Here is a 115343-nt window from a genome sequence, read left to right as displayed (position 1 = left end):
GGAAGGTCGGCGCGAAATCGAGCTGGCCCACCATCTCGCGCACGGCGGCGACGATCTTCGGCTGAGCGTGGCCGCAAGGTACGCACCACAGGCCGGCGGTGCCGTCCAGGATGCTGTTGCCGTCGACGTCCTTGTAGTACATGCCTTCCGCCGATACCAGCAGGCGCGGATGGGCTTTGAAATCGCGGTTGTTCGTGAAAGGCATCCAGAAGGACGCCATCGATTCAGGTCTGGACTCGTTCATGCTCATCTCCTGGGAACTAACTTGCGGATATTTTTGACGAACCGTAAAAAAATTTACCAGTTGGCAAAATGATGATGCAATAATAGACAGCGCAACAACTATGGCACAGATACACAAATATCAAAACTGTCCAACCGTACTGGCAACAAAAACACTACAGTTTTGATTTCGGCAGTCATTGGAGTCAAGGATGGAAGCAGCGAATTCTGTGATCGATCAAGCGGACTGCGCGCCCGATGCCGGCGGCTGGCCGGTGCTCGCCATAGAGCGCAGCAGGAAGGGCAGCCTGGTCGACCAGATCGTCTCGGCCATCAGTGGTATGGTCGGCCGCCGGGAGTTGCGCGTGGGAACGAAAATGCCCTCGGTGCGGCAATTCGCGAAGTGTAATGGCATCAGCACCTTTACAGTTGTCGAATCCTATGACCGTCTGGTGACGCTGGGGCTGTTGTCCTCGCGCCGCGGTTCCGGCTATTTCGTGGCCCGCCAGGACGTTCCCGCAACACTGCTGCCGTCGATGCTGCAGGTGACGCCGACCGCCATCGACGCCCTCACCCCCGACCTGTATTCCGGCACCTCGGACGCACTGGCCGTCGGCGCCGGCTGGCTGCCGCCCGAGTGGTACGGCGAAGACACCATCCTCGACGCCGTACGCCACGCGATGCGCATCCCGGCCAACCGCCTGCGCGGCTACGGCCACCCGCTCGGCTTCCCCTCGCTGCGCCAGCAGTTGTCGGCCACGCTGAGCGACGAGCTGTTCCCGGTCGAGCCGGAGCAGGTGCTGCTGACCCACGGCGCCACCCACGCCTTCGACCTGATCCTGCGCACGCTGACCAAGCCGGGCGACACCGTCTTCGTCGAAGACCCCGGCTACAGCAACCTGCTGTCGCTGATACGCCACCACGGCTGCGTGGCGGTCGGCATACCGCGCGGCGAGAACGGCCTCGATTTCGACGCGCTGGCGCGGCAGGCCGCGCAGACCCAGCCCAAGCTCATGTTCGTCAACACGGTGCTGCAAAACCCGCTGGGCACTTCGCTCAGCGTGGCGCAGGCGCACCGCCTGCTGGGCGTGGCCGAGCAGTTCGACTTCTGGCTGGTGGAGGACGACATCTACCGCGAACTGGCGCCGCGCGGCGAGGCATCGCTGGCGGCGATGGATGGCCTGCGGCGCGTGATCCGCGTCGGCAGTTTTTCCAAGACCCTGTCGCCGGTGCTGCGGGTCGGCTCGATCTGCGCCTCGGCCTCGCTGACCCCCGAGCTGCTGCGCGTGAAGATGCTGGCCGGGCTGACCACTTCCGAGATCAACGAGCGCGCCGTCTACCACGCCATCACGGCGCGGCCCTACAAGCGCATGGTGGAAAAGCTGATCGCGCAACTGGAGGCCGGCCGCGAACGCGCCATCGACAGCCTGCGCAGCGCCGGCATGGAGCCGCTGGCCAAGCCGCGCGGCGGCATGTTCGTCAGCGCCGGCTGGAGCACCGCGCCCACCGCCGAATGGAACGGCAAGATCATCGCCGACCTGGCGCTCAAATCCGGCATCCTGCTGTCGCCGTGCGATTTCTTCATGCTGCGCGCGCCGGAATCGATCTGGTTCCGCTTCAACGTGGCCTACACCGACCATCCTCAACTCCTGACCTTCCTGAGACTCACATGCCGACAGCAAAACTGAATGCAGAGCCAGCGCCGAAGATCAAACGGCGTGTTCTCAACCGCGACAAACTGGAAGCGGACATCGCCGCCGAAGCGGTGCGCGTGTTCGCCGAATGCGGCTACGAAGGCACGTCCATCGCCACCGTGGCGGAGAACGCCGGACTGTCGAAGCAGAACCTGATGTACTACTTCCCGACCAAGCAGGCGCTGTATCAGCGCGTGCTGGACGAGGTGCTGGACGAATGGCTGGAACGGATGGAGAACCTGGCCGCCGAGGACCAGGATCCGCGCGACGTGCTGCGCACCTACATTCAGGCCAAGCTGCGGTTCTCGCGCGAGCAGCCGTGGGCGTCGCGCGTGTATGCGATGGAAGTGATCAGCGGCGCGCAGTTGTACGGCGCGCAGATCCAGAGCCGCGTGGTGCCGCTGCTGCGCAAGGATATCGAGGTGTTCGAGAAGTGGATCAGCGCCGGCAAGGTGGCGCCGATCAATGCGACGCATCTGCTGTTTGCGATCTGGGCGATGACGCAGTCCTATGCGGACTTCTCGGCCCAGATGGCGCTGGTGTTGAACCGCAAACAGCTGACGAAGAAGGACTTCGACGATGCCGAGCAGGTCATCGTCGATATGGTGCTGTCGGCGATCAGCGTGCCGCAGCCTGCTTGCGGCGACGCGCCGTGAGGCCGATCAGGCCCAGGCCGGCCAGCATCATCGCATAGGTTTCCGGTTCCGGCACCGGCGCGATGTAGCCGGCGACGTTGATCGGCTTGAAGTAATGGTTGGCGTTGATCTGCACCGACGACAGCCAGGAATCGACAATCACGTTGCCGTTGATGACGCCGCTGCCGCCATTGACCGTGGCCAGTGGCGCCAGGATGTTGGCGGTCAGGCCGGTGTGCACGCCCAGGTCGGTCGCCTGGTAGAAGTTGAACAGCACGTTGTAATTCTCAAAGCCCTGGTAGCCGCCACTGAAACTGCCCTTGTCGCCGCTGACGTTCATGATCAGGGTCGAACCGGCGGTCAGATTGCTGAAATTGAAGTAGCTCACTTTGGACAGCGTCTTGGCGTCGACGTTGAACACTTCCACGCCGCTCTTGCTCTTGGTGCCGGCGATGTTCAAGCCGCCCCACTGCTCGGTCGCGGTGCCGGTGCTGGACAGTTTCGACAGCGAGGTCGAAGTGGTTTTCAACTGGCTGGCCAGCGCGCCCATGTTGACAGGCGACTTGCCGGTCTGGATCTTCGAATATACGTCGACCTGCTGGGTCACGCTGGTTTTGCCGCCGACAAAGGTATCGCCGTTCTTGATCGAGCCGCTGGTGAATTTCAGGTCGCGGCCGACGATCAGCGAATAGTGGCCGAAGGCGTCGACGTTGTTGGCGTTGACGGAGTAGCTGCTCAACTGCACGTCGCGGCCGGCCATGATGGCGCCTTCGACGTCGGCGCTAGGCGCCTTGAAGTCGGTGAAGGAAAACACATTGGCGCCGTGCAGACCCAGATCCAGCACGGCAGCCTGCGCGCTCCCCAGGGAAGCAATTGCAAGAACGACAGCGGAAACAGCGGTTTTAGTGACAGCGACCATGAATAATTCCTTGATAGCAATTTAAATTACTTCAAGGATATCACGATTTGTTGCCCTCAGAAACTATTTTAAGTTTTTTTTGCGGCAGCGCAGCATCGTTCCCGACTGCCAAACATACTAAAACGCCACGCCCTCGTGAAAGTCCGCTAAGCTGGCAAATCGTCCCCACACACCAGAACCAGCATGCCCAGCTTCGAACCGTTCCAGCTGCACACCGCCCGCATGACCCTGCGCTTTGTCGACAGCAACGACGCCGACGCGTTGTTCCGCCTGTTTTCCGATCCCGTGGCCCTGCGCTACTGGAGCAGCGGCCCGTGGCTGCACGCCGCCCAGGCCGCCGACAACATCGAGCAAACCCTCAAGGGCTACCAGGACGGCAGCGCGCTGCGGCTGGCGATGGTGCTGCCGGACGGCGAGCTGATAGGCACCGTCACGCTGTACGCCTTCGACCGCCGCAATCACCGCTGCGAGATCGGCTACATGCTGGCGCGGCCGCACTGGGGCAAACGCTATATGCAGGAAGCGCTGGCGGCGCTGATCGCCCACGGCTTCGGCGCGCTGGAACTGCACCGCATCGAAGCCGATATCCATCCCGACAACATTGCCTCCGGTCGCATCCTGGAGGGCCTGCATTTCCAGCGCGAAGGCTTGCTGCGCGAGCGCTGGTTTGTCAGCGGAGAAATCTCGGACAGCGTGATCTACGGCCTGCTGCGCAGCGACTGGAACGCTGCAACAGGCGTTACGCCCGAGCACTGATTTAGATGCCGCTTATCCGGCGGAACAACCGGCCATCCCGCCCAAACCGCAGTTGATCGGAATCCAGTACGGCACAGGGGAAGGCTTTGATACAGTGATTCCATCGCAACGATTTTGATGGAGAAGCAAATGAGCAAACTGAACAGCCAGGCCGTGATGGATCTGATGGAAGAAATCTTCCGCGCCTTCGCCCAGACGGTGCGCTACGGCGTGCGGCTGGTGCAGCGCATGTCGCCGCCCGCCCTGCTGGGCGCCGCGCTGATCCTGGCCTTCATCCTCACCATCCTGCCGCTGGCGATGGTGCTGTTCGCCTTCTTCCTGGTGCTGAAGATTGCCGTCGGCGCCTGCGTGGTCGGTGGCCGCCGCCAGCGTCGCCGCCAGGAGCACCAGCAATGAAAAAACGCGGGCTGGCCAAGGCCGGCTATGACAACGCCAAAAGCCTGCTCGACATCATCCGCGAGATAGGCGAAACCGCCACCAGCATGTGGTGGCGGTTCTTCGACTGGTTGGCCCAGGTCGAATGGCGCAAGCTGATGATGGTGTGGCTGCTGTTGCTGCTGTTCGGCCTGACGCCGTTCGGCCTGCCCAAGCAGACCGTCGCCTTCATCGCGCTGTCGCTGGGCCTGAAGGTGCTGGCCGGCGGCAAGCGCAAGGCCGAGCTGGAGGCGCACCACGCCACCAGCCACGCCGACGAGGAAGGCATGGAGCGGCGCCTGATCGAGGCGCGCATGGCGGCATTGCAGGCGCAGGTCGAACCGCACTTCCTGTTCAACACACTGGCGCTGATCGGCCAGCTGATCGAGACCGATCCGCCGCAAGCCGCGCGCATCCACCAGAACCTGATCGACTATCTGCGCGCCACGCTGCCGCAGATGCGCGCCAAGGGAAGCGGCACGCTGGGCCGGCAGATCGACATGTCGCGGGCCTACCTGGCCATCATGCAGGCCCGCATGGGCTCGCGGCTGGCGGTTTCGATCGACGTGCAGCCGGAAATGCTGAGCGCCACCTTCCCCGTGATGATGCTGCAGATCCTGATCGAGAACGCCATCAAGCACGGCCTGGAGCCGAAGATAGAAGGCGGCCGCATCGACATCCGCGCCAGCGTCGACGGCGCCATGCTGCAGGTGGACGTGATGGACGACGGCATCGGTTTCAATCTGCACGCCGGCGACGGCATCGGCCTGGCCAATGTGCGGGAGCGCCTGCGCATCCTGTACGGCAACCGCGCGCAGCTGGTGATCGAAGCGCCGCTGACCGGCGGCACCCGCGCCAGCATCCGCATCCCGTATGCGCCCGATATTTTTGCCGGGAGTTCGAAATGAATATCGTCACGCCCAACGGCCAACGCCGCGCCACCGCGCTGATCGCCGACGACGAAGAACCAATGCGCCGCCAACTGCGCGCACGGCTGCTGGAAACCTGGCCTGGGCTGGAGATCGTCGCCGAAGCGGCCAATGGCATCGAAGCCGTGGCGCTGGCCGGCCAGTATCAGCCGGACATCGTGTTCCTCGACATCCGCATGCCCGGCCTGTCCGGCATCGAAGCGGCGCGCATGCTGTTCAACCGCTGCCACCTGGTGTTCGTGACGGCCTACGACCAGTATGCGATCGAAGCCTTCGAACAGGGCGCGCTGGATTACCTGCTGAAGCCTGCCGGCGGCGAGCGCCTGAAGACCACCTGCACGCGGCTGCAATCGCTGATCGGCCAGCAGCCGTCCAACATCGAACGCCAGCTGAGCCAGCTGCTGTCGAGCCAGAGCAAGCCGTCCGCCAAGCCCGATTATCTACGCTGGATACAGGCGGTGGTCGGCAGCAATCTGCGCATGATCAGCACGCGCGAAGTGCTGTTCTTCCGCGCCGATGAAAAGTACACACGCGTACAGACCGCGCAATCGGAAGTATTGATACGCAAAACACTGAAGGAGCTGGCCGACGAACTGGACCCGGACGAATTCTGGCGCATCCACCGTTCGACGCTGGTGCGGGTTGATGCCATCGAAGAAGTCACGCGCGATTTGCGCGGACGGCAGATGGTCAAGATCCGCAACTTCGACGAGCAACTGGAAGTCAGCCGAGGCAATACCCACTTGTTCCAGCAAATGTAATCCCCGTCTGATCGTTATCAATATATACTCCCTTTTCCCATCCGTCCGCATCAGTCCGGCGAACGGATGGGGTCTGAAATCGATCGAATCTGTTCCATACCAAGACAGGGGAGAAAACGATGTCCAGCATACCCAAGCAAACCCGTTGCAACGTCATACCATGCATGCGCTATCGCGACGCGCCGGCCGCCATCGACTGGCTGTGCACCACGTTCGGCTTTGAAGCAGCGCTGGTGGTGCCCAATGAAGACGGCAGCATCGCCCACGCGCAGCTCAGCTTCGGCAACAGCATGATCATGCTCGGATCGGTGTTCGACACCGAATTCGGACGCCTGATGAAACAGCCTTCCGAGATCGGCCAGTTCAACACGCAGAGTTCCTACCTGGTGGTCAACGACGCCGACAAGGTGTACGCCCGCGTGAAAGAGGCTCGCGCCGAGATCCTGCTCGACATTAAAGACGAGGATTACGGTGGACGCGGCTTCACCTGCCGCGACCCCGAGGGTCACATCTGGAGCATCGGCACTTACGATCCGGCGGATTGAGGGGACGATCATGGGACGTCCGGTACATTTTGAAATCCAGGCAAGCCAGCCGCAGGTGCTGATCGATTTTTACAGCGCGCTGTTCGGCTGGAGTTTCAACAAGTGGGAAGGCGGCGAATACTGGCTGATCGACACGGGCGACGCAGCGCAGCGCGGCATCAACGGCGGCCTGCTGCCGCGCCAGGGCCCGGTGCCCGCAGCGATGCAGAGCGTGAACGCCTTCGTCTGCACGGTCGATGTCGAAAATCTGGACGACACGCTGAAGCAGGTTGCAGCCTTGAAGGCGGAAGTGGTGGTGCCGAAAATGCCCATCCCCGGCATCGGCTGGCTGGCCTACGCCAAAGACCTGGACGGCAACCTGTTCGGCATGATGCAGGCTGACGACAAGGCGGCGTAGCAGCTCAGGCCAGCGCGGCGATCAGGTCCTGGTCCGCTACCTGCGTGGGGCGGATGCGGATGATGTTGCGGTATAACGGCGGCATGGCGGCGCACATCGCTGCCAGTTCGTCTTCCGGCATGCCCGGCAACACGTACTGGAATTGCGTCGGATTCTTCAATGGCAGCGGGCCTTCCATCGTCGAGCCGTAAGCGCCCAGGTTCATGAAGCTGATCGCTCCGCTGTCCGGCCCCTTGGCAAAGACGAAGGTGCCGTCTTTCGGATGGCCGAGATACTGGCGCACCTCTTCCTGCTGCGCCGGCGTCGCGCCGGCCATCAGCTTGTAGCGCAGTTGCGCGTAGGCGCGCGTGGTTTCCATGAAGGCGCTGCGGATGCCCGACTGCGACATCCGGCCCGGCATGCACAGCAGCAGATTGCCGAACGAATCCAGCAAGGCCACCGCATCCCCTGCTCCGCCATGTTCGCGGTCACGCGCCATCGCCTGCTGCAGGAACGGCGCAAGACCGGCGTCCGGCTGCTGCGGCGTGCAGCGGTAGGCCAGCGCATCCGGATACAGCTGCTTGAGCGCGTGGACGATGGCGTGGTCGGACGCCAGCGTCATCGGGCATTTCAGTTGATGCTGCGGCAAATCGGTGTTGAACAGCTCCATCACCTCGCCGGACGTGGCCTCAAACACCAACGAGCATAAGGCCTGCGTCGGTTCGGAGATGGTTTTGCCGATGAAGAAGGACTTCGGCGCCGCGCCCGAACTGGCGCGCGTGTACAGCGAAGAACCAAGGATGGCCGGATAGCTGAACGCCGCTTCGGCTTGCGTCCGCAGCGCCGGCGGCAGCGCGCTGAAGGTGGCGCTGGCGTCATAGTTGATGCCAGCGCTTTTGTCCGGCGCCGCCACCACCACGTTAAAGCCGCCGGCCAGGATCGCACCGCTGCACATGCAGCAGGGATCGAGCGAGGTGACGATGGTGACGTCCTCCGGCGCAGGCAGTTCGCGGCCCTTGGCGCGTTCGGCGTAATACCAGTCGATCAACTGGCGCTCGCCGTGCGCGGTCGGGTCGAAGATCAGCCCCTGCTTGATGACGTTGTTGTGCAGCGACTGCAGCACGTTGCCGTGCTGGTCGAGCATCAGGCCGCCGACACCGAAGGTGCCCTGCGTTTTGGCGGCAATCGCCTCCGACGCCGCAATCGCGACGGCGGCCTGCACATCGATGGTCTTCTTGAAAGCCAAGTTTACTTCTTCTTCAAATCAGCGCCGCCGAACGCGTTCGGCAGTTGTTCGGCTGCGGTGGTTTCGTAGATGTCGCCTTTGAGGTTAGTCAGCAGCACCGGCAGCTCATTACCGCCCAACTCCAGGATCACCTGGCGGCATGCGCCGCATGGTGCGATGGGGCCGTCGGTTTCGCCGATGACGACCAGCTGGTCGAAATCGCCCTGCTTGTAGCCGTGGGCGAAAGCGCTGAAGAAAGCGGTACGCTCGGCGCAGTTGCACAAACCGTAGGAGGCGTTTTCCACGTTACAGCCGTGGAAGACCTTGCCGTCGTTGGTCAGCAGTGCAGCGCCGACCTTGAAGTTGGAGTACGGCGTGTAAGCCTTCAGGCGCGCGGCGGCGGCTTCGGCGATCAGTTCTTGTTTGTTCATGTCAGTTCCCTTTGCCCCGTCATTCCCGCGCAAGCGGGAATCCATGCTGAGCGTGCTGTCACGCGGCCTATGGATTCCCGCCTGCGCGGGAATGACGTTGTTATACGTTATGGACGAATCGTGCGGTAGATGACCGGGTTCGCGGCCGGTGCTGCGCCAGCGATCTGGTAGGCCGCCTGGATTTCGCGGATCGCCTGATCCGCTGCTTCCTGCGTGCGCGCGTGGACCATCGCCAGCGGCTGGCCTGCTTCGATCTTGTCGCCCAGGCCAACCAGCCCGGTCAAGCCGACAGCGAAGTCGATCGGATCGGCAGCGCGACGGCGGCCACCGCCCAGCGACACCACGGCCAGGCCGATCTCGCGGCAGTTGGCGGCGGCAGCGTAGCCGGAAACCAGCGCAGGCGCCGGCACGATGATAGGCGAACGCTCCAGGTACTTGTCCGGATTGTCCATCAGATCCGCCGGGCCGCCCAGCGCCACCACCATGCGCGAGAAGCGCTCGGCGGCTTCGCCGCTGTCCAGCGACGCTTGCAGCTTGGCGCGCGCCTCTTCTTCGGTCGCGGCCAGTTTGCCCAGCACCAGCATCTCGGCGCACAGCGCCATTGTCACTTCGTGCAGACGCGCAGGACGCGATTTGCCGCTCAGGTAATCCATCGCGCCGCGCACTTCCAGCGCGTTGCCGGCGTATGGCGCCAGCGATTCGTTCATGTCGGTCAGGATGGCCGAGGTCATCATGCCGGCGCCGTTGCCGACCTTGACGATGCTGTCCGCCAGCTCCACCGATTTTTCGTAGGTCGGCATGAAGGCGCCGCTGCCAGTTTTAACGTCCATCACCAGCGCATCCAGGCCGGCCGACAGCTTCTTCGACAGGATGGAGCCGGTAATCATGGCGACCGATTCCACGGTCGCGGTCACGTCGCGCACGCCGTAGAAGATCTTGTCCGACGGCGCCAGCGAAGAGGTCTGGCCGATGATGGCGACACCGACTTCCTTGACCACTTTGCGGAACAACTCATTGGTCGGCACGGTGGTGTAGCCGGGAATGGAGTCGAACTTGTCCAGCGTGCCGCCGGTGTGGCCCAGACCACGGCCGGAGATCATCGGCACGAAGCCGCCGCAGGCTGCAACCATGGGGCCGAGCAGCAGCGAGACCACGTCGCCGACGCCACCGGTGGAGTGCTTGTCGACCACCGGACCTGGCAGGTCCAGCGAGCGCCAGTCCAGCACTTCGCCGGAATCGCGCATCGCCAGCGTGAAGGCCACGCGTTCGTCCATGGTCATGTCGTTGAAGTAGACCGCCATCGCCAGCGCGGCGATCTGGCCTTCGGTGACGCGGTTCGAGGTGATACCGCCGACGAAGAACTGGATCTCTTCAGCGGTCAGTACGCCGCCGTCGCGCTTCTTGCGAATGATCTCTTGAGGTAAAAACATGGAATTCTCCACTTGATAAATACGGTATTTAAAACGTCATTCCCGCGAAGGCGGGAATCCATAGAACGCGTCAAAGCACGTTCAGCATGGATTCCCGCTTTCGCGGGAATGACGATGCCAGGGTTCCGTGACGTTTAAACGCCGTATGGAATCCAGACGTTTTTAACTTGCGATGCGTGTGCCAGTACTGCGCGGCCACCCGATTGCGCGGTGCTGTACCAGTCGCGGCCTTTGGCGCCGCCGACCCAGGTACGCTTGAGCGAAGTCGCCGACAGACGCTCCACTTCCGCACAGCCCTCAGCCGAACCATCGTGACGCCATACCGCGTCGATGTCCGAGTGCGTCGCCAGCGTGCGCGCCAGTTCGTCCGCCGAACCGGTGATGATGTTGACCACGCCGTCCGGCAGGTCCGACGTATCGAACACCTGATACAGATCGGTGGCCGACAGCGGATGCGCTTCCGACGGCACCACCACCACGCGGTTGCCCAGCGCGATAGCCGGCGCCACCAGCGAGATGAAGCCCAGCAGCGGCGCTTCGTTCGGGCAGACGATGCCGATCACGCCGACCGGTTCATTCAGCGCCACGGTGATGCCATGCATAGGCGGCTGGTGCGCCAGGCCGTCGTACTTGTCGGCCCATGCTGCGTAGTAGAACAGGCGCTCGATCGACGCCTGCACTTCTTTTTCCGCGTTCTTCGAACCGGTCATGGCAGCGATGCGGGCTGCGAATTCCTCGCCGCGGGCGGCCAGGTTTTCTGCGATGTAGTACAAAACCTGCGCGCGGTTGTGCGACGTGGCTTTCGCCCAGCCGCCAGCCTTGTGCGCTGCTTCCACTGCATTGCGAATGTCCTTGCGATTGCCTTCGCCGACTTCGGCGATGAAGGCACCGTCGGCGCCGTGGATGGCGCGGCTGTAGGCGCCGTCAGGGCGTGCCTGCTTGCCGCCGATGTACAGCTTGGCGGTACGGTCGATGGCGAACGCGCCGCCCGCTGCCGGTGCGGCTGCCTTGGCTTTGGCCTTGGCTTCCACCACAGGCGATGCAGGACGCGCATCTTCCGATTTCGCGGTCAGGTATTCGTACATGCCTTCGCGGCCGCCTTCACGGCCAAAGCCGGATTCGCGGTAGCCGCCGAAGCCGCAAGCGGCGTCGAACTGGTTGGCGGTGTTAATCCACACCACGCCGGCCTTGATCTGCGGCGCGACGTCCAGCGCCAGCGAGATGTTCTCGGTCCACACGCAAGCGGCCAGGCCGTAGACGGTGTTGTTCGCCAGTTGCACGGCTTCCGGCGGAGTGCGGAAGCTCATCGCCACCAGCACAGGGCCAAAGATTTCGGCCTGCGCCACGGCGGCGGAAGTCGATGCGCCGGTGATCAGCGTTGGAGGGAACCACGAACCGTTGGCCGGGATCTCGCACTTAGGCTGATACACCTCGCAACCTTCGGCGCGAGCCGAGTCCACCAGGCCGGCGATGCGCTGCTGCTGCACCGGATCGACCAGGGCGCCGATGTCCATCGACTTGTCCAGCGGCGAGCCGAGGGTCAGCTTGTCCATGCGGGCGCGCAGCTTGGCCAGGAATTTATCCTGTACCGATTCCTGCACCAGCAGGCGCGAACCTGCGCAGCATACTTGTCCCTGATTGAACCAGATCGAATCGACCAGGCCTTCAACGGCGGCATCCAGGTCTGCATCGTCGAAGACGATGAACGGCGACTTGCCGCCCAACTCCAGCGACAGCTTCTTGCCGCTGCCTGCGGTGGCAACGCGGATCAAGCGGCCTACTTCGGTCGAGCCGGTGAAGGCCAGCTTGTCGATGCCTGGATGGTTGACGATGGCTTCGCCCACGCGGCCATCGCCGGTGACGATGTTGACCACACCGGCAGGCACGCCGGCCTGCACGCAAATCTCGGCGAACAGCATCGCGGTCAGCGAGGTGAATTCGGCCGGTTTGAAGACGATAGTGTTACCAGCGGCCATGGCCGGTGCGATTTTCCACGACAGCATCAGCAGCGGGAAATTCCACGGCACGATCTGGCCAACGACACCGACGGCGCGGTAGTCCGCGAATTCCTCGGCTTGCAGTTGCGCCCAACCGGCGTGGTAGTAGAAGTGACGCGCCACCAGCGGCAGGTCGACATCGCGGGTTTCGCGGATGGTCTTGCCGTTGTCCAGCGTCTCCAGCACGGCGAACAGGCGCGCGTGCTTCTGCATCAGGCGGGCCAGCGAGTACATGACTTTTGCGCGGCCATGGCCGCCCAGTGCCTGCCAGCCCGGCTGCGCGGCGCGCGCGGCTGCCACGGCGCGATCGACGTCGCTGCCGGTGGCCTGGGTCAGGTCGGCCAGCTTGGCCGCATCGGCTGGGTTGGTCGAGGCGAACAACTCGCCCGGCTCGCTCCACTGGTTGTCGATGAACAGGCCGAAGGTGCGGCCGTGCTGCTCCAGCCACGCTTGCGCTTCTTTCGTGCTTTCCGGTGCTGGGCCGTATTCCATGGTGTTCAGGATCTCTTTGATGGTTGGCATAACGTGTCCGTATTCTTAAGGTTGCGCGTGGCGATGTGCGGCGGAGTAGTTGCCGGTCACATAGTGCTCAAGCTGGCGTTCGATGTCGGTCAGCAGGCTGGATGCGCCGATGCGGAACAGGTGTGGCTCCAGCCACTCGTTGCCCAGTTCTTCCTTCATCAGCGACAGGTACTGCAGCGCGGCCTTGGCCGTGCCGACGCCACCCGCCGGCTTGTAGCCGATCTTGAAGCCGGTCTGCTCGTGGTAGTCGCGAATCGCGCGCACCATCGTCAGCGATACCGGGATCGTCGCGTTGACCGGCTCTTTGCCGGTGGAGGTCTTGATGAAGTCCGCGCCGGCCATCATGCAAACCCACGAAGCCTTGGCCACGTTTTCCAGCGTGACCAGTTCACCGGTCGCCAGAATCGCCTTGACGTGCGCTTCGCCGCAAGCCTTGCGGTAAGCCAGCATCTCGTCGTACAGCGCTTGCCAGTTGCCCGTCAAAACGTGCTGGCGGGTGATGACGATGTCAATCTCGGTCGCGCCCGCGGCCACCGACAATTCAATCTCGCGCACCTTGGTTTCCATACTGGTCAAGCCAGCCGGGAAGCCGGTCGACACGGCGGCGATAGGCAGGCGGCCTTGCAGCACCTGGGTCGCCGGCTTGATCATCTCGTGGTACACGCAGACGGCGCCGGTGGTCAGCTTGTAGTCTTGCAGGCCCAGTGCCTCGACCAGGTCCGAACGCAGCGGACGCATGGCCTTCATGCACAGGCGCTCGACGCGGCCCGGCGTATCGTCGCCGGACAGCGTGGTCAGGTCGATCAGACCGATGGCCTTGACCAGCCAGGCGGCCTGGAATTCCTTCTTCACCGTGCGGCGGTTCGCCAGACTGGCGGCGCGGCGGTCGGCCGCGCTCTTGTTGATGTGGATGTGATTGATCCAGCCCAGGTCCAGCGGGACGGCTTCATTGCGCTTGAAATCGGTGATGATGCTCATAACAGATTGCTTCCGTGGGAAAGTGGTTTGACGCCGAGGTGATGGGCCAGGGTCTGGCCGATGTCGGAGAAGGTTTCGGAGATCGGCAGCTGCTGCGCCTTCACGCCCGGGCCGAAGAAGATCATCGGGATGTGTTCACGGGTGTGGTCGGAGCCAGGCCAGGTCGGATCGCAGCCATGATCGGCGGTGATCACCACCAGGTCGCCCTCTTTCAGCTTGGCGATGAACTCCGGCAGGCGCGCGTCCATCTCGTGCAGCGCGTTCGAGTAGCCGGTAACGTCACGGCGATGGCCGAAGGCCTGGTCGAAGTCGACGAAGTTCACGAAGGTCAGCGACTTGTCGCCGGCTTCTTCTTCCACCTTCATCAGCGCGTCGAACAGCGCCATATTGTCCTTGCCCTTGACCAGGCGCGATACGCCTTGGGTCGCGAAGATGTCGCTGATTTTGCCGAGGGCGATGACTTCGCCGCCGTCGTTCTTCACGTGGTCCAGCAGCGTAGGCGCCGGCGGTGCGACCGCGTAGTCGTGACGGTTGGTGGTGCGGGTGTAGTTGCCGTTGGCGCCGACGAACGGACGCGCGATCACGCGGCCGATGTTGTATGGCTCGACCAGCTTGAAGGCGATCTCGCAGATTTCATACAGGCGCTCCAGGCCGAACGATTCTTCGTGCGCAGCGATCTGCAGCACCGAGTCGGCGGAGGTGTAGATGATAGGCTTGCCGCTGGCGACATGCTCGTCGCCGTGCTTGTTGATGATCTCCGTGCCCGATGCGTGGCAGTCGCCGAGGAAGCCCGGCACGCCGGCCAGTTCCTGCAGCTTGGCGGTCAGCTCGGCCGGGAACGACGGCACGGTTTTCGGGAAGTAGCCCCAGTCGAATTCCACCGGCACGCCGGCGATTTCCCAGTGGCCGGACTGCGTGTCCTTGCCGGTCGAGCGCTCGCGCGCCGCGCCGTAGGCGGCGGTGAAGCCGTCGCGCTGTTCAAAGCCGGCAGCCCACTGGCCGCTGGCGGTATGGGCGGCAGCGGCCAAGCCCAGTTTTTCCATGGTCGGCAGCGACATCGGCGTGCCGTTTTTGGCGGCCCACTCGGCGATGTGGCCGAAGGTGTTGGCGCCGACGTCGTTGTACTTCGCGGCATCGGGCGTGGCGCCCAAACCAAACGAATCGAGCAAGAGGATAAATGCGCGTTTCATGATGATTACTCCGGTTCCGTCGTCCTCGCGGAAGCGGGGACCCATGCTGAGTATCCAAGCCAGCTCAGTATGGATTCCCGCCTGCGCGGGAATGACGCGTTAACAATGCAAAAGGGGCGGTCCAGCCGCCCCTCGGGAATCTTACGCTTGCGGCGTTTTGGCTACGTTGGCCAGGAAGCCCAGGATCACTTCGATCAGCGAGGTCGCTGCGACAGCCGCGTATTTCAGGGTCTGCTCGTGCGACAGCGGGAACGGCGACAGGCCTTCCGCCAGGTTGGTGATGGCCGACACGCCAACCACTTTCAGGCCGCAGTGACGCGCCGACACCACTTCCGGCACCACCGACATGCCGACCATGTCCGCACCCAGCGTCTTGAAGGCGCGGATTTCGGCAGGGGTCTCGAAGTTAGGACCGGCGTAGGCGATGTAGACGCCGTCGTGCAGGGTGACGTTCTTCTCTTTGGCCGAGGTGTGCAGCAGCGCGCGCAGGTCGGCGTCGTAGGCGTTGGCCATGCTGAAGAAGCGCGGGCCGAAGCGTTCGTCGTTCGGGCCCATCATCGGGGTGCCCGGCAGGTAGTTGATATGGTCGGTCAGCGCCACCAGCGAGCCCGCGTCGACTTCGGTGCGCAGCGAACCTGCGGCGTTGGTCACGAACAGCATTTCGCAGCCCAGCAGCTTCATGGTGCGCACGGCGCTGGTCATCACGCCCAGGCCGTAGCCTTCGTAGACGTGGCCGCGGCCCTTCATGCACACCACCGATACGCCCGACAGGGTTCCGATCACCAGTTCACCGGCGTGGCCGTGCACGGTGCTGATCGGGAAGCCTGGCAGTTCGTTGAAGCTGATCGTGACCGCGTCGGTCATTTGTTCCGCCAGCACGCCCAGGCCGGAACCCAGAATCATTGCGATACGCGGCTTGAAGCCAGCAGGGATACGGGCGCGAATGATGTCAGCTGCCTGGAATGGGGAATTATTAGACATGGTTATCCTCTGTTTTTCTGTTGTGGCTGGGGAAGCTGACACTATGCATCATCCTCTATATGTATGGCAAATACCATTTTTCTTAAGCATTTATACAAAACTCGTATAAATCGGCGGTATTATAAATCAAGGCAAACTTAGCCGCCGTGCGTGATTGACTTGATTTGAACAAATGTTTACCATGATGGACAAATGTTTTAGCGAGTACCCCGTGACCGACTCCTCCAAGAAGGACCAGCTCTACCAGCTGATCCGCGCCAACCCCTTTATCTCCCAGCAGGATCTGGCGGTGGAACTGCGTCTGTCGCGCTCCGCCGTGGCCGGCCACATCGCCGGCCTGATACGCGAACGGCGGCTGCTGGGCCGCGCCTACGTGTTGCCGGACAAGCGCCCGGTGATGTGCATAGGCGCCGCCAACCTGGACCGCAAGCTGCGCACCATCGCCCCCATGCAGCTGGGCACCTCCAATCCCGCCACCGCCGAGGAAGTCTACGGCGGTGTGGCGCGCAACATCGCCGAGAACCTGTCGCGCCTGAACCTGCCGACCGCGCTGCTGACCGCGCTGGGCGACGATGTCGCAGGCCGCAGCCTGCAGGACCACGCGGAACGCGCCGGCATCGACACGCGCGGCAGCCTGAAACTGCCCGACACGCCCACCGGCACCTATACCGCCATCCTCGACGACGCCGGCGAAATGGTGGTGGCGCTTGCCGACATGGCGCTGTACGACCGCCTCACGCCGGAGTTCCTGGCCAGCCGCCAGCCGCAGCGCTCCGCCGCCGCGATGACGGTGGTCGACCTGAATCTGCCGGCCGACAGCATCGCCCTGCTGCTCGATAACGCCCGCACCGACAATGTGCCGCTGGTGATCGTGGCCGTGTCGCAGCCGAAGATGGCGCGCCTGCCGGCCGACCTGAAAGGCCTGCGCCTGCTGATCCTCAATCGCGGCGAACTGGAAACCCGCGCCGGCCGCACCCTGCCGACCGAGGCCGACGTGCGCGCCGCCTGCCGCGAAGTGCAGGCCCAGGGCGCGCAGGATGTCATCGTCACCTGCGGCAGCCAGGGCGTGTTCCACACCCGCGACGGCGAGCTTGTATGGCTGGCCGCGCACCAGGTGGACGTGGTCGACGTCACCGGCGCCGGCGACGCCTTCTCGGCCGCCGTCTGCTGGTCGCTGTATCAAGGCAGCCAGGACCTGACGCTGGCCTGCCGCCGTGGCCTGAAGGTGGCAGCGATGACGCTCGAATCCCAGGAAACCGTCTCGCCGATGCTGGCCGCCGATGTCCTCGACGAGATCCACGACTTCGACCTGTCGGCGGAATACAACCCGCCGCTCTTCCCCAACAAGGCATAAGGAATCACACCATGCACCAATACCTCCTCTTCTCGCCCGAAGTAGCGGCCGCCCGCGCCGCCGGCAAAGCCATCGTCGCGCTGGAATCGACCATCATCTCGCACGGCATGCCGTATCCGCAGAACGTGCAGATGGCGCGTGAAGTCGAACAGATCATCCGCGACGGCGGCGCCGTGCCGGCCACCATCGCCATCATCGGCGGCAAGATCTGCATCGGCCTGTCGGAAGAACAGCTGGAACTGCTGGGCACCTCGCCCGACGCCATGAAGGTCAGCCGCCGCGACCTGCCCTACGTGCTGTCGCAATCGAAGCTGGGCGCGACCACCGTGGCGGCCACCATGATCTGCGCCGAACTGGCCGGCATCTCCGTGTTCGTCACCGGCGGCATCGGCGGCGTGCACCGTGGCGCCGAGACCAGCTTCGATATCTCGGCCGATTTGCAGGAACTGGCGCAGACTTCGGTGGCGGTGGTGTGCGCCGGCGTCAAGTCCATCCTCGACATCGGCCTGACGCTGGAATACCTGGAGACCCACGGCGTGCCGGTGGTCAGCGTGGGCCAGCGCGGTTTCCCCGCCTTCTTCACGCGCGAGAGCGGCTTCAACGCCGACTTCCAGCTCGACACGGCGGCCGAGCAGGCGGCCTTCATCCACACCAAGTGGCAGCTGGGCCTCAGGGGCGGCGTGGTGGTCAGCAATCCGGTGCCGGCCGACGAGGCGATGCCGAAGGCGGAGATCGACGCCATCACCGCGCAGGCCTTGCAGGAAGCCGATGCGCAAGGCGTCACCGGCAAGAACGTCACGCCCTTCCTGCTGTCCCGCATCAAGCAGCTGACCGAAGGCCGCAGCCTGGCGACCAACATCGCACTGGTGAAGAACAACGCCCGCTGCGGCGCCGCCCTTGCGGTGGCCATGCTGGCACACTGACTTCGAACCACATCGCCCAAAGAACGCCATGTCCATCGATCTGAAACAACTAAAGTACTTCCTCGCCGTCGCAGAAGAAAAGAGTTTCAGCCGCGCCGCCGAGCGCCTGCACATTTCGCAGCCGCCTTTGAGCCAGCAGATCATGAAGCTGGAGAGTGAACTGGGCGTCAAGCTGTTCGCCCGCACCACCCGCACCTTCGAGCTGACGGTGGCGGGCAAGGCCTTGATGAGCGAAGCGTCCGACCTGCTGGGCAAGATGCGCATGACCATCGACACCATCCGCCAGATCGACCGCGGCGAAGTGGGACGGCTGCGGGTGGGCATCGTCGGCTCGGCGATGTGGGGGCCGATCCCGAGTTTGCTGGAAGAGTTCCAGACCAAGTTCCCGCGCGTGAGCTGGACCCTGCACGAACTGGGTCCGACGCTGCAGTACGACGCGCTGCGCGCCAAGCAGATCGACGTCGGCTTCTGGCGCGAGCCCAAGCTGGACGAGGACGATCTGAAAAACGACAACCTGCGCCAGGAACTGTGCTTCCGCGAGGACGTGTGCGTGGCCATCAACGAGCATCACCCGCTGGCCAAGGAAGAAGCGATCGAGCTGACCGACATCGCCGACGAGCCGATGCTGACGCTGGCGCTGGACAAGTCGTCCTTCCCGCGCTATCTGATTCAATGCTGTGTGAAGGCCGGCTTCCAGCCGACGATATTCCAGGAAGCGTCCGAGCCGCAGACGTTGCTGGCGATGGTGGGTGCGGGCCTGGGAGTGGCGCTGCTGCCGGAGACCACCAGCCGCATCGGCTGGCCGGGCGTGGTGTTCCTGCCGATCCGTACCAATCCGCCGTCGGCGAATCTGTACATCACCTACACCACGCTGGACGACGCGCCGGTGGTGCGGGCTTTCCTGAACATCCTCAACCCGGTAAAGCCCGGGGTGTAAGGGCTTAGTGGGTAACGCCGCCCGCTTCGCGCATGTCCACATCGTGGGCCAGCGTGGTGCGGATGGCGATGCGCAGGCCTTCGACCATGTCCTCCAGCTTCATGCTGGCCGAACCCGGATGCGCGGCCGCCTGCTGCGGCAGGTAAGGTATGTGTATGAAGCCGGCGCGCATGGTCGTACCCCATTCATGCGCCTGATGCATCAGGCTATAGAACACGTGGTTGCACACATAAGTCCCCGCCGTCTGCGACACCGACGACGGCAAGCCCGCTTCGCGCAGCGCGTGCACGATGGCCTTGATCGGCAGCGTGGCAAAGTAAGCCGCCGGGCCGTTGGTGACGATGGGCTGGTCGACGATCTGCCGCTTCTGGTTGTCGGCGATGGGCGCGTCGTCGATGTTGATGGCGATACGCTCCACCGACAGATCGACGCGGCCGCCCGCCTGCCCTACCGCGATCACGATGCTGGGCTGCAGTTCTTCCACCGCCTGGTGCATCACCTTGCTGGCCTGGCCGAACACGCACGGCAGCTGGCGCGCGTGGACCACGAAGTCGCCTTCGTGCCAGCCTTGAAGGGTGCGTACCGCTTCCCATGAGGGGTTGATGGTCTCCTTGTTAAACGGTTCGAACCCCGTCAACAATATTATCTTTTTCATCTACTGGACTCCGATTGCTGCGCTATTTGTGCGCTACTCTACTCCAAGTCCCATGCGTCTCATATGTTCATTAGAAAATAAAGAAGTGCTATATTAGCAAGCAATAGCGGCAATGCGGTGCCCACCTGTATCTTCACGACGGCGTTCTTGTCGGGCAGTTCCAGCAGCGCGGCGGGCACGATGTTGAAGTTCGCGGCCATGGGCGTCATCAAGGTGCCGCAGTAGGCGCTGAACATGCCGATCGCCGCCATCACCGCCGGATTGGCGTGGTACACGCCGACCAGCACCGGGATGCCGACCCCGCCCGCGATCACCGGGAAGGCCGCGAAGCCGTTGCCCATGATGATGGTGAACAGCGCCATGCCGATACAGTACACCGCCACCGCCGCCAGCCGCACGTCGAGGTTGATATACGACGTGACCAGATGCGCCACCGCCTTGCCCATGCCGACCTCCGTGAACAGCAGTCCAAGCACCGCCAGCATGTGCGGCAGCACCACCGCCCAGCCCAGGTAGTCGGTCAGGCGGCGCGCCTCGCGCATCGCCTGTACCGGCGTGGAGCGCGTCATCCAGCAGGCGGCGGCCACCGCGAACATCGCGCCGCAACCGAGGCTGACCAGCGTGGTGTTCTTCGGATCGAGCAGCAGCAGGCCGCCCAGATGCACGTCCTTCAGCAAGGTCGATCCAATCATCGTCGTGAGCGGGATGATGAGCGCGGGGATCAGCAGCCGGTGGCCGAGCCGCTGCGCGCTGCTCTTGCGCTCCTCCGCCGTGCGCTCGCCATAGCGGCCCAGCGTGACGCCGCCAAAGCCGGCGATCAGCGCCATCACCACCACCAGCATGCCCGAGACCACCGGCGGCAACTGGTCGCCGGCCAGGTAGGCCAGCGCGTACAAGGCCCAGAACAAGGCGCTCGAATAGCGCTTGGGATTGTGCTTGTCGGTCAGCGCCATCAAGGCGACCAGCAGCAGCATCGCGCCCAGCACATAGAAGAAGAAATCGAGCTTGATGATCATGCCGTCTCCTTCTGCGTTTGCTTCAGCATGGCGCGGGCGATCTGCGCGTCCAGCCGGTGCACGCGCCACGAATGGATGATGAAGGCCGTCACCGCGGTCGGTATGCCCCACATGGCGATGTGCAGCGGCTCGACTTCCAGCCCTTCTCCACGCAGGATGGTCTGCATCAGCACGATGGCGCCGAAGGCCACGAACACGTCCTCGCCGAAGAACAGGCCGACGTTGTCGGTGGCGGCGGACATGGCGCGGATGCGGTGGCGCAGTTCGTCGGTCAGCGCCGGGTAGCGGGTTTCGGCCGCGCCTTCCGCCATCGGCGCGACCAGCGGACGCACCATGCAAATGTGGCCGCCCAGGCTGGTCAGGCCGAAGGCGGCGGTAAGCTCGCGCAGCGCCAGGTAGACGATCAGCAGGCGGCCGGTGGTGGCGGACTTGATGCGCGCGATCGAGGCTTGCGCATGCTCCTTCAGCCCGAAGCGCTCCAGCAGGCCGATGGCGGCCAGCGGCAGCAACAGGATCAAGGGCAGGTTGCGGGTCTTGATGAAGGCCGTGCCCATGGTGGCCAGCAGCTTCTCGACCGGCATGGCGGAGGCGATGCCGGTGACGGCGCAGGCGGCGATCACCACCAGCACCGGATGCGCGCGCAGGGCAAAGCCAAGTATGATGACGGCCACACCAAGCAGGGGCCACAGGTTAACGACGTTATGATCCACGAATCAGGCTCCATCCATTAAAAAAACCCCGCACCGCCAGTGTTTTGACCTTCATGAAGGGTAGCGGGAGATTACAGCAAAAACTCACCGGAATACACAATGAAAAAAATTGCAATCATGTTTGTGCTGGCAACCGCACTGGGCACAGTACAGGCTCAAAACGAACCCGTGGTCGGACTGTGGGAAAAGATCGCGGTGTCGGACTCCAACAGCAAGCTGGTGGCGCGCACCAACTATATTTTCGCGAACAGAAAGCTGACCGAAGAGACGGTCTTCACAGCCTTTCAGAATAGCGATCCATTGGTGACCATCTGCTGCGTCAAGGTGAAAAACCTGAAGCCGCTGGAGTTGAAAGATGTGCTGGAAAAATATCGCATGGATGAGGAATTCGTCAGCCACATGAAAAGCGTCACGGGTGCGCCTTTCCTGTACGAGGCCGTGCCGGTGGACAAAAAAGAATGGAACCCATTGATGGCCACCATCATGAGCAGCGACAAGAATGCGGACGACCTGGTCCCGTACAACGCTCCCGCGATCGCGGCCAGGCTGGGTAAGGAAGATGAAAAACTGGGCAAGCTCGAACTGGGTCCAACCAAGGCCAAGCTCAAAATGACGTATCCCAAAAAGAACAACAAGGCGATCTATCAATTCACCATCAACGGCAAGAACATCGTCCTCTCCGAAGAGACCTTCCCGCACGATTGAAGCGGGAATGACGGACCGGATTTCGCCCGCTGGGCGGGCAAAATCCGGCAGGTCATGCTGCGATTAGAACGTGGCCTTGAACATCATGCCGTAGGTACGGGGTTCGTTCACGATGCCGGTCAGGTTGTTGATGTCGATCGCGGCTTGCGCCTCGACCTGGTTGGTGATGTTGCGGCCATACAGCGCCACTTCATAACGATCCCACTTGTAGCCGACCCGCAGGCCGCCTTGCGTCAGCGGCTTGACGGCGTATTCCTTGGCCGCGTAAAGGAAGTCGTTGTAGGTGGTGCGGTAGGTCCAGTCGGTGAAGGCATACAGTTCGCCGTCGCCCACCGGTTTGCTGTACTTCAGCGTGAAGTTATGCTGCCACTTCGGCGCGCGCGGCAACGGGTTGCCGTTGATCCAGGCGGTACCCGCGAAAGGACCGGCGGCATTGGTCACCGTGCACGGCGAGCCGCAAACCTTGACGTACAGGTTCGGATCCTGGATCTCGGTGAAGTTGTAGCTGGAACCCAGCGACGCGCTCAGGCCGTCCGCCAGATTGGCCTGGAACTCCAGCTCGACGCCGTGGCCCACCGCCTTGTCCGCATTGATCTGGCGGTTCATATTGATGGAGCCGCTGCCGGCGGTCAGCTGCTTGTTCTTGACGCGGTAGTCGTACACCGAGGCGCTCAGGCGCGCGCGGCGGTCGAACAAGTCCTGCTTGATGCCGGCCTCGATCGACACCGCTTTTTCCGAATCGGCCATCGACGGCACGTCGGTCGGACCGTACAGGCGCCCCTGGATACTCGGTGCGCGGTAGCCGGTGGCGATACGCGAGAACAGATTGGTGTCCTTGTCCAGCGTGTAGGTGCCGCTCAGATCCCAGCTGACGTTGTTCGTGCTGTTGTGGATGGTCTGCGGGCCGATGCTGCCCGGTTCCACGCGGGTGGCCACGAAGTCTTTCTTGTCGTTGGTGTAGCGCACGCCGCCGCGCAGTTTCAGCTTGTCGGACACCGCATAGTTCAAGGTGCCGAACGCGGCCCACGAGTTGGCATCCTGCGACTGGGTGGTGTAGCCCGGATATTGCGCGTGGTTGGCAAAGGTATCGAAGCCGATGCTGTCGATCTGCACGTGCTCCTTGAAGTAGAACACGCCGGCGATCCATTGCAGCGCATCCTTGGTATTGGATTCGGCGCGGAATTCCTGGGTCAGCTGCTTATGGTGCGGAATGAAGTCGGCCGTCTCCAGCGAGAACGGGATAGGCTTCACCGGTCCCGACGGCAGATGGGTGCCGCCGCCATAGCCGCCATCAACGTCGGCGCCGCTGTACAGTTCCAGCGCCTCGAAGCCGGTGATCGAATGCAGGGTGACGCCCGGCAGATCCCAGCGCAGACGGGCGCTGCCGCCCTTGGTTTTCAGGTGCTGCGTGTTGAGGCCGTCCGACGGGTAGGAATTGTAGTCAAAGTTGTCGACCAGCTCGTTGGTGCCCGGCTTGATGATGTTGGCGCGGAACAGGGTGCCGGTGCCGTCCAGGTCGCGCACGTGGAAGTTCAGCAAGGCGCTCATGTCGCGGTTGGGCTTGACCAGCAATTGCAGGCGGGCGGCGCTGTCTTTATAGCCTTCGAAATCCTGGGTGCCGGTCGGCAGCGGGTTGTGCACAAAGTTGTCGCGGCGCTGGGTCTGGCCCGAGAAGCGCAGCGCCACCGTGTCGCTGACCGGCAGGTTGTACGCGCCTTCGGCGCTCTTCATGCCATCCTTGCCGTAGCCCAGGTTGACATAGCCTTCGGTCTTGAACACCGGCTTGGCGGAGTCGAGCTTGATGACGCCGGCCGGCGAATTGCGGCCGAACAGCGTGCCCTGCGGGCCGCGCAGCACTTCAATCTGGTCGACGTCGAAGACCGGGAAGCCTTTCAACATCGAGTTTTCCATGACGACATCGTCCATCACCAGGCCCACCGGCTGCGAGGCGTTCAGATCGAAGTCGATATTGCCCAGGCCGCGGATGTAGAAGCGCGGGAAGGTGCGGCCATAGTCCGATTCGACGTTGACGGACGGCGAGCGGCCGGCCAGGAAGCGGATGTCGGCGCCGGCCGAGGTCAGCACGTCGAGCTTGTCGCCCTTGAGCGTGGCGATCGACATCGGCACGTCCTTGATGTTTTCCGCGCGGCGCTGCGCGGTGACGATCACGGTTTCCAGTTGGCCTTTGGTGGCGGTATCCGGGGCATCGGCTGCCGGCTGGCCGGTTGCTGCGGCCTCCGCTTCGGCGGCCATCGCCGCGTGCAGGGGGAATGCGCTTGCAACTGCCAGCGCGATCAGCGATCGCACTGCGTAACCACTACTTTTTTTGCTCATGAGTCCTGCTCCCTATTGTGTAGGCAAGGTTGAAATATCAATCCAAAAATCTCGCCCTCGCTGCCGGCTATGGTGGCCGGCGGCGGACGATGTCGTTGTTTTTTATTGGTAAAAATGTATCGAAACTACGCTGTTTCGCATAAGAATATGCAAATTACCAACCATGCTAGCATGGAAAAAAATGACACAAACTCACTTTTTGAGTGATTCGATTCATATCAATTTTATATAAATAACTAAACAAAATCGAATTTGTCGTACATATCGGCGCTGATGCATAGTAGTGGACGGCCTCGGAAACAGGCCGTCCAGCGGAGGGAAACGCTGCGCTTGCAGGTAAATCGCCGATTCAGGAGTCAGCACCGAATGCCCTGGCGGCCCCTGAACATGCGGAAAGTGATTTATCCAACAAGCAGGAAATTTTTCCAAACGGACAAAAAAGCAACAGCACAAACATTTTATATTCGGCCTTAACTGTTGCGGCAGTGCGACATGACGCCAGGCCCCGGCCGCCGCGTCACATTCTTGGAACGGTAGATGTAGATGAATAACATGCTCGAACACAGCCGCCTGCGCGCGGTCGGCGACCTGGGACAACAAATCTGGCTCGACAACCTGAGCCGCAACCTGCTGGCCTCCGGCCAGCTGGCCGCGCTGATCGCCAACGACGGCGTCCAGGGCCTGACCTCCAACCCGGCGATTTTCTACCAGGCCATCCAGCACGACCCCGCCTACCAGGCCGCCCTGCCCCAGCTGCGCACCGGGCTGGCGACGCCGGAAGCGCGCTTCGAGGCACTGGTGCTGCCGGACGTGCAGCGCGCCTGCGACCTGTTCGCGCCGCTGTACCGCGAATCCGACGGCCGCGCCGGCTTCGTCAGCTTTGAAGTGTCGCCGCGCCTGAGCCAGGACGTCGGCGGCACCATCGCCGCCGCCAAGCGCCTGTGGGCCGCCATCGCCCGTCCCAACGCCATGATCAAGATACCGGCCACGCCGGCCGGCATCGCCGCGCTGGAGGAAGTGATCTACGCCGGCATCAACGTCAACATGACGCTGATCTTCACCGCCAGCCAGATCCAGGCGGTGCGCGCCGCCCACCGCCGCGGCCTGGCCCGGCGCCTGCAGGACACCTCCTCGGTGCAGCGCATCGCCAGCGTCGCCAGCGTGTTCATCAGCCGCATCGACGTCGCCGTCGACGCCCTGCTGGAAAACTCGGCCGACGGCAGCGCCGTCGCCCTGCGCGGCCGCGCCGCCATGGCGGCCGCCCGCATCGCCTACCACGAGTGGAAGAACGATGGCGGTTTCGCCGTGTTCGCCGCCTTCGGCGCCACGCCGCAGTGGCTGCTGTGGGCCAGCACCGCCACCAAGCACCCGGACCAGCGCGACGTGCGCTACGTCGAAGGCCTGATCGGGCCGGACACCATCAACACCGTGCCGGACGCCACGCTGGACGCCTTCCGCGACCACGGCGAGGCGGCCCGCACGCTGGACGCCGACATCGAGGCGGAACGGACCACGCTGGCGCAACTGGCCCGCCACGGCATCGATCTGGAAACGGTGGGCCAGCAATTGCTGGCCGCCGGCTTGCTGCAATTTGAACAAGCTTTCGACAAACTCCTGGCGCTGGTAGAGTAAATCCCCGAGGCAAACCTCTAAAAATCAGGGGTTTGCCGCGATAAAGCGGCGCCAAAGTACATGTTTCGTCCAATAAAAATATACAATATCGATCTTCCAGGAGCCTATTCATGAAACTTTCACAACTTAGTTTGACGGTTGCAGCACTGTTTATCGCTGCCAGCGCGTCCGCGGCTGACCCAAAACTGGGTATCGTGTATGACGCAGGCGGCAAGTTCGACAAGTCGTTCAACCAGTCCGCTTTTGAAGGCGCATCGCGCTTCAAGAAGGAAACCAACATCAATTTCATCGAGGTGCAAGCCTCCAGCGATACCCAGGCTGAACAGGTGCTGCGCGGCCTCGCCCGCAAGAACCTGGACCTGATCGCCTCCATCGGCTTCGCCCAGCAGGCAGCCGTGCAGAAGGTCGCCAAGGAATTCCCGAAAGTCCGCTTCGTGCTGATCGACGGCGTGGCGCAAGGCGCCAACGTCAACTCCATCACCTTCAAGGAAGAAGAAGGCTCCTACCTGGTGGGCGTGGCTGCGGCCATGGCTTCCAAGTCCAAGAAGCTGGGCTTCATCGGCGGCGTCGACATCCCGCTGATCCGCACCTTCGCCTGCGGCTACGCCCAGGGCGCCAAGTCGGTCAGCGCCAAGGTTGAAGTGAGCTCGAACATGGTCGGCACCACCTCCGATTCGTGGAACAACCCGGCCAAGGGCGGCGAACTGGCGCGTTCGCAGTTCGACCGCGGCGTCGACGTGGTGTTTGCCGTCGCCGGCGGTTCCGGCCTGGGCACGCTGCAGACCGCCAAGGAAAAAGGCAAGCTGGCCATCGGCGTCGACTCCAACCAGAACAGCCTGTACCCGGGCAGCATCCTGACCTCGATGGTCAAGCGCGTCGACAATGCCGTCTACGACTCCTTCATGCAGATGAAGAACGGCACCTGGAAGGCCGGCGTCACCGCCAAGGGCCTGAAGGAAGACGGCGTCGACTGGGCGCTGGACGAGAACAACCGCAAGCTGATTACCCCGGAAATCGAGAAGCGCGTCATTGGTGCCCGCAAGGACATCATCGACGGCAAAGTGAAAGTTATCGACATCCGTTCGGGCGCTGCCTGCCCGGCCTGATACCTGTTTGAACATTGAGCGCGCCGCCGGGGGTATTCCCCGTGCGGCGCGTTTAACATTTTACTTAACCGTACCGAAAACGATCCTATGCAGCCAGCAGTAGAATTTCGCGGCATCTCCAAGCATTTCGGAGCTGTGAAAGCGAACACGGACGTCAACTTCACCATCGCCAAGGGTTCCATCCATGGCCTGGTGGGCGAGAACGGCGCCGGCAAATCGACCCTGATGAGCATCCTGTACGGATACTACCGCGCCGACGGCGGGGAAATCCTGCTCGATGGCCAGGCGCGCAACATCCGCAACAGCCAGGAAGCGATCACGCTGGGCATCGGCATGGTGCACCAGCACTTCATGCTGGTCGAGAACATGACGGTGCTCGACAACGTGATGCTGGGCAGCGAAGGCGGCTTCCAGCTCAAGTCCAAGCGCGCCGCCGTCGAGGCGCAGCTGCGCGAGATCTGCACCCGCTACCGGCTCGACGTCGATCCGCTGGCCACCATCCACGACCTGTCGGTGGGCGCGCAGCAGCGCGTGGAGATCCTCAAGCAGATCTACCGCAGCGCCAACATCCTGATCCTGGACGAGCCGACCGCCGTGCTGACCGCGCAGGAGACCGAGTCGCTGTTCGAGATCCTGCGCCTGTTCAAGGAACAGGGCAAGACCATCATCCTGATCACGCACAAGCTGCAGGAGATCCTCGACATCACCGACACCGTCACCGTGATGCGCGGCGGCCGCGTGATCGGCGCCGTGGCGACCGCCGGCACCACCAAGGAAGACCTGGCCAATATGATGGTCGGCCGTCCTATCGAGAACAACCTGCCGCGCAAGCCCTACAACCCGGGCGCCCCGGTGCTGCAGATCGAGAACCTGCAACTGGTGGACGACCAGCAGGTCAAGCTGCTGGCCGACATCGGCTTCACGCTGCGCGCCGGCGAGATCGTCGCGATTGCCGGCGTATCCGGCAACGGCCAGAGCGAATTGATGGAGATCCTGTCGGGCATGCGCCTGCCGACTTCCGGCAAGCTGGATTTCCTGGGCAAGGCGCTGCCATATCAGGGCCGCGCCGACGCCGACGGCCTGCCGCGCACCTTCCGCGAACTGGGCATCGCCCACGTCCCGGAAGACCGCCTGCGCGATGGCGTGGTGAAGGCCTTCTCGGTCATGCACAACACCATCCTCGGCTACCAGGACAAGCTGAAAAACCGCTGGGGCCTGCTGAATTTCAAAGCCATCGCGGCCCGCTGCGAACAGCTGATGAAGAACTTCGACGTCCGCCCCAACAACCATGACCTGCGTATCGGCCTGCTCTCCGGCGGCAACCAGCAAAAGGTGGTGATCGCCCGCGAAGTGCTGGCGCAGCCCAAGCTGATGCTGGTCGGCCAGCCGACGCGCGGCGTCGACATCGGCACCATCGAAAGCATCCACGCGCAGCTGCTCAAGCTGCGCGATGAAGGCGTGGCGATCCTGCTGGTCTCCGTGGAGCTGGAAGAAGTGCGCGCGCTGGCGGACCGTATCCTGGTCATGTGCGGCGGCCGCATCACCGGCGAACTGAAAATTGAAGAATTCGACACTACCCGTATCGGCTTGCTGATGGGCGGGATGCACAAATCATGAATAAAGACCTGCCACGCTGGGCAACCGCGTTTGTACTGCCCCTGTTAAACCTGCTGTCAGCCCTGCTGGTGACCGCGCTGGTGATCCACCTGCTGGGCGAGAGCCCGACCGAATCGCTGGCGATCCTGGTCAACAGCGCCGTCGTCAATCCGGAGGGCTTGAGCTACACGCTGTTCTACGCCTCGACCTTCATCTTCACCGGCCTGGCGGTTTCGATCGCCATGGAAGCGGGCCTGTTCAACATCGGCGCCGAGGGCCAGATGTACTTCGCCGGCCTGGGCCTGACGCTGGCCATGCTGACCTTCGACAGTTCGCTGCCCGCCATTGCGCTGATCCCGGTCGGCATGCTGGGCGCGGCGCTGTTCGGCGCGCTGTGGGCATTCGTTCCCGGCTACCTGCAAGCGAAACGCGGCAGCCACGTGGTGGTCACCACCATCATGTTCAACTACATCGCCGGCGCGCTGATGAACACCGTGATCGTCAAGCTGGTGCCGCCGGGCGAGCAGAATCCCGCCAGCCGCGCCTTTGCCGCCGCCGCTGAAATGCCGCGCCTGAACAAGTGGTTCCCGATCCTGGGCGAGACGCCGCTGAACATCAGCTTCTTCCTGGCGATCATCGCGCTGGTGATTTACGGCGTGGTGGTGTCGCGCTCCTCGTGGGGCTTCAAGCTGCGCGCCACGGGCCTGAACAAGCACGCCGCGCATTATGCCGGCATCCGCATCAGCAAGATGATCATCATCGTTATGCTGATCTCGGGCGCGCTGGCCGGTCTCGGCTCGGTCAACTCCATCATGGGCTCGACCCACTACCTGTCGCTGAACTTTGTCGGCGGCGCGGGTTTCATCGGCATCGCCATCGCGCTGATGGGCCGCCAGCACCCGGTCGGCATTTTCCTGTCGGCGGTGTTGTTCGGGGCGCTGACCCAGGGCGGCTTCGACCTGTCGCTGGAAAAGCAGAACATCCCGCCCGAGATGGTGATCCTGGTCCAGGGCCTGATCATCCTGTTCTGCGGCGCGATGGAAAACCTGTACGCGCCGGCCATCGCCAAAATGCTCAAACTGAAGAAGTGAGAACCATATGACTTTTGACGACCTTCACATCGGCAGTATCCTGGTATCGACCGTGCGCAACGCGCCGGTGCTGATTTTCGCCGGCATGGCCGGCCTGTTCGCCGAGCGCTCGGGCGTGATCGACATCGGCCTGGAAGGCAAGATCCTGGCGTCGGCGTTTGTCTCGGCCGCCGTGGCGTTCACCACCCAGAACCCCTGGTACGGCGTCATGGCCGGCATCGTAGTATCGATGCTGCTGGCCAGCCTGCAGGCCTACATCGCCATCACCCAGAAGGGCAACCAGCTGGTGGCCGGCATCGCCATCAACATCGCCATGAGCGGCCTGACCTTCGTGGTGGCGCAGTACTTCTTCCAGCAGGGCGGGCGCACGCCCGACCTGGGCTCGGCGCGCCTGTTCGACGTGGTGCTGCCGGGTTCCGCCGCGGTGGAACACATCCCCTTCCTCGGCTGGTTCTACGCGCACCTGATCGGCGGCCATTCGGTCCTGGTGTACCTGGCGTTTGCGCTGGTGCCGCTGGTGCACTGGATCGTGTACCACAGCCGTTTCGGCCTGCGCCTGCGCGCCTGCGGCGAGAACCCGCACGCGGCCGATGCGGCCGGGGTCAGCGTCGAGCGCCAGCGCTACATGGCGATGCTGATCGCCGGTTTCCTGTGTTCGTTCTCGGGCGCCTACCTGTCCATCGTGCAGAGCGGTTTCTTCCTGCGCGATATGTCGGCCGGCGCCGGCTACCTGGCGCTGACCGCGATGGTGTTCGGTAACTGGCGTCCGTTGTACACCTTCCTGGGCTGCCTGATGTTCGGCTTCTTTGGCGCCGTACAAATCCAGATCGAAGGCGTGGAACTGCCGGTGGTCGGCCGCCTGCCGGGCGCGCTGATCCAGATGGTGCCTTACGTGCTGACCGTGATCGTGCTGGCCGGCCTGATGGCCAAGTCTGTGGCGCCGAAAGCGCTCGGTACGCCGTTCGTCAAATCGCGCTGATTACTTCAGCGTCCGCATAAAGGACAGCAGGTCGGCGACCTGCTGTTCATCCTTGATCCCCCAGAAACGCATGCTCGTCCCCGGCACCACGTCGTGCGGCGCGCGCAGATATGCGGCCAGCGTTTTCTCATCCCACACCAGTCCCGACTTCTTCATCGCTTCCGAGTACTTGTAGTCCCTGGTTGACGCCGCATGGCGGCCGATGATGCCATTCAGCTGCGGCCCGAAACCGCCCTGCGCGTAAGGCCCAACCTGATGGCAGGAGGCGCAGCGCTTGAACAGCACCGCCCCCACCTTCGCATCACCCGCCGCTGCGGCTTGGCCGGCCGCCAGCAGCGCCAATAAAATGTATCGTTTCATGCCGCTACTTTACAGCAGGTGCAGCGCGGCGTATTGCAGCAGCATGATGGTCTTGCCGTCGGCGATGCGGCCGTCGGCCATCATCTGCATGGCCTCGTCCATCGCCAGCTCCAGTACTTCGATATCCTCGCCCTCCTCCTCGATGCCGCCGCCGTCGCCGATGCGCGAACCCGGGTCGTATTCAGCCACGAAGAAATACAGGCGCTCCGTCACCGAGCCGGGACTCATGAAGGCCTCGAACACCTTGCGCACCTCGCCAACGCGATAGCCGGTTTCCTCTTCCACCTCGGCCTTGATGCGATCCTCCGGGCTGGCCTTGTCCAGCAAACCGGCGGCGGCTTCGATCAGGAAGCCGTCATGCCCGCCGCCGTAGGTCGGAAAACGGAATTGCCGCACCAGCACCACCGTGCGCCGTTCGCGGTTATACAGCAGGATGGTGGCGCCGTGGCCCCGGTCGTAGGTCTCGCGCGTCTGGCGCTGCCAGCTGCCGTCGTTGCGGCGGTAGTCGAAGGTGGTCTTTTGCAGCAGGAACCAGTCATCGGACAGGGTTTCCACTTTGTGGATGCGGATGCGGTCTTCGGGCATGTCGATCTCCTTGATCAAGGTTGCGTTTTTTTACGATATCATGCAATATCGTGCAACATCAAGAAAATTCATGCATATGCTGACACGCCAACGCAAAGAACTGCTGATCGCCCGCCTGAAACAGGACGGCCAGATCGTCGCCAAATCGCTCAGCGAGGAGCTGGGCCTGTCCGAGGACACCATCCGCCGCGACCTGCGCGAGCTGGCCGCCGAAGGGCTGCTGCAACGCGTGCACGGCGGCGCCCTGCCGCTGGACTTGCCCGCCTCTCCGGCGATGGGCAACTTCGCCCAGCGCCAGCAGCTGTCCAGCGACGCCAAGCCCGCCATCGCGCGCGCCGCGGCAGCCATGATCGAAGCGGGACAAGTGGTGTTCATCGACGGCGGCACCACCGCCGTCCAGCTGGCGCGCGCGCTGCCGCCGGAACTGCGCTGCACCGTCGTCACGCACAGCCCGAGCGTGGCGGTGGAGCTGGCCGAGCATCCCTTGATCGAAGTGATTTTGATCGGCGGCCGGTTGTTCAAGCACTCCATCGTGGCGATGGGACCGTCCGCGCTGGAGGCGATTGCGCAAATTCGCGCCGATATCTTTTTCATGGGCGTGTGCAGCCTGCATCCGCTGCACGGCATCAGCACCGGCGACCACGACGAGGCGGGAATCAAGCGCGCCATCGCGGCGGCTTCGGTGAAAACGGTGGTGCTGGCGTCGCCGGAAAAACTCGACACGGCATCGCCGTTCCAGATCGCGCCGCTGGAGCGCATCGGCGCGATCGTGGTCAGTGCGGGTGTGCCGAAGCAGCTATTGGCGCCCTACCGCAAGCTGGGCATCGAAGTAATACAGGCACAGTAAGGCCTACTTGTAGTCGACGCCTTTTCCCCAACGGTCTTCCCAGTGATCCAGGAAGGACTTCGCCAGTTGCGGGTTGTCCCACACCACCAGCACGTTTTCGCTGTTCGACGTGGCGGCGTCCTTGCTGTAATTGAAACTGCCATTCTGCACGGTGCGGTCGTCAACGACGATGTATTTGTCGTGATGCATGGCGTACACCGCAACCGTTCGTGTCGGGATGCCTGCGCTGACCAAAGGGCGCAGCGCCGCAATGCTGGCGGACCGTTGATTGCGCCGCGCATCCACCATCACCTTGACGTCCACGCCGCGCCGCTTCGCGTTGAGCAGCGCCTGCATCACGTGCTGCGAATTGAAGGAGTATCCGGCCAGCCGGATCTTCGAAGTCGCCGCGTCGATCACCTTCAACACCAACGCCTCCCCTCCCGCATCGGGAGCGAAGGCGTTCTCGATCGCCGGCGCCTGCGCGGACGCTTCGATGGCCGGGGCCATCGCCGTGACCAGCGCTAAAACGGCAAGGCTTTTTCTCATACGGTCCTTTTAAAACTCTTCCCACTCGCTATCGGCCTTGGTGGACGCCTTGGGCTTGGCGACGACGGCGCGCTTGGGCGCGGGCGCTGGAGCTGCCACTCGCGCAACCGGCGCCGAAGCGCGTGGCGCAGCAGCAGGCGCCTTGCGCACCGGTGCAGCTGAGGCCAATGGTGCTGCCGCGCCGCGATCCAGCTTGAACACGCTGACCGCCTGCGCCAGATGGGATGCCTGCTCCTGCAAGCTCTCCGCCGCAGCCGCAGCCTCCTCCACCAATGCCGCATTCTGCTGCGTCACGCCGTCCATCTGCACGATGGCCTGGTTGACCTGCGAGATGCCTTCGCTCTGCTCCGCCGTGGCGACGGTGATCTCGCTCATGATCGCGGTCACGCGGCGCACGCTGGACACCACCTCGTCCATCGTGCTGCCCGCCTCGTCCACCAGCCGGCTGCCGTCGGCCACCTTGCTGACGGAATCATCGATCAACGCCTTGATTTCCTTGGCCGCCGCCGCGCTGCGCTGCGCCAGGTTGCGCACCTCGGAAGCCACCACCGCAAAGCCGCGTCCCTGCTCACCTGCGCGCGCCGCCTCCACCGCAGCGTTCAGCGCCAGGATATTGGTCTGGAAAGCGATGCCGTCGATGACGCTGATGATGTCCACGATTTTGCTCGACGAGTCGTTAATCGACGCCATCGTCGCCACCACCTGCGACACCACAGCGCCGCTGCGCTGCGCCACTTCCGACGCCGATCCCGCCAGCTGGTTGGCCTGGCGCGCGTTCTCCGCATTCTCCTTGACGGTGCTGGTCAACTCCTCGACCGACGCCGCCGTTTCCTCCAGCGCGCTGGCCTGCTGCTCGGTGCGCGCCGACAGGTCGCTATTCCCGTGCGAGATCTCGGCGCTGCCGCGCGCCACGTTCTCCGCGCTGGAACTCACCTGCACCAGCACATCATGGATATTGCCGACGAATTGATTGAAGCCGTTGCCGATCACCGCCAGCTCGTCGTTGCCGTTCACTTCCAGCTTGACGCTCAGGTCCGCATCGCCGCTGGACAGCGCCGTCATGCGTTCACCCAGCGTGCGCAAAGGTGCGGTCAAACGGAACACCACGGCAATCAGCACAAAGGCCGTCGCCACCGCGCACACCAGCGACACGATCAGCGTGTACAACAGCAGCTCGCGCGCAGGCGCCAGCGCCACGCTTTTCGGGAAGGTCAGCTGCACCGACCAGGGCCCGGTCTCGGCGTGGATGAACAGCGGCTGCAGCAGATGCACCAGTCCCTGGGCATCTTCGTATTCATAGGCCTGGCCCTGGCGCACGCGATCGAGGCCGGCGGCCGGCACATCGTCGGCTTTCTTGCCCAGCTTTTCAGCGACGGGCGTGCTGGCATACAGGCCGCCGTTGGAGATCAGGCTAAGCTTGGCGCCGTCGATCACCTTCAACTCGTTGAGGATCTTGGTCAGGCGCGTCACCATGAAGTCGGCGCTGGCCGTGCCCTGGAATTTACCTTCGATCATAATCGGCGCCACCAAAGACGCCATCAGCGTCGGCTTGCCATCCACTGGATAGATGTATGGCTCGGTGAAGAACACCTTGCCGCTGCGCTTGGGGATGTCGTACCAGTCGTTGGCGCCAGGAGCGCTGTCGAACACGATCGGCTCGACGTGCGTGCCGCCGCCGCTGCTGCGGGTCCAGTACGGCATGTAGCGGCCCGTTGCATCGTACAGCGGCAGCTTGCTGGCGAAGTCCGCATCCTTGTTGTCCAGCGCATTCGGCTCCCAGGTCACGGCGGCGCCGATCAGGTCTTCCGATCCGAGCAGCGTGGCCTTGACCATCTCGTTGATCTGGTCGCGGCCCAATGCCTGATTGGCGCCACGCGTGCCGCGCATCGCGCCGGCCAGGTTGACCACCGCCGACAGATTGCTGACGATACGAGCCTGCAGCGTGCCCGCCACCTCGCGCGCGGAGGTGCGGGCCAGGTTCATCGCCGCCGCCTCGGCGCTGGCGCTGCTGCGAATGCCGATCACGGTGGCCGTCACCGCGAGGCTCAGCACCACCAGCGCGGTGGCTGCCGCGCAGATCTTGCCGTTCAGGGAAAGTGAGACGCCGAATCGCGACGGCGACGGGGACTTGGTTGAGAAAGCTATGCTCATGTGAGGCCTGTGAAGAAAAGTCAGAAGGTTCGGGTCAGCGCCAATACCAGCGTGCCGTCAGCCGGATTCGATGTCTCGATCACCCCGGCGGAATTGGGTATGCCCAGCGTGTAGTTGTCGTAGGCGTTGGTCTTGCCGTGCGCCTTGGTGTAGGCAGCCGATACGGCCCATCCAGGCGCCAGCACCTTGGTCACGCCGGCCTTGTAATCGCGCCAGCTCCACATGCTGTTGTTGGCCACGCGGCCATGGCCGAAGTGCAGGTTAAGCGTGTAACCGTCGCCCAGTTCGACGTTGGCGCCCAGGTCCAGATAACCCGTGCCGCGCGCATTCTCGATGCCGAAGAATTCCTTGGTAAACGTGTAGTTGTATTTGGCGTAGGCGAATTTGTAGGTCAGCCCTAACGCCAGTTCGCCGTAGTCGTACGTCGTGTGGGTGGCGTGGATTTCGGCGCCCGGATATTTGTAGTAGTAGAAGCCAGCGCTGTAGCCTACATCGCCGGCCGCGCCGGTATAGGCGCCATACAAGTCCCATTCCAACGAGCCGTTTTCGACGAAACGGTTGCTGACGTTGGACAGCCAGGTACCGGCGGAAAAGCCGTTCGGTCCTGCATAATCGAAGCCGCCCTGTAAAGCGGGCTTGCCCCAGGTCTGGCGGAATCCGCGCGAGATATACTGCGATGCCAACGTGACGTTGGCGGTGAACGGCGACGCTGCGGGCGCCGGTTCGGCGGAGGTCTGTGCCACTGCTGGTGCGGCGGCCGCAAGGGCCAACACGCTTGCTACGCTTATGCAAAATGCATGCTTCATATTTCGACACCTCCGACTGCGTTATGGAACAGGTAAACAACCTGACGGGGCGGCGGGGGCTGGGCCGGCATTGCAGATTTTGAAACTGCGCCTCTAGCATAGTCATGTTGATGCGCCAAAGTCAATCGGACAGGGACGAGGCGGAACGATCCGTTGTTATGCCACCGCGCCGAAAAAATTTGGTGCCGCACCATAGGGCATGGCACACTAGCCGTTTCAGAGGCTACAGGCAGCATGATGCGGAACAGGGGTTATGGATTGCGGGGGGCGTGGCAGGCATTGCTACTGGCATCCTGCCTGGTTGCGGCGCCCGGACGGGCGGCCAACCAGCTCACCTACCCGCTCACCAGCGATGGCATCGATAGTCGTTACGACTACGATTGGGCCGTGCTGCGCACGGCGCTTGAAAAGACCACGCCGCAGTACGGCGTATTCGAACAGCACCAGTCCACGGTGGCGATGTCGCCGCCGCGCGTGGTGCAGGAGATGTCGTCGCCGTCGGGACGCATCAATATCTTCGTGCGAGCCACTACACCGGAGCTGGAGCGCCAGTTCCTGCCGGTGCGCCTGCCGGTGGACCGTGGTTTGCTGGGCTACCGGCTGCTGCTGATACGCGGCGCCGACCAGCAGCGCTTCGCCCGCATTAAGAACGTCGCCGACCTGCGCCACCTGCGCGCGGGCCTGGGCCAGGGCTGGGCCGACATCCCCATCTTCCAGCGCGCGGGCGTGCCGGTGGTGGAAGGCAGCAGCTACGACGGCCTGTTCGCCATGCTGGAGGCGGAGCGCTTCGATTTCTATTCACGCTCGGCCGACGAGGCGATGCGCGAATTCCAGGAGCGTCACGACGCCCATCCGCAGATGGCGGTGGAACAAACGCTGCTGCTGCACTATCCGCTGCCGCGCTACTTCTTCGTACGGCGCGATGCCGAGGGCAAGCTGCTGGCAAAGCGCATCGAGACCGGCATGGAGATGATGATAAAGGACGGCTCGCTGAACACGCTGTTCCAGCGCTACAAGGGAGACTTGATCAAGAACACGGCCATGCACAAGCGCCGCGTCATCAACCTCGCCAATCCCAAGCTGACGCCACAGACGCCGCTGGCGCGCGGCGAGCTGTGGTTCAATCCCCTCACCGGCAAATAAGCCGGCATACGCCGGTCAAGGCCAGATAGCCTGCAGCACGGCGGCCAGGTTGTAGCCGCCCTGGATCAGCTGCGTTTTGGCGGCGGCCGAGCTGGGGACTGGATAATCGTCCGGCACCGTCAACGCCCAAACGTTATAGACTTCGCCGGTCTTGCTGGTCTGCTGGCCAATCGCGCCCGCCGTCACGCCGGCATGCGCCAGCTTGGCCACGGCCAGCGACTGATCGGCCCAGGCATACGGCCAGCTGATTGGATCGCCGGTATTGGCGATCACCGCCGGCTTCCCAGCAATAACCAGCTGCGCAAACTCCTGCGGCGAGCGCACGCCGACGCGGCGGAACACATAGCTCACCACCGTCGTGTCCCAATACGAATGGAAGGGACGCGTCGTCTGCGGCGCGCGCGGCGGCGTGCCCGGCGCAGCCGGCTTGTCCTCCGACGGCGCGGCCGGTATCAGCTGCGCGCTGTTGGCGCTCAACTTGATATCGTCCAGCAGCAGGTTGTTGCCGCCCCGCGCGTCGAACATATTGACCGCGTCGATCTGCGCCTGCTTCTGCGGCACCACGAAGGCGCCGTTCTTGTCCACAAAGGCCGCGCCCACATGCAGCGGCTGCACCACGTCGCCGGCCAGGTGGGTCAGGATCAGCAGCGCCTGGCGCGGCGTGAAGCCATGCGGGTTGCTGATCTTGTCGCCCTTGCCCTGCAGCGTGGCGATGCACTGCTTGAGCGTCTGCACGATATCGTCGTCGGCGGTGCCGGCGTCATGGTCGTGGTAGCGCGCGTTCTGGAACGGCACGTCGGTGTAGTGGTATTCGCTGTGCTGCGGATTGGCGGCGACGTAGGCCATCATCTCTTCGCTCTGCGGGCCGCAATACGTGCCCTTGACGCAGTCGGCCCAGGTCGAGATTTTTTCCAGACTCTCGCCGGGCAGCAGCAAGGCCTTCACGCGCTGCCCTGCATTGCTGCCCTGGATCAGCTGGTCGGCAATGGCGCCGACGGCGCGGTGGCCGTCGTTACCCCATGCGTGGGCGTTGAACGAGACGAAGGCGCTGCTCAGCGCCACGGTTAAAACAAGCTTCTTCATTCAGGACTGCCTTTAGCGGGTTTCGGATATTTCTTGTTGATGTCCAGCGGCTGCGCGTACTGCGAGCTCCAGGTCTGTTCGTGCAGCGCGGCCAGGCGTTGCGCCATCTTCTCGTTGCGCATCACCACTTCCAGGTTGCGCGACAAATCGAAGTAGCCGCCGCTCCAGTTGCTGGTGCCGACCCACGCGACCTGGTTGTCGATCACCATGGTCTTGCTGTGGATGACGCGCGCAAACGGAATGAAGCCGCTGCTGGCGGTCGGCAGCGTGACCACGCGGATCTCCACGTTGGGCAGCACGGCCAGGCTTTTCAGGTAGACCTGCGGCAGCTCTTCCAGGTTCCAGTTGGAGACCATCAGCTTGATCTTGACGCCACGGTTGGCGGCGGCGCGCACCGCGTTGTCGATCACGGCGTAGTAAGGACGCGTGCCTTTCGGGCCGTAGCTCAGCGGCGCGTAGTCCAGCAGCTGCACCCGCACTTCACTCTTGGCTTCCGCCAGCAGCGCCGGCAGGCCCGCCTCGGAATCGCCGACGCCGGCCGGATTGAACTGGTTAGGGCTGGACAGCAGGAAGGCGCCCTGGTGGATGTCCGGCGTGGTGGCCTTGACGTTCAGCGCCGCCGCTACCTGGCCCTGCGCGGTGATCGCCTGCGCGCGCCAGTCCTGGTTAAACACCGACAGCACCTGGCCGACGATCTTCGCGTCGGTGATGCGCAAGCCGGTTTCGTGGATATGCTCGAACGAGCGCCAGTCGAAGTTCTGGCTGCCGATGTAGGCGGTCGCGCCATCCACCACCAGGTATTTGGCGTGCAGGATGCCGTTGCCGGTCAGCTTGTTGAAATCGATGATGCGCAGTTCCAGGTTGGGGATCGCCTTCAGCTGCTCGATGGTGGCCTTGTCCGACAGGCCCACGCCCTTCTGGTCCAGCAGGAAGCGGATCTTGACGCCGCGCTTGCCCGCAGCCGCCAGGTGCTCGATCACCTTATTGAACACGCTGCCCTCGTGGCCCACCACGTAGAACTGGCCCAGCACGATCTCGCTCCTGGCGCCGTCGAACAACTCGTTCCAGACGGTGGCCGGGTCGCGCAGGTCGCTGCTGTGCAGCGGCGTTTCCACAGGCGCGGTCTGCACCAGTTCAAAACCGGGAATGGAAAACTCGGCGCGCGCAGGCAGGGCCGACGCCAGCAGGGCTGGCAGCAAAACGGAAAGTAAAACGCGACGCATGGTGACTCCTAAGGTTGTTGCAGGCGCTTGATGCGCCCCTGTGTTTCGCTGCGGCCGGCCGGCTTGCCGTATTGTTCGCGCCGGGTCAGATAATCGGTCAGCGCATCGATATCGCGGATATTGGTCTCGGCGCGGTTGGCGCCCAGGGTGAAGGCCGGGAAGGCGTCGCCGCCCTCGGCCAGGAAGTTGTTGACCACCACGCGGTAGACCGTGCCATTCTCGATCGGTAGGCCGTTCAGCATCAGCGTATCGGCCAGCACCTTGCTGCCCTCGCCGCGCCGTGGATCCCAGGTGTAGCTGAAGCCATCCGACACCTGCAGCAGGCCGCGCGTGATATCGCGGCCGCCGTGCCATTGCTGCTCCAGCAGTTCGCGGATCTGCGCGCCGCGCAGGTTCATCACCACCAGCGAATTCGTGTACGGCAGCGCCGCCAGCAGCTGGCCGACGCTGACGCGGTTGCCCGCGCCGGTGTCGAGGTCATGCCGCAAGGAGCCGTTGTTGACGAAGGCGATCTGCGCGCCGTAGGGACGGCCCGCGGCCAGCGTGGCGTCCGTGACCAGGTCGCCCAGCGCGGACTCGCCGTCGTCCTGCTTCTCGCGCGGCACGCTCGGCACGGCCAGCGCCGCCACCGGACGCGCCAATGCGCTGGCGCTGCGGTCGCGCACCGTTTTCAGATAGGCGTCCAGCGCCGGATTGGCCGGCCAGGTACCGGGGATCATCACCTCCTGGCGCGCGCTGACGTCGCGCAGCGTATTGCTGGCCGTATCGACGGAGAGCTTGATGCGCGACAGGACGTGGCCGCCCATGTCGGACTGCGTCACCAGCCGTCCGTCCACGCGGCACAGATAGCCGCGATGCGAATGGCCGCTGACCACCAGCCGTATCGCCGGATCGAGGCGCTTGACCACGTCGACGATAGGCCCGGTCAGATGGCTGCATTCCTGCTGGTCGAATTTATCGGTGGTGCGGCCGCCCTGATGGATCAGCACCACGAACACGCCCACGCCCTGCTTGCGCAGCTCCGGCAGCTGGCGATTGATGGCGTCCGCCTCGTCGACGAAATCCAGGCCGGCGATGCCGGAAGCCGGCGCCTTCTCGGTGGCGTCGCGCAGCACCGCGCCGATGAAGCCGATCTTGACGCCGTGCGCCTGCTCGATCTTGTAGGCCGGCAGCAGCGGCTTTTTCGTCACCATGTCGATGACGTTGGCGGCCAGGTACTGGAACTTGGCGCCGCCGTAGGGGTTCTCGAATTTGCAGGCCTTGTCGGCGCGCGGCGAATTGCAGCCGCCCTTTTGCTGGCGCAGCAGCTCCACCCGGCCGGCGTCGAATTCATGGTTGCCGACCGAGCTGGCGCGCAGTCCCAGCAGGTCCATCGCGGCGATGGTCGGCTCGTCGGCCCACATCGACGAAATCGCCGGGCTGGCGCCGATCAGATCGCCGGCGCCGACCAGCAGCAGCTCGGGATCGGCCTTGCGCCAGGCTTGCAACGCGGCGCCCAGCGTGTCGATGCCGCCGGCGACCACGGTGCGCGGCGCGCCGCCGTAGGCGCTGTCGAGCACATATTTGCTCGCTTCGATATTGCCGTGGAAATCGTTCAGCGTCACCAGTTCGATATCGGTGATGCCCGGCTGCGGCGCCGGCTTGAACAGCGTGCAGGAAGACAGGACCAGCACGGCGCCGCACGTCAGTACGGGCCGCAGTGCGCGCGCCGGCAGGGAAAGCTTGATCATCTAACGTTACTCCGGATTCGGCAGCCGCCCTGATGGCGGCGGCCATATGCGAACGTCGCGCGCGGCGCTCGCATATGGCCGGATCGAAAACAACCCGGCCCGAAAACGACAACAGGCCCGAAGGCCTGCCTGTCAGATAAGGTCTGGAGCGTACACCAAAGTGCGTGCACCAGACCGGTATCTTAACTTAGAAGTCGACGCGCAGCGTAGCCGACACGAAGCGTGGAGCGCCCAGATAGTAGAACACGCTCTTCGCCGTCACGCCTGGGAAGGCGGTGGCGTTGGTCACGGACTGCGACGATGGATTGCGGTACTGGCGATCCATCAGGTTCGACACGTTCAGGGTCAGCTTCGGATTTTTGAAGAACTGGCCGCTTGGGAACTGGTAGCCAGCATCGAAGTCGATGGTGGTGTAGCCAGGAACCAGTTCGTCGTTGGCCAGGGTCGCCTGCTGGTTGCTGGTGACTTTAGCTTTCAGACGGGTGTACCAGCTGTTGGTCTCGTACGAAGCCGACAGGCCGCCCTTCCATTTCGGGGTCAGTGGGAACTGGTTGCCCTTGGTTGGCAGGTAGATGCCTTTGCCAGCCTGCAGGTTTTCCTGGATCTCGCTGCTGCTGTAACCCAGCGAAGCGTAGAACGACCAGCCATTGACCGGGGTGTTACCCGCTTCAACTTCGAAGCCCTTGTTCTTCACCTTGCCGACGTTGGTCAGCGTGGAGGTCTGCGAGTTCGGGTCGAAGGCGGTAGCCTGACGATCCTTGAAGTCGCTGAAGAAGATGGTGGCCTGGGTGGTGATGGCGGTCGTCTGGTGACGGTAGCCCATGTCCAGGTTCATCGAGGTTTCCTGGCGCACGTCGCCCAGCAGGGTCGGCAGATTGTTAATCAGCGACAGGTTGCCGTTGGTGGTCGAGTACACGAAGTTAGGTGGCGCCTTCATGTTCTTGGCCAGGCTGGCGAACAGCTGGTCGTCGTTGGTGATGCGATAACGCAGGCCCAACTGTGGCAGCACGGTCGAGTAGGTCTTGTTGTAGCTATAGGTAACGCCCGAGTTCGGCGCAGTCTGGCTATTGCCTTCGTTGGCGTAGTTGGTGAAGTCGCGCTTGACGTGCGGGGTACGCAGGCCTACGTTGACGGTCAGCTTGTCGTCGATGAAGGTGGCGGTGTCCTGAATGAAGCCCTGGAACGCGGTGGAGATGCTCTTCCAGTCGCGCGACTGGTACAGCGAACCGTCCGGACGCGTCACCAGGCCATCACGCAGCCAGATGTCGGTGGTGTTGCCGTTGTTGTCGACTTTTTCCATCGGGCCGGTTTGCTTGTGGGTAGCGCGCTCATACCAGAAGCCAGCCAGGATCTGATGGTTTTCCCAGTTATGGGTCACGGAAACCGATGCGCCTGGACGCTGGGTACGGGTGATCGAGCTGTTGTATACCCAGACTTTGTCCAGGGTGTCGCCGTCGCCGTTCAGGTCGACGCCAACGAATTTGCCGGTGGCCGGATTCAGGAAAGCATTTTCCTGTTGCAGTTTCTGCTGCACGCCGCCGGTGCCGTAGCCGTACCACAGGTAAGGCAGGAACTTGATGTCGGTGTTTTCGCCGATGCGGAACTTGGCGGTTGCCGAAGCAATCACGTTCTCGAACGGACCCATGGCCAGCTTGTAGAAGGAGTCGGCGTTGTTCTGTGCCGGATCGCTGACTGCCTTGCCTGGGCTCGCTGGTGCGTGGCCGATGAAGGTGGTGCTGTAGTCGTAGTAATAACCGTTCTTGTTCAGGTCGGCCAGGTTGAAGGTGCTCAGGTTGTTGTTGAACTGGCGGTTATACAACACGGTACCGTGGATGTAGTTGAAGCGATCCCAGTCGTAGTTGAAGCCGATGTCCATGTGCTTGCGATTGGCTTCGCCGGCGCCTTTCCACTTGTCAGCCTTGGCTTGCGAGACCGAGACGAAGACCTTGGCCTTGTTATCCCAGAAGCGGCCGGTGTCGTAGCGCAGATAGGTTTTGAACATGCTCAGCTGACCCAGCGACTGGGCGACGCGGAAGCGCTGCTTGTCTTCTGGTTCGCAGGTGGTAATGCCGAAGTTACCGCCGGTGGCGCCAACTTGTGGGGAGTCGACGTCGGTCGAACCCTGGGTCACGAAGGTGGTGCAGGTGTTTTCCTGGTCAACGTATTCTTGTGGGAACACGGCGAAGTTACCCGAGTCGTTCACTGGAACGCCGTTAATGGTCGCGCCGATCTGGTCGCTGTTGAAGCCGCGCAGGGTCAGACCGCCGCCGAACAGGCCGGTCGCGTCGTAGCCGTAGGTGTTCACTGCTGGCAGCAGGGCCAGAGCGTCGTAGGCGTTACCGGTAGGACGCTGTTTCGCCAGTTCCTCGGCGGTAACGGTCGAACGTGCTTTTGGCACGTCTTCCTGCACCATCAGGCCCATACCGACTTTGCGGCCGGTAATGGTCACGGTTTCAGTGGCTGGCTTGGCGGCCGGAGCGGCGTCGGACTGTGCGAACGCGGCGCCCATGCAGACCATCTGGCAGGCCAGAGCGACCAGGCTCAGACGCAGCTTCGGATTGTGTTTAACGGCGGATTGCATTAAGGGAACTCCCAGTTTATGTAAAAAAATTTATTGTGTTCTTCGATGCCTGAACCGGACGGGCTTGTGGCCTTCGGTCACATTCTTGACACAAAGTGCCCATGACATCACAAAATTGTAACCAGTAAATATTTCATCAACATGACAAGAAGTCAGTTGATCAGACTGCCACTACCTTATCTGACTGACATTTGCATGCAACGCCCTGAAAACCGCAACAAAGTTGGCAGTTTGCAAGCATATCAAGCCACTATGCATCAGCAAAAAATGTGTGACAAATACGATTTACTTTAGGGATTTAGACGAAAGCGATATAAATGGGGCGCTGAACCGCGCAGGTTTCGCTCTGTAAGCGAGGCGCATCTTTAAGGGGAGCATTATAGTTGACGGTGCGCCGCTTGAAATAAATTCATGCGAAAAACGCACAAACTGGTGCAGGCTAGCCACCATATGTCGCAATGCTGCCACACTTCGGCCGAAATGTGACATATATGACAAGCCGCGAAAAAAGCGGCTGGAAGGGATTTAGATCTGTAACACTAATCTGCTCGTCGCGGCAGCGCAACATCCGGGGCCGGCCAGGCCGGCCCCGGAGCGGACTCAGCGGCCCTTAGCGATCGCGGCCTCGAATTTGGCGAACTTGCCGTCCAATGCCTTCAATAACCGTTGTTTATCAGCATCGGCCAGGAAGGAATAGCGGATGCTGTCGTAGGACAGCTTCTTGATCTCGGCATAGTCCGGCTTGTAACGGGCTGCGTACAGCACGTATTCGCCTGACAGGTTGTTGCGCGACACGCCGGCATCGTCGGTGGACAGCACGAACGGCACGCCGTATTTTCGGTACAGCGTGACAGGATGGGCCTCGCCCTTGACGCCCAGGATGAACTGGTTGCTGGTCAGGTTGACCTCGACCGGTATCTGCTTGTCATGCATTTTTTTCATGGTCGCCAGCGAGCCGGTCTCGTGGGCGATGTCGATGCCGTGGCCGATGCGACTGGCGCCGGCGACGTCGATGGCGTCCTTGATGTGGAAGGTCAGGCCTTCCGGCGGCACCACGCCGAGCGCCAATTCGCCCGCATGCAACGCCAGTTTCACGTCCGGCTGTTTGGTTTTCAGGAACTTAAACATCTGCATGTGCAGCGCGTAATCGTGCATCGAAACGTTGACGCTCTCCTGGCCGACGATGTTCACGCCGACGATTTTCGGGTGCGAAGTGGCCAGCTTGAAGCTCGACACCATCTGCGAAAACACCTGCGACGGCGTCAGGAAGCGCAGCGCGAACGGCTGGTAGCGCATCGTGAAGTTGTCGTCGTCGATGCCGACGCTGGCGGTGTTGACGTTGTCCAGGTAGGACTTGATCCAGCCCTGGAAGGCGCCATTGGTCTCCAGCTTGGCGGCGTAGCTGGCCAGGTCGGCGTCGGTGATGCCGCCGGCTGCGGCCTTGCGGTCGAAGTCGGCGTCCTGCGCCATCGGCGCGATCTCGTAGATGGTCTCGATATAGCCCAGGTTTTCCTGGATGGCGCGCTGCTTCAGGCGCTGCAGGCCGTCGGCCGCGTTGGTCGATGCCACCGGGCCGAAGAAGCCGAAGGTGTCGAAGAACTGGCGGTCCGGCGGCGATTGCAGCGCGCCGTGGTTGTAGAAGTCCTTGTCGGACCAGCGTTGCAGCAGGTTGGCCAGCACGCTGTTATTGTTCATCACGTCCTGGCCGGACAGGCAGACGCGGTCGGCCAGCGGCTTGGCCTGCTCGGCGGCGGTGTCGGCCTTGTTGGTGTCGATCAGATAGGTGTTCTTGTTGACGCAGAAGCCTTCCTTGTCCACCCACTCCAGATACTGCTCGGCGTAGATCGCGCCCGAGTAGTGGTGGTGCAGATCGCCGCCCTTCGGCATCAAGGTCAGGAACATCGTCAGCTCGGCCGTCTTCGGCTCCGGTCCCGCGACCAGCGCGGCGAACTGGCGCTTGGCGATCTCCTCGTTGCTGGCCGCTTGCACACCGTGCGGCAAGGCGCAGAACAGGGCGGCGGCGATGGCGGCGGCCTTCAGGCTGGCGATATTTTTTTGCATGAGTCTTCCAATGTGATTAAGTCATTACGCGGGCGTGCACCTGGCGGCCGGCCGAATAGGTCGCCGCCACCGCACGGTCGTCGCCCAGCAGCGCGAGCGCGAACAGCAGTTCTTCCAGGCTGACACCGCGCGCGGTGCGCCGTTGCAGCAGCGGCGTGGCCTGCGGATCGAGCACGATGAAATCCGCCTCGGCGCCGACGGCGAAATTGCCGATCGTGCCCTCCAGCTGCATGCTGCGGGCGGCGCCCAGCGTGGCCAGGTAAAACATCCGCAAGGCCGGCAGATAACTGCCCTTCAGTCGCGCTACTTTATAGGCTTCATTCATCGTTTGCAACATCGAGAACGAAGTGCCGCCGCCCACATCGGTCGCCAGCGACAGCAGCACGCCCGCCTGGTCGGCGCGTTCGAAGTCGAACAGGCCGCTGCCGAGGAACAGATTGGAGGTCGGGCAGATGGCGGCGGCGGACTGCGTTTCGGCCATGCGTGCGCGGTCCCGCTCATTGAGCCAGATGCAGTGGCCGTACATGGCGCGCGGCCGCAGCATGCCGTAGCTGTCGTACACGTCGATGTAGCTGCGCGAGTTGGGGAACAGCTCGCGCACCCACGCGCACTCGGCTTCGTTTTCGGAGACGTGGGTCTGGATGTAGGTATCGGGATAGGAGCTTGCCAGTTCGCCGGCCAGCTGCAGTTGCGCTTCGGTGGAGGTCGGCGCGAAGCGCGGCGTGATCGCGTACAGCGCGCGGCCGCGCTTGTGCCAGCGCTGGATCAGCGCCTCGGTATCGCGGGCGCTGGATTCGGCGGTGTCGCGCAGGAAGTCCGGGCAGTTCCGGTCCATCATCACCTTGCCCGCCACCATGCGCAGGCCGCGCTGCTCGCTGGCGGCGAAGAAGGCGTCCACCGATTGCGGATGCACGGTGCAGTAGACCATCGCGGTGGTGGTGCCGCAGCGTAGCAGCTCGTCGAGGAAGAAGTCTGCCACGCCGGCTGCGTGGCTTGGGTCTTCGAACTGGCGCTCGGTCGGGAAGGTGTAGGTCTCCAGCCATGGCAGCAGGCCTTCCGCCGGCGAGGCGATCATGTCGGTCTGCGGGTAGTGCACATGGGTGTCGATAAAGCCGGGCATCAGCAGCTTGCCGCTGTAGTCGTGCAGCTCGGTGCCGGGCGGCAGCGCCGCGTGCAGCGTGGCGTAGTCGCCGGCCGCCTGTACTTTGCCGTCGGCGACGATCAGCAGGCCGTCCTCATGCCAGACATGCGACTGCGCGCTGAACGCCGGATCGGCGAGAAAGTGCAGCAAGCTGCCGCGGTAGGCTTGCAAAGTGTTAGGCATGGCGATATCCCGGAGAGGAAAGCTGATTCTAACGCGATGCGGCCAGGCGCACCGGCACGGTTACGTCGAGCGCGGCGATCTGCTGCGCTTCCCACACCATCAGCAATTGCGCGCAGACGGAGGCGGCTATCGCTGCGGGCAGCTTGTTGGTGATGCCGGCGATGCCGATCGGGCAGACCATGGCGGCTATGCGTTCTTGCGGCAGGCCGCGCGCGGCCATGCGGCGTTCGAACTGCACGCGCTTGGTCTGCGAGCCGATCAGGCCGAACCAGCCGACATCGGCGCGCGCCAGGATCGCTTCGCTCAGGCTCTGGTCGAGTGCGTGGCTGTGGGTCATGACCAGATAGCTGGCGCCTGCGGGGGCTGCGGCCACCAGGGCTTCCGGCGCGTCGGTGGCTTCGACGGTGACGTTGGCCGGTATCGACTCAGGGAACATGTCCTCGCGTTCGTCGATCCATGTGACGGTGCAAGGCAGTTCGCCCAGCATGCGCACGATGGCCGCGCCGACATGGCCGGCGCCGAACAGCAGCAGGTGCGCGCGCGGCGCCAGGCAAGGGTCGGCCAGCCAGCGGCGGCCTGCGGTGTCGCGCAGGATGTGGGTGCCGCGCTGGTGGTCGATGACGGGGAAAGCTGGACCGAATACCGCAGGCTCGCCAGAAATGGACGCCTCGCCTGCGCCCGCGACCACGGCGCCATCGGCGTCAAGCAGCAGCGACACAGGCGCGCCATCGATGGCGCTGAGGCGCCAGCTGTCTTCACGCCAGCGCTTGCGCAGGCTCGCCATGACATCGGCCAGCGATGCGTCGATCAATTCGAAAGCGAGATGTACCACACCACCGCAGCACTGGCCCAGCGTCGGCCCGAGCGCGTAACGCTCCAGCCGCGCTGGCACGCCCTCGCCCGTCCGGGCGGCGCTTTTCAACATGCTGCGGCCGACATCGACCGCGCACATCTCCAGATGACCGCCGCCGATGGTATCGGCCTGGCCGCCAGCCGTGACCAGCATGCGGGCGCCGGGCTCGCGAGGGCCAGAGCCCTCGACGATCGCCACCGTCACCAGCACCGCCGGTTCCGCCATCACGGTTGTCAGCCACTCGTTCATGTCGATATCCTCAGGCCGCGAATTCCACCGCAGCGATCGCGCGCAGTATCTCTTCGCTGGTAGCCGGAGCGTTCAGCGGCGGATTCACGCGATGTCCGCCGACGCTGGAAATCGCATCGCGTATCGCAAAGAACACCGAGAACGGCAGCAGCAACGGCGGCTCGCCCACGGCCTTGGAACGGTGAATGCTGTCCTCGACGTTACCGTTGTCGAACAGCCGCACGCGGAAGTCCTCCGGGCAGTCGGACACGCCGGGAATCTTGTACGTCGACGGCGCATGCGTCATCAGCTTGCCGGCAGGGTTCCACCACAACTGCTCGGTGGTCAGCCAGCCCATGCCCTGTATGAACGCGCCCTCCACCTGGCCCAGGTCGATGGCGGGATTGAGCGAACGGCCAGCGTCGTACAAGGCGTCGGCGCGCAGCAGCTTCCATTCGCCGGTCAGCGTATCGACCACCACTTCGGACACGGCGGCGCCATAAGCGTAGTAGGAGAACGGATGGCCGTTCATCGTCTTCGGATCCCAGTGCAGTCCGGGCGTGGCGTAGAAGCCGTCGGACCACAGCTGCACCCGCGCCAGATAAGCCTTCTGCACCAGCTCCGGGAACGGCACCACATGGCCATTCACATGCACGGCGTTGTTGAAGAACTGTACCGGCACGCCATCCTCGTCGCCATACAGCTTGATGGCAAAGGCGGTCAGGCGTTCGCGGATCTGGCGCGCTGCATCCTGCGCCGCCTTGCCGTTCAAGTCCGCGCCGGTGGAAGCGGCCGTCGCCGAAGTGTTGGCGACCTTGCTGGTGTCGGTGGCAGTGGCGCGCACGTGATCCAGATCGAGACCCAGTTCATGCGCCACCACCTGCATCACCTTGGTGTTGATGCCCTGCCCCATCTCCGTGCCACCGTGATTGACCAGCACCGAACCATCCACATACACATGCACCAGCGCGCCCGCCTGGTTCAGGTGGGTAACGTTGAAGGCGATGCCGAACTTCAGCGGCGTCAGCGCCAGCCCTTTCTTCAGTACGGGGCTGGTGGCGTTGTAGGCTTCGACGGCGGCGCGGCGCGCGCGGTATTCGCTGCTTTGCTCCAGCTCCGCCGTCAGCGCCTCGATCACGTTGTCGACGATCTCCTGGCCGTAGGGCGTGACGTTGCGCTCCGTCTTGCCGTAGAAATTCAGGCGGCGGATATCGAGCGCGTCGCGGCCCAGGTTGCGGGCGATTTCGTCGATGATGTATTCGATCGCAATCGCGCCCTGTGGGCCACCGAAGCCACGGAAGGCGGTATTCGATTGCGTGTTGGTCTTGCCGCAGCCGGCGCGGATGTCCACGTCAGACAGATAGTAGGCGTTGTCGAAGTGGCAGACGGCGCGCGTCGCCACGGGACCGGACAAGTCGGCCGAGAAGCCGGCGCGCAAGGTCATGTCGACCTTGGCGGCGACGATCTTGCCGCTGTCGTCGTAGCCGACTTCATATTCGTAGAAGAAGCAGTGACGCTTGCCGGTGACGAGCATGTCGTCATCGCGGTCTGCGCGCAGCTTGACCGGGCGGCGCAGCTTGGCCGCAGCGATGCTGGCCGATGCCGCCCACAAGGCCGACTGCGATTCCTTGCCACCGAAACCACCGCCCATGCGGCGGCACTCGACCAGCACCTTGTGCGAATGCACGCCCAGCGCATGAGCGACCACGTGCTGCATCTCGCTCGGGTGCTGGGTCGAGCATTGCACCATCATTCCGTTGTCTTCCTTCGGGATCGCGTAGGCGATCTGGCCTTCCAGGTAGAACTGCTCCTGGCCGCCGACAAACAACTGGCCCTTGACCACATTGGGCGCGCTTTCGAACGCTGCCTGATAATCGCCCCGTTTGAGCTGCATCGGCGGCAGCACATACGACTGCGCCGCCTTGGCTTCCTGCGGTGTGAAGATGGCCGGCAGTTCGTCGTAGGCTATCACGGCGCGGCGGGCAGCGCGACGGGCGTTGTCGTGCGTGTCGGCGACGACGATGAAGACCGGCTGGCCGACATACATGACCTCTCCCGCGCTCAGGATAGGATCGTCATGGATGATCGGCCCGCAATCGTTGGTGCCGACGATGTCCGCAGCAGTGTAGACCGCCACCACGCCGGGCGCATTGCGCACCGGCGTCAGGTCCATCGCGCTGATGCGCGCATGGGCCTTGGTCGACAGGCCCAGCGCCGCATGCAGCGTGCCTTGCAGCTCAGGGATGTCATCGGTGTAGGTGGCTTGTCCGAGCACGTGCAGCTCGGCCGATTCATGCGGACGGGCGACGCCGACCGCCTTCCACGCTTGCGCGGCGAGCAGCGAGGGAGCGACTGGTTGATTCATGATGGCTCCTTTCAGGCGCGGCAGGCGAAGGCGTTGACGGCATCGGCCGCCAGCGGTGCGTCGGCGCGGGTTTCGAACCAGAAGCGGCGCAGCAGGTTCTGCGCCGTCTGCATGCGGTAGGTGCTGGAGGCGCGCATGTCCGACAGCGGCGCAAAATCCTGCGCCAGCATGTCCATCGCCACGCGCAGATTGGCTTCGTTCCAGCGCAGGCCGTTCAGCACGGCTTCGGCACGGGCCGCGCGGCGCGGCGTGGCTGCCATGCCGCCGAAGGCGATGCGCGCATCCACGACAAGATCGCCATCGAGCTTGAACGCGAACGCGGCGCAGACCGCCGAGATATCCTGGTCGAAGCGCTTGGCCAGCTTGTAGGTGCGGAACTGCACACCCTCGCGCGGCAGCGGCACGCGCACGGCGGCCACGAATTCGTCGGGCCGCATATCCTTTTTCTGATAATCGAGATAGAACGCTTCCAGCGGCATCACGCGTTCGCCGGCCGGACCGCGCAGCACCACCTCGCTGCCGACGGCGATCATCCACGGCATCGAATCGCCGATCGGCGAACCGTTGGCGACGTTGCCGCCCAGCGTGCCCGCGTTACGGATCGGCAGCGATGCGAAGCGCTGCCACATCTCGCTCAATTGCGACGGATACAGGCGGCACAAGGCTTCGTACGCATCGTTCAGCGTAACGCCCGCGCCGATGTGCAGCATGCCGTCCGCTTCAACGACGGTTTGCAGCGCGCTCACGTGGCCGAGATAAATGATGTCACCCAGATCGCGCATCTGCTTCGTCACCCACAGGCCGACGTCGGTGGAACCCGACAGCAGCGTGGCTTTCGGATGCGCGGCGCGCAGCGCCACCAGCTCGTCCAATGTGCGCGGCGCGTGGAAGCTCTGGCCGTGCGCGGTGTAGCTGCTGCCGGCGTCGCGCTGCAAGGTGCGCAGCTGCGCGGCCAGCGCGGCGCGGTCGAAGCCGGCCTTCGGCAGTTCGGTCATGCGGTGCGCGGCGTCGATGATGGGGCGGTAGCCGGTGCAGCGGCACAAATTCCCTGACAGGCAATCGTCGATCTCCTTGCGCTGCGCTGGCTGGCCGTCCTTGTCGAGGTACATGCCCCACAAGGACATGACAAAGCCCGGCGTACAGAAACCGCATTGCGAACCGTGACATTCCACCATCGCCTGCTGCACCGGATGCAGCGTGCCGTCCGGCTGCTGCAGGTCTTCCACGGTGAACAGGGCTTTTCCGTCCAGCGTGGGTGCGAACTGGATGCAGGAGTTCACGGCCTTCATCTCCAATTGGCCGGCGGCGTTCAGGCTGCCGACCACCACGGTGCAAGCACCGCAATCGCCTTCGGCGCAGCCTTCCTTGGTGCCGGTGCAATGCAGATCCTCGCGCAGGTGCTGGAGCACGGTGCGCGTGGGCGCGGCGCCGGAGATTTCCTGCACTGCGCCGCGGTAGTAGAAGCGTATCGGTTCGGACATCGTGACCTCAACCTGCGTATGGATGGGTTTTGCGCCAGTGCTCGGCGATATCGATGCGGCGGGTGATCCACACATTATCGTGCTTTTGCACGTAGTCGAGGAAGCGCGCCAGCGCGGCGGCGCGCGCCGGGCGGCCGACGATGCGGCAGTGCAGGCCGATAGACAGCATCTTCGGCTGATTCAGGCCGGCCGGGTCGCCCTCGGCGTACAGCACGTCGAAGGCGTCCTTCAGGTAGTCAAAGAACTGCGTGCCGGAGTTGAAGCCTTGCGCGGCGGCGAAGCGCATGTCGTTGGTGTCCAGCGTGTACGGCACGATCAGCTGCGGCGCGGTGGCTGCATTGCCGCCGGCGTCTGTGTAGTCGACCTTTTGCCAGAACGGCAGGTCGTCGCTGTAGTTGTCGGCATCGTAGCGGAAGCCGCCGTGTTCCACCACCAGGCGCTTGGTCTGCGGCGAATCGCGGCCGGTGTACCAGCCCTGCGGCGCGCTGCCGGTCAGCTCGCGGATGATCTGCACCGCTTCCTTCATGTGGGCGCGCTCGGTGGCTTCGTCCATGTTCTGATAGGTGATCCAGCGCAGGCCGTGGCAGGCGATTTCGTGGCCCAGTTCCTGGAAGGCGGCCACCGCCTCCGGGTGGCGCTTGAGCGCCATCGCCACGCCGAAGACCGTCAACGGCAGCTTGCGTTCCTCGAACATGCGCAGCAATCGCCACAAGCCGGCGCGCGAGCCGTACTCGTAGATCGATTCCATGCTCATGTGGCGGTTGCTGAACGAGGCGGCGCCGATGATCTCGGACAGGAAAGTCTCGGAGCCGGCATCGCCGTGAAGCACATTGTTTTCGCCGCCCTCTTCGTAGTTGAGGACGAATTGCAGTGCCACGCGAGCCCGGTTGGGCCATTGGGCGTGAGGCGGCTTCGGGCCGTAGCCGATCAGGTCGCGCGGGTAGCTTAGGTAAGTGCTGTCGTAGTTGGTCATGGCGCTGGCTAGTCTATGAGGAATATATCTGCAATCATATATGCGTAGAACGGCATCGGTATATGATTTGTCCAATAGATACTTATTACCTACCGATATAGGACTTACCATGGGCAAGCTTAGTACACACGTTCTCGATATCACTGTCGGCAAACCAGGCGTCGGCGTCAAGGTGGCTTTGTACGCCGTGACGGCGCAGGGCCGCGAGTTGCTGAAAACCGACGTCACCAACGCCGACGGCCGCTGCGCCGTACCGCTGCTGGAAGGCGAGACCATGAAGCCGGGCAAGTACGAACTGGTGTTCGGCGCCGGCGCCTACTTCGCGGCGCAGGGCGTGGACCTGCCCGAGCCGCGCTTCATCGACGAGGTGACGCTGGCCTTCGGCATCGCCAGCGCGGACCAGAACTACCACGTACCGCTGGTCGTCTCGCCGTGGGCGTATTCGACCTATCGCGGCAGCTGATTTTCAGCCGTTCGGGTGCCGCATCGGCTAAGATGCGCGCACCATGAATGAATCCACTTCAGCGCTAACCGCGTCCTTTCTGCAACAAGCCGTCGAACTGCACCAGCAGGGACGGCTTCAGCCCGCACAAGCCTTGTACCGCCAGGTACTGGAACTCGAACCACGCCAGTTCGATGCGCTGCATCTGCTGGGCGTGATCGCGCGCCAGCAGGGCGACGTACAGACGGCCATCGCGCTGATTGCGCAAGCGATCGAAGTCGATGGCGCGCAAGCCAAAGCGCACTGCAATCTGGGTGTGGCACTGCTCGACGCCGGGCGCGCCGACGAGGCGCTGGCCAGCCATGAACGCGCCATCGCCCTGCAGGAAAACTATGCCATGGCCTGGAGCAATCGCGGCAACGCGCTGCGCCGGCTTGGGCGGCTCGACGAAGCGCTGCTCAGCTACAAGCGCGCGCTGGCGATCCAGCCTTCCTATGCCGAAGCCCACTGCAACCGCGCCATCGTGCTGCAAGACCAGGGGCGCTATCTGGACGCGCTGAGCGCGGCCGAAGACGCCCTGCATATCAAGGACCGCTACGCCGACGCCTGGTTCGCGCGCGGCAATGCGCTGCACTGCTTGCGCATCCTGCCGGAGGCGATTGAAAGCTTCGACCGCGCCATCCATCTGCGGCCGCAATGGGCCGAGGCTTACAACGGCCAGGGCGCGGCCTTGCAGCGGCTGGGCATCTTCGATGCGGCGCTGGACAGCTACGACCAGGCGCTGGCGCTCAAACCGGACTACGCGCTGGCTCACTACGCCCGCGGCAACACGCTGCGCTCGATGCAGCGCAACGAGGAAGCCGTCGCCGCCTACCGCGCGGCGCTGGCGCATGGCGACAATCCTGAAACCATCGCCTTCGCGCTGGCTTCGGTGGGCGCGGGCGAGACGCCGGCCGTGCTTCCGCAGGAATACGTGCGCTCGCTGTTCGACCAGTATGCGAATCACTTCGACCAGCATCTGGTGGAAGTGCTGGACTACCAGACACCTTCCTACCTGGATGGCCTGATACGCCACACCATCGCCGCCGGCACGCTGGCGGATAAGCTGGACACGCTGGACCTGGGCTGCGGCACAGGCCTGTGCGGCCCGTATCTGCGGGCGTACTCGCGCAGCCTGGCGGGCGTCGACCTGTCGCAGCAGATGCTGGACAAGGCGGCGGAACGCGGTCTGTACGACACGCTGACCTGCGCCGATCTGGTCTCCTACCTGGCCAGCCACGATGGCGACTGCGACCTGGCGGTAGCGGCCGACGTCTTCGTCTACATCGGCGACCTGGCGCCGGTGTTCGCAAGCGTGCACCGCGCGCTGCGCGACGGCGGCCACTTCTGCTTCTCGGTGGAGGCGGGAGAAGGCGCCGACTACACGCTGCGCCCATCGAACCGCTACGCCCACACGCAGCAATACATAGAGCGCCTGGCCGCCGCCACCGGTTTCCAGGTGAAAGCCGCCGAACCGCTGACCGCCCGCCAGGAAAACAGCGCCCCCACCGCCGCCCTCGCCCTGATGCTGCAAAAACCAGGGGGTCAAGTCTGACATTTGGACACGAACTCAGCACTAGGCAAGCCCTACGGCCGGGCTCGTGTCCGAATGTCAGACTTGACCCCCAGTTAAAATAGGCAAACTTGCATCGGCGGCGGGCTTGCCTTAGAATTCGAAGCTCTGTGGCTGCGTTTTGGGCCATGCCGTCTGGGCCGGTGCAGTGATCAGGCCGACCAGTTTCCCATGCAAGATTCTTTACGGTGACTCTTGGATACCGTGCCGTTTTGGGCGCAACTTCTTGCGCTCGCTCTCCTGATACTGTGCTCGGCCTTCTTCGCCATGGCCGAAACCGCGCTGATGGCGGCCAATCGCTATCGCCTGCGCCATATGGCCAAGCGTGGCAGCCGCCGCGCCATCACCACCCTGTGGCTGCTCGACCGCACCGATAAACTGCTGTCGCTGGTCCTGATCGCCAATACCCTGATCAACGCCATGGCCACCGCGCTGGTGACGGCCATCGCCATCCAGTCCTTCGGCCATGACGACAACGTCATCACCATCTCCACCGGTGTGGTGGCCTTCCTGCTGATCGTGTTCGCCGAGATTTCGCCCAAGGTCATCGGCGCCACCTTCCCGGAAAAGATCGCCCTGCCCACCAGCGTGGTGCTGAAACCGCTGATGGCGCTGGCCAAGCCGGTGATCTGGTTCGTCAACCTGTTCGTCACGCTGGTGCTCAAGCTTTTCCGCATCAAGGCCGGCGCCCACGCGCACGACGCCCGCCTGTCGCCCGAAGAGCTGCGCTCCATCGTGCTCGAAGGCGGCAACTTCATCCCGCAAAAACACAAGAGCATCCTGCTCAACCTGTTCGACCTGGAAACCATCTCGGTCGAGGACATCATGACGCCGCGCTCGCAGATCGAGGCGCTGAACCTGGAACTGACGGTCGAGGAAATCAAGCGCGAGCTGACCACCTGCTACCACAACAAGCTGCCCGTCTACGAAGGCGAGATCAACCGCATCATCGGCATCCTGCACGTGCGCAAGGCCGTGGCGTTGCTGAACCAGGAAGACGAACTGACCGTCGAGCACTTCCGCGAACTGCTGACCACGCCCTACTTCATCCCGCAGGACACCGGCGTCTTCACCCAGCTCCAGTACTTTCAGGAGAACAAGGAACGCCTGGGCATCATCGTCGACGAGTACGGCGAGGTGCAGGGCCTGGTCACGCTGGACGATATCATCGAAGAAATGATCGGTGAATTTACGACATCGATGCCGGGCGCGGCCCGCGCCGATTCCTTCGGCTGGTCCGAACAGGGCGAGTGCCTGCTGGAAGGCTCGACCGCGCTGCGCGACATCAACAAGCGCCTCGGCCTGGCTTTCCCGCTGGACGGCCCCAAGACCTTGAACGGCCTGATGCTGGAGCTGTTGCAGGAAATACCAGACGCGCCGATCAGCATCAAAGTCGCCAACTGCATCATCGAAGTGGTGCAGGTGCACGACCAGGCGATCAAAGTCGTCAAATTGATACGCCCCTCCGGAAAGCGCGCCCACTAAACCGCGCACTGCTGCGGCAAACGCAACAGTGGGGAGTACAATCGTTTCCGTGGGAGGACAAACGGCTTTACAAATATGATGCCTGAGAGCATCATTCCGTGATCCAGCCCCCTCCATCCAGCAGACGCATCTATGGCAGCAGTCCTACCGAACGCCGCGCCAGGCGCCCCGATGCCGGGGCTGGCGAGGGCATTGATGCAAGCCGGCCGCCTCTCCGCGGCCCAGGCCGACATGCTGCAAAAAAAAGCCGTCACCGACAAGCACGCCTTCATCGATGTGCTGCTGGCCAGCGGCGCCATTGACGCCCGCGCGCTCGCCATGTTTTGCTCCGAAACCTTCGCCTATCCGATGATGGATGTGCAAGCGCTCAACCTCGACGCGCTGCCGGCCAAGATCATCGACAACAAGCTGATGCAGGCTCAGCGCGTGATCGCGCTGGCCAAGCGCGGCAACAAGATGTCGGTGGCGATTTCCGATCCGACCAATACCCAGGCGCTGGACCAGATCAAGTTCCAGACCGAGTCCACGGTCGAACCGGTCATCGTCGCCCATGACGCGCTGCTGCAACTGCTGGCGCGCCTCAACAAGGACAGCGAACAAGCCATCAGCGACCTCGGCGGCGACGAGTCGGACATCCAGTTCGCCGAGGAGGAAGCCCCGGCCGCCGACGCCGCCGCCGATCCCGGCGCCAACGATGTCGAGGACGCCCCGGTGGTGCGCTTCCTGAACAAGATGCTGATGGACGCCGTCAACATGGGCGCCTCGGACTTGCACTTCGAACCGTTCGAAAAATTCTACCGCGTGCGCTTCCGCGTCGACGGCGTGCTGATGGAGCATGCCCAGCCGCCGATCTCGATCAAGGAAAAGCTGGTGTCGCGCATCAAGGTGCTGGCCAAGCTGGACATCTCGGAAAAACGCATCCCGCAGGATGGCCGCATGCGCCTGATCGTGTCGCCGACCAAGACCATCGACCTGCGCATATCCACCCTGCCGACGCTGTTCGGCGAGAAGACCGTGATGCGTATCCTCGACGCCACCCAGGCGCAGATGGGCATCGACGCGCTCGGCTACGACCCGGACCAGAAGGAACTGCTGCTCGACGCCATCCAGCGCCCCTACGGCATGGTGCTGGTGACGGGGCCTACCGGCTCGGGCAAGACGGTGTCGCTGTACACCTGCCTCAACGTCATCAACAAGCCCGGCATCAACATCTCCACCGCCGAAGACCCGGCCGAGATCAACCTGCCCGGCGTGAACCAGGTCAACGTCAACGACCGCGCCGGCCTGACGTTCCCGGTGGCGCTGAAGTCCTTCCTGCGCCAGGATCCGGACATCATCATGGTCGGCGAGATCCGCGACCTGGAAACGGCCGACATCGCCATCAAGGCGGCGCAGACCGGCCACATGGTGTTCTCCACGCTGCACACCAACGACGCGCCGTCGACGCTGACGCGCTTGATGAACATGGGCGTGGCGCCGTTCAACATCGCCTCGTCGGTGATCCTGATTACCGCGCAGCGGCTGGCGCGGCGGCTGTGCACCTGCAAGCAGCCGGTGGAGATCTCCAACGAGCTGCTGCTCAAGGCCGGCTTCAAGGCGCATGAGCTGGACGGCAGCTGGAAGCCCTACGGCCCGGTCGGCTGCGAGCGCTGCAACGGCGGCGGCTACAAGGGCCGGGTCGGCATCTACCAGATCATGCCGATCAGCCCCGCCATCGAGAGCATCATCCTGGCGCATGGCAACTCGATGGAGATCGCCGCCAAATCGGAAGAGGAAGGCGTGAAGTCGCTGCGCCAGTCCGGCCTGGTGAAGGTCAGGAACGGCCTGACCAGCCTTGAAGAAGTGCTCGGCTGTACCAACGAATAGGACATATCCTCATGGCGACTTCTGGCAACGCGGGCAACCAGGTCAAGGAATCGATCTTCGCCTGGGAGGGCAAGGACAAGAGCGGCAAGACGGTGCGCGGCGAACTGCGCGCCGGCGGCGAGGCCGTGGTCAACGTCACCCTGCGCCGCCAGGGCATCATGGTGACCAAGGTTAAGAAAAAAGCCTACCGCAGCGGCAAGAAGATCACCGACAAGGATATCTCGCTGTTCACGCGCCAGCTGGCGACGATGATGAAGGCCGGCGTGCCGCTGCTGCAATCGTTCGACATCGTCGGCAAGGGCCACTCCAATCCATCGGTATCCAAGCTGGTGATGGACTTGCGCGCGGATATCGAGACCGGCACCAGCCTCAACCAGGCGTTCCGCAAGTTCCCGCTGTACTTCGATCCGCTGTTCTGCAACCTGGTGGGGGCCGGCGAACAGGCCGGCATCCTGGAAGACTTATTAACACGGCTGGCAATCTACAAGGAAAAGACGCTGGCCATGAAGGCCAAGATCAAATCGGCGCTGATGTATCCGGTGTCCATCCTGGCGGTGGCTTTCATCGTCACGGCCGTCATCATGATCTGGGTGGTGCCGGCGTTCAAGGAAGTGTTCAAGAGCTTCGGCGCCAACCTGCCGGCGCCGACGCTGTTCGTGATGGCGCTGTCGGAATTCTTCGTGGCGTGGTGGTATCTGATTTTCGGCGGCATCTTCGGCGCCATCTACTTCTTCTTCCGAGCGTGGCAGCGCTCGCTGCAAATGCAGCGCTTCATGGACCGCCTGCTGCTGCGCCTGCCCGTGTTCGGCGACGTGATCCGCAAAGCCACCATCGCCCGCTGGACCCGCACCTTGGCCACCATGTTCGCCGCCGGCGTGCCGCTGGTGGAGTCGCTCGATTCGGTGGGCGGCGCGGCCGGCAACGCGGTCTACCTGGACGCCACCCGCAAGATCCAGAACGAGGTCAGCACCGGCACCAGCCTGACGGTGGCCATGCAGAGCGCCGACGTGTTCCCGAATATGGTGACGCAGATGGTCGCCATCGGCGAAGAGTCCGGCTCGCTGGACGCCATGCTGGGCAAGGTGGCCGACTTCTACGAGGAAGAAGTGGACGAGGCCGTCGCCTCGCTGTCGAGTCTGATGGAACCAGCCATCATGGTCATCCTGGGCGTGCTGATCGGCGGCCTGGTGGTGGCGATGTACCTGCCTATCTTCAAGCTCGGTTCGGTGGTCTGAGTTTCAGCCCGGCGCGTCGGCGCGGCCCAGCCAGGTCGCCAGCCGGCGCCACCAGCCGGCGCGGTTCTGCTGCTGGTAACACACCCGCGCGGGGACTTTGAGGATCACCTCGGTCCCCTGCTCTTCCAGACTCAGCACCTCAACGCTGCCGCCCAGCAGCTCGGCGCGTTCGCGCATCGCCGCCACGCCGCGGTAGCCGGACGGCGGCCGCAGCGCCATGCCCTTGCCATCGTCGCGCACGTACAGCGAGAAGAACTCGCAGCCATACATCAGCTCCAGCTCGATCTGCGCGGCGCCCGCGTGCTGAAAGGCGTTGTACAGCGCCTCGCGCGCGATGCGGTAGATTTCCTCGCTCAGCTCGGCCAGCAACGGCACCGGCGCGGCGCTGACGATCAGGCGAAAATCGGTATTGAAACTCTGCTGCAGCGACTGCCCCAGCGCCGCGAAGGCCTGGCTCAGGTTGTCGCCGCTCACCGCCGGCACGCGCATCGCGAGGATGCGGTGGCGGCCCTCGGCCAGCGCTTCGTCGGCCTGGTCGAGGATGGTTTCTATGGTGGCGCGCTCGGCGCTGCCGTCCGGCAGCCGGTGGCCCACGCCCTGGAAGCGCAAGATCATGCCCTGCATGTTTTGCAGCAGCGTGTCCTGCAAGGCGAAGGCGGCCTGCTCGCGCTCGGCCATCCGCGCCAGCCGGTGCTGGTGGCGGCGCTCGGCGGCGCGCAGGCAGGCCAGCAGGCCGCCCAGCGCCAGACACGCCAGCAACAGGCCCGATAACAACAGCAGCGGGGTCGGAGGAAGGGAGGACAATCGCGAACTCGGCGGCGCAGAATGGCAGGCTCTCCACCTTGCCACACTCTGCGTGGCCTTCCCATATCCCCAAGGAGGGACTTGACGCCGGCGCCCGCACTGAAAAACCGTCCCGCAATGTTGCTGTAATGCTTTAATATGGGCCTCTGTCATCATCTACCGGCCCGACCTGCCATGCCTGAACCGACCTTGTTGTTTGCGCCCGCCGGCGACCTCGCCATCAGCCTGATCGCGGGCGTGTTCGGCCTGCTGTTCGGCAGCTTCCTGAACGTCGTGATCCACCGCCTGCCGAAAATGATGCAGCGCGAATCGGACAACTACTGCGCCGTCGAAGCCGGCAAGGACGAGCCGCACACCGACCGTTACAACCTGGTCGTCCCGCGCTCGGCCTGTCCGCACTGCAATCACCAGATCGGCGCGCTGGAAAACATCCCGGTGGTCAGCTACCTGGTCCTGCGCGGCAAGTGCAGCAGCTGCAAGGCGCCGATCTCGCCGCGCTACCCCGCCATCGAACTGCTGACCGGCGCGCTGTCAGTGGCCGTGGTCTGGCACTACGGCAGCGGCTGGCAAGGGCTGGGCGGCCTGTTCCTGCTGTACTCGCTGATCGCCATGACTTTCATCGACGCCGACACCCAGTTGCTGCCGGACGACCTGACGTATCCGCTGATCTGGGCCGGGTTGCTGCTCAACATCAACCACACCTATGTATCGCTGCAGGATGCGGTGATCGGCGCGGCGGCCGGCTACCTGGCGCTGTGGAGCGTGTACTGGGCGTACAAACTGGTGCGCGGGCGCGAAGGCATGGGCTACGGCGACTTCAAGCTGCTGGCCGCGCTGGGCGCGTGGATGGGCTGGGCGATGCTGCCGGCCATCGTGCTGATGTCGTCGCTGGTGGGCTCGGTGGTCGGCATCGTACTGATGATCGTCAACCGCAAGGGACTGGAATACCAGATCCCGTTCGGCCCCTACCTGGCCGCTGCCGGCCTGATCGCCTTCCTCTACAGCGGGCCGATCACGGCCTTCACCCGTTCCATTTATCCCTATTTCTAAAAACCGATGAACAGCACACTGCCCTTCTCCATCGGCCTGACCGGCGGCATCGGCAGCGGCAAGAGCACGGTGGCCGACCTGTTCGCCGCGCGCGGCGCCAGCATCGTCGACACCGACCAGATCGCCCACAGCCTGACGGCGCCCGGCGGCGCGGCCATGCCGGCCATCGTGGCCGAGTTCGGCGCCGAGTTCGCCGATGCCAACGGCGCGCTCGACCGCGCCCGCATGCGCGCGCTGGTGTTTGCCGCCCCCGCCGCCAAGACCCGGCTCGAAGCCATCCTGCACCCGCGCATCCGCGACGCCGCGCTGGCCGAGGCCGAGGCGGCGACGGGCAGCTATGTGATGTTCGCCGTGCCGCTGCTGGTCGAATCGGGCACCTGGCGTGCGCGCGTGACGCGCGTGCTGGCGGTAGACTGCCCGGAAGAAGTGCAAATTGCCCGCGTCATGGCGCGTAACAATTTGCCGGAAACGCAAGTCCGCGCCATCATGGCGACGCAGGCGAGCCGCCAGCAACGCCTGGCCGCGGCGGACGATATTATCGAAAACGGCGGCGGAATCGAGGCTTTGGAGCCCCAAATCGCCCGCCTGCACGATTTATATTTGCAAATGCGCTCGCAATTTCAAAAAGAACGGTGACAATACCCTCGCAACGTTTGTAATTTTGCTTGGCTTGCTTCAAAATCACGGGAATTAATCGCAAGTCCACCTACAGAGGGATGTTATTTTGATTGTCTACGAATATCCTTTCAACGAGCGCATCCGCACGTTGTTGCGATTAGAGGATCTGTACGAGAAATTCAAGTTCTTTGTGCATCAAGAACATCCTATGCAGCACCACGTCGCATTGGCGACCATCTTCGACATGCTGGAGGTGGCCGGCCGCGCCGACTTGAAATCCGACCTGTTGCAAGAACTGGAACGCCAGCGCCAATCGCTGCTGGGCTACCGCATGAACCCGAACGTGCAGGCGGAAACGCTGGACGCCATCCTGGCCGAACTGGACGGCGTGAGCAGCGCCTTGGTCGCGGCCCAGGGCAAGACCGGCCAGAACGTGCGCGACAACGAGTGGCTGATGAGCATACGCGGCCGCACCATCATTCCCGGCGGCGCCTGCGAATTCGACTTGCCGTCCTACTATGCCTGGCAAAAGCGTCCGGCCGAGCAGCGCTTCAACGATATCGCCACCTGGTTCGCGCCGCTGGCGCCGCTGTTCGACGCGCTGGGCCTGGTGCTGCGCCTGCTGCGCGATTCCGGCGGCCCGGTCAAGATGATCGCCGTGGCCGGCAGTTATCAGCAGATGTTGCAGGGCAAGGTCTATCAGATGCTGCGTCTGACGCTGGACGAATCGCTGGGCGCGATCCCGGAGATCTCGGCCAACAAGTACATGTTGTGGGTGCGTTTCACCTCGCAGGGCGGCGACTTGAAACCCAAGCCGCTGGAAGATGATGTACCATTCGAGCTCACCCTCTGTAACTTCTAAAGATAGATCATGGCCACCGTAGTTGACTGCCCTACCTGCTCCGCCAAAGTGGAGTGGAAGGAAGAAAATAAGTATCGCCCGTTCTGCTCGGAACGCTGCAAACAAATCGATCTCGGCGCCTGGGCCGAGGAAAAGTACACCATCCCCGCCGCCCCGCCAGTCGATCCCAACGACGAAGAGTAATCAGTTCGTCCTGACGGCGACACCGGTGTACAGCACCGGTCCGGCCGGCTGGCCGCTCGGCGATCCGGGCGCCGGCTCCAGCGTCAATTCAAACACCTGGTCCACCGCCAGCGGCAGTTGCTTGTCCAGCGCCAGCTTGAACTGGCGATCCTGCTCCACCAATCCCAGCGATACCGAAGCGCCGCCCGCCGGCATGGTCCAGAATTGCAGCACCTTGCGATTGGCGACCAACGTGCCGTGCAGCGGCGTCAGCGTCAGCTGGCGGTCCGGCGCGACCTGCACCACCCAGCCGGCGCCGTTGTCCTGAGGCGCTGACAGCACGGCCACGTACGCCGGTGCGGCCGGTGCTGGCCACAGCAGCAAGGCGCCCAGCGCCGCGCAGCCGGCCAGGGCACTGCCCGCGACAATGCGCCAGGTTTTCAGTTGGTTCATGGACCGTAGCGCACCATGTCCAGCCACTCCAGCAGCGGAATGGTGGCCGGCAGCAGCGGCTCGACGCCGACCGCGCCCTGCCAGGCGAAGGCCTGGCCTTCGAGGCTTTGCGGCTCACCACTCCAGTCGCGGCTGATGAAGAAGTGCAGCCGCACATGCGCGTGCTCGTACACGTGCTCGACGCCGCACCATTCCTCGGCGCTGTTGACGGTCAGGCCCAGCTCTTCGACGAACTCGCGCTTGAGCGCCTCCAGCACCGTCTCGCCCGGATCGACTTTACCACCGGGGAATTCCCAATAACCTTCATACGGCTTGCCGACCGGGCGCTGGCCCAGCAGCACGTCGCCATTCGGCTTCATCAGGATGCCGACAGCGACATCGACCGGCTTGACCTTCACTTCGGCGCCGCTCATGCCTGCTTCCCTGCGAAGTCCTTGGCGAACTGCCAGGCCACGCGGCCCGAACGCGAGCCGCGCTGCAAGGCCCAGCGCAATGCATCGGCGCGCGACGCTTCAATCTGCGCCTCGCTGCAACCCAGCGACGACAGCCAGTGGCCGACGATGGCCAGGTAGTCGTCCTGCTTGAACGGATAGAAAGTCAGCCACAGGCCGAAACGCTCGGACAGCGAAATCTTCTCTTCCACCGTCTCGCCCGGATGCAGGTCGCCGTCCTCGTCGTGCTTGTAGCTCATGTTGTCGGACATACGCTCCGGCATCAGGTGACGGCGGTTGGAGGTGGCGTAGATCAGCACATTGTCCGACTGCGCCGAGATGCTGCCATCCAGCGCCACCTTCAGCGCCTTGTAGCCGCTCTCCCCTTCCTCGAACGACAGGTCGTCGCAGAAGATGATGAAGCGTTCCGGCCGGCCCGCCACGATATCGACGATATCGGGCAGCTCGGCCAGATCGGCCTTGTCGACTTCGATCAGGCGCAGGCCATCCTTGCCGAACTGGTTCAGACAAGCCTTGATCAGCGAGGACTTGCCCGTGCCGCGCGCGCCGGTCAGCAGCACGTTGTTGGCCGGCTTGCCCTGCACGAACTGACGGGTGTTCTGCTCGATCTGCTCCTTCTGCGGGCCAATGTGCTGCAAGTCGTCCAGCGCGATCGGCGACACATGGGCCACCGCCTGCAGATAGCTGGCGCCGCCGCCAGTTGCGCCGCTGTTGCGTTTCCTCCAGCGGAAAGCGAAGCCCAGCTTCCAGTCCGGCTCACGCGGCGCCTGCGGCAGCACCGCCTCCACGCGCGCCAGCAAGGCTTCGGCGCGCACCAGGAATTGTTCGAGAGGCGTCGCCATCTTAGGAACGGTAGTCGGCGTTGATGCTCACGTAGTCGTGCGACAGGTCGCAGGTGTAGACGGTGGCCGCAGCCGCGCCGCGCGCCAGCTTCACGCGCACCAGGATCTCGCTCTGCTTCATCACGCGCTGGCCGTCTTCTTCCTTGTAGTCCGGATTGCGGCCGCCGTTCTTGGCGACCCACACATCGTCCAGGTACAGATTGAGTTTGCTGACATCGAGGTCGTCGACACCGGCGTAGCCGATGGCGGCCAGGATGCGGCCCAAGTTAGGATCGGACGCGAAGAACGCGGTCTTGACCAGCGGCGAGTGGCCGATCGAGTAAGCGATCTTGCGGCACTCTTCCACGCTGGCGCCGTCTTCCACGGTGATGGTGATGAACTTGGTCGCGCCTTCGCCGTCGCGCACGATGGCCTGCGCCAGGAACAGCGACAGTTCGGTAACGGCGGCCGCCAGTTCAGCATATTCAGGTGTATCGACCGAAGTGATTTCCAGCGAGCCGGCGCCGGTGGCGATCAGCATGAAGGAATCGTTGGTCGACGTGTCGCCGTCGATGGTGATGCAGTTGAACGACTTGTCGGCCACCTGCTTGACCAGCACGTCCAGCACCGGCTGCGCCACCTTGGCGTCGAAGGCCAGGTAGCCCAGCATGGTGGCCATGTTCGGCTTGATCATGCCGGCGCCCTTGCTGATGCCGCTCATGGTGACGGTGTGGCCGCCGATGGTGACGGTGCGCGAGCCGGCTTTCGGCTGCGTGTCGGTGGTCATGATGGCTTCGGCGGCGTTGTACCAGTTATCGGCCTTCAGACCGGCCACGGCTTGCGGCAGGCCGGCGATCACTTTGGCGGCCGGCAGCGGCTCCAGGATCACGCCGGTGGAAAACGGCAGGATCTGCGACGCGTCGCAGCCCAGTTGCGCGGCCAGCGCGGCGCAGGTTTCATTGGCCAGCGACAGACCCAGTTCACCGGTGCCGGCATTGGCGTTGCCGGTGTTAATCAGCAGCGCGGCGATCGGCTTGCCGCTTTCCTTGGCCGCCGCCAGGTGGGCCTTGGCGATCTGCACCGGCGCGGCGCAGAAGCGGTTCAGCGTGAACACGCCGGACACGGTGGCGGTAGTCGCCACTTTCATCACCAGCACGTCCTTGCGGTTCGGCTTTTTGATACCGGCTTCGGCAAAGCCGATTTCGATGCCGGCTACAGGCTTCAGTGCGGAGGCGACGGGCAGAGGGGAATTGACGGCCATATGAGTGTTCTCGTGAGTGGAAAGTGGGAGCCGCTATTGTAATACCTGACGGCCAAATTGGCGCATCGCATCATTGCGACTAATAGTTACAAATCCACCTACTTTCCCCAAGGCATGTTTTAAGCTCAAATTTGCTCAAAAAGCACTAGAAGGATGTCATACAACCCCATGAATTTGTTGGGAAAATCACTAAATTCAGCGCAAAAACGACAAGATTTTAGAACGTTCGATCTAATTTCTCAAAAACAATTTCATGCCGTACGGAAATTAGTTTAAGGTGTAGCCCGAATGCCGCATCCCCGCATGTCACAAGACAAAACAGACGACACGATCGTCGACAGCAGTAAAACACCAGACAACAAATCTAAGGAAACAGACCACATGAAAAAGCAACTTTTAGTAGCTGCCGTATTTGCCGCCACCGCCGCCATGCAGGCACAGGCAGGCACCATGGGCGACGATAACCTGAGCATCAGCGGCTTCGGCACGTTGGGTGTCGCCAAGAGCAACACCGACCAAGCCCAATTCGCCCGTTACAACCAGGCGGAAGGCGTGTCCGACAAGGCCAGGATCGGCCTCGACACCAACCTGGGTCTGCAAGCAACCTACAAGATCAACGACTGGCTGTCCGGCACCGCGCAGATCCTGACCCGCAAGAACACCAGCCCGACCTTCACCACCGACCTGACCTGGGCCTTCCTGAAAGCCCGCATCAACGACGAGACCAGCGTGCGCGTTGGCCGCGTGGTGCTGCCGACCTTCCTGATCTCGGACTACCAGAACGTTGGCTACGCCAACACCATGATGCGTCCTCCGATTGAAATGTACGGCCAGGCTCCGATCGAAAACGTCGACGGCGCGGACATCAACTACCAGCACGCCTTCGGTGACATCAACTTCACCACCCAGGCCTTCGTCGGCGTCAGCCGCGGCAAGCTGTTCGTTCCTACCGGCGCCGGTTCGGTCGCCACCTACCGCGCACCGGCGGCCGGCATCAGCTTCACCGGCGAATACGGTCCCTTCCTGATCCGCGTCGGCCACGCCCGCGCCAACATGAAGATCAACGACCTGGCCCCGATCAACAGCCTGACCGGCACGCTGAACCAGTTCGGCTTCACCCAGCTGGCCAACGACCTCGGTCTGACCACCGGCAAGAAGATCGCCTTCACCTCGATCGGCGGCACCATGGACTGGAACAACATCGTGGTCCAGACCGAATACGCACAGCGCCGCGCCAAAGAGCCGGTCTACATCCCTGACACCAACGCCTGGTACTCCATGGTCGGCTACCGCGTCGGCAAGGTCCTGCCTTACTACGCCCACGCTTCCTACAAGGATGCCGGCAGCTCGGTAACGCCGCCAGCGGCCCTGCCGAAAAACAGCCCGCTGGGCGCCGTCGTCTATGGCCTGCTGCCGTCGCCGGAACAAACCTCGGACATGATCGGCGTGCGTTGGGACTTCGCCAAATCGCTGGCCCTGAAAGTGCAGATCGACCGCGTCAAGCCTAAGACCAAGGCCGGCTCGCTGATCTTCGTACAGCCAGGCTTCAACAACAACATCACCGTCGTCGGCGCCGCGCTCGACTTCGTTTTCTAATCGGGGAACCAATATGAAAAAATTGATTATCGCTGCACTGCTGTCGTCGCTGGCCGCAGCCGGCGCATCGGCGGAAACCGTTGTCATCGTCAGCCAGAAGAATCCGGCGACCCGCATGTTCTCGGAACAGGCATCGCAATTCTTCCTCGGTAAATCCAACCTGTTCACGCCGGTCGACCAGGCCGAAGGCTCGCACATCCGCGCCGACTTCTACCAGAAGGTCGCGGAGAAGGATCCCGCGCAGGTAAAGGCGCTGTGGTCCAAGCTGGTGTTCACCGGTAAAGCCACGCCACCGAAGGAATACCCGAACAACGCCGAGGTGAAGAAAGCAGTTGCTGCCGATCCGAAGGCGATCGGTTATATTGACAAGTCGGCAGTAGACGACACCGTCAAAGTGATTCTGACCCTGCCTTAACTTCCAGGTAGCCCCGTGCTCTCCTGGCTATGCCCTGAGGAGAGCACGTTTTGAGTCTATCGCTGCGCGCGAAATTTCTGCTGCTGAGCGCCGTCATCCAGGCGCTGGTGGTTGGCCTGCTGATCTGGAACAGCCTGCGCCTGATGAACCACGCCGTCAGCACCAATGCCGAACGCGTCGCCCAAGAGTACGCGGTCACGCTCAATCTCTCCCTCAGTCCCTACGCCACGCGCGGCCGCCTGCCCGAACTGACCGGCTATCTGGCCGAAATGCTGGCCGATCCCGACGACAGTTTTCTGCGCTACCTGGTCATCCTCGACCAGGACGAAAAGCCCATCATCGAAGCCGGCAAGCGCGACATGCCCTTGCCCGAGATTCTGCGGCAAGGCGGCGGCACCAGTTTCAAAGGCGTACGCACCATCATCGAAGACAGCACGCTGCACGCGCGCTCGCCGCTGCTGCTGCGCGATAACCGCGTCGGCTCGATCAATTTCGGCCTCACCACCAAGGACTTGAAGCAGGCCCGCGACGAAGTGATGCTGCAGGGCGGCGTGATCTCGCTGGTCGGCCTGGCGCTGGGCGTGGTGCTGTTCTACGCCTTCACCCACGGCATCGGACGGCGCCTCAACGCGCTGACCGGCCAATCGCAGCAGATGACGCTGGGCGATTACAGCAAGGCGCTGCCGGTCGAAGGCGACGACGAAATCGCCGTCTTCACGCGCGCGCTCAACGCCATGAGCGCGGCGCTGCGCGAACGCATCGACCAGCTGGAACAATCGCAAAAGCGGCTGTCGGAATCGGAAGCGCGCTTCAAGACCCTGTTCGACATGGCGCCGCTGCCGCTGACGGTGTCGGACCGCGACGGCCGCATCGTCGCCGCCAACCGCGCCGTCACGCACACCTTCGGCGCCGGCGCGGCCAAGTTGATCGGCAAGCGCAGCGACGAAGTGCCGTTCTGGGCCAGCACGCTGGAGCGCGACCGCATCTGGAAGATGTACCAGACCGACGGCGCGGTGCACGGCGCCATCGCCGGTGTGCTGCTGCCCGACGGCAGCGTGGGCAGCGTGGCGATCTGGTCGTCCTCGCTGACCTTGGACGGCAACGACTCCATCATCTGGGCACTGCTGGACCTGACCGAGGAACTCAACGCCAAGCGTGAGCTGAAGGACTTGAACGTGTCGCTGGAGACCCGCGTGCGCGACCGCTCGGCCGCGCTGGAACGCGCCAACGCCGACCTGAGTACAGCGCTGGAGACCTTGCAGCACACGCAGGACGAACTGCTGGCGGCGGAGAAAATGGCGTCGCTCGGATCGCTGGTGGCCGGCATCGCACACGAACTCAATACGCCGATCGGCAACAGCCTGCTGGCCTCCACCGCGCTGCGCGACCGCGTGGTGGAATTCGACAAGCACGTGGCGGCCGGCGCGCTGCGGCGTTCGGAGCTGACCGCGCATCTGGAAGAAGTACGCATGGCGAGCCAGCTGATATCAGGCTCGCTGCACAAGGCGGCGGAGCTGATCTCGTCATTCAAGCAGATCGCCGTCGACCAGACCAACGACCAGCGTCGCCAATTCGACATGCTGTCGGCGGTGCACGACACCATGGCCACCTACATGCCGCGCCTGCGCCGCGCCGAATGCGAGGTGGTGATGCAGATCCCCGATCACCTGATTTTCGACTCTTATCCGGGCGCGCTGTACCAGGTTTTGAACAACCTGGTGAACAACGCGCTGACCCACGCTTTCGAGCACCAGAAGGGCGGCACCATCACGGTACGCGCGGAGACGGTGGACGACGACATCGTCGAACTGATGTTCAGCGACGACGGCGCCGGCATGCCGGAGGACGTGCTGCGGCGCGTGTTCGATCCCTTCTTCACGACCAAGATGGGCCAGGGCGGCACGGGGCTGGGGATGAACATCGTCTACAACATCGTCACCGGCGTGCTGGGTGGACGCATCACCATCGACTCGGCGCCAGGCGTGGGCACGGCGGTACGCATGCTGCTGCCGCGCATCGCGCCGCAGCGCGAGCCTGCGCGGCCAGCCTAGCGCTCAGGTTCAGGCTTCGGCCAGGCGGGCGCGCACCGGCTCCACGTGGCGCTCGCTGACGGCGACGGTATCGCCGCAACGCAGCGCCAGCAGATAGCTGCCATCGCCGACTACGGACAACGTGGCGCACTGCTCCGCCGCGACGATGGCGCGGCGATGCACGCGGATGAAGCGCGCGGGATCGAGATGCTCCTCAAGACGGCTGAGCGGAATGCGGTATAACACGCAGCGCCTGGCGAGGTGCAGCTTGACGTAGTTGCCATCCGCCTCCATCCACTGCACGTCCTCCAGCCGTATGCACTCGATACGTCCGATCGAGCGTACGCTGACCTGCTGCCAGTAGCCGGAAGGCGGAGCGACATAGGCCCGCAGCGCCGGCGCGAAGCCGGCCAGCTGGCGTTGCGCCAGCATCGCGGCGGCGCGCTCCAGCGTCTGCGCCAGCCGTGCATCGTCGAAGGGTTTGAGCAGGTAGTCCATCGCGTGCACTTCGAACGCCTCGATGGCGTAGACGTTGTAGGCGGTGACGAATACGATCAGCGGCGGCTCCGCCATCGCGCTCAGGCTGCGCGCCAGATCGATGCCCGATTCCCTCGGCATCTGCACATCCAGGAAAACCAGATCCACTTCCTGCTGCGCCAGCAGCTCGCGCGCGGCGGCGGCGCTGGCGCATTCGGCCACCACCTGCCACTGCGGATGCCGCGCCAGCGCGTAGCGCAGGTTGATGCGGCCCGGTTCTTCATCATCGACCAGCAAGACGCGCATCGCTGTCACTCCTGTGCGTGGAAAGGCATACGGATCTCGACTTCAAAGCGGCCGTCGCGCGCGGCGCTGTGCAGCGAGGCCGCGCCGCGATAGGCCAGTTGCAAGCGCGCCCGCGTATTAGCCAGCCCTAGACCGAGGCCGGGATTGGGCGTAGCGCCCGGCGTTACGGGATTGCTGATGCTGATGTGCAGCTGTCCGCCGTCGCGCTGCACGCTGATGCGGATGTCGCTTTGGCCTTCGTGGCAATCCAGGTCGTGGCGCAGGGCGTTCTCGATCAGCGGTTGCAGCAGCAGCGGCGGACAGTCCCCGCCCTGCACATCGCCGACCTCCATCGCAACTTGCAGCCGCGCCTTGTAGCGCAGGCGCTGCAAGGCCAGATAGTCGCCGACAAAGGCCAGCTCCTCGCCGACCGTCACCCAATCGCGGCTGCTGGCCGTGAGCGCGTAGCGCAGCAGGTCGCTCAGGCGGTTGATGCCGTTCAGCGCCAGGTCGCCATCGCTGGTGCGCACCAGCGCGCTGATCGCGTTCAGCGCGTTGAAGATGAAATGGGGCTCCAGTTGCGCGCGCAAGGCCAGCATGCGCTGGCGTTCCAGTTCGAGGTTGAGATTCAGGTTGTCGGTCAGCGCCTGCTGCCATGCCCGGTCCCGCGCCTGGCTGCCGCGCCAGATGCAGGCTGCGGCGACTGCGGTGAAGGTGCCGGTGGTCCACGCGAATTCGAGGAAGACGTCAAACCCGTGCGGCGTGACGAACAGCTGCCAGACGTGCGCCAGGTCCAGCGGCTGATCGGCGCGTGCCGCATCCAGCACCGCCAGATAGAGCATCTGCAGCGGCACGAAGATGAACAGTACCAGCGCGTAGCTGCGGGCGATGGCGCGTGCGCTGGCGGTCAGTGCGGGCCAGCGGCGGAAGATCAGGTACAGGCTGACGCTGAGCGTGAGCATCAAAGCGTGATTCAGATCCCAGTTCAGCAGCACGCGGCCATAGCTCCGGGTGCCGCCCTGGCGCAGCACATCGCTGTAGACGCCGGCCGCGCCGACCGCGCACAGCACGCCCCAGACCAGCAGGTTGACCAGCAAGGTGTTGCGCGCTTCGCGCCATGTGAGAGAGAGTTGATCCATGAGGGCGAGTATATCAGCCGCCTGCGCGGTCAAAATGCGCTGCGGCGGCGCGTCGTCACGGCATTCCGGGCGCTCGTCACAAAGGCGGTCTGCGCGGCCTTGGCGGGCGCGATACTCTGCGCCGGACCAACTCAAACCCTCCTCATGAAACCTATCCTACTGCTCTGCCTCGCGGCGGGCGCGAACGCGCAAGAAGCCGCCGACATGCAACGCGTTGAAATCGCCGGCTCGGCCGCTCAGGCCCTGCGCCGCAACGACACCGCCGCCAAGATCGTCGTCGGCCGCGCCGACATCGACCTGTATGGCGACACCACACTCTCCGCCCTGCTCAAACGCCAGCCCGGCATCTCCGTCGCGGGCGGCGAGGTACGCATGCGCGGGCTGGGCGCGGGCTACACGCAATTGCTGATAAACGGCGAGCCCGCGCCACAGGGTATGTCCATCGACGCCATCTCGCCAGAGCTGATCGAACGCATCGAGATACTGCGCACCGCGTCGGCCGAATACAGCGCACAGGCGCTGGCGGGCAGCATCAACGTGATACTTCGCAAAGGCAGCCGCGCGCAGCGCGACCTCAAACTGGGCATCGAGAACCTGCAAGGCGTGACCGGCCCTTCCGCCACCATGCAGATCGCCGACCGCGACGGCGCGCTGTCGTACGGACTGGCCGGCACGCTGAGCGACACCGGTTTCCGCAACACGACCGCCACCACCGAACGCGTGGAAGGCCCTGCGGCGCTGCGCACCTTCACCGAGCTGAACGCATCGCAGCAGACCAAGCTGAATCTGGCGCCGCGCATGAACTGGACGCTGGCAAACGGCGACATGCTGGCCTGGCAAAACCTGCTGGACCTGTACCGCACCAGCAGCCACGGGGACTCCCGCGAAACCAGCATCTATGGCGCACCGACCGCCTACCCCGACAGCGACTGGCGCTCGCAATCGCACACGGCCTTCCTGCGCAGCGGCTTGACGTGGACGCACGCGGTCGGCGCGGACGGTAAGCTAAGCGTCAAGCTGGGCTACGACTACAACCATCGCAACACCGACTATGCCTTCCACGGCGCCAGCGCGGACGGCACGCCGCTGTTCACACGCGCCGTCAAGTCGAGTGCCGACGACGACAGTATCACCACCAACGGCAAATACCTGACCCGCCTGCGCGAAGCACACAGCCTGGCTATCGGCTGGGACGGCGCCGACACGCGCCGCAGCGAGATGCGCCACCAGGACGACAGCGCGGCCAGCGGCGCGGCACTGGGCCAGCTGCTGCAAGAGTACGAGGCGCGCGTACGCCGCATCGCCCTCTTCGCCCAGGACGAATGGGATGTGACACCGCGCCTGCAAGCCTATCTGGGCCTGCGCTGGGAAGGGCTGGACACCCGCACCGACGGCGCCATGCTGGCGGCGGTGCAAAACCGCTCCAGCGTTTTCAGTCCTGTGGCGCAGATGATGTGGAAGCTGCCGAATCAGGAGCGCGACCAGATAAGACTGGCCCTCGCCCGCACCTACAAAGCGCCGCCGACGCGCGACCTGCTGCCGCGCCGCTACACCATCAATAACGACAACGGCCCCATCAACCCGGACGTGCAGGGCAACCCCGATCTGCGGCCGGAACTGGCGTGGGGACTGGATGCGGCGTACGAGTCGTACTTCGGCAAGGATGGTTCGGCGAGCATCTCCGCCTATGCGCGGCGCATCCGCGACGTGACCGTGCAGCGCCTGTTCGAACAAAACGGATCGTGGGTGACAACGCCCTACAACGGCGGCAAGGCCAAAATGGCCGGCATCGAGATCGACGCCAAATTCCCGCTGAGCGCATGGCCGGCCGACGTACGCATCAACGCATCGCGCAACTGGTCGCGGCTGGATGCGGTGCCGGGGCCGGACAATCGCCTCGGCACGCAGATCCCTTTCAGCGCCAACGTGGGTCTCGACTACCGCCCCGCCGACGCGTTGACGCTGGGCTTCAACGCCGGCCTGCAGACCGGCGGCATGGTCCGCATCAGCGACAGGCTGGCCAGCTATACCGGCGTGACGCGCACCGTGGACGCCTACGCGCTATGGAAGTTCGACAGCAAATCGCGGCTGCGCATATCGCTGCTGAACGCGCTGCACCAGGACCAGCTGCTCGGCCAGTTCTACGCCGACGGCAGCGCCAGCACGGCGCGCACCTCCAGCACGCCAAGCCGCGCCGGCATCCGCGCCATCTACGAACGCCAGCTTTAAATCAGGATAAAAAAAAACCGGAGACTAGCTCCGGTTTTTTGTTTATGCCAGCTTGCCGTGGCAGGCTTTGTACTTCTTGCCGCTGCCGCATGGGCATGGGTCGTTGCGTCCAACCTTCAGGCCCAGCTCCATCAGCTGCTCGCCGCTCAGGCCTTGCAGCTCAGGCGGCAACCCTGCCATCGAAGGCGACGGCGCCAGCAGGTCTTCCGGCGCTGCGTTCGGGTTGAAGTCAGCGTGCTGGTAGCTGACGTTTTCCACGTGCGACTGCTGCATCGCCGCTTCCGCCGCATCGATCTCTTCGCGCGACTGGATACGGACCGTCATGATCAGCTTGACCACTTCGTTCTTGATCATATCCAGCATCTGGCCGAACAGCTCGAACGCTTCGCGCTTGTATTCCTGCTTCGGATTCTTCTGGGCGTAGCCGCGCAGGTGGATACCCTGACGCAGGTGGTCCAGCGCCGCCAGGTGCTCGCGCCAGTGGCTGTCCACGCTTTGCAGCATGACGTTGCGCTCGAAGCCGCCGAACGATTCCTTGCCGACGATATCGATCTTCGACTGATACAGCGCATCGGCCGCAGCGATCACGCGCTCCAGGATGTCTTCGTCGTTCAGGTTCTGCTCTTTTTCCAGCATCTCGCGCAGCGGCAGGTCGATCTGCCATTCCGCAGCCAGCGCCGCTTCCAGGCCCTTGATGTTCCACTGCTCTTCCACCGATTCCGCCGGCACGTATTCGCGCACCAGGTCGGTGAAGGCGCCGTGGCGCAGGGACTGGATCAGCTCCGAAATATCGGTCGCTTCCAGCAGCTCGTTACGCTGCTGGTAGATCACTTTACGCTGGTCGTTGGCGACGTCGTCGTACTCCAGCAGCTGCTTACGGATATCGAAGTTGCGTGCCTCGACCTTGCGCTGTGCGGATTCGATCGAACGCGAAACGATGCCCGCTTCAATCGGCTCGCCTTCCGGCATCTTCAGACGGTCCATGATGGCGCGCACGCGGTCGCCCGCGAAGATGCGCAGCAGCTGGTCGTCCAGCGACAGGAAGAAGCGCGACATGCCAGGATCGCCCTGACGTGCGGCGCGACCGCGCAGCTGGTTGTCGACGCGGCGCGATTCGTGACGTTCGGTGCCGACGATATGCAGGCCGCCGGCAGCAACCACCTGCTCGTGCAATGCCTGCCAGCCGTCGCGCAGTGCTTTCGATTGCGCTGCCTTGTCGGCGTCGCTCAGTTCAGCATTGGCTTCAACGAACTGGATCTGCTTCTCGACGTTGCCGCCCAGGACGATGTCGGTACCACGGCCGGCCATGTTGGTGGCGATGGTGATCGCTTTCGGGCTACCTGCCTGGGCGATGATTTCCGCTTCACGGGCGTGCTGTTTCGCGTTCAGGACGTTGTGCGGCAGGCCGCCCTTGGTCAGGATGCCCGACAGCAGTTCAGAGTTTTCGATCGAGGTCGTACCCACCAGCACCGGTTGGCCGCGGTCGTAGCATTCGCGGATTTCCAGCATCATGGCGTTGTACTTCTCGGCCGACGATTTGTAGACCTGGTCCTGACGGTCCTTGCGCTGCGAAGGACGGTTAGGCGGGATCACCACGGTTTCGAGGCCGTAGATTTCCTGGAATTCGTAGGCTTCGGTATCGGCGGTACCGGTCATGCCGGCCAGCTTCGAATACATGCGGAAGTAGTTCTGGAAGGTGATCGAGGCCAGGGTCTGGTTCTCGTTCTGGATCTTCACGCCCTCTTTCGCTTCGACTGCCTGGTGCAGGCCGTCGGACCAGCGGCGGCCCGTCATCAGACGGCCGGTGAATTCGTCGACGATCACCACTTCATTGTTCTGCACCACGTAGTGCTGATCCTTGAAGTACAGCGCGTGCGCGCGCAGCGCCGCGTACAGATGGTGCACCAGCGTGATGTTGGCCGAGTCGTACAGCGAGGCGCCTTCCGGCAGCAGACCCATCTTGGTCAGGATCGCTTCGGATTTTTCGTGACCGGCTTCGGTCAGCAGCACCTGGTGGGCTTTTTCGTCCTTGGTGTAATCGCCAGGAACGTCAACCTTGCCCTTGCCGTCCGGGGTTTCCTCGCCGACTTGCAGCGTCAGCAGGCGCGGCACTTCGTTGATCTTGTAGTACAGGTCGGTGTGGTTCTCGGCCTGGCCGGAGATGATCAGCGGGGTGCGGGCTTCATCGATCAGGATCGAGTCGACTTCATCGACGATGCCGAAGTTCAGCACGCGCTGCACGCGGTCGCGGGCTTCGAACACCATGTTGTCGCGCAGGTAGTCGAAACCGAATTCGTTGTTGGTGCCGTAGGTGATGTCCGACGCGTAAGCCTTCTGCTTGGTGGCGTGTTCCATCTGCGACAGGTTGATACCGGTCGTCAGGCCCAGCCAGCTGTACAGCTTGGCCATGGTTTCCGCATCGCGCTGCGCCAGGTAATCATTGACGGTCACGATGTGCACGCCCTTGCCCGACAGCGCATTCAGATAGGCCGGCAGGGTCGCGGTCAGGGTTTTGCCCTCGCCGGTGCCCATTTCGGCGATCTTGCCGTAGTGCAGAACCATGCCGCCGATCAGCTGCACATCGAAGTGGCGCATCTTGAAGACGCGCTTGCTTGCTTCGCGGCAGACGGCAAACGCTTCAGGCAGAATCGCGTCCAGCGATTCGCCATTGGCGATGCGTTCCTTGAATGCAGGCGTCTTCGCTTGCAGCTCGGCGTCGGACAGTTTTTCCATCGCCGGCTCGAGCGCATTGATCTCGCGTACCGTTTTTTGGTATTGCTTGAGCAGCCGCTGGTTGCGGCTACCGAAAATCTGGGTCAGTAATGACATGCTTGAATTCTTGAAAAAACGCCGTTAAAAAAAGCTCTGTAGGGGAAAAACGCCTTACCGCACGGAGTTCGACTATGGCAAAAGACGGTGATTTTATCATGCGTCCGCGCCTACATTGGGTTATTGACCTGTTTAACAATAGCCCAAGAGTGAACAATGTCACAAAATCAAGCTATTTTAACCGGTGGTGACGTTTTTTTGCCGCTGTGATATGTTGTTGCGCATGCGATTCAACTCCTCCAACCTGTCCATCACGCGCCGCACTCCCATCGGCGCGACCGATTTCCTGCGCCGCGACGACAAAATGGCGGCCCTGCTGCCGGCCATCGAGCGCATGGCCTCCCTGCAAAAAGATTGTGCGGCGGCCCTGCCGGCCATGTTCAAGTACTGCGAAATCCTGGCCTTCGAGGAGGGACAATTGACCTTGTCGCTGCCGAATGCGGCGCTGGCGGCCAAGCTCAAGCAGCAGTTGCCCAAGCTGCAGGACACGCTGGCGCGGCGCGGCTGGCAGGTGCATGGCGTGAAATTGAAGGTTCAGATGAGCAAACCGGCCGAGATCAAGGAGCAGATGCGCGCCCTGTCCCTGACCGAGGCGGCCGTGACGGCCTTCGACGAACTCGGCGATGCGCTGGAGGACACGCCGCAGAACGCCACGCTGATCGCGGCGCTCAAGGCGATGGTGGCCAAGCGACGGCCAACCTAAGTTAAGTTAGCGCCCACTCGCGCGCCATCTGGCGCAGATAGGACGGCGGCGCGACTTCATTGGTCTCGAACGAGACGATTTCATAGGCATCCGGGTGCTTGAGCAGCTCCAGCAGCAGCTGGTTGTTCAGCGCGTGGCCGGATTTGTGCGCCTCGTAGCTGGCCAGCAGCGGATGGCCGACCAGGTACAGATCGCCGATGGCGTCCAAAATCTTGTGGCGCACGAACTCGTCGTCATAGCGCAGCCCATCCGAATTGAGGATGCGGTACTCGTCCATCACGATGGCGTTTTCCAGCGAGCCACCGCGCGCCAGGCCTATGCCGCGCAGCATTTCCACGTCCTGCATGAAGCCGAAGGTGCGGGCGCGGGCCACGTCGTGCACGTAGGAGACGTCGCCGAAGTCCACATGGGCGCGCTGCTGGGTGCCGTCGACGGCCGGATGGTTGAATTCAATGAAAAAGTCCAGCTTGAAACCGTTGTACGGGGTCAAACGGGCCCATTTTTCCTTCTCGCCCGTGCCTTCGCGGATTTCCACCGGTTTCAGCACGCGGATGAATTTTTTCGCCACCGGCTGCTCTTGCACGCCGGCTTGTTGCAATAAATACACGAACGACGAGGCCGAACCGTCCATGATGGGGATTTCTTCGGCGCTGACTTCGATGTACAGATTGTCCAGCCCCAGGCCGGCGCAGGCCGACATCAGGTGCTCGACGGTCGACACGCGGGCGCCGTCCTTCACCAGCACCGACGCCATGCGGGTGTCGCCCACGGCCATGGCGCTGGCGGGGAACTCCACCACCGGCGTCAGGTCGACGCGGCGGAACACGATGCCGGTGTCCGGCGCGGCCGGGCGCAGGGTCAGCTCGACCTTGGTGCCGGAGTGCAGGCCGACACCCGTGGTGCGGACCAGTTCTTTGATAGTGCGTTGTTTTAACATCCGACGATTATAGCGAAGTTGGGTCCGCCGCGCTGCCGGCGGAGTTTCCCACAATCAAGGATGTTCGGACTCGGCGTGGACCGATTCGCGCCGCACCAGGTAGATGCCGCTGGCGATGATGATGCCGGCGCCCAGCAGCGTGTAGCCGTCCGGCAGCGTGTGCCACAGCAGCCAGTCGATCGCCACGCCCCAGGCCAGCGCCGAGTATTCGAACGGCGCCACCACCGAGGCCTTGCCGGAGCTGAACGCGCGCGTGATCGCCAGCTGGCCGAGGAAGCCGCTCAGCGCCAGCGCCAGCAGCACCCAGCCATCCTCGGCGCGCACCGGCACCCAGTGGCTGGCCGACATCGCCAGGCCGCCGGCCGCCATCAGCAGCAGGTACCAGAACATCATCGACTCGTTGCTGTCGGTGCGGGCCAGCACGCGGCTGGTGATCGCGGCCATCGCATAGCAGGCGGCCGAGCCGAGCAAGGCCAGCCCGCCCAAGGTCAGGAAGCCCGTACCTTCGGGCCGCAGCACCACCAGCACGCCGAGCAGGCCGACCACGATGGCGACCCATTGGCCGGTGCCGACCTTCTCCTTCAGGATGAACACCGACAAGGACGTAATCAGCGATGGCGCGATGAAGAAGATCGAATACGCCTCGGCCAGCGACAGCGCCTTGAGGCCGTAGGCGAACGAGGTCAGCATGGCGATGCCGAGCAGGCTGCGGAAGATGTGCATGCCCCAGCGCACGCGGAAGATGCCGCGGAAGGCGCCGCGGTACAGCATGTAGCAGCACAGCAGCGGCAGCGAACTGAGCGCGCGCATGGCGGTCACTTGCGTGGCGGGATAGTGGGACGACAGCACTTTCATGGTGGTGTCCATGAAAGAGAACATGGCGACTGCGGCCAGCATGGCGTAGATGCTGCGCAGGTTTTCTGAGCGGGTGGCGGTGGACAGGGGAAGCTCCTTGCGACAGGTCCGTGCGGACCACTGGGAACGTCATCATGGCGACGTCCGGAGCCAGGACCGGCAGGCTGTGCCCGGTCGTGTCGATTATAACAAGGGCCTACTTTCCTTGCAGAACGCGGGTTGATTCAGCGTATGCCTTGGGTGTCGCCTTTGTTGAAGATGCTGTAGGCTCCCGGCATGTAGATCGACTGCACCAGCCATCCAGCCTTCTGGTCGTAGGTGAAGTTGGCGTCATGTACGCGGACCGTGAATTTGAGCTTGCAGGCCTGGTCATCGAAGTTTATTTTTTCGATGTGTTCGTTGTCCGTGGTCTTCTTCAGATCCTCGCGGAACTGCACCTCCGGGCCGAACAGGTCGACGTAGTTGTCGTTGAAGCCGGCCTTGGTCACGCGCAGCGGCCGGTCGCCCTGATAGGCGGACAGCAGCAGGAAGGGGAATTTGTACAGCCGCGCCGACGTGCCCGGCTCGTCTTTCAGCGCGGCCGCCCGCCAGGTGATCCAGGCGGCGCGCAGGCTTTCCGGCGTAGGTGTCTGGCAGGCCAGTGCCGACGAGCTCGACAGCGCGGCCAGTAACAGTGCGAGGATAGGTTTCATATTTGGCATTATAAAGTGCCGGGCCGTTGTCGCAGACTGGCGGATTCATCAAGCCTGCGGCAGCAGCATTACCAGCTTCAGGTCGTGGCGCTTGGCCAGGTGCAGCGTGACCTGGTTGAAGCTCAGCTCACCCTGTTGCGGATGGCGGAAGCGGCGCAGGCCGCCTTCCCTGCCGACCACGTCCTGCAAGGTCCACAGTTCGGCGAAGGTCGTGCTGGCGTCGGACAGTTCGGCGATCAGGGCGGCCAGCGCCTGCTCGCTGGCGTGCCGGCCGATGTCGGCGCGGAACTCGGCCACCAGCCGCCGCGCGCGCTCCGGCCAATCGACGATCAGCTCGCGCGCAGCCGCGCTGAGGAACATATAGCGCAACAGATTCGGCCGAGATTGCGCCGATGGCGACGGCGGCAGCCAGCCGGCAAACAGCAGCGCCGCCTGCGGGTTCCACGCCACCGCATTCCATTGCCGGTCGAGGATGTAGGCCGGCGCGTCGATGGCCGCGACGATCGCGTCCAGCGCCTCCTCCGCGCTGCCGCCGTCATCGTCGTGATGCGGATCGAGCCGGTCGGCCAGGCTGAACAGATAAGCACGTTCGGCGGCCGACAGATGCAGCACTTCCGCCAACCGCGCCAGCATCTTGCCGGACGCCTGCACCTCCCTGCCCTGCTCCAGCCACGTCAGCCAGGTCGGGCTGACCTCGCACAGCTGGGCCAGTTCTTCGCGCCGCAGGCCGGGCGTGCGCCGCCGTCCGCCGCCGGGCAAGCCGACGCTGTCGGGCAGTGTGCGCTCGCGATGGGTGCGGATGAATTCGCCGAGTTTGGTGTGCATGGTAGTTCTTATACCAGGATAAGTACTTGTCTTGTTACAGGATAAAAACACGCCTATTCTGCCCTGACTCGCCCATTCCCGGAGAAAAACATGAAACAGCAAGCCGTCGTCGCCGAGCAGTTCGGCAATACCGCCAGCGCGTATCTGACCAGCGCCGTCCACGCGCAAGGCGCCGACCTGGCCGCGCTGCGCGAGGTCGCCCGTCTCCTGGGGCCGCATCCGACGGTGCTGGACCTGGGCTGCGGCGCCGGCCACGCCAGCTTCGCCGTGGCGCCGGTGGCGAAATCGGTGACGGCGTTCGACCTGTCGGAACAGATGCTGGCCGTGGTGCGCGGCGCCGCCGCCGAGCGCGGACTGGACAACATCGCCACGCGGCAGGGCAACGTCGCCAGCCTGCCATTTGCGGATGCCTCGTTCTGCATGGTGGTCACGCGCTTCTCGGCGCATCACTGGCTGGACGTGCCGGCCGCGCTGCGCGAGGTGAAGCGGGTGCTGAAGAAAGGCGGCGTGCTGGTGGTCATCGACATCACCGCGCCGGAGAACGCGCTGCACGACACCACCTTGCAGGCGGTCGAACTGCTGCGCGACGCTTCGCATGTGCGCGACTACCGGCCGTCCGAATGGCTGGCGATGCTGGCGGATGCCGGCTTCATCTGCGAACGCGCCGGCGACTGGAAGCTGGAAATGAAATTCGACGAATGGACGGCCCGCATGCGTACACCGGCAGAGCGCGTGACGGCGATCCGCAGCCTGTTCGCGACGGCGCCGGAAGAGACGTTGAAGTACTTCGCCGTACAGGCCGATTGCTCATTCTCCATCGACTCGACCCTGTTCAAGGCCAAGCACGATTTCGGCGACATCTACTGAGGTCTACGCTTGCGGAACATGGCGACGATGGCCGGGATCACCAGCCAGAATCCGGAAGTCGGCATCAGCGCAACGCCAAGCACGGTCAGCAGCAGCATCGCGACGCCTATCGCCGTGGGGATGGGCAACGCATGTTTTTCAAGCGCCTGCACCAGCATGCCCGCGATGAACAGCAGGAAGCCAAACAGCATGAACCAGACCGCGAGGCCGATCTTCTCGGTATGCACCGTGTTGAAAAAACCCTGCGCCATCACCTCGCGATAGCCGTTGGAAAAGAGCGCAATCGCCACTGCGGTATGCCCCAGCGCCACGAACATCAGCCACTTGCCGATCCAGTTTTTCATGCGTTATCCAATGATCAAGATGGCAGCACGATACACGCGAAGAATTATTGGCGCAAGCAGCATGTCCGGTGAACGGGGATATACTTGAGGCTTGCTATCCAGGGAGCATGCGATGCCGCGCGATGTGCCATCGGAACCGCGCAGCTGGCTGTTGGAGCGCCGCTGCACACTGACCCAGCGCCAACTGGCGCTGGTGTTCGTGACGCTGTGCGTGCCGTCGGCGCTGGTGGCCTTGGCCTTCCTGTGGCAGGGGTATTGGTATGTTCTGGTCTACGCCGCGCTGGAGCAGGCGGCGCTGGCGGCCTGCCTGCACTACTGCGCGCGCCACCGGGGCGACTACGACCGCATCGCGATATCGCCCGGCGCCATCGTGGTGGAGCAATGCCGGGGACGCAAGCGCAGCGAGCGCAGTCTGCGTCCACGCACCACCCGTTTGCTACCGCCCCGGCGCGACAGCGATCTGATTCATCTTGAAGACTGCGGCGAGCAGATCGAAGTCGGCCGCCTCATCGGCGCGGCCCAGCGGCGCAGGCTGGCCGATGAACTGGCCGTGTGCCTGCGCGTGCAGGGTTACTGATCCGTATTGCTTCTCGCATCATCCACCTGGCAAAACAAAACGTGCTTCCAACTTGTAAAGCAAGTCGAAAGTATTCATCCATGCGACACCAAAGACATCGCACACATTAGGAATGAGGAATTTCTTGACAACGTCGGTATGGTGGCGTTCGTGAGTTACGACAATGGCGCCGGTCGCCATGGCTTTCGCGATCAGCCACGGGTCCGCACCGGAAAGAAAATCTTCAACGGCGCCGACCTTCATCCGATTCGCTTCCGAGGCGACAAACTCGACAACCTTGACGAAGCAAGCTTGCGTGCTCTCATCGTCAACGGCCTCGAACAACGCCGGATGGCTTCTAACCCATGAGGCGAGCTCATCGTCACCTCTCTTTAATTCGTCGCCTATCATTGAGATGCTTGCCACATCATTGCTGGCGTGCTTTTGAAGTATCCACTCCCAGTACGCCGGGCAGACCGTCATGTTGTAATAACGGTTCTTCGCTTCCACAAACGTATTGGCATCGAGCAGATACCTCATTCGTCCGTCTTTTCAGCATAGGTACGGACTTTGGCAGGCTGGACACCCAGCAGCTTCCCGGCTTCGCGCAACAGCAAGCGTCCACTCAAAGCTTCCGACAAGACCGCCCGGCTAAAACGCTTGCTGTTCTTGCCCTCCGCGCTTTGGTAGAAGTTCCCGCCGCCCCCCTTCTGGTCCCGATACGCCTTTAATTCCGCCAGATAGAATGCAGCGTAGGCGTCACGGGAAATGAATCCCAAATCACAGGCCCTGCGAGCGATGACCAGCTTGCTGACATGAAAACCAGCCGCCAGTTCCGGCAGTAGCGCCATCCAATCGACGCTATTTTTCCAGCGTTCGCGGAACAGCAACTCCGGCACCAGAAACTCACCTGCCACGGCGTTGCAGAAGGTCTCTATTTTCCGGCTGTCCGCCGGCGACGCACTGGAAATCCCGCTACTTCCAATCCAGATATGTGCAAGTTCATGGATCAATGTGAACAGCCGCGCCGCCGGCGCATCCGCGAGGTTAATGAAAACGGCAGGCGCGTATTTATCGCTGATGGCAAAGCCCCGGAACTCGCCGACATCCAGTTTTCGATGGGTATTCGAACCCACAATTCCGCTGCGCATGACGAGTATGCCGGCTGCATCGGCGCCGGCCACAAGTTGCCGCATATATTCATCCCCGCCTTTGTTAGGCGGAGCCAGAACTCCCAGCACCCGGCGGAGATCTGCAACGACATCATCGACCGTATCAGCGCTACTAAACCTGCCGACAAAAGGAAGCGCTTCGCGCTCCTGTTCGGCCAGATAGTCGAGATACCACGCTTGCTTGCGCAGCACGTCGCGTACCGTATCGAGCAAATCCACACTTGGGCTGACTGGCGTATCGCCACCGACCGTTCTCAAGTCGGGAAGCGGCAATGCCTCCTGCGGCGGCGCTTTCAGGAACAGGAAGCCGAAAGGAATATGAGCACGGTCGGCCCATTGTTGCGCTTGACGAAATGTAGGCCGGCTCTCGCCCGCTTCCCAAGCCAGCACCTTTTCCTCTTTGACCGGAATGCTTTCAGCGAGTTCGGCTTGAGTAAGCCCGGCCCTGCGGCGGGACCATGTCATCAAAGCTGGATTGATTAAGGCTTGAGTCATATTGTGAGATTAATACAAAAACGGCGCCGCAGCGCCGTTTTTTTACTGCATCCAACCAGTCCGGCGATTACGCCTGGGCCAGCAGGGTTTCGGCGTTCGAGACTTCGAACTTGCCGCCTTGTTCGATGTTCAGCTGGGTCACAACACCGTTGTCGACCAGCAGCGAGTAGCGCTGCGAGCGGGTGCCCATGCCGAACTTGCTGAAGTCGGCGTCCAGGCCCAGGGCCTTGGAGTAAGCGGCGTTGCCGTCGGCCATCATGCGGACGATGCCGGTGGCTTTCTGGTCGCGGCCCCACGCGCCCATGACGAAGGCGTCATTGACCGAGATGCACCAGATTTCGTCGACGCCCTTGGCTTTCAGGTCGGCGGCGTGCTTGACGTAGCCTGGCACGTGCTGCGCCGAGCAGGTCGGGGTGTAGGCGCCTGGCAGGCCGAAGATCGCGATCTTCTTGCCCTTGACCAGGTCTTGTACGTTGAACGTGTTCGGGCCCAGCGAGCAGCCTTCGGTTTCGGTTTCGATGAATTCGGACAGGGTGCCTTCTGGCAGGGTGTCGCCAATCTTGATGGTCATGGATGACTCCTTTTATAAATGTTGAACGTAAAAAAGCCGCGCCAGGCGCGGCTTTCACCGGCTTAGAGCCAGCAGTATGCCTTAATCCGCCTGCTTGCGCAGGAAGGCTGGAATGTCGTACGTTTCCATGCCATTCTTTTCCATCGCGCGCACCTGCTCGGAAGCCGATTCGCGACGCCATACGGCCGGCGCCTTCATGCCGTCGAAGGCTGGCGATGCACCGCCGCCCATGCCGCTGGTCGCGCCCATCGACACCGACGACGAAGCCGCGCCGCCACCCAGTGCAGCCGATGGCATCATCGGGCTGTTGTGGGTACCGGTGCGCAGCATCTGCTGAGGAACCAGCTGCACGTGCTTCTTGGCCTTGCCCAGGCCGGTGGCGACCACGGTAACGCGGATATCGTCGCCCATGTTGTCGTCGTAGGCGATACCCTGGGCAATCGACGCGTCCGGCGCGGCGAAGGCGCGCACGGCGGCCATGACTTCCTTGATCTCTTTACCTTTCAGGCCACGCGATGCGGTCACGTTCACCAGCACGCCGCGTGCACCCGACAGGTCGACGCCGTCCAGCAGCGGCGAAGCCACGGCCTGCTCGGCGGCGATGCGCGCGCGATCGACGCCGGACGCGGTCGCGGTGCCCATCATTGCCTTGCCCTGCTCGCCCATGATGGTCTTGACGTCGTTGAAGTCGACGTTGATGTGGCCCGGCACGTTGATGATCTCGGCGATACCGGCGACGGCGTTGTTCAGCACATCGTCGGCGTGTTGCAGCCACTCGATCAGCGATTCGTCTTCGTAGATCTCTTCCAGCTTCTCGTTCAGGATCACGATCAGCGAGTCGACGTTGGCCGACAGCTGTTCCAGGCCTTCGTCGGCGATGTCCATGCACTTCTGGCCTTCGTGCGAGAACGGCTTCGACACCACGGCCACGGTCAGCGCGCCCAGCGACTTGGCGATTTCCGCCACGATCGGCGCGGCGCCGGTGCCGGTGCCGCCGCCCATGCCGGCGGCGATGAAGACCATGTGCGCGCCGCGCAGCGAGTCTTCGATGCGCTGGCGCGATTCCTCGGCCAGCTTGCGGCCGACGTCAGGCTTCATCCCCGCACCCAGGCCGGTCTCGCCGATCTGGATCACGTTGTCGGCCTTGGAGGTCGACAGCGCCTGGGCATCGGTATTGGCGGCGATGAACTCTACGCCGACCATACCTTTGTTAATCATGTGTTGAACTGCATTGCCACCTGCGCCGCCGACTCCGACGACCTTGATGACGGTGCCCAAAGCTGCGTTATCGACCATATCAAACTCCATGATGTGACTCCCTATCAGAATGCGGTTTTCAAGCGCCAGTCCTCATATCGTTAGAAGAACTGGGGATTGAAAACTGCGGTTTTAATATAAATAGTTTAGAAAAATAAGCTTAAAAATTACCCAAGAACCATTCTTTCATGCGCTGCCATACTGCCTTCACCGAACCATCCTGCCGCGTAACGATATGGCCACGCAGGTACTGCTTTTTCGCTTCCAACAACAGGCCAAGCACGGTCGCGTAGCGCGGACTGCGCACCACGTCGGCCAGCTGGCCACGGTAGTCCGGCGTGCCAAGGCGCGCCGGCTTGAGGAATATGTCTTCCGCCATCTCGACCATGCCCGGCATGATCGCGGTGCCGCCGGTCAGCACGATGCCCGAGGACAGCACGCCTTCGTAGCCGGACTCGCGCACCACCTGGTGCACCATGGCGAACAGCTCTTCGACGCGCGGCTCGATCACGGCGGCCAGCGCCTGGCGCGACAGGTTGCGCGGACCGCGGTCGCCCAGGCCCGGCACTTCCAGCGTCTCGCCCGGATCGGCCAGCACCTGCTTGGCCACGCCGTAGCGGATTTTGATCTCTTCCGCTTCCGAGGTCGGGGTGCGCAGCGCCATCGCGATGTCGTTGGTGATCTGGTCGCCGGCGATCGGGATCACGGCCGTGTGGCGGATCGCGCCGTCCGAGAACACCGCAACGTCGGTGGTGCCGCCGCCGATGTCGATCAGCACCACGCCCAGTTCTTTTTCATCGGGCGTCAGCACGGCGTCGGCCGATGCCATCGGTTGCAGGATCAGGTCCGACACTTCGAGGCCGCAACGGCGCACGCACTTGACGATGTTCTGCACCGCCGACACGGCGCCGGTGACGATATGGACTTTGACTTCCAGGCGGATGCCGCTCATGCCGATCGGTTCGCGCACGTCTTCCTGGCTGTCGACGATGAATTCCTGCGGTACCGTATGCAGCAGCTGCTGGTCGGTCGGGATGTTAACCGCTTTTGCCGTTTCGATGACGCGCGCCACGTCGGTGGCCGTGACTTCCTTGTCCTTGATGGCCACCATGCCGCTGGAATTGAAGCTGCGGATATGGCTGCCCGCGATGCCGGCGTAGACATTGCGGATCTTGCAGTCGGCCATCAGCTCCGCCTCTTCCAGCGCGCGCTGGATCGATTCGACGGTCGCTTCGATGTTGACCACCACGCCCTTCTTCAGGCCTTTCGATTCGTGCTGGCCGAGCCCGATCACCTCGTGGCGTCCATCGCCCATCACCTCGGCCACCACGGCCACCACTTTGGAGGTGCCGATGTCGAGGCCAACGATCAGGTTTTTCGCGTCTTTAGTCATTTATCCCTGCCTACTGTATTTTTTTCTTCACGATCGGTTTTGGCTTGGCTCCCTCGGCCGGAATCTTCAATCCCGTCGCGCTCAGGGCCAGCCCATTCTGGTACCGCATATCGATGGTCTCGATGTTGGGCAAGTGCTCCACCAACTGCGGATAAATGCCCATCAAACGGTCCACCCTTTCCTTCAACGTGGTGCTGGTCTGTTCCCGCCCCAGCGCCACGCTCATGCCGTTATTCAGCCGCACCGTCCATGCATAGCGTCCCGACAGCGACAACGACTCGGGCACCAGCTTGAGCGGCGCGAACCAGGTGCGCAGCTCGTCGTAACGCGACAGTACTTCCTTCTCGCTGCCTTCCGGTCCATCGAACTCCGGCAGCGTGTGATCCTCTTCCGCTTCGGCCAGGTTGGCGGTGAACACATCGCCCTTGGTCGACAGCAGCTTGCCATCCTCGCCCCACGTGCCCAGCGCCTCATGCTCTTCCAGCGCCACGATCAGCTGGTCCGGCCATTCGCGGCGCACCGTTGCGCGGCGCACCCAGGGCACCGATTCAAACGCCTGGCGTACCGCATCCAGATTCGTCGTGAAGAAGTTACCCTTGATGCGGCCCAACGCGTTGCTGCGCAGCGTCAGGTGATTCACATGCTTTAACTCGTCCTGCCCGATCGTCTCGATACGGATGGTGCGCAGGTTGAACATCGGCCGTTGCGCTACCCACCACACGCCTGCGGCGATGGATGCCAATACCGTCAAGGCGAAAATGCCACTGGCGGTCGCATTCAAAGCTTTAGCGTCTTGCCACATCCTGTTACTTAACCCTTCATCTTCAAGCGCGCCGTGCGCAGGATTTCCACGCACAGGTCTTCATAGCTGATGCCTTCCGCGCGCGCCGCCATCGGCACCAGCGAGTGCCCGGTCATGCCGGGCGAGGTGTTCACCTCCAGCAGGAACGGTTTCTGATCGCTTTCGCGCAGCAGGAAGTCGACCCGGCCCCAGCCCTCGCAGCCGATGGCGCGATAGGCCAGCACGGCCAGGCGCTGCATCTCCTGCGTCAGCGCTTCCGGCAGCACGGCCGGGCAGAAGTACTGGGTGTCGTCGGTGAAGTACTTGTTCTGGTAATCGTAATTGCCTTGCGGGGCCACGATCTCCACCACCGGCAGCGGACGCGCATTGGCGCCCGAACCCAGCATGGCAACCGTGAACTCGCGGCCGGTGACGAATTCCTCGGCCAGCACCGTGTCGTCCAGCGCGGCGGCGATATCGAAGGCGGCCTTGAATTCATTGGCGGCGCTGACTTTTGTGATGCCGATGGTCGAGCCTTCGTGCGGCGGCTTGACGATCAGCGGCAGGCCCAGGTCGGCCGCCACGGCGTCCAGGTCGGAGCCGGCGACGGCGGCCGCGCTGAGCACCGCGTAGCGCGGCGTCGGCAAGCCGGCGGCCAGCCAGACGATCTTGGTGGTGATCTTGTCCATGCCCACCGAGCTGGCCATCACGCCGCTGCCGGTGTACGGAATGCCCAGCAGTTCCAGCGCGCCCTGCAGGCTGCCGTCTTCGCCGAAGCGGCCGTGCAGCGCGATGAACACGCGGTCGAATTTTTCGGCGGCCAGTTCGGCCAGCGTGCGGACGCCGGTGTCGAACAGGTGGGCGTCCACGCCCTTGCTTTGCAGGGCCTTCAGCACGCCGTTGCCGGACATGATGGACACGTCGCGCTCGGCGGAACGACCGCCGTACAGCACGCCGACTTTGCCGAAAGCTTTTGCGTCAACAGGAGTAAGGTGATTCACTTTCAGACCTTAGTATAGTTAGTCAGTTTGGCAGGGACGCCGCTGATCGAGCCTGCGCCCATGGTCATGACGACGTCGCCGTCGCGTACCACACCCATGATGGTTTCCGGCATATCGCCGATCGCCTCAACAAAAATCGGTTCGGTCTTGCCGCGTGCGCGCAATGCATGCGCCAGCGCGCGGCCGTCTGCGGCCACGATAGGCGCTTCGCCGGCGGCGTAGACTTCCGCCAGCACCAGCACGTCGACGGTGCCCAGCACCTTGACGAAATCTTCAAACAGGTCGCGCGTGCGGCTGTAGCGGTGCGGCTGGAAGGCCAGCACCAGGCGGCGGCCCGGATAGGCGGCGCGCGCGGCGGCGGTGGTGACGTCCATCTCCAGCGGGTGGTGGCCGAAGTCGTCCACCAGCGTGAACGTGCCACCGCCTGGAATGGCGACATCGCCGTATTTGGTGAAGCGGCGGCCGACGCCGGCAAAGGCGGCCAGGCCGGCTTGCGTGTCCTTGTCTTCGATGCCGATCTCGCGGGCGATGGCGATGGCCGAACAGGCGTTCTGCACGTTGTGCAGGCCTGGCTGGTTCAGCACCACGTCCAGGTCAGGATAGCCTTCCTGGATCACGGTGAAGTGCATCTCGACGCCGACGGCGCGGGCGTTCACGGCGCGCACTTCGGCTTCTTCGTGGAAGCCGTAGGTGGTCACGGGCTTGGTCACCTGCGGCAGGATGGCGCGTACATGCGGATCGTCGATGCACAGCATGGCGCGGCCGTAGAACGGCAGGCGGTGCGTGAAGTTGACGAAGGCCTGCTTGAGCTTTTCGAAATCGTGCTCGTAGGTTTCCATGTGGTCGGCGTCGATGTTGGTGATCACTTCGATCATCGGCGTCAGGTTCAGGAAGGAGGCATCCGATTCATCGGCTTCGGCCACCAGGTACTCGCCGGTACCCAGCTTGGCGTTGGCGCCGGCGGCGGTCAGGCGGCCGCCGATGACGAAGGTCGGATCGAGGCCGCCCTGCGCCAGCACCGATGCGACCAGGCTGGTGGTGGTGGTCTTGCCGTGCGTGCCGGCGATGGCGATGCCGCGCTTCAGGCGCATCAACTCGCCCAGCATCACGGCGCGCGGAACGATAGGAATCTTGCGGCTGCGCGCAGCCACGACTTCAGGATTGTCCTGCTGGACGGCGGTCGAGGTGACGACGGCGTCGGCTTCGCCGATGTTGGCGGCGGCGTGGCCCTGGAATACAGTGGCGCCCATATCAGCCAGGCGCTGGGTGACGGCGTTGCTGCCCAGGTCCGAACCGGACACGGTATAGCCGAGCGTCAGCAGCACTTCGGCGATGCCGCTCATGCCGCTGCCGCCGATGCCGACGAAGTGAATATTCTGTACTTTGTGTTTCACGATTTAATTCTCATGCTAGTTGTTCCAATACGGCCGCGATAGCGTCGTTCGCATCGCGTTTTCCGACGCCGCGCGCCGCCATTGCCATGGTCTGGCAGGCGCCGCGGGTCAGCGTTTCCAACAGCGTCGCCACACTCTGCGCGCTCATTTCCGATTGCGGCATGTGGATCGCCGCGTTTTGTTTCGCCATCCACTGCGCGTTGTCGCGCTGGTGGCTGGTGGTCGATGCGACCAGAGGCACCAGCACGCTGGCCACGCCGGCTGCGGTCAGCTCCGACACGGTGATGGCGCCGGCGCGGCAGATCACCACGTCGGCATGGCTGTAGGCGACCGCCATGTCGTCGATGAAGTCGACCACATTGGCTTCCACGCCCGCCTGCGCATACGCCGCACGCAGCGCATCGATGTTCTTCTTGCCCGACTGGTGCGTCACCTGCGGACGCTGCGCGGCCGGGATCAGCGCCAGCGCGGCCGGCAGGTTATCGTTCAGCGCTTTCGCGCCCAGGCTGCCGCCCACCACCAGGATGCGCAGCGGACCTTCGCGGCCGAAGAAACGCAGGTCCGGCGTGGCCATGTCCAGGATCTCCTTGCGCACCGGGTTGCCGGTGACGACGGCCTTGCTGGCGGCCTTGCCGAAGTTGGCCGGGAAGCCGAAGCACACGCGCTCAGCGAACGGCACCAGCGTCTTATTCGACAGCAGCAGCGCGGCGTCGGCATTGACCAGTACCAGCGGAACGCCGCGCAGGCGCGCCATCAGGCCGCCCGGCACGGTGACGTAGCCACCCATGCCCAGCACCACGTCCGGCTTGCGGCTGCCGATGTAGCCGAAGCAGGCGGCGAAGGCCTTGACCATCTTCAGTGCGCCGCCCAGCGAGTGCTTGATGCCCTTGCCGCGCATGCCGGTGAAGTCGATGCTGTCCATCGCGATGCCGTGCTTGGGCACCAGCTCCTGCTCCATGCCGGCGGCGGTACCCAGCCACGTTACTTCCCAGCCGCGCGCGCGCAGCGTCTGCGCGATCGCCAGGCCGGGGAAAATGTGGCCGCCGGTGCCGGCTGCCATAATCATCAATCGTTTCATAATCTGCCACCACGCATCAGAACCCGGTTCTCGTAGTCGATCCGGAGCAGGATCGCGAGTCCGACGCAGTTAATCACTACACCCGTGCCGCCATAGCTCATCAGCGGCAAGGTCAAGCCCTTGGTCGGCAGCAGGCCAAGGTTGACACCCATGTTAATAAACGTCTGCACACCGATCCAGATGCCGATGCCCTTGGCCGTCAGGCCGGCAAAGGTCTGGTCGATGGCGATGGCCTGGCGGCCGATATCGAAGGCGCGCTTGATAAGCCAGTAGAACAGCGCGATCACCACCAGCACGCCGGCCAGGCCGAGTTCTTCGCCGATCACCGCCAGCAGGAAGTCGGTATGCGCTTCCGGCAGGTAGTGCAGCTTTTCCACGCTGCCGCCCAGGCCAACGCCGAAAATCTCGCCGCGCCCGAAAGCGATCAGCGAGTGGGTCAGCTGGTAAGCCTTGTTCAATGCATTGTCTTCTTCCCACGGGTTCAGGTAGGCGAAGTAGCGCTCGCGGCGGAACTTCGACAGCGCGATGATGGAGCCGAAGATCACCACCAGCACCGCGCCGATGCCGCCGAACCAGATGGCGTTGATCCCGCCCAGGAACAGGATGCCCATGGCGATGCAGACGATCACGCCGAAGGCGCCCAGGTCAGGTTCGAGCAGCAGCAACAGGCCGACGAAGCCGACCGCCGCCGCCATCGGCATGAAGCCCTTGGTCAGCTTGTGCATGTATTCCTGTTTGCGCACGGTGTAGTCGGCGGCGTACAGCACGGCGACCACTTTCATCAGCTCCGACGGCTGCACGTTGAATACCTTGAGCGACAGCCAGCGGCGGCCGCCGTTGACCACCACGCCGAGGCCGGGGATCAGCACCATCACCAGCAGCACCAGGGTGCCGATGAACAGGTACGGCGCGGCCTTCTGCAGGTCGCAGATGCGGATGCGGAACACGAACAGGCCGGCCAGCAGCGAGACGCCGATGAACATCGCCTGCCGTTGCAGGAAGTAGGTGTTCTGCCAGCGGACGTAGTTGGCGAACTTCGGCGAATCCGGCAGCGAGATCGAGGCCGAGTACACCATCACCATCCCGAGCAGCATCAAGAGCAGCGTGACCCAGACCAGCGGCTGGTCGTATTCCATCATCTTCGATTGCCGCGCGCGGCTGTCCATCGACGGTGGCGTCGACTTGTCAGCAAAGCGGAACGGCATCTGGAAGGCCATCAGAGCTCCTGTCCTGCGTCAAGGGCGATCTCGCGCACGGTGTCGATGAACACCTGGGCGCGATGCGCGTAGTTCTTGAACATGTCCATGCTGGCGCAGGCCGGGGACAGCAGCACGGCGTCGCCGGCTTGCGCCAGTTCGCTGGCGCGCTTGACGGCTTGCGGCAGGTCGGTGCCGCAGTCTTCCAGCTCAACGCCGGACGGCGCCAGCGCGGCGCGCAGCTGCGGCGCGTCGCGTCCGATCAGCAGCACGGCGCGCACGTAGCGCGATACCGGTTCGGCCAGCGGCGTGAAGTCCTGGCCCTTGCCGTCGCCCCCCATGATGACCACCAGGCGCTGGTTGGCGCCGGTGAAGGCCTTGCCCAAGCCGTTCAAGGCGGCCACGGTGGCGCCGACATTGGTGCCCTTGCTGTCGTCGTAGTATTCGACGTCGTTGATGGCGCTGACCAGTTCCACACGGTGCGGCTGGCCGCGATACTCGCGCAGGCCGTGCAGCAACGGCGCCAGTGGCAGGTCGATGGCGCGGCACAGGGCCAGCGCGGCCAGCGCGTTGGCGGCGTTGTGCACGCCGCGGATTTGCAGCGCGTCGGCCGGCATCAGGTTCTTGACCATGCATTCAACCGGTGGCGGCGGCGGATCGTTCTTCTTGCGTTTCTTGGGTTCGCCCTCTTCCTCGGCCGGTACGGCGGTGGCGAGCCACAGCACGCCGCGTTCGCTGTTCAGGCCCAGGTCATCGCGCAGGGTCGGCGCGTCGGTGCCGAAGGTGACGTTCTGGCCGGTGGCGCTGGCCATGCGCATCACGGTGGCGTCGTCGCGGTTCAATACGCGTACGGTGTCGGCGGCGAAGATGCGGTGTTTGGCGGCGGCGTAGGACGGCATGTCGCCGTGCCAGTCCAGGTGGTCCTGGGTCACGTTCAAGACGGTGGCGGCGTCGGCTTCCAGCGTGAAGGTGGTTTGCAGCTGGAAGGACGACAGCTCCAGCACCCACACTTCCGGCAGCGTGCCGGCGTCCATTACGTCGCGCAGCACGTCGAGCGCGGCGGGGCTGATGTTGCCGGCGACGCGCACGGTCTTGCCGGCGCGTTCGCACAGCTGGCCCACCAGCGTGGTGACGGTGGTTTTGCCGTTGGTGCCGGTGATGGCGATGATCTTCGGCGTGTAGCCGCGTTCCTGTTCCAGCGACTCCAGCGCCTGTGCGAACAGTTCGATCTCGCCCCAAACCGGCACGCCGGCGGCGGCGGCGGCCGGTGCGATCTCGGCCAGTTCGCGGTACGGCGCCAGGCCCGGGCTGACGGCGACCATGTCGACGCCGTCCAGCAGCGCAGGATCGAATGAACCCGAAGCGAACGGGCCAGCGACGAATTCCGCATCCGGCACGGCCAGGCGCAGCGCCGGCAGGCGCTCGGGCGTTTCACGGGTATCGGCCACGCGCACGCGCGCGCCGCTGCGGGCGAGCCACAGCGCCATCGCCAGACCGGATTCACCCAGTCCCAGTACCAGTGCGTTTTTGCCTTCGTAGATCATCAGCGCAGTTTCAACGTAGAGAGTCCGACCAGCACCAGCATCATCGTGATAATCCAGAAGCGCACGACGACCTGGGTCTCTTTCCAGCCTTTTTGTTCAAAGTGGTGGTGCAAGGGCGCCATCAGGAACACGCGGCGGCCGACGCCGAAGCGCTTCTTGGTGATCTTGAACCAGCCCACCTGGATAATCACCGACACCGTCTCGGCGACGAAGATGCCGCCCATGATGAACAGGACGATTTCCTGGCGCACGATGACGGCGATGGTGCCCAGCGCGCCGCCCAGCGCCAGTGCGCCGACGTCGCCCATGAACACCTGTGCCGGGTGGGTGTTAAACCACAGGAAGGCCAGGCCCGCGCCGGCCAGCGCGCCGCAGAAGATAATCAGTTCGCCAGCGCCGGGAATGTGCGGGATGAACAGGTACTTCGAATACGTGGCGCTACCGGTCAGGTAAGCGAACAGGCCGAGCGCGGAGCCGACCATAATCGTCGGCATGATCGCCAGGCCATCCAGGCCGTCCGTGAAGTTAACGGCGTTGCTGGTGCCGACGATGACACAGTAGGTCAGCGCGATGAAGCCCCACACACCCAGCGGGTAGCTGATGGTCTTGAAGAACGGCACGATCAGATCGGCCTTCGGTGGCAGGTCCATCGAGAAGCCCGACTGTACCCAGGCGAAGAACAGCTCGAACACCTTGCCGGCGTTGGGCGCGGACACCGAGAACGCCAGGTAGAGCGCGGCGCCGATGCCGACCAGCGACTGCCAAAAGTACTTTTCCGCCGAGCGCATGCCTTCAGGATCCTGGCGCACCACCTTGCGGTAGTCGTCGACCCAGCCGACGGCGCCGAAGCCCAGCGTGACGATCAGCACCGGCCAGATCAGGCGGTTCGACAGGTCGCACCACAGCAGCGTGGACACGCCGATGGCGATCAGCAGCAGCACGCCGCCCATGGTCGGGGTGCCGTGTTTTTTCAAGTGGGTCTGCGGACCGTCGGTACGCACGGCCTGGCCGTACTTCATGGCGGTCAGTTTGCGGATCACGGCCGGGCCGGCCGACAGGCCGATCAGCAGCGCGGTCGCGGTGGCGAACACCGCGCGGAAGGTGATGAAATTGAAGACCCGGAGTGGCCCGAGGTCCTGCTGAAAATACTGAGCGAGCCAGAGCAGCATGATTAGTGACTTTCCTTGTTAGCTTGTTGCGATCCAATCAAATGCTGCACGACCCGTTCCATTTTCATGAAGCGGGAGCCCTTGATTAATACGGTTGCATCCGGCGTGACGGCTGCTTCGACAGCAGCCAGCAAATCGCCGAAGTTTTCAAAATGACGGATGGCGTCTCCACTCATGTGGGAGGCCAGCTCGCCGGTTGCCAGCACCTGTTCGATGCCTTTGGTCTGCGCATACGCGCCGATTTCTTCGTGAAACTCGCGGCCCTGGGTGCCGACTTCGCCCATGTCGCCCAGCACCAGCACGCGCGGGGCGGCGGCCTTGGACAGCACGTCGATGGCGGCGCGCACCGAGTCCGGGTTAGCGTTGTAGCTGTCGTCGATGACGACGGCGCCGTTGGCCGCAGCCTTCTTTTGCAGGCGGCCGTTGACCGGCGCAAAGGTGTCGAGGCCCAGTTTGATCTTGTCCAGCGCGATGCCGGCGGCGTACGTGCAAGCCACGGCGGCCAGCGCGTTGCGCACATTGTGTTCGCCGGCCGCTTGCAGGTTGACGAAGAACTGTTCTGGTTCAGCGTCGCCTTCGCGAATGGTGACGAACATCTCGTTGCCGAAATCGTTGGCGCGGAAGGTGCAGCTTACTTCCGCATCCTTGGTCAGGCCGAAGCGCAGCACATGGCGGCCGGCCGACAGTTCTTCCCAAATAGGCGTGAACTCATCGCCATGCGGGAACACGGCCACGCCGTCGGCGGCCAGGCTGGCCAGCACTGCGCCGTTTTCGCGCGCCACCGCTTCCACGGTGTGCATGAATTCTTGGTGTTCGCGCTGGGCGTTGTTGACCATGGCGATGGTCGGTGCGGCGATGGCGCTCAGGCGGCCGATCTCGCCGGGATGGTTCATACCCAGTTCCACCACGGCCGACTGCTGCTGCGCGTCCATGCGGAACAGCGTCAATGGCACGCCGATTTCGTTATTCAGGTTGCCGCGTGTGGCCAGGCGGCCTTCTTCGCCGTGGGCTGCTGCCAGGATGGCGGCGATCATTTCCTTGACCGTGGTCTTGCCGTTGCTGCCGGTGACGCCGATGACGGGCATGGCGAACTGGCGGCGCCAGTAGTTGGCGATCTGGCCCAGGGCCACCAGCGTGTTCGGTACGACGATGGCGACGATGCCGGTCGATGCGGTCCAGCCTTCCGGCAGTTCTTCAACAACGACAGCGGCGACACCCTTCTCCGCGACTTGCGCGAGGAAGTTGTGGGCGTCGAAAACCTCGCCGCGCAAGGCGACGAACAGCGAACCTGCGGCTACGCTACGGCTGTCGGTGGAGACGCCGTCAAATACAATTTCACCGGAGCCAATCAGCTTGGCGCCGGACACAGAAGGCAGAATCTGTGCGAGTGCTGCACGCATCAATTCGTCCTCATCATGGTTAAGCGGGCCGACAGCGCCAGCTGCGCGTGGTCGGCGTCGGAGAATGGCAGTTTCTTGCCCTTGATTTCCTGATACGGCTCGTGGCCTTTACCAGCCAGCAGGATCACGTCCGGCTTGCCGGCGTGCTTGATCGCGGACAGGATGGCGGCGGCGCGGTCGTCCAGCGTCTGCACCGTCGATGCAGGGTTGTTGCGGTCCATGCCGGCGACGATCTGCTCGATGATCGAGTGCGGATCTTCGCTGCGCGGGTTGTCGCTGGTGACCAGCACGTGGTCGGCCATCTGCGCGATCTTGCCCATCTGCGGGCGCTTGCCCGGATCGCGGTCGCCGCCGCAGCCGAACACGCACCACAGCTGGCCGCCACGGTCGGTGGCCACCGGGCGCAGCGCGGCCAGGGTTTTTTCCAGCGCGTCCGGCGTGTGTGCGTAGTCGATGACGATCATCGGCGCATCCTGGCCGCCGACCTGCTGCATGCGGCCCGGGGCCGGCAGCAGCGCTTCGACCGCTTCGATGGCGGCGCGCAGGCCCAGGCCCTTGGCCAGCATCGCGCCCATCACGCCCAGCGCGTTGCTGATGTTGAAGTTGCCGACCAAATGCGTCTTGACCAGCGCCACGCCCAGCGCGCACTCCAGGTGGAATTCGGTGCCGGCGTTGCGGCTGCTGCGGAACTGGCTGGCGCGCAGCATCAGCACACCCGGGATGTCCGGGCGCGCGGTGGCGTCGTGCAGCGTGTAGCCGATCAGCGGAATCGCACCACCCAGCGGCGCTTTCGCCTGCAGATGGGCGATCAGGCGCAGGCCCATCGGGTCGTCCAGGTTGACCACCGCCGTCTTCAGTCCGGGCCAGTCGAACAGCTTGGTCTTGGCGGCCTCGTAGGCCTCCATCGTGCCGTGGTAGTCCAGGTGGTCGCGGGTCAGGTTGGTGAACAACGCGACATCGAAATGCATGCCGGCCACGCGGCCCTGCTCAAGTCCGATGGACGATACTTCGATCGCCAGCGCGGCGGCGCCCTGCTCGCGCAGGCCAGCCAGCGTGCGCGCCAGCAGCACGGCGTCCGGCGTGGTGTAGCCGGTGACGTCGTATTCGACATCGCCGCGTGCGCGGAACAGGCCCACGCCCAGCGTGCCGATGACGGCGGCCGGCTCGGCGCCACGCGACAGCGCGTGGCCCAGCCAGACGGCGCTGGAGGTCTTGCCGTTGGTGCCGGTGACGCCGACGGTGAACATGGCCGCATCCGGCTGCTCGTAGAAAGCGTGGGCGATCACGCCGGCATGGCGCTTGAGCTGTTCGACGGTGAGGTAAGGCACGGCCCAGCTGTCGTTCCAGGTGAAGCCTGCAGGGTCGAGCACCACCAGCGCGGCGCCCTGCTCGATGGCGCTCTCGATGAAGCTGCGGCCGTCGCCGGCATCGCCGGGATAGGCAAAAAACACATCGCCCGGCTTGATGCGGCGCGAATCCGAAGCCAGCTGCGCGGACGGCGTCAGCTTGCGGATGGCGGCGGCAACGGCCAAGGGGTCGAAGTTAGAAGTCGTCACATTTTCTCCTGTGCTGCATTATCAGGAATGATGATATGGGTAAGGGTTGAATCGGGCGTGATGTTCTTGGCGCGCAGCGCGTTGGCGGCCAGCGCAGAGAACACGGGGCCTGCCACGTCGCCGCCGACGTGCACCGGTCCACCCGGTTCGTCGATCATGACGGCGATGATGAAGCGCGGGTTCGACATCGGCGCCATGCCGACGAAGTTGCCGATGTATTTGGTTTGCGAGTAGCGGCCGTTCATGAACTTCTGCGCGGTGCCGGTCTTGCCGCCCACGCGGTAGCCAGGCACCTGGGCCTTGACGGCCGAACCGCCAGGCAGCGTGACCATCTCCAGCATCTCGCGCATCTCGGCAGCGGTTTTGGCGCTGACCACCGGCGTGCCGTGCGGCGCTTCCGTCACTTTCTGGAACGACAGCGGGATGATGTCGCCGTCGCGGGCGAAGATCATGTAGGCGCGCGCCAGCTGGATCAGCGATACCGAGATACCCTGGCCGAAGCTCATATTCGCTTGTTCGATCGGACGCCACGATTTGTACGGACGCACGCGGCCGGCCACGGCGCCGGGGAAGCCCCACTTGGGCTGCTGGCCGAAACCGACCTTGGTGAACATCTCCCACATTTCCTGCGGCGGCATGCTCAGCGCGATCTTAGAGGTGCCGATGTTGGACGACTTCTGGATGATGGTCTGGACGTCGATCAGGTAGTGCGGGTGGGTGTCGTGGACCACGTGGTCGGCGATCACCATGGCGCCCGCGCCGGTGTCGAACATGGTGTGCGGCGTGATGCGCTTCTCGTCCAGCGCCAGGCCGACGGTGAACGGCTTGAGCGAGGAACCCGGCTCGAAGGTGTCGGTCATCACGCGGTTGCGCAGCTGTTCGCCGGTCAGCTTGGTGCGGTCGTTGGGGTTGTAGGTCGGCCAGTTGGCCAGCGCCAGCACTTCGCCGGTGTGCACATCCAGCACGATGGCGGCGCCTGCCTTGGCGTGGAACTTCTCCACCGATTCCTTCACCTGCGTGAAAGCGATGTACTGAAGCTTGCTGTCGATCGACAGCGTCAAGTCCTTGCCGTCGTGCGGCTCGCGCACCGATTCGATGTCCTCGACGATGTGGCCCAGGCGGTCCTTGATGACGCGGCGGCTACCTGGCTGGCCCACCAGCGTTTTCTGCTGCGCCAGTTCCATCGATTCCTGGCCAGCGTCTTCGACGTTGGTGAAGCCCACCACGTGGGTCGTCACTTCGCCCTGCGGGTAGAAGCGCTTGTATTCCTTGCGGGTCTGGATGCCGTCGATACCCAGCTTGGTGATCTGGTCGGCCACGTCCTGCTCGACCTGGCGCTTCAGGTAGACGAAGCCGCGGTCGGAGTCGAGTTTCTTTTGCAGGTCGGCGTTGCTCATATCGAGCAGCTTGGCCAGCTCTTTCAATTTGGCCGGCGGCGCTTCCTGGACGTCGTCCGGAATCGCCCAGATGGCCTTGACCGGCACCGACGACGCCAGCACCTGGCCATCGCGGTCGGTGATCTTGCCGCGCGTGGCCGGCAGGTCCAGCGTGCGGGCGTAGCGGATCTCGCCCTGCTTTTGCAGGAACTGGGTCGACAAGCCTTGCAGCCACAGGGCGCGCGCGCCCAGGCCGGCGAAGGCGGCAAACAATACGAACAGCACCACGCGCGAACGCCAGACCGGCAGGCGTACCGCCAGCACCGGGTTCTTGGAGAACGGCACGCCCTTGGAGCGGGCTACGCGCGACGTGCTGGTATTGCTGGCGCGGCTCATTTCGATCCTTCCGGCGTCAGGTATTGCGTGCGCGCGGCGGTCAGCGGCGTCATGTTCAGGTCGCGGCGGGCGATTTCCTCGATGCGGGCGTGCTTGCCCAGCGTCGACTGGTCCAGCTGCAGCTGCGCCCATTCGATGTCGAGCTGGCGCGCCTGCGACTGCGTGCGTTCCAGTTCGATGAACAGATGGCGCGCCTGGTATTGCGCGTTCACCAGCGACAGCCCGCAGGCCACCAGCAGCGCCGTCAGCACCAGGTTGACCTTGCCGCTCATGCCGCGCCCTTCGCAGAGGTCGCAGCGCCGGAAGCCGAAAACGGCAGGCGGCGGGCGACCCGCATCACGGCCGAACGGGCGCGCGGGTTGGCGTCGATCTCGGCGTCGGACGGCTTGAACTTGGCCAGCAGTTTCAGCTCCGGCTGCGGCAGGTCGACCGCGCGGATCGGCAGGCGGCGGTCCGGCTGCTCGACATTGGCCTTGGACGCGAAGAAGCGCTTGACCATGCGGTCTTCCAGCGAGTGGAAGCTGATGATGGCGATGATGCCGCCCGGCGCCAGGCTGTTCCAGGCCTGGGTCAGACCGATCTCGAGGTCTTCAAGCTCTTTATTGATGAAAATCCGGATAGCCTGAAAGGTACGGGTGGCCGGGTCCTTGCCCTTTTCCCGAGTCTTGACCGCGCCTGCCACGATGCCGGCAAGCTGTCGTGTGGTTGAAATTGGCTCGACTGCCCTGCGAGCAACAATCGCCTTTGCAATCTGAAAAGCAAACCGTTCTTCCCCATATTCCTTGATCACCTTTTCCAGTGTCTGTTCAGTTTCTGTGGCGAGCCACTCCGCCGCCGACATGCCGCGTGTGGTATCCATACGCATGTCGAGCGGGCCGTCGTTGCGGAAGCTGAAGCCGCGCGCGGCATCGTCCACCTGCGGCGACGAGATGCCCAGGTCGAGCAAAATACCGTCGGCCTGCGCCACGCCGCGTTCGGCCAGCGCCGCGTGCATGGTGGCGAAGCTGTCGTGGACGATGGTGAAGCGCGGGTCCTTGATCTGCTCGGCGGTGGCGATCGCCTGCAGGTCTTTGTCGAAGGCGATCAGGCGCGCGTTGGCGCCCAGTTTGGACAGGATCAGGCGCGAGTGGCCGCCGCGGCCGAACGTGCCGTCGACGTAGACGCCGTCGGCGCGCGCGCCATCCAGCGCCAGCGCGTCGACCGCTTCGTCAAGCAGCACCGTCCGATGCTGAAATTCCGGCACCGATGTAGTGGTCATCACGGAGCCTTAGAAAGAGAAATTAGCGAGAACATCGGGGGTGCCGGCTTCAATCGCCTGCTGCTCTTGTTGCGCCATCTTGGCGGCATCCCAGATTTCGAAATGAGAACCCATGCCCATCATCATGACCTCGCGCTCCAGGCCGACGGCGCTGCGCAGTTCGGGCGCGATCAGGATGCGGCCGGCCGTGTCCATTTCGACGTCGGTGGCGTAGCCGAGGAAGATGCGCTGCCAGGCGCGGGCCTGCAACGGCCATTGGGAGATCTGTTGGCGGTGCTGTTCCCACACCGGGCGGGGGAACAACATGACGCAGCCGTCGGGATGGCGGGTCAGCGTGAGGCGGCCTTCGCACTGGATCGAGAGCGCGTCACGGTGCTTGGCAGGGATAGACATCCTGCCTTTGGCATCGAGATTGATTGCGGACGCGCCTTGAAACACGGGATTACCTTTACACCTCAGTAGGGTTAGCGGAGCATGATCGGCGCTTTCCGGTTTTCATCTCCCCCGCCGCTAAGTCGGGTGAAATTTCCCACAAAAAGACACTTTTTCACACAGATGCCCACTTTAGAGGAAGCAAGAATAGTGGTCAAGCGCTTTCAGGCAAACGAAACAGCGATTTTAGTAATGAAATTAAGGACTTAGCGCGATTCCTTGAAGCCGGGTAGAAATAAAATAGTCAGGTAAATTAAGTACTTATGACAAACAGTGAATGTGCTACCTCATCTGTGCACATGTGTTTGGACGCACTAAAACGGGGAAATAGAGCGAATAAAATAATTGAATTAAATGCATATAGTTGCAGGACACCAACATTGCAGTATTAAAACGGCAACAGGGGTGCGCGGGTGGCAGCGGGGGGATTTCTTGCGGCAAGTCGCGCCGGCGGCGCGCTGAGCTAGATGGAAAAACCTGGGGTCGTGCGGGGACAGCGCCACGGCGCAGGGCAACTTGTATAGACAAGTTAGCCACCGCACCGCCACGCCGCATTATACGAAATCCGTGGACGGAAATCAGGAAACGGCAGCCGGGCGGCTGCCGTTTTAAGCGCTTTCTAAGACCGTTTCAGCGCGGTTAGTCGTAGGTCGCGTACACCGTCACGCCGCTGAAGCTGGTTTTAGCCTTCAACATGATGTAGTACCAGTGGCCGGCCACCGGATTGGCGATGCTGACGTTTTCCGAGTTGCCGGCGGCGGCCGACACCATGTCGTACGACGCCACGGTCGGGTAGCGGTCCAGCGCGACGTACATGTCGGCGTCGCCGCTGCCGCCGCGGCTGAAGATCTTCACGTTGGTGGCGCCGGCCGGCACCATCAGGTAGACGTAAGCCTGGGTGGCCGAGGTCAGGCCGCCGATGCCGCAGTTCTTGCCCAGGTAGCTGGTCGAGGCGCAGGCCGGCAGTTGCGGTTCAGGCATAGGTGGCTGGCCGGCGGTGGTGGCGGCGTTGACCCAGTCGGCGAACTCGGCGTCGTAGCTGGTGCCGATGCGGGCCATAAAGCTCTGGTAGCCGCTGTAGTCGCCGATGCGGAACATGCCCAGCACGGCATCGACGTCGGCGCGGTGGCGCTCCATCATGAAGCGGGTAGCCATGTAACCCCAGCGATAGGCGCGGATCACATAATCGTTCATGCTGTAGGTGTTGCCGAAGATCTGGCTGAGGCGGTAGGTGCCGGTCTTGGTGATGTCGATCGCGACCTGGTTGTTATTCTTCAGCGACAGGTACTCGGCGATGCCTTCGATCCACCACACGGTCGGCACCGACGTGGCCTGGCCGAAATCGCCCAGCATGTCGAAGCGGCCGTCCAGGTAGTGCACATACTCGTGCTCCAGGTTCCACACCTGGAAGGTCGGACGCAGCCACGAAGCTTCGTGGGCGATGAAGCGGGCCTGGTTGCCCGGCACGTCAGGCTCGCCTTCCAGGTACATGCCGCCGTTGTCGGTGCTGATGCCGTAGATGATGGAGGCGTACTTGCTGTAGTTGGTGTAGTCGTCGAACACCACCAGTTCCAGCGAGGTGTTGTTGTCGTTGGCGACCGGAATGCGCTTGGTCTTCAGCATCTCGTGCGCGTAGTTTTCCTCGACCGCCAGCTTGTCGCAGCTGTCCTGCATCTGCGCCGGGGTCATGTCCTGGGCACGGATGCGCAGCGTCGGGCTGCACGACTTGCTGTACTTGAGGATGGCATTGGCCAGCTTGGTGGTGAAGTCGCAGGTGCCGTACTGGGCGCAGTTCTCGTTGTCGTAGTACTTGACGGCGCTGGCGGCGGCCAGCCACAGGTCGCTGTCGGCGCTGGTCAGACTGGTGGTGGCCAGCATGTTCTGCACCATCGTCTTGACGCCTGCCTTGAGCGCCGGATACTGCATGAAGCGGAATGCCTCGTTGGTCGCATCGTTGAGCTGGTAACTGTAGTCGCCACCCAGCAGAGCGGCCTTGTTGGACGTGACGAAGTTGTTCAGCGCAGTCGCATACGACAGGTCGTTCTGCACCACCGGCGCGGCGTCCGGACGGAAGTGGGAATAGAACAGCACCGTCAGCGCCGACGTGAAGCCGCCGCTGGCGCTGTTGTTGCGCAGGGCGTCGACCGCGTTCGGGTTGGCCGGGGTGTTGGTGTAGCGCTGCACCAGGGCTTTCATGCTCGGCAGGTAGAAGGCCTCGTCATGCATATTGGTAATCAGGCGCAGCGTTTCGCCGGCCGTGGTGTAGGCCACCGCGTTGGGCGCGTACAAGCGGGTGCTCTCGGCCAGCTGCTTGATCGGCGTGCGCAGCGTCGTCTTCACCGATTGCGCCGGCTGGGCGATGGTGCCGCCTTCGGCCAGGTAGTAGCCGGCGCGCAGGTACAGCGCCAGGTTGACCAGCGCCATATTGCTGGCGTTGTAGCTGCCGGCTTCCTGCGTGAAGCGGCTGGCGATGGCGCTCAGGTTGGCGTCCGAGTAGACCGTCGCGCCCTGCGCCTGCGTCAGCGAGAACAGGCCGTAAGTGCATTCGAAGTCCGGCAGGTTGACCAGGTAGTCGGCCAGCGCCGCGCCGCTGTAGGTGGCCAGCTTGGTCATGTCCTTGCATTCCGGCGTGGCGCTCAGCGGCGTCAGGCTGTTGCGCTGTTGGCGCGGCAGCAGGTCGTAGCGCGGCTTGGTGGTCGGCGCCAGCTGGTACTTCTGCTGCTCGACCGATGGCGGCAGGGTTTGGCGCTGGTGCGGCATGGGCGCCTGTTTCAGGCGGCCGTGTTTGTCTGCGGCGGGATCGCCGCCATTGTCGGCATGGGCGGTAAAGGCCAGGCTGACGGCGCATAGGCCGCCCAGATACAGGATATTCCTCGATAACGACATGTCTGCCTCTCTTCAAGATAGTTATAAGTATTCGCCGCGCGCCTTGTGGGCGGGTCGGCTGGGTGATACTAGCTTGATGAGTTTGCAAGGCATTGCGCGCACCGATGGGTGCGCGGCGGTTCGCTATATTTAAACAGCCGGGGGCGTGGGATCGGCACAGCGCTTGCGCCGAAATACCACAGTTTTGAGGTCAGGCGCGCTGTTCGGCCCACGACGCCATGCTGGCCGGCGCCTGCGGCCGCTCGCCATGCTGCTGGGCGCGGTACTGCATCGGCGTCATGCCAGTCAGCGCCTTGAACTGGCGGCTGAAGGCGCTGTGGTCCGAATAGCCGCAATCGTTGGCGATGTCGGCGATGCTGCGGGCCGGGTCGGCTTCGATCAGCGCCAGCGCGCCGTCCAGCCGCGATTGCAGCAGCAGCTGGCGCGGGCTGTAGTGGAACACGCGCTGGAACAGGCGCTCCACGCGCGCCAGCGGCAGGCCGGCGTCCTGCGCCAGCTGGTTCAGGCACAGGGGCTCGCGGTAGTGATCGCGGATGTGCTGGGCGATGCTGGCGATTTGCCGGTACACAGGATGCAAGTCGTCCGCCAGGCCGAGGTCGTGCGAGGTGCCGACCAGCCCGACGATGGCGCCGGCATCGTTGCGCAGCGGCGTCTTGTGGGTCAGGCACCAGCCGTGGCGGCGGTTGGGGTACAGGTGCAGTTCCAGGTGCTTGTTGATGGTGTGGCCGGCCTCGATCACCTCGCGGTCCTGCGCCATATAGGTCTGCGCCAGATGGCGCGGATGCACTTCCAGTACCGTCTTGCCGACGATTTCCTGCTTGGTGCGCAGGCCGCAGCGCCGCACCAGCGTGCGGTTGGCGGCCAGATAGCGGCCGTCACGGTCCTTGACGAAAAACGCGACATCACTCAGTTCATCGAACAGGATTTCGATCGCATTCAACTCGACATTTTGCATCGCTCCTCCAGTTGCTTAGGTGGCAAGATATTCCATCTTACCTCATCCCTCCGCGCACGGGAACCTCACTGTTTTTTTGCCGACACAGCTATCGCGCCGTATCCCAGCCGCGCGAGCGCTCGACTGCGCGGCCCCACTGCCCCAGCAATTCGGCGCGGCGGTCGGCCGGCATGGCGGGCTCGAAGCGGCGGTCGCACGACCACTGCGCGGCGATCTCTTCCTGCGTCTCCCAGTAGCCAACCGCCAGCCCGGCCAGATAGGCCGCGCCCAGCGCCGTGGTCTCGGTCACGGTGGGCCGCACCACCGGCACGCCCAGCAGATCGGCCTGGAACTGCATCAGCAAATCGTTGCGGGCCGCGCCGCCGTCGGCGCGCACCTCGGTCAGCGGAATGGCGCGGTGCGAGGCTTCGACATCCTTCTGCATCGCCGCCATCAGCTCCGCGCTTTGATAGGCGATCGCCTCCAGCGCGGCGCGGGCGATGTGGCCGCGGTTGCTGCCCCGGCTCAGGCCGACCAGCGCGCCGCGCGCATACGGATCCCAGTGCGGCGCGCCCAGCCCGACAAACGCCGGCACCATGAACACGCCACCGTTGTCCGGCACGCTGGCGGCCAGCGCCTCGACATCGCCCGAGTGCTGGATGATGCCCAGCCCATCGCGCAGCCACTGCACCGTGGCGCCGCCCATGAAGACACTGCCCTCCAGCAGGTAATCGGTGGCGCCGTCGACGCGCCAGCCGACCGTGGTCAGCAGCCGGTTGTGCGAGGCCACCGGATGCCGGCCCAGATGCATCATCATGAAGCAGCCGGTGCCGTAAGTATTCTTGACCATGCCCGGCTTCAGGCAAGCCTGGCCGAAGGTGGCGGCCTGCTGGTCGCCGGCGATGCCGGCCACCGGAATCTCCGCGCCGAACAGCGCGGCCCTGGTATGGCCCACCTCCTCGCTCGACGACACCACCTGCGGCAGCATCTCCTCGGGAATGTCGAACAGCTGCAGCAGGTCGTGGTCCCAGCGCATCAGGTGTATGTTGAACAGCATGGTGCGGGCGGCGTTGCTGACGTCCGTCACATGGCGGCCGGTCAGCTTGTAGGTCAGCCAGCTGTCGATGGTGCCGAAGGCCAGCGCTCCGTGCCGCGCCCGATCGCGCGCGCCGGGCACGTGATCGAGCAGCCACTTGAGCTTGGTGGCGGAAAAATAGGCGTCCAGCTCCAGGCCGGTGATGTCGGTGATTTTCTTGGCCTTGCCGTCGGCGCGCAGCGCCTCGCAGGTGTCGGCCGTGCGGCGGTCCTGCCAGACGATGGCCGGCGCGATCGGCTCGCCGCTCTTGCGGTCCCACACCACGGTGGTCTCGCGCTGGTTGGCGATGCCGATCGCCAGGATCTGGCCGCCGTCGACATGGTTGTCGTGCAAGACCTTGCGCGCCACCGTGAGCTGGCTGTTCCAGATCTCGTTGGGGTCGTGCTCGACCCAGCCGGGCTGAGGGAAATGCTGAGGGAATTCCTGCGCCGCGCTGCCGCAGATACGGCCCTGATGGTCGAACAGGATGGCGCGCGAGCTGGTAGTGCCTTGATCCAAGGCCAGTATGTATTTTTTCATCGGCAAAGTCCCCGGGGGTGTCGCGGCGTGCGCGTCGGTCCCGCGGCAGCCGCGAACATCGTTATTAGTTGAAGCAAGCCGATAGGCCGGATTTTGTTACGGCGCAGGCGAACCTGCGCTATGACAGCCATTCCTCTAGGCGCTGGATTACTCCAGCGCTCAAGCTTCCTACCCGCACGCTCCGCGAGCAGCATCATCGCGTGCCTATTTGGAATTGCACCAGGTGGAGGTTACCGCGTTTCACCGTAACTTAATACGCTCGTCTCTGTGGCCCTATTCCTCGCCTTATACCTTGGGCTTGCGCTTACGGCTTTCAGCGGACGGCCGTTAACCGTCACCCCGCTCTATGGAGTCCGGACCTTCCTCCCGCCAGGCATTACGCGCTGGCCAGCGGCTGTCTGGCTTGCTTCAACCGCTATTGTAACAGCCCGCCCCTGCAAATCTGAAATTTGGTGTCGCCATTAGAAAAGCCGCCCCCGCAAGCCGGCCGTAGAATGACGCACACCTATACCAATAAGGCGACCCTCATGACGCAACCATCCCGCACCGGCGGCCAGATCCTGGTCGATGCCCTGAAGATCCACGGCGTGGACACCGCCTTCGGCGTGCCCGGCGAAAGCTACCTCGACGTGCTCGACGCGCTGCACGACTCCGACATCCGCTTCATCATCAACCGCCAGGAAGGCGGCGCCGCCTTCATGGCCGACGCCTACGGCAAGATGACCGGCAAGCCCGGCATCTGCTTCGTCACGCGCGGCCCGGGCGCGACCAACGCATCGATCGGCGTGCACACGGCCTTCCAGGATTCGACCCCGATGATCCTGTTCATCGGCCAGGTCGGCAACGACTTCGTCGACCGCGAAGCCTTCCAGGAAATCGACTACCGCCGCATGTACGGCCAGATGGCCAAGTGGGTGGCGCAGATCGACCGCGCCGACCGCGTGCCGGAATACATCGCCCGCGCCTTCCAGATCGCCACCAGCGGCCGTCCCGGCCCGGTGGTGCTGGCGCTGCCGGAAGACATGCTGACCGCCGTCGCCGCCGTGGCCGACACCCGCGCCTACCAACCGGTGCAGGCGTCGCCGTCGGCCGCGCAGATAGCCCAGGTGCGCTCGCTGCTGGCCGGCGCCAAGAAGCCGCTGGTCCTGCTGGGCGGCGGCGGCTGGAATGCGCAAGCCTGCGCCGACCTGCAAGCCTTCGCCGAAGCCAACCATCTGCCGGTCTCGTGCGCCTTCCGCTTCCAGGACTTGCTCGACAATGACCACCCGAACTACATCGGCGACGTCGGCATCGGCATCAACCCCAAGCTGGCCGCACGCGTGCGCGAAGCCGACGTGATCCTGGCCATCGGCCCGCGCCTGGGCGAGATGACCACCGGCGGCTACGCGCTGATCGCCGCGCCGGTGCCGGCCCAGCGCCTGATCCACGTGCACGCCGACGCCGAGGAACTGGGCAGCGTCTACCAGGCCGAACTGATGATCAACAGCGGCATGCCGCAAGTGGCGGCGATGCTGGCCGCGATGGCGCCGGTCGACAGCGCCGCGTGGCGCGGCAGCGTGGCCGAGGCCAAGGCCGACCTGACCGCGTGGCAGCAGCAGCCGCCGATCTTCCAGGACGGCAAAGCGCCGCTGGACCTATGGCAGGTGGTGCAGCAGATCGACCGCATCACGCCGCACGACACCATCATCACCAACGGCGCCGGCAACTACGCCACCTGGGCGCACCGCTTCCACCGCTACGGCGGCATGCGCACCCAGCTGGCGCCGACCAGCGGCGCGATGGGCTACAGCGTACCGGCCGGCGTGGCCGCCAAGATCGTCGATCCGGCCCGCACCGTCATCACCTTCGCCGGCGACGGCGAATACATGATGAACGGCCAGGAGCTGGCCACCGCCGTGCAATACCGCGCGGGCGTGGTCATCATCGTGTTCAATAACGGCATGTTCGGCACCATCCGCATGCACCAGGAACTGCACTATCCGGGCCGCGTGTCCGGCACGCAGCTGCACAACCCGGACTTCGCCGCGCTGGCCGTGGCCTATGGCGGCCATGGTGAAGTGGTGGAAGCGACGGCGGACTTCGCGCCGGCGCTGGAGCGCGCGCTGGCCTACGCCAACAGCAAGCAGCTGCCGGCCGTGATCGAGCTGCGCTACGACGGCAACCTGATCACTCCGGGCGCCACGCTGGAAACCATCCGCAAGAACGCCCAAGCGGCCAAGGCCGCGAAGTAAGCGTCAAAAAAACCGCCGGCTCACAGGCCGGCGGTAGTGGTCTTGCCGGCCTCGATCATCGGCGCCGGCGATTCAGGCGCCTCCGGCGCTTCTTCGATCTCTTTTTTCTTCTTCGACGCCGGGCAGGCGCGGCAAGCGCCGGCCTTGCGGCCGTAGTCCGTCACCAGCGACAAGCGCATCGGCACCGACTCATCGCCGCAGTAGCCGCCATCCAGCACCAGCGTCTTGCCGCCGTCGGCCAGCTTGCCGCTGATGACGCGCTCGTCCTCGTCCGGCGGCTGCACCGTGAAGTACAGCTGCTTGCCGCGCGGATCGATCGTGACCTCGCTGGCCACCACCGGCCAGCTCAAGCCGCCGGCCGTGTATTCATACAACACCGTGTCCACTTCTGAAAACCGTTGCAGCGTGATGCGCTGCCCGCCGAACTCGCCACTGTCCGCATGGACGCACAGGTCGGAGTACACCAGCATGCCGTAGCGCGGCAAGGTACCGGCCGGCGCGGCCGGCTTGCGCGCCATCTTCGGCGCGGCGAACACCGCGCAGGAGGCCAGCAAGATGGCGCTGGCCATGGCGGCACGTCGGGTAGTAATCATGGTAACGGCTTTCAGAAATGAACAACGGCTGCACCAGGCAGCCGTTGTGGATTCTAACTGATCAGATCAGATTAGAAGGAGTGACGCAGGCCCAGATTGAAAGCCTTGTCGCCCGAACCAGCTTCGGTGTTGTTACCAACGGTGTAGCTAGCGCCGTTTTTGTTTTTGATCTTAGCGTAAGCAACATAGGTGCTGGTGCGCTTCGACAGAGCGTACGAGTAGCCAACTGCCCACTGGTCTGCATCGTGGTTAGCGATTTCTTTGTCGTTCTTACGGGTGTACGACGCCATCAGGGTGCCGTTCGCGCCGATAGGAGCGGTAGCGCCGATCAGAGCAACGTTGCTGTCTTTCGAAGCAGCAGGGGTAACAGCGTAGCCGAATGGGTTGTTGGTGTTAGCCAGAGCCGAGCTGTTGGTACCCTTGTCTTTGCTGAACGCAGCGTAAGCTTTAACAACGACGAAGTCGTAGTTAGCAGCGATCAGGGTGTTGTGGCCAACGTCGGTGCTCAGTTTAGGAGCAACGGTGTCGTTGTTACGTGCGTTGTAAGCAACGCGAACGTTCAGAGGACCGTTCGAGTAGCCAGCCCAGCCGCCGATTTGACGTTGTGCCGAAGCGTCGCCAGCTTGCTCGCCTACCGAGTAGGAGATCTCGCCTTGGAAACCAGCAACCGATGGCGACTGGTAAACGATGGCGTTGCTGTTGCGGGTGTTGTTGCCAGCCACGCCGAACAGGTTTTTAGCGGTACCAGCGTAGCCCAGAGCGAACGGGTCAGCCACGTCGCGCAGGGTTTCGTAGTAAGGGGTGTACTGACGACCCAGGGTCAGTTGACCAGCGGTGGTCGATTTCAGACCAACGTACGACTGACGGTTAGCGATCGAACCAGCAACATCGGACTCACCGGTGTCAACTTTAACGCCCGATTCCAGCACGAAGACAGCGCTCAGACCACCGCCCAGATCTTCCGTACCTTTGAAACCCAGACGGGAGGCCGAGCCTACGCCGCTGGTTACTTTGGTGGTGTTGGCAACGCCGCCGCGCTCGCTAACGATACCGGCATCAACGATACCGTAGATCGTGACGTTCGATTGAGCGAACGCTGCGGAGCTCATTGCGCCCAGGACGGCCATGGCGATAAGGGATTTTTTCATTACGTGTTTCCTTCAGTTGTGTTGCTGTAAAAAGGTAAAGCTAGTATTGCGGCGTGTTCGGTGCTTATCGGCGCCATCTGCAGCGCCGTCTGTGCGTGAGGGCAAACTCCCCAGCTGCCACGATGCGGTCCCAGCTGCGGGACGCGTTCACTTAAATTGCGGCCGATTAAATCGACGCCGGCTTTATCGCGACGCAAATTGCGTCGGAGGCGGCACTATACTGATGCTTTGCTGGTCTGCCAAGTGTAAAAGCGTTCATGTTGACCCCAGTCACTCTTGCCAGAAATTCAAAACACCCGCATTTTACCGCATCGCAATATTTCCTGCCGAGTTAGCCAACTAGCCCGGTATTTCCGCCCGATGCATCCATTGCAGCACCCCGTGGTACGGGCTGCCCGAGTGACAAATGCAAGATCTATGCATGCGTTACTACATCGTTGTCGGACCAAGTTAAAATAGCCACTTTGCTATTTCTGACGCCATTTTATACTGAAGCGCCCCGATGTTCGCCTCGACTCAATGGTAATAAGCTTACAACTCAGGACATTGTTTGGCAGTTTAAAGCGGCAAAATAGCCCGGAAGCCAACTTTGCTCATAGTGTTAGCGCTTTATTTGTGTAGGAAATTCTGTCGCGCGCGCAAGCTGTTGCAGTGCATCAGCAATTTGTAAGAAATTGCTACCTGTTGCATATTGGAGACAAAACCACCATCACCCCTTGCAAATTCACGGCGAATGCGGTGAGAAACATTCATTCCCTGCATGAATTCCATGCATGCCCCTCCCTACTTGATCCAGCGCAATCCAACGCCGCCGCCACCGTGGAAATTGGACTGCCTACAACAGCCAGCCAATATTTTTTTCATCCCGACAAATTATTTTGTCCAGGACATCGATGGGGCAAAACCGATATTCAGTTCATTAGTTCTTGATGTCAACTGTGTGTCGTGGACAAGCTCTTTTCTGTGGCTTGCGCGAAGCAAAACACGACGGCGGCGCGATACTTTCGGGCGCGAATCGAATGTAAAATGCAGGTCGCGTTGTCACGGCCCGGCCGCCAGCGCACTGTGCACCCGGACCCTGTGCCAACCCTTGCGACTGTCAAAAAAATGGCGGCCGCGTATGCCTGATGACTACTAAAGTTTCCTCACAACCAGTTCCGAGCACGATCAGCGACGTTGAGCGCGACACCGGCGTCGCCAAGGAAACCCTGCGCGTGTGGGAACGGCGTTACGATTTCCCCCAGCCGCTGCGCGACCCCAACGGTGAACGCGTCTATCCGATCGAGCAGGTGCACAAGCTGCGCCTGGTCAAACGGCTGATCGACCTGGGCTACCGCCCCGGCAAGGTCATCCAGTACAGCACCGACGAGCTGCGGGCCCTGACCGGCCAGGCCGCCGTCAGCATGCACGGCGCCACGGTGCCGCCGCCGGAACTGCAAAGCTATCTGGATCTGTGCAAGAGCCACCAGATGGAAGCGCTGCGCCGCAAGCTGTCGCAGGCGCTGCTGATGATGGGCCTGAAGAGCTTCGTGATCGAGCTGGTGGCGCCGCTGACCACCCTGATCGGCGAAGCCTGGGCCGGCGGCTCCCTCGCCACTTTCGAAGAACACTTATATACAGAGTCGTTGACGGTGGTCATGCGCAGCGCCATCTTCGCCATGCCGCAGGCCAACGCCAGCAACCTGGGCGCGCCGCGCATCATGCTGACCACGCTGCCGCAGGAACGTCACGGCCTGGGCCTGCTGATGGCCGAGGCGATGTGCGTGGCCGAAGGCGCGCACTGCATCTCGCTGGGCGTGCAGACGCCGCTGCTCGACATCGTCGAAGCGGCGCGCGTGCAGCGGGTGGACATCATCGCCCTGTCCTTCTCGGTGGCGATGAACGCCCGCCAGGCGCTCGACGGCCTGACCGAGCTGCACACCCGCCTCGGCGGCGGCGTCGAATTGTGGGCCGGCGGCGGCAACGCCGCGCTGCGCCGCCGTCGTCCGCCCCATGTGCGGGTGTATGCGCTGTCCGACATCAGCGGCGCCATTGCCGAATGGCGCTTGCGCCACGCCGCCGCCGTCGCCGGCTGAAATCTTGTCATTCCGGTAGCATAAAGAGGCCGCCGCGCCGCGCTCTGGTAAAATACCCGCATTTCCCCGTGTCCGGCGCTGCCGGACATCAGCTTGAAGCGCCCCCAACCACATGTCCATGTTTAGTTTCTTCAAGAAAAAACCCGTCGCCCCCGAAGTGCCAGTGGCGCCCGCGCCAGCCGCGGCGCCAGTCCCGTCCCCAGCAGCCGTAACGTCCGACCTGCCCGACTTGCCTGATCTGTTGCCCATCGAGGAGCCCGCGCCCAAGCTGTCGTGGATGTCGCGCCTGAAGGCCGGCCTGTCCAAGACTTCCAGCAACCTGTCCATCCTGTTCGTCGGCGCCAAGATCGACGATGCCCTGTACGAGGAGCTGGAAGCGGCGCTGCTGATGTCCGACGCCGGCATCGACGCCACCGAATATCTGCTGGAAGCGCTGAAACAAAAGGTCAAGGACGACAAGCTGCTCGACGCCGCCGCCGTCAAGGCCGCGCTCAAGCTGCTGATGATCGACCTGCTGACGCCGCTGCAACGCCCGTTCGAGCTGGGCCGCCACCAGCCGACCGTGATGATGATCGCCGGCGTCAACGGCGCCGGCAAGACCACCACCATCGGCAAGCTGGCCAAGCACATGCAGTCGCACGGCCAGTCGGTGCTGCTGGCCGCCGGCGACACCTTCCGCGCCGCCGCCCGCGAGCAGCTGATGGTCTGGGGCCAGCGCAACAACATCACCGTCATCTCGCAAGCATCCGGCGACCCGGCCGCGGTCTCGTTCGACGCCGTCCAGTCCGGCAAAGCCAAGGGCCTGGACGTGGTGATGATCGACACCGCCGGCCGCCTGCCGACCCAGTTGCACCTGATGGAAGAGCTGAAAAAGATCAAGCGCGTGATCGGCAAGGGCCTCGATGGCGCGCCGCACGAAACGCTGCTGGTCATCGACGGCAACACCGGCCAGAATGCGCTGGCCCAGGTCAAGGCCTTCGACGACGCCCTGCAGCTGACCGGCCTGGTGATTACCAAGCTGGACGGCACCGCCAAGGGTGGCGTGCTGGCCGCCATCGCCCGCGTGCGTCCGGTGCCGGTTTACTTTATCGGCATCGGCGAGAAGATCGAAGACTTGCAACCCTT

The 115343-nt window shown here is 63.4% G+C and carries 103 protein-coding genes and 1 other RNA gene (2 of these 104 cut by a window edge); 38 read left to right on the top strand and 66 right to left on the bottom strand.

The annotated features are described in order from the left end of the window. A protein-coding gene (locus tag GEV02_RS05050) for an aspartate aminotransferase family protein (protein ID WP_152836864.1) crosses the window boundary here: on the bottom strand, positions 1-244 show its beginning. Its footprint begins 1073 nt before the window's first position; 244 of the gene's 1317 nt are visible here — the first part of the coding sequence; the start codon lies at positions 242-244; its stop codon lies beyond the left edge, outside the window. 190 nt (positions 245-434) lie between these two features. On the opposite strand from GEV02_RS05050, the gene GEV02_RS05045 reads away from it, so the two are divergent. Together GEV02_RS05045 and GEV02_RS05040 are read left to right on the top strand one after the other, a co-directional pair. Further along, entirely contained in the window at positions 435-1910 is a 1476-nt protein-coding gene (locus GEV02_RS05045; protein ID WP_152836863.1) for an aminotransferase-like domain-containing protein, read from the top strand. Further along, positions 1892-2572, top strand: coding sequence for a TetR/AcrR family transcriptional regulator (locus GEV02_RS05040; protein ID WP_152836862.1), 681 nt, complete (start codon positions 1892-1894; stop codon positions 2570-2572). The genes GEV02_RS05045 and GEV02_RS05040 overlap by 19 nt, the downstream gene beginning before the upstream one ends. Here GEV02_RS05040 and GEV02_RS05035 read toward each other — a convergent pair. Then, positions 2535-3470, bottom strand: a complete 936-nt coding sequence (locus GEV02_RS05035; protein WP_152836861.1) for a choice-of-anchor A family protein — start codon at positions 3468-3470, stop codon at positions 2535-2537. The genes GEV02_RS05040 and GEV02_RS05035 overlap by 38 nt on opposite strands. A gap of 183 nt (positions 3471-3653) precedes the next feature. Between GEV02_RS05035 and GEV02_RS05030 the strand changes: the two genes are divergently transcribed. From GEV02_RS05030 to GEV02_RS05005, 6 genes are all read left to right on the top strand, one after another. Further along, the gene (locus GEV02_RS05030) at positions 3654-4226 is read left to right on the top strand and encodes a GNAT family N-acetyltransferase (protein WP_152836860.1); all 573 of its coding nucleotides are present in this window, start codon (positions 3654-3656) and stop codon (positions 4224-4226) included. Between the two features lie 129 nt (positions 4227-4355). Next, complete coding sequence (locus GEV02_RS05025; RefSeq protein ID WP_152804958.1) at positions 4356-4622, top strand: hypothetical protein; 267 nt, start codon at positions 4356-4358, stop codon at positions 4620-4622. Next, positions 4619-5548, top strand: coding sequence for a sensor histidine kinase (locus tag GEV02_RS05020; protein ID WP_152836859.1), 930 nt, complete (start codon positions 4619-4621; stop codon positions 5546-5548). The genes GEV02_RS05025 and GEV02_RS05020 overlap by 4 nt, the downstream gene beginning before the upstream one ends. Beyond that, the gene (locus tag GEV02_RS05015; protein WP_152836858.1) at positions 5545-6330 is read left to right on the top strand and encodes a LytR/AlgR family response regulator transcription factor; all 786 of its coding nucleotides are present in this window, start codon (positions 5545-5547) and stop codon (positions 6328-6330) included. Before GEV02_RS05020 ends, GEV02_RS05015 begins: the two co-directional genes overlap by 4 nt. 119 nt (positions 6331-6449) lie before the next feature. After that, on the top strand, positions 6450-6875 hold the full coding sequence (locus GEV02_RS05010; RefSeq protein WP_152836857.1) for a VOC family protein: 426 nt from the start codon (positions 6450-6452) through the stop codon (positions 6873-6875). Between the two features lie 10 nt (positions 6876-6885). Next, positions 6886-7272, top strand: a complete 387-nt coding sequence (locus GEV02_RS05005; protein ID WP_152836856.1) for a VOC family protein — start codon at positions 6886-6888, stop codon at positions 7270-7272. A gap of 4 nt (positions 7273-7276) precedes the next feature. Here the strand turns inward: GEV02_RS05005 and GEV02_RS05000 are convergent, their stop codons facing one another. The 7 genes from GEV02_RS05000 to xapA form a co-directional block, all read right to left on the bottom strand. Beyond that, complete coding sequence (locus GEV02_RS05000; protein ID WP_152836855.1) at positions 7277-8497, bottom strand: nucleoside deaminase; 1221 nt, start codon at positions 8495-8497, stop codon at positions 7277-7279. Between the two features lie 2 nt (positions 8498-8499). Continuing rightward, complete coding sequence (locus GEV02_RS04995) at positions 8500-8907, bottom strand: cytidine deaminase (protein ID WP_008445538.1); 408 nt, start codon at positions 8905-8907, stop codon at positions 8500-8502. A gap of 107 nt (positions 8908-9014) precedes the next feature. After that, positions 9015-10337: a thymidine phosphorylase gene (deoA, locus tag GEV02_RS04990; protein ID WP_152836854.1), complete on the bottom strand. Its 1323-nt coding sequence runs from the start codon at positions 10335-10337 to the stop codon at positions 9015-9017. A 134-nt stretch (positions 10338-10471) separates the two neighbouring features. After that, entirely contained in the window at positions 10472-12856 is a 2385-nt protein-coding gene (locus GEV02_RS04985) for an aldehyde dehydrogenase family protein (RefSeq protein WP_408014844.1), read from the bottom strand. Between the two features lie 15 nt (positions 12857-12871). Then, positions 12872-13834, bottom strand: coding sequence for a deoxyribose-phosphate aldolase (gene deoC, locus GEV02_RS04980; protein ID WP_070267261.1), 963 nt, complete (start codon positions 13832-13834; stop codon positions 12872-12874). Further along, positions 13831-15024, bottom strand: a complete 1194-nt coding sequence (locus GEV02_RS04975) for a phosphopentomutase (protein ID WP_070357937.1) — start codon at positions 15022-15024, stop codon at positions 13831-13833. The genes deoC and GEV02_RS04975 overlap by 4 nt, the downstream gene beginning before the upstream one ends. Positions 15025-15165: 141 nt before the next feature. After that, complete coding sequence (xapA, locus tag GEV02_RS04970; protein WP_152804975.1) at positions 15166-16005, bottom strand: xanthosine phosphorylase; 840 nt, start codon at positions 16003-16005, stop codon at positions 15166-15168. A gap of 211 nt (positions 16006-16216) precedes the next feature. Between xapA and GEV02_RS04965 the strand changes: the two genes are divergently transcribed. Genes GEV02_RS04965 through GEV02_RS04955 form a run of 3 tightly spaced genes read left to right on the top strand, consistent with a single transcriptional unit; the run spans position 16217 to position 19219 of the window. Then, on the top strand, positions 16217-17359 hold the full coding sequence (locus GEV02_RS04965; RefSeq protein ID WP_328595723.1) for a carbohydrate kinase: 1143 nt from the start codon (positions 16217-16219) through the stop codon (positions 17357-17359). 11 nt (positions 17360-17370) lie between these two features. Then, positions 17371-18282, top strand: coding sequence for a pseudouridine-5'-phosphate glycosidase (locus tag GEV02_RS04960; protein ID WP_152836852.1), 912 nt, complete (start codon positions 17371-17373; stop codon positions 18280-18282). Positions 18283-18310: 28 nt separating this feature from the next. Beyond that, on the top strand, positions 18311-19219 hold the full coding sequence (locus tag GEV02_RS04955) for a LysR family transcriptional regulator (protein WP_152836851.1): 909 nt from the start codon (positions 18311-18313) through the stop codon (positions 19217-19219). A 4-nt stretch (positions 19220-19223) separates the two neighbouring features. Here GEV02_RS04955 and pcp read toward each other — a convergent pair whose 3' ends face one another. From pcp to GEV02_RS04940, 3 genes are read right to left on the bottom strand one after another with little or no spacing between them, the layout of a single operon-like run. Then, entirely contained in the window at positions 19224-19874 is a 651-nt protein-coding gene (pcp, locus tag GEV02_RS04950) for a pyroglutamyl-peptidase I (protein ID WP_152836850.1), read from the bottom strand. 59 nt (positions 19875-19933) lie between these two features. Beyond that, positions 19934-20890: a DUF979 domain-containing protein gene (locus GEV02_RS04945; protein ID WP_152836849.1), complete on the bottom strand. Its 957-nt coding sequence runs from the start codon at positions 20888-20890 to the stop codon at positions 19934-19936. Beyond that, positions 20887-21600 carry a DUF969 domain-containing protein gene (locus GEV02_RS04940; protein ID WP_328595722.1) on the bottom strand — a complete coding sequence of 238 codons (714 nt, stop codon included), beginning with the start codon at positions 21598-21600 and terminating at the stop codon, positions 20887-20889. Before GEV02_RS04940 ends, GEV02_RS04945 begins: the two co-directional genes overlap by 4 nt. 99 nt (positions 21601-21699) lie before the next feature. Between GEV02_RS04940 and GEV02_RS04935 the strand changes: the two genes are divergently transcribed. Continuing rightward, the gene (locus GEV02_RS04935) at positions 21700-22305 is read left to right on the top strand and encodes a hypothetical protein (RefSeq protein WP_152836848.1); all 606 of its coding nucleotides are present in this window, start codon (positions 21700-21702) and stop codon (positions 22303-22305) included. A 63-nt stretch (positions 22306-22368) separates the two neighbouring features. On the opposite strand, the gene GEV02_RS04930 is transcribed toward GEV02_RS04935, so the two are convergent. Further along, complete coding sequence (locus tag GEV02_RS04930; protein ID WP_152836847.1) at positions 22369-24639, bottom strand: TonB-dependent receptor; 2271 nt, start codon at positions 24637-24639, stop codon at positions 22369-22371. Between the two features lie 543 nt (positions 24640-25182). Between GEV02_RS04930 and tal the strand changes: the two genes are divergently transcribed. The 5 genes from tal (at position 25183) to GEV02_RS04905 (ending at position 31043) form a co-directional block, all read left to right on the top strand. After that, positions 25183-26271, top strand: coding sequence for a transaldolase (gene tal, locus GEV02_RS04925; protein ID WP_152836846.1), 1089 nt, complete (start codon positions 25183-25185; stop codon positions 26269-26271). Between the two features lie 110 nt (positions 26272-26381). After that, on the top strand, positions 26382-27377 hold the full coding sequence (locus GEV02_RS04920; RefSeq protein WP_174998980.1) for a BMP family lipoprotein: 996 nt from the start codon (positions 26382-26384) through the stop codon (positions 27375-27377). Between the two features lie 87 nt (positions 27378-27464). Further along, a complete protein-coding gene (locus tag GEV02_RS04915; RefSeq protein WP_152836845.1) occupies positions 27465-28994 on the top strand; it encodes an ABC transporter ATP-binding protein in 1530 nt (509 codons plus the stop codon). Next, a complete protein-coding gene (locus tag GEV02_RS04910) occupies positions 28991-30064 on the top strand; it encodes an ABC transporter permease (protein ID WP_152836844.1) in 1074 nt (357 codons plus the stop codon). Before GEV02_RS04915 ends, GEV02_RS04910 begins: the two co-directional genes overlap by 4 nt. A gap of 7 nt (positions 30065-30071) precedes the next feature. After that, the gene (locus GEV02_RS04905; RefSeq protein ID WP_152836843.1) at positions 30072-31043 is read left to right on the top strand and encodes an ABC transporter permease; all 972 of its coding nucleotides are present in this window, start codon (positions 30072-30074) and stop codon (positions 31041-31043) included. Here GEV02_RS04905 and GEV02_RS04900 read toward each other — a convergent pair whose 3' ends face one another. Both GEV02_RS04900 and GEV02_RS04895 read right to left on the bottom strand, forming a co-directional pair. Beyond that, positions 31044-31403, bottom strand: a complete 360-nt coding sequence (locus GEV02_RS04900) for a c-type cytochrome (RefSeq protein ID WP_152836842.1) — start codon at positions 31401-31403, stop codon at positions 31044-31046. A gap of 9 nt (positions 31404-31412) precedes the next feature. Continuing rightward, the gene (locus tag GEV02_RS04895; protein WP_152836841.1) at positions 31413-31988 is read right to left on the bottom strand and encodes an NUDIX domain-containing protein; all 576 of its coding nucleotides are present in this window, start codon (positions 31986-31988) and stop codon (positions 31413-31415) included. A 76-nt stretch (positions 31989-32064) separates the two neighbouring features. Between GEV02_RS04895 and GEV02_RS04890 the strand changes: the two genes are divergently transcribed. Beyond that, the gene (locus GEV02_RS04890) at positions 32065-32835 is read left to right on the top strand and encodes a DeoR/GlpR family DNA-binding transcription regulator (protein WP_152837509.1); all 771 of its coding nucleotides are present in this window, start codon (positions 32065-32067) and stop codon (positions 32833-32835) included. 3 nt (positions 32836-32838) lie between these two features. Here the strand turns inward: GEV02_RS04890 and GEV02_RS04885 are convergent, their stop codons facing one another. From GEV02_RS04885 to GEV02_RS04875, 3 genes are read right to left on the bottom strand one after another with little or no spacing between them, the layout of a single operon-like run. Beyond that, positions 32839-33363 carry a phospholipase D family nuclease gene (locus GEV02_RS04885; RefSeq protein ID WP_152836840.1) on the bottom strand — a complete coding sequence of 175 codons (525 nt, stop codon included), beginning with the start codon at positions 33361-33363 and terminating at the stop codon, positions 32839-32841. A gap of 9 nt (positions 33364-33372) precedes the next feature. After that, positions 33373-35514 (bottom strand): methyl-accepting chemotaxis protein, encoded by a 2142-nt coding sequence (locus tag GEV02_RS04880; protein WP_152836839.1) that lies wholly within the window; start codon positions 35512-35514, stop codon positions 33373-33375. 20 nt (positions 35515-35534) lie between these two features. Further along, positions 35535-36287: a TorF family putative porin gene (locus tag GEV02_RS04875; RefSeq protein ID WP_328595721.1), complete on the bottom strand. Its 753-nt coding sequence runs from the start codon at positions 36285-36287 to the stop codon at positions 35535-35537. 267 nt (positions 36288-36554) lie between these two features. Here GEV02_RS04875 and GEV02_RS04870 point away from each other — a divergent pair, with 267 nt between their 5' ends. Next, on the top strand, positions 36555-37463 hold the full coding sequence (locus GEV02_RS04870) for an ABC transporter substrate-binding protein (RefSeq protein ID WP_152836837.1): 909 nt from the start codon (positions 36555-36557) through the stop codon (positions 37461-37463). Positions 37464-37478: 15 nt separating this feature from the next. On the opposite strand, the gene GEV02_RS04865 is transcribed toward GEV02_RS04870, so the two are convergent. The 10 genes from GEV02_RS04865 to puuE form a co-directional block, all read right to left on the bottom strand. Next, positions 37479-38546, bottom strand: coding sequence for a S1/P1 nuclease (locus tag GEV02_RS04865; RefSeq protein ID WP_152836836.1), 1068 nt, complete (start codon positions 38544-38546; stop codon positions 37479-37481). Continuing rightward, positions 38543-39769, bottom strand: a complete 1227-nt coding sequence (locus GEV02_RS04860) for a phospholipase D-like domain-containing protein (protein ID WP_152836835.1) — start codon at positions 39767-39769, stop codon at positions 38543-38545. The genes GEV02_RS04865 and GEV02_RS04860 overlap by 4 nt, the downstream gene beginning before the upstream one ends. An 8-nt stretch (positions 39770-39777) precedes the next feature. Next, on the bottom strand, positions 39778-41499 hold the full coding sequence (locus tag GEV02_RS04855) for a bifunctional metallophosphatase/5'-nucleotidase (protein WP_152836834.1): 1722 nt from the start codon (positions 41497-41499) through the stop codon (positions 39778-39780). Positions 41500-41686: 187 nt separating this feature from the next. Then, on the bottom strand, positions 41687-44080 hold the full coding sequence (locus GEV02_RS04850; protein ID WP_152836833.1) for a TonB-dependent receptor: 2394 nt from the start codon (positions 44078-44080) through the stop codon (positions 41687-41689). Between the two features lie 600 nt (positions 44081-44680). Next, positions 44681-46141, bottom strand: a complete 1461-nt coding sequence (locus GEV02_RS04845) for an adenosine deaminase family protein (protein ID WP_152836832.1) — start codon at positions 46139-46141, stop codon at positions 44681-44683. A gap of 16 nt (positions 46142-46157) precedes the next feature. Then, positions 46158-47465 carry a guanine deaminase gene (gene guaD, locus GEV02_RS04840; protein WP_152836831.1) on the bottom strand — a complete coding sequence of 436 codons (1308 nt, stop codon included), beginning with the start codon at positions 47463-47465 and terminating at the stop codon, positions 46158-46160. Between the two features lie 28 nt (positions 47466-47493). After that, a complete protein-coding gene (gene xdhC / locus GEV02_RS04835; RefSeq protein WP_152836830.1) occupies positions 47494-48567 on the bottom strand; it encodes a xanthine dehydrogenase accessory protein XdhC in 1074 nt (357 codons plus the stop codon). Between the two features lie 10 nt (positions 48568-48577). Beyond that, positions 48578-50911, bottom strand: coding sequence for a xanthine dehydrogenase molybdopterin binding subunit (gene xdhB, locus GEV02_RS04830; protein ID WP_152836829.1), 2334 nt, complete (start codon positions 50909-50911; stop codon positions 48578-48580). Positions 50912-50922: 11 nt separating this feature from the next. After that, the gene (xdhA, locus tag GEV02_RS04825; protein ID WP_152836828.1) at positions 50923-52392 is read right to left on the bottom strand and encodes a xanthine dehydrogenase small subunit; all 1470 of its coding nucleotides are present in this window, start codon (positions 52390-52392) and stop codon (positions 50923-50925) included. A 7-nt stretch (positions 52393-52399) separates the two neighbouring features. Beyond that, positions 52400-53365, bottom strand: a complete 966-nt coding sequence (puuE, locus tag GEV02_RS04820; RefSeq protein WP_008445489.1) for an allantoinase PuuE — start codon at positions 53363-53365, stop codon at positions 52400-52402. Positions 53366-53474: 109 nt separating this feature from the next. On the opposite strand from puuE, the gene uraH reads away from it, so the two are divergent. The 5 genes from uraH (at position 53475) to GEV02_RS04795 (ending at position 60005) form a co-directional block, all read left to right on the top strand. Further along, positions 53475-53828 carry a hydroxyisourate hydrolase gene (gene uraH / locus GEV02_RS04815; protein WP_008445488.1) on the top strand — a complete coding sequence of 118 codons (354 nt, stop codon included), beginning with the start codon at positions 53475-53477 and terminating at the stop codon, positions 53826-53828. A gap of 43 nt (positions 53829-53871) precedes the next feature. Continuing rightward, positions 53872-55401, top strand: coding sequence for a tetratricopeptide repeat protein (locus GEV02_RS04810; protein WP_152836827.1), 1530 nt, complete (start codon positions 53872-53874; stop codon positions 55399-55401). 213 nt (positions 55402-55614) lie between these two features. After that, positions 55615-56904 carry an HlyC/CorC family transporter gene (locus tag GEV02_RS04805; RefSeq protein ID WP_152836826.1) on the top strand — a complete coding sequence of 430 codons (1290 nt, stop codon included), beginning with the start codon at positions 55615-55617 and terminating at the stop codon, positions 56902-56904. 132 nt (positions 56905-57036) lie between these two features. Next, complete coding sequence (pilB, locus tag GEV02_RS04800; RefSeq protein WP_152836825.1) at positions 57037-58770, top strand: type IV-A pilus assembly ATPase PilB; 1734 nt, start codon at positions 57037-57039, stop codon at positions 58768-58770. Between the two features lie 11 nt (positions 58771-58781). Next, on the top strand, positions 58782-60005 hold the full coding sequence (locus GEV02_RS04795; RefSeq protein WP_070267232.1) for a type II secretion system F family protein: 1224 nt from the start codon (positions 58782-58784) through the stop codon (positions 60003-60005). Positions 60006-60008: 3 nt separating this feature from the next. Here the strand turns inward: GEV02_RS04795 and GEV02_RS04790 are convergent, their stop codons facing one another. Then, the gene (locus GEV02_RS04790) at positions 60009-60809 is read right to left on the bottom strand and encodes a sensor histidine kinase (RefSeq protein ID WP_152836824.1); all 801 of its coding nucleotides are present in this window, start codon (positions 60807-60809) and stop codon (positions 60009-60011) included. Positions 60810-60983: 174 nt separating this feature from the next. Between GEV02_RS04790 and GEV02_RS04785 the strand changes: the two genes are divergently transcribed. The 4 genes from GEV02_RS04785 (at position 60984) to yacG (ending at position 63522) form a co-directional block, all read left to right on the top strand. Then, the gene (locus GEV02_RS04785; RefSeq protein WP_152836823.1) at positions 60984-61859 is read left to right on the top strand and encodes a prepilin peptidase; all 876 of its coding nucleotides are present in this window, start codon (positions 60984-60986) and stop codon (positions 61857-61859) included. 6 nt (positions 61860-61865) lie between these two features. Continuing rightward, complete coding sequence (coaE, locus tag GEV02_RS04780; protein WP_152836822.1) at positions 61866-62495, top strand: dephospho-CoA kinase; 630 nt, start codon at positions 61866-61868, stop codon at positions 62493-62495. Positions 62496-62583: 88 nt separating this feature from the next. Continuing rightward, positions 62584-63339 (top strand): cell division protein ZapD, encoded by a 756-nt coding sequence (gene zapD / locus GEV02_RS04775; RefSeq protein ID WP_008445477.1) that lies wholly within the window; start codon positions 62584-62586, stop codon positions 63337-63339. Between the two features lie 9 nt (positions 63340-63348). After that, complete coding sequence (gene yacG, locus GEV02_RS04770) at positions 63349-63522, top strand: DNA gyrase inhibitor YacG (RefSeq protein WP_152805033.1); 174 nt, start codon at positions 63349-63351, stop codon at positions 63520-63522. On the opposite strand, the gene GEV02_RS04765 is transcribed toward yacG, so the two are convergent. Genes GEV02_RS04765 through argJ form a run of 4 tightly spaced genes read right to left on the bottom strand, consistent with a single transcriptional unit; the run spans position 63523 to position 66488 of the window. Then, on the bottom strand, positions 63523-63954 hold the full coding sequence (locus tag GEV02_RS04765; RefSeq protein WP_235922670.1) for an anti-sigma factor: 432 nt from the start codon (positions 63952-63954) through the stop codon (positions 63523-63525). It lies immediately after the preceding gene. Continuing rightward, positions 63951-64367: an NUDIX domain-containing protein gene (locus tag GEV02_RS04760; RefSeq protein ID WP_152836820.1), complete on the bottom strand. Its 417-nt coding sequence runs from the start codon at positions 64365-64367 to the stop codon at positions 63951-63953. The genes GEV02_RS04765 and GEV02_RS04760 overlap by 4 nt, the downstream gene beginning before the upstream one ends. Further along, positions 64364-65248 carry an ATP-binding protein gene (locus GEV02_RS04755; protein ID WP_008445469.1) on the bottom strand — a complete coding sequence of 295 codons (885 nt, stop codon included), beginning with the start codon at positions 65246-65248 and terminating at the stop codon, positions 64364-64366. Before GEV02_RS04755 ends, GEV02_RS04760 begins: the two co-directional genes overlap by 4 nt. Before the next feature lies 1 nt (position 65249). Then, on the bottom strand, positions 65250-66488 hold the full coding sequence (gene argJ, locus GEV02_RS04750; RefSeq protein WP_152836819.1) for a bifunctional glutamate N-acetyltransferase/amino-acid acetyltransferase ArgJ: 1239 nt from the start codon (positions 66486-66488) through the stop codon (positions 65250-65252). 381 nt (positions 66489-66869) lie between these two features. Between argJ and GEV02_RS04745 the strand changes: the two genes are divergently transcribed. Genes GEV02_RS04745 through GEV02_RS04735 form a run of 3 tightly spaced genes read left to right on the top strand, consistent with a single transcriptional unit; the run spans position 66870 to position 70550 of the window. Continuing rightward, positions 66870-68084, top strand: coding sequence for a porin (locus GEV02_RS04745; protein WP_152836818.1), 1215 nt, complete (start codon positions 66870-66872; stop codon positions 68082-68084). A 13-nt stretch (positions 68085-68097) separates the two neighbouring features. After that, the gene (locus GEV02_RS04740) at positions 68098-68499 is read left to right on the top strand and encodes a type 2 periplasmic-binding domain-containing protein (protein ID WP_152836817.1); all 402 of its coding nucleotides are present in this window, start codon (positions 68098-68100) and stop codon (positions 68497-68499) included. Positions 68500-68549: 50 nt separating this feature from the next. After that, a complete protein-coding gene (locus tag GEV02_RS04735; RefSeq protein WP_152836816.1) occupies positions 68550-70550 on the top strand; it encodes a sensor histidine kinase in 2001 nt (666 codons plus the stop codon). A 9-nt stretch (positions 70551-70559) separates the two neighbouring features. On the opposite strand, the gene GEV02_RS04730 is transcribed toward GEV02_RS04735, so the two are convergent. Next, entirely contained in the window at positions 70560-71312 is a 753-nt protein-coding gene (locus GEV02_RS04730) for a LytR/AlgR family response regulator transcription factor (RefSeq protein ID WP_152836815.1), read from the bottom strand. 5 nt (positions 71313-71317) lie between these two features. Further along, complete coding sequence (locus GEV02_RS04725; RefSeq protein ID WP_152836814.1) at positions 71318-72430, bottom strand: sensor histidine kinase; 1113 nt, start codon at positions 72428-72430, stop codon at positions 71318-71320. A 204-nt stretch (positions 72431-72634) separates the two neighbouring features. Here GEV02_RS04725 and GEV02_RS04720 point away from each other — a divergent pair, with 204 nt between their 5' ends. Further along, positions 72635-74659: a TonB-dependent receptor plug domain-containing protein gene (locus GEV02_RS04720; protein ID WP_152836813.1), complete on the top strand. Its 2025-nt coding sequence runs from the start codon at positions 72635-72637 to the stop codon at positions 74657-74659. A 42-nt stretch (positions 74660-74701) separates the two neighbouring features. Here the strand turns inward: GEV02_RS04720 and secA are convergent, their stop codons facing one another. Next, entirely contained in the window at positions 74702-77488 is a 2787-nt protein-coding gene (gene secA, locus GEV02_RS04715; RefSeq protein WP_152836812.1) for a preprotein translocase subunit SecA, read from the bottom strand. 223 nt (positions 77489-77711) lie between these two features. On the opposite strand from secA, the gene GEV02_RS04710 reads away from it, so the two are divergent. After that, positions 77712-78191, top strand: a complete 480-nt coding sequence (locus GEV02_RS04710) for a DciA family protein (RefSeq protein WP_235922669.1) — start codon at positions 77712-77714, stop codon at positions 78189-78191. A 1-nt stretch (position 78192) separates the two neighbouring features. On the opposite strand, the gene lpxC is transcribed toward GEV02_RS04710, so the two are convergent. The 4 genes from lpxC to GEV02_RS04690 form a co-directional block, all read right to left on the bottom strand. Then, entirely contained in the window at positions 78193-79128 is a 936-nt protein-coding gene (gene lpxC, locus GEV02_RS04705; RefSeq protein WP_152836810.1) for a UDP-3-O-acyl-N-acetylglucosamine deacetylase, read from the bottom strand. Between the two features lie 54 nt (positions 79129-79182). Continuing rightward, complete coding sequence (locus GEV02_RS04700; protein WP_152836809.1) at positions 79183-80025, bottom strand: DMT family transporter; 843 nt, start codon at positions 80023-80025, stop codon at positions 79183-79185. Positions 80026-80207: 182 nt separating this feature from the next. Next, on the bottom strand, positions 80208-80675 hold the full coding sequence (locus tag GEV02_RS04695) for a hypothetical protein (protein WP_152836808.1): 468 nt from the start codon (positions 80673-80675) through the stop codon (positions 80208-80210). Between the two features lie 48 nt (positions 80676-80723). Further along, entirely contained in the window at positions 80724-81500 is a 777-nt protein-coding gene (locus tag GEV02_RS04690; RefSeq protein ID WP_152836807.1) for a helix-turn-helix transcriptional regulator, read from the bottom strand. Positions 81501-81590: 90 nt separating this feature from the next. On the opposite strand from GEV02_RS04690, the gene GEV02_RS04685 reads away from it, so the two are divergent. After that, positions 81591-82367: a class I SAM-dependent methyltransferase gene (locus GEV02_RS04685; protein WP_152836806.1), complete on the top strand. Its 777-nt coding sequence runs from the start codon at positions 81591-81593 to the stop codon at positions 82365-82367. On the opposite strand, the gene GEV02_RS04680 is transcribed toward GEV02_RS04685, so the two are convergent. Continuing rightward, the gene (locus tag GEV02_RS04680) at positions 82361-82711 is read right to left on the bottom strand and encodes a DUF6463 family protein (RefSeq protein WP_152836805.1); all 351 of its coding nucleotides are present in this window, start codon (positions 82709-82711) and stop codon (positions 82361-82363) included. The two genes, GEV02_RS04685 and GEV02_RS04680, sit on opposite strands and share 7 nt — an antisense overlap. Positions 82712-82823: 112 nt before the next feature. Here GEV02_RS04680 and GEV02_RS04675 point away from each other — a divergent pair, with 112 nt between their 5' ends. Then, positions 82824-83288: a DUF2244 domain-containing protein gene (locus tag GEV02_RS04675; RefSeq protein WP_152836804.1), complete on the top strand. Its 465-nt coding sequence runs from the start codon at positions 82824-82826 to the stop codon at positions 83286-83288. A gap of 18 nt (positions 83289-83306) precedes the next feature. On the opposite strand, the gene GEV02_RS04670 is transcribed toward GEV02_RS04675, so the two are convergent. From GEV02_RS04670 to rnpB, 22 genes are all read right to left on the bottom strand, one after another. Further along, on the bottom strand, positions 83307-83807 hold the full coding sequence (locus GEV02_RS04670; protein ID WP_152836803.1) for a DUF4411 family protein: 501 nt from the start codon (positions 83805-83807) through the stop codon (positions 83307-83309). Further along, entirely contained in the window at positions 83804-84934 is a 1131-nt protein-coding gene (locus GEV02_RS04665; RefSeq protein WP_152836802.1) for an XRE family transcriptional regulator, read from the bottom strand. The genes GEV02_RS04670 and GEV02_RS04665 overlap by 4 nt, the downstream gene beginning before the upstream one ends. Before the next feature lie 67 nt (positions 84935-85001). Next, positions 85002-85505 carry a peroxiredoxin gene (locus GEV02_RS04660; RefSeq protein ID WP_008445441.1) on the bottom strand — a complete coding sequence of 168 codons (504 nt, stop codon included), beginning with the start codon at positions 85503-85505 and terminating at the stop codon, positions 85002-85004. An 81-nt stretch (positions 85506-85586) separates the two neighbouring features. Continuing rightward, complete coding sequence (gene ftsZ, locus GEV02_RS04655) at positions 85587-86813, bottom strand: cell division protein FtsZ (protein WP_152805074.1); 1227 nt, start codon at positions 86811-86813, stop codon at positions 85587-85589. 109 nt (positions 86814-86922) lie between these two features. Further along, on the bottom strand, positions 86923-88155 hold the full coding sequence (ftsA, locus tag GEV02_RS04650; protein WP_008445439.1) for a cell division protein FtsA: 1233 nt from the start codon (positions 88153-88155) through the stop codon (positions 86923-86925). Between the two features lie 10 nt (positions 88156-88165). After that, a complete protein-coding gene (locus GEV02_RS04645; RefSeq protein ID WP_152836801.1) occupies positions 88166-88957 on the bottom strand; it encodes a cell division protein FtsQ/DivIB in 792 nt (263 codons plus the stop codon). 8 nt (positions 88958-88965) lie between these two features. Further along, positions 88966-89937, bottom strand: coding sequence for a D-alanine--D-alanine ligase (locus tag GEV02_RS04640; RefSeq protein WP_328595719.1), 972 nt, complete (start codon positions 89935-89937; stop codon positions 88966-88968). A gap of 2 nt (positions 89938-89939) precedes the next feature. Then, a complete protein-coding gene (gene murC / locus GEV02_RS04635) occupies positions 89940-91331 on the bottom strand; it encodes a UDP-N-acetylmuramate--L-alanine ligase (RefSeq protein ID WP_328595718.1) in 1392 nt (463 codons plus the stop codon). A 10-nt stretch (positions 91332-91341) separates the two neighbouring features. Continuing rightward, the gene (murG, locus tag GEV02_RS04630) at positions 91342-92397 is read right to left on the bottom strand and encodes an undecaprenyldiphospho-muramoylpentapeptide beta-N-acetylglucosaminyltransferase (RefSeq protein WP_152836799.1); all 1056 of its coding nucleotides are present in this window, start codon (positions 92395-92397) and stop codon (positions 91342-91344) included. A gap of 8 nt (positions 92398-92405) precedes the next feature. Further along, positions 92406-93626 carry a putative lipid II flippase FtsW gene (gene ftsW / locus GEV02_RS04625; RefSeq protein WP_008445434.1) on the bottom strand — a complete coding sequence of 407 codons (1221 nt, stop codon included), beginning with the start codon at positions 93624-93626 and terminating at the stop codon, positions 92406-92408. Next, on the bottom strand, positions 93626-95149 hold the full coding sequence (gene murD / locus GEV02_RS04620; RefSeq protein WP_152836798.1) for a UDP-N-acetylmuramoyl-L-alanine--D-glutamate ligase: 1524 nt from the start codon (positions 95147-95149) through the stop codon (positions 93626-93628). Before murD ends, ftsW begins: the two co-directional genes overlap by 1 nt. Next, positions 95149-96318 (bottom strand): phospho-N-acetylmuramoyl-pentapeptide-transferase, encoded by a 1170-nt coding sequence (gene mraY / locus GEV02_RS04615; RefSeq protein ID WP_070267200.1) that lies wholly within the window; start codon positions 96316-96318, stop codon positions 95149-95151. Before mraY ends, murD begins: the two co-directional genes overlap by 1 nt. Positions 96319-96320: 2 nt before the next feature. Next, positions 96321-97718 (bottom strand): UDP-N-acetylmuramoyl-tripeptide--D-alanyl-D-alanine ligase, encoded by a 1398-nt coding sequence (locus GEV02_RS04610; RefSeq protein ID WP_152836797.1) that lies wholly within the window; start codon positions 97716-97718, stop codon positions 96321-96323. Then, positions 97718-99274, bottom strand: coding sequence for a UDP-N-acetylmuramoyl-L-alanyl-D-glutamate--2,6-diaminopimelate ligase (locus GEV02_RS04605; RefSeq protein ID WP_328595717.1), 1557 nt, complete (start codon positions 99272-99274; stop codon positions 97718-97720). Before GEV02_RS04605 ends, GEV02_RS04610 begins: the two co-directional genes overlap by 1 nt. Beyond that, on the bottom strand, positions 99271-101046 hold the full coding sequence (locus tag GEV02_RS04600; protein ID WP_152836796.1) for a peptidoglycan D,D-transpeptidase FtsI family protein: 1776 nt from the start codon (positions 101044-101046) through the stop codon (positions 99271-99273). The genes GEV02_RS04605 and GEV02_RS04600 overlap by 4 nt, the downstream gene beginning before the upstream one ends. After that, positions 101043-101318, bottom strand: coding sequence for a cell division protein FtsL (ftsL, locus tag GEV02_RS04595; protein WP_152836795.1), 276 nt, complete (start codon positions 101316-101318; stop codon positions 101043-101045). The genes GEV02_RS04600 and ftsL overlap by 4 nt, the downstream gene beginning before the upstream one ends. Continuing rightward, the gene (gene rsmH / locus GEV02_RS04590; protein WP_152836794.1) at positions 101315-102304 is read right to left on the bottom strand and encodes a 16S rRNA (cytosine(1402)-N(4))-methyltransferase RsmH; all 990 of its coding nucleotides are present in this window, start codon (positions 102302-102304) and stop codon (positions 101315-101317) included. Before rsmH ends, ftsL begins: the two co-directional genes overlap by 4 nt. A gap of 9 nt (positions 102305-102313) precedes the next feature. Beyond that, positions 102314-102742: a division/cell wall cluster transcriptional repressor MraZ gene (gene mraZ / locus GEV02_RS04585; protein ID WP_008445413.1), complete on the bottom strand. Its 429-nt coding sequence runs from the start codon at positions 102740-102742 to the stop codon at positions 102314-102316. Positions 102743-103375: 633 nt separating this feature from the next. Beyond that, entirely contained in the window at positions 103376-105622 is a 2247-nt protein-coding gene (locus GEV02_RS04580) for a M9 family metallopeptidase (RefSeq protein ID WP_152836792.1), read from the bottom strand. 190 nt (positions 105623-105812) lie between these two features. Continuing rightward, positions 105813-106577 (bottom strand): AraC family transcriptional regulator, encoded by a 765-nt coding sequence (locus GEV02_RS04575; protein WP_152836791.1) that lies wholly within the window; start codon positions 106575-106577, stop codon positions 105813-105815. Positions 106578-106665: 88 nt separating this feature from the next. Next, positions 106666-108171 carry a glycerol kinase GlpK gene (glpK, locus tag GEV02_RS04570; protein ID WP_152836790.1) on the bottom strand — a complete coding sequence of 502 codons (1506 nt, stop codon included), beginning with the start codon at positions 108169-108171 and terminating at the stop codon, positions 106666-106668. Positions 108172-108237: 66 nt separating this feature from the next. Beyond that, positions 108238-108581, bottom strand: an RNA gene (rnpB, locus tag GEV02_RS04565) — RNase P RNA component class A. A gap of 117 nt (positions 108582-108698) precedes the next feature. On the opposite strand from rnpB, the gene GEV02_RS04560 reads away from it, so the two are divergent. Further along, on the top strand, positions 108699-110402 hold the full coding sequence (locus tag GEV02_RS04560; RefSeq protein ID WP_152836789.1) for a thiamine pyrophosphate-binding protein: 1704 nt from the start codon (positions 108699-108701) through the stop codon (positions 110400-110402). Positions 110403-110422: 20 nt separating this feature from the next. On the opposite strand, the gene GEV02_RS04555 is transcribed toward GEV02_RS04560, so the two are convergent. The 3 genes from GEV02_RS04555 to GEV02_RS32770 all read right to left on the bottom strand — a co-directional run bounded on the left by GEV02_RS04555 (position 110423) and on the right by GEV02_RS32770 (position 112914). Beyond that, positions 110423-110995 carry a hypothetical protein gene (locus tag GEV02_RS04555; protein ID WP_152836788.1) on the bottom strand — a complete coding sequence of 191 codons (573 nt, stop codon included), beginning with the start codon at positions 110993-110995 and terminating at the stop codon, positions 110423-110425. 71 nt (positions 110996-111066) lie between these two features. Continuing rightward, a complete protein-coding gene (locus GEV02_RS04550; protein ID WP_152836787.1) occupies positions 111067-112143 on the bottom strand; it encodes a porin in 1077 nt (358 codons plus the stop codon). A 609-nt stretch (positions 112144-112752) separates the two neighbouring features. Beyond that, entirely contained in the window at positions 112753-112914 is a 162-nt protein-coding gene (locus GEV02_RS32770; RefSeq protein ID WP_174998978.1) for a hypothetical protein, read from the bottom strand. Positions 112915-113270: 356 nt separating this feature from the next. On the opposite strand from GEV02_RS32770, the gene GEV02_RS04545 reads away from it, so the two are divergent. Together GEV02_RS04545 and ftsY are read left to right on the top strand one after the other, a co-directional pair. After that, a complete protein-coding gene (locus tag GEV02_RS04545; protein ID WP_152836786.1) occupies positions 113271-114218 on the top strand; it encodes a MerR family transcriptional regulator in 948 nt (315 codons plus the stop codon). Positions 114219-114336: 118 nt separating this feature from the next. After that, a protein-coding gene (gene ftsY, locus GEV02_RS04540; protein ID WP_152837507.1) for a signal recognition particle-docking protein FtsY crosses the window boundary here: on the top strand, positions 114337-115343 show its 5' portion. It continues 37 nt past the right edge of the window; only the first 1007 of its 1044 coding nucleotides appear in the window; its start codon is at positions 114337-114339; its stop codon lies beyond the right edge, outside the window.

Source organism: Rugamonas aquatica (assembly GCF_009380215.1).
Classification (GTDB): Bacteria; Pseudomonadota; Gammaproteobacteria; order Burkholderiales; family Burkholderiaceae_D; genus Rugamonas; species Rugamonas aquatica_B.
This window is presented reverse-complemented; position numbering and strand designations above follow the sequence as displayed.

Bases quoted from the DNA above. Each gene is read 5' to 3' on its own strand.
- GEV02_RS04930 (WP_152836847.1), bottom strand. From the start codon at position 24,639: ATGAGCAAAAAAAGTAGTGGTTACGCAGTGCGATCGCTGATCGCGCTG.
- lpxC (WP_152836810.1), bottom strand. From the start codon at position 79,128: ATGTTAAAACAACGCACTATCAAAGAACTGGTCCGCACCACGGGTGTC.
- GEV02_RS04870 (WP_152836837.1), top strand. From the start codon at position 36,555: ATGATGCGGAACAGGGGTTATGGATTGCGGGGGGCGTGGCAGGCATTG.
- xdhC (WP_152836830.1), bottom strand. From the start codon at position 48,567: ATGAACGAGTGGCTGACAACCGTGATGGCGGAACCGGCGGTGCTGGTG.
- GEV02_RS04665 (WP_152836802.1), bottom strand. From the start codon at position 84,934: ATGACTCAAGCCTTAATCAATCCAGCTTTGATGACATGGTCCCGCCGC.
- GEV02_RS04755 (WP_008445469.1), bottom strand. From the start codon at position 65,248: ATGGCGACGCCTCTCGAACAATTCCTGGTGCGCGCCGAAGCCTTGCTG.
- GEV02_RS04855 (WP_152836834.1), bottom strand. From the start codon at position 41,499: ATGATCAAGCTTTCCCTGCCGGCGCGCGCACTGCGGCCCGTACTGACG.
- GEV02_RS04945 (WP_152836849.1), bottom strand. From the start codon at position 20,890: ATGATCATCAAGCTCGATTTCTTCTTCTATGTGCTGGGCGCGATGCTG.
- GEV02_RS04545 (WP_152836786.1), top strand. From the start codon at position 113,271: ATGACTACTAAAGTTTCCTCACAACCAGTTCCGAGCACGATCAGCGAC.
- glpK (WP_152836790.1), bottom strand. From the start codon at position 108,171: ATGAAAAAATACATACTGGCCTTGGATCAAGGCACTACCAGCTCGCGC.
- murD (WP_152836798.1), bottom strand. From the start codon at position 95,149: ATGATCTACGAAGGCAAAAACGCACTGGTACTGGGACTGGGTGAATCC.
- xdhA (WP_152836828.1), bottom strand. From the start codon at position 52,392: ATGTCCGAACCGATACGCTTCTACTACCGCGGCGCAGTGCAGGAAATC.
- deoC (WP_070267261.1), bottom strand. From the start codon at position 13,834: ATGAGCATCATCACCGATTTCAAGCGCAATGAAGCCGTCCCGCTGGAC.
- guaD (WP_152836831.1), bottom strand. From the start codon at position 47,465: ATGCCTAACACTTTGCAAGCCTACCGCGGCAGCTTGCTGCACTTTCTC.
- ftsZ (WP_152805074.1), bottom strand. From the start codon at position 86,813: ATGGAGTTTGATATGGTCGATAACGCAGCTTTGGGCACCGTCATCAAG.
- GEV02_RS04710 (WP_235922669.1), top strand. From the start codon at position 77,712: ATGCGATTCAACTCCTCCAACCTGTCCATCACGCGCCGCACTCCCATC.
- GEV02_RS04795 (WP_070267232.1), top strand. From the start codon at position 58,782: ATGGCGACTTCTGGCAACGCGGGCAACCAGGTCAAGGAATCGATCTTC.
- GEV02_RS04995 (WP_008445538.1), bottom strand. From the start codon at position 8,907: ATGAACAAACAAGAACTGATCGCCGAAGCCGCCGCCGCGCGCCTGAAG.
- GEV02_RS04915 (WP_152836845.1), top strand. From the start codon at position 27,465: ATGCAGCCAGCAGTAGAATTTCGCGGCATCTCCAAGCATTTCGGAGCT.
- GEV02_RS04975 (WP_070357937.1), bottom strand. From the start codon at position 15,024: ATGAAACGCGCATTTATCCTCTTGCTCGATTCGTTTGGTTTGGGCGCC.
- GEV02_RS04660 (WP_008445441.1), bottom strand. From the start codon at position 85,505: ATGACCATCAAGATTGGCGACACCCTGCCAGAAGGCACCCTGTCCGAA.
- GEV02_RS04580 (WP_152836792.1), bottom strand. From the start codon at position 105,622: ATGTCGTTATCGAGGAATATCCTGTATCTGGGCGGCCTATGCGCCGTC.
- GEV02_RS05040 (WP_152836862.1), top strand. From the start codon at position 1,892: ATGCCGACAGCAAAACTGAATGCAGAGCCAGCGCCGAAGATCAAACGG.
- tal (WP_152836846.1), top strand. From the start codon at position 25,183: ATGAATAACATGCTCGAACACAGCCGCCTGCGCGCGGTCGGCGACCTG.
- GEV02_RS04690 (WP_152836807.1), bottom strand. From the start codon at position 81,500: ATGCACACCAAACTCGGCGAATTCATCCGCACCCATCGCGAGCGCACA.
- murG (WP_152836799.1), bottom strand. From the start codon at position 92,397: ATGATTATGGCAGCCGGCACCGGCGGCCACATTTTCCCCGGCCTGGCG.
- GEV02_RS04760 (WP_152836820.1), bottom strand. From the start codon at position 64,367: ATGAGCGGCGCCGAAGTGAAGGTCAAGCCGGTCGATGTCGCTGTCGGC.
- GEV02_RS04900 (WP_152836842.1), bottom strand. From the start codon at position 31,403: ATGAAACGATACATTTTATTGGCGCTGCTGGCGGCCGGCCAAGCCGCA.
- GEV02_RS05035 (WP_152836861.1), bottom strand. From the start codon at position 3,470: ATGGTCGCTGTCACTAAAACCGCTGTTTCCGCTGTCGTTCTTGCAATT.
- GEV02_RS04555 (WP_152836788.1), bottom strand. From the start codon at position 110,995: ATGATTACTACCCGACGTGCCGCCATGGCCAGCGCCATCTTGCTGGCC.
- GEV02_RS04720 (WP_152836813.1), top strand. From the start codon at position 72,635: ATGCAACGCGTTGAAATCGCCGGCTCGGCCGCTCAGGCCCTGCGCCGC.
- GEV02_RS04895 (WP_152836841.1), bottom strand. From the start codon at position 31,988: ATGCCCGAAGACCGCATCCGCATCCACAAAGTGGAAACCCTGTCCGAT.
- GEV02_RS04745 (WP_152836818.1), top strand. From the start codon at position 66,870: ATGAAAAAGCAACTTTTAGTAGCTGCCGTATTTGCCGCCACCGCCGCC.
- rsmH (WP_152836794.1), bottom strand. From the start codon at position 102,304: ATGACCACTACATCGGTGCCGGAATTTCAGCATCGGACGGTGCTGCTT.
- GEV02_RS04890 (WP_152837509.1), top strand. From the start codon at position 32,065: ATGCTGACACGCCAACGCAAAGAACTGCTGATCGCCCGCCTGAAACAG.
- coaE (WP_152836822.1), top strand. From the start codon at position 61,866: ATGAACAGCACACTGCCCTTCTCCATCGGCCTGACCGGCGGCATCGGC.
- GEV02_RS04695 (WP_152836808.1), bottom strand. From the start codon at position 80,675: ATGAAACCTATCCTCGCACTGTTACTGGCCGCGCTGTCGAGCTCGTCG.
- GEV02_RS04645 (WP_152836801.1), bottom strand. From the start codon at position 88,957: ATGTGGCAAGACGCTAAAGCTTTGAATGCGACCGCCAGTGGCATTTTC.
- yacG (WP_152805033.1), top strand. From the start codon at position 63,349: ATGGCCACCGTAGTTGACTGCCCTACCTGCTCCGCCAAAGTGGAGTGG.
- GEV02_RS04765 (WP_235922670.1), bottom strand. From the start codon at position 63,954: ATGAACCAACTGAAAACCTGGCGCATTGTCGCGGGCAGTGCCCTGGCC.
- GEV02_RS04955 (WP_152836851.1), top strand. From the start codon at position 18,311: ATGTCCATCGATCTGAAACAACTAAAGTACTTCCTCGCCGTCGCAGAA.
- GEV02_RS05010 (WP_152836857.1), top strand. From the start codon at position 6,450: ATGTCCAGCATACCCAAGCAAACCCGTTGCAACGTCATACCATGCATG.
- GEV02_RS05045 (WP_152836863.1), top strand. From the start codon at position 435: ATGGAAGCAGCGAATTCTGTGATCGATCAAGCGGACTGCGCGCCCGAT.
- GEV02_RS04560 (WP_152836789.1), top strand. From the start codon at position 108,699: ATGACGCAACCATCCCGCACCGGCGGCCAGATCCTGGTCGATGCCCTG.
- GEV02_RS04680 (WP_152836805.1), bottom strand. From the start codon at position 82,711: ATGAAAAACTGGATCGGCAAGTGGCTGATGTTCGTGGCGCTGGGGCAT.
- GEV02_RS04860 (WP_152836835.1), bottom strand. From the start codon at position 39,769: ATGCGTCGCGTTTTACTTTCCGTTTTGCTGCCAGCCCTGCTGGCGTCG.
- GEV02_RS04910 (WP_152836844.1), top strand. From the start codon at position 28,991: ATGAATAAAGACCTGCCACGCTGGGCAACCGCGTTTGTACTGCCCCTG.
- xdhB (WP_152836829.1), bottom strand. From the start codon at position 50,911: ATGAATCAACCAGTCGCTCCCTCGCTGCTCGCCGCGCAAGCGTGGAAG.
- GEV02_RS04880 (WP_152836839.1), bottom strand. From the start codon at position 35,514: ATGAGCATAGCTTTCTCAACCAAGTCCCCGTCGCCGTCGCGATTCGGC.
- GEV02_RS04920 (WP_174998980.1), top strand. From the start codon at position 26,382: ATGAAACTTTCACAACTTAGTTTGACGGTTGCAGCACTGTTTATCGCT.
- GEV02_RS04845 (WP_152836832.1), bottom strand. From the start codon at position 46,141: ATGCAAAAAAATATCGCCAGCCTGAAGGCCGCCGCCATCGCCGCCGCC.
- GEV02_RS04935 (WP_152836848.1), top strand. From the start codon at position 21,700: ATGAAAAAAATTGCAATCATGTTTGTGCTGGCAACCGCACTGGGCACA.
- argJ (WP_152836819.1), bottom strand. From the start codon at position 66,488: ATGGCCGTCAATTCCCCTCTGCCCGTCGCCTCCGCACTGAAGCCTGTA.
- GEV02_RS04985 (WP_408014844.1), bottom strand. From the start codon at position 12,856: ATGCCAACCATCAAAGAGATCCTGAACACCATGGAATACGGCCCAGCA.
- GEV02_RS05025 (WP_152804958.1), top strand. From the start codon at position 4,356: ATGAGCAAACTGAACAGCCAGGCCGTGATGGATCTGATGGAAGAAATC.
- GEV02_RS04785 (WP_152836823.1), top strand. From the start codon at position 60,984: ATGCCTGAACCGACCTTGTTGTTTGCGCCCGCCGGCGACCTCGCCATC.
- secA (WP_152836812.1), bottom strand. From the start codon at position 77,488: ATGTCATTACTGACCCAGATTTTCGGTAGCCGCAACCAGCGGCTGCTC.
- xapA (WP_152804975.1), bottom strand. From the start codon at position 16,005: ATGTCTAATAATTCCCCATTCCAGGCAGCTGACATCATTCGCGCCCGT.
- GEV02_RS04575 (WP_152836791.1), bottom strand. From the start codon at position 106,577: ATGCAAAATGTCGAGTTGAATGCGATCGAAATCCTGTTCGATGAACTG.
- GEV02_RS04850 (WP_152836833.1), bottom strand. From the start codon at position 44,080: ATGCAATCCGCCGTTAAACACAATCCGAAGCTGCGTCTGAGCCTGGTC.
- pilB (WP_152836825.1), top strand. From the start codon at position 57,037: ATGGCAGCAGTCCTACCGAACGCCGCGCCAGGCGCCCCGATGCCGGGG.
- GEV02_RS04810 (WP_152836827.1), top strand. From the start codon at position 53,872: ATGAATGAATCCACTTCAGCGCTAACCGCGTCCTTTCTGCAACAAGCC.
- GEV02_RS05020 (WP_152836859.1), top strand. From the start codon at position 4,619: ATGAAAAAACGCGGGCTGGCCAAGGCCGGCTATGACAACGCCAAAAGC.
- GEV02_RS04740 (WP_152836817.1), top strand. From the start codon at position 68,098: ATGAAAAAATTGATTATCGCTGCACTGCTGTCGTCGCTGGCCGCAGCC.
- GEV02_RS04550 (WP_152836787.1), bottom strand. From the start codon at position 112,143: ATGAAAAAATCCCTTATCGCCATGGCCGTCCTGGGCGCAATGAGCTCC.
- mraY (WP_070267200.1), bottom strand. From the start codon at position 96,318: ATGCTGCTCTGGCTCGCTCAGTATTTTCAGCAGGACCTCGGGCCACTC.
- GEV02_RS04725 (WP_152836814.1), bottom strand. From the start codon at position 72,430: ATGGATCAACTCTCTCTCACATGGCGCGAAGCGCGCAACACCTTGCTG.
- GEV02_RS04600 (WP_152836796.1), bottom strand. From the start codon at position 101,046: ATGAGCCGCGCCAGCAATACCAGCACGTCGCGCGTAGCCCGCTCCAAG.
- ftsA (WP_008445439.1), bottom strand. From the start codon at position 88,155: ATGACTAAAGACGCGAAAAACCTGATCGTTGGCCTCGACATCGGCACC.
- GEV02_RS04960 (WP_152836852.1), top strand. From the start codon at position 17,371: ATGCACCAATACCTCCTCTTCTCGCCCGAAGTAGCGGCCGCCCGCGCC.
- GEV02_RS04685 (WP_152836806.1), top strand. From the start codon at position 81,591: ATGAAACAGCAAGCCGTCGTCGCCGAGCAGTTCGGCAATACCGCCAGC.
- GEV02_RS05015 (WP_152836858.1), top strand. From the start codon at position 5,545: ATGAATATCGTCACGCCCAACGGCCAACGCCGCGCCACCGCGCTGATC.
- ftsW (WP_008445434.1), bottom strand. From the start codon at position 93,626: ATGGCCTTCCAGATGCCGTTCCGCTTTGCTGACAAGTCGACGCCACCG.
- GEV02_RS05030 (WP_152836860.1), top strand. From the start codon at position 3,654: ATGCCCAGCTTCGAACCGTTCCAGCTGCACACCGCCCGCATGACCCTG.
- GEV02_RS04670 (WP_152836803.1), bottom strand. From the start codon at position 83,807: ATGAGGTATCTGCTCGATGCCAATACGTTTGTGGAAGCGAAGAACCGT.
- GEV02_RS32770 (WP_174998978.1), bottom strand. From the start codon at position 112,914: ATGGAATTCATGCAGGGAATGAATGTTTCTCACCGCATTCGCCGTGAA.
- uraH (WP_008445488.1), top strand. From the start codon at position 53,475: ATGGGCAAGCTTAGTACACACGTTCTCGATATCACTGTCGGCAAACCA.
- GEV02_RS04700 (WP_152836809.1), bottom strand. From the start codon at position 80,025: ATGCTGGCCGCAGTCGCCATGTTCTCTTTCATGGACACCACCATGAAA.
- puuE (WP_008445489.1), bottom strand. From the start codon at position 53,365: ATGACCAACTACGACAGCACTTACCTAAGCTACCCGCGCGACCTGATC.
- deoA (WP_152836854.1), bottom strand. From the start codon at position 10,337: ATGTTTTTACCTCAAGAGATCATTCGCAAGAAGCGCGACGGCGGCGTA.
- GEV02_RS04865 (WP_152836836.1), bottom strand. From the start codon at position 38,546: ATGAAGAAGCTTGTTTTAACCGTGGCGCTGAGCAGCGCCTTCGTCTCG.
- GEV02_RS04905 (WP_152836843.1), top strand. From the start codon at position 30,072: ATGACTTTTGACGACCTTCACATCGGCAGTATCCTGGTATCGACCGTG.
- GEV02_RS04675 (WP_152836804.1), top strand. From the start codon at position 82,824: ATGCCGCGCGATGTGCCATCGGAACCGCGCAGCTGGCTGTTGGAGCGC.
- pcp (WP_152836850.1), bottom strand. From the start codon at position 19,874: ATGAAAAAGATAATATTGTTGACGGGGTTCGAACCGTTTAACAAGGAG.
- ftsL (WP_152836795.1), bottom strand. From the start codon at position 101,318: ATGAGCGGCAAGGTCAACCTGGTGCTGACGGCGCTGCTGGTGGCCTGC.
- GEV02_RS04885 (WP_152836840.1), bottom strand. From the start codon at position 33,363: ATGAGAAAAAGCCTTGCCGTTTTAGCGCTGGTCACGGCGATGGCCCCG.
- GEV02_RS04730 (WP_152836815.1), bottom strand. From the start codon at position 71,312: ATGCGCGTCTTGCTGGTCGATGATGAAGAACCGGGCCGCATCAACCTG.
- GEV02_RS04610 (WP_152836797.1), bottom strand. From the start codon at position 97,718: ATGCGTGCAGCACTCGCACAGATTCTGCCTTCTGTGTCCGGCGCCAAG.
- GEV02_RS05005 (WP_152836856.1), top strand. From the start codon at position 6,886: ATGGGACGTCCGGTACATTTTGAAATCCAGGCAAGCCAGCCGCAGGTG.